Annotated in this window: 83 protein-coding genes and 2 pseudogenes (2 of these 85 only partly in view); 66 read left to right on the top strand and 19 right to left on the bottom strand. The window is 58.5% G+C overall.

Translation table 11 applies throughout. From position 1 onward, the window contains the following. Positions 1–1026: the 5' portion of a site-2 protease family protein gene (locus tag ACP26L_RS19530; protein WP_426445581.1), read on the bottom strand. 153 nt of this gene lie to the left of the window's left edge; only the first 1026 of its 1179 coding nucleotides appear in the window; it begins with the start codon at positions 1024–1026; its stop codon lies beyond the left edge, outside the window. Positions 1027–1313: 287 nt separating this feature from the next. Here ACP26L_RS19530 and ACP26L_RS19525 point away from each other — a divergent pair, with 287 nt between their 5' ends. The 6 genes from ACP26L_RS19525 to ACP26L_RS19500 all read left to right on the top strand — a co-directional run bounded on the left by ACP26L_RS19525 (position 1314) and on the right by ACP26L_RS19500 (position 11502). Further along, positions 1314–2789, top strand: a complete 1476-nt coding sequence (locus ACP26L_RS19525; protein ID WP_426445579.1) for a protein adenylyltransferase SelO — start codon at positions 1314–1316, stop codon at positions 2787–2789. Positions 2790–3081: 292 nt separating this feature from the next. Further along, a complete protein-coding gene (locus ACP26L_RS19520; RefSeq protein ID WP_426445578.1) occupies positions 3082–4419 on the top strand; it encodes a hypothetical protein in 1338 nt (445 codons plus the stop codon). A gap of 177 nt (positions 4420–4596) precedes the next feature. Then, positions 4597–6033 carry a flagellar hook-length control protein FliK gene (locus tag ACP26L_RS19515; RefSeq protein WP_426445576.1) on the top strand — a complete coding sequence of 479 codons (1437 nt, stop codon included), beginning with the start codon at positions 4597–4599 and terminating at the stop codon, positions 6031–6033. Between the two features lie 248 nt (positions 6034–6281). After that, positions 6282–8003 carry an ABC transporter ATP-binding protein gene (locus ACP26L_RS19510; protein ID WP_426455013.1) on the top strand — a complete coding sequence of 574 codons (1722 nt, stop codon included), beginning with the start codon at positions 6282–6284 and terminating at the stop codon, positions 8001–8003. A gap of 347 nt (positions 8004–8350) precedes the next feature. Next, the gene (locus tag ACP26L_RS19505) at positions 8351–10216 is read left to right on the top strand and encodes a diguanylate cyclase domain-containing protein (RefSeq protein ID WP_426445574.1); all 1866 of its coding nucleotides are present in this window, start codon (positions 8351–8353) and stop codon (positions 10214–10216) included. Then, positions 10213–11502, top strand: coding sequence for an ABC transporter substrate-binding protein (locus tag ACP26L_RS19500; protein WP_426445573.1), 1290 nt, complete (start codon positions 10213–10215; stop codon positions 11500–11502). The genes ACP26L_RS19505 and ACP26L_RS19500 overlap by 4 nt, the downstream gene beginning before the upstream one ends. Positions 11503–11608: 106 nt before the next feature. On the opposite strand, the gene ACP26L_RS19495 is transcribed toward ACP26L_RS19500, so the two are convergent. From ACP26L_RS19495 to ACP26L_RS19485, 3 genes are all read right to left on the bottom strand, one after another. Further along, the gene (locus ACP26L_RS19495; protein ID WP_426445571.1) at positions 11609–13024 is read right to left on the bottom strand and encodes a family 43 glycosylhydrolase; all 1416 of its coding nucleotides are present in this window, start codon (positions 13022–13024) and stop codon (positions 11609–11611) included. 268 nt (positions 13025–13292) lie between these two features. Continuing rightward, a complete protein-coding gene (locus ACP26L_RS19490) occupies positions 13293–14603 on the bottom strand; it encodes a pectate lyase family protein (RefSeq protein ID WP_426445569.1) in 1311 nt (436 codons plus the stop codon). A gap of 422 nt (positions 14604–15025) precedes the next feature. After that, the gene (locus ACP26L_RS19485) at positions 15026–15964 is read right to left on the bottom strand and encodes an AraC family transcriptional regulator (protein WP_426445567.1); all 939 of its coding nucleotides are present in this window, start codon (positions 15962–15964) and stop codon (positions 15026–15028) included. 198 nt (positions 15965–16162) lie between these two features. Between ACP26L_RS19485 and ACP26L_RS19480 the strand changes: the two genes are divergently transcribed. From ACP26L_RS19480 to ltrA (ACP26L_RS19470), 3 genes are all read left to right on the top strand, one after another. After that, the gene (locus ACP26L_RS19480) at positions 16163–16903 is read left to right on the top strand and encodes an SDR family oxidoreductase (protein ID WP_426445566.1); all 741 of its coding nucleotides are present in this window, start codon (positions 16163–16165) and stop codon (positions 16901–16903) included. A gap of 105 nt (positions 16904–17008) precedes the next feature. Beyond that, on the top strand, positions 17009–17680 hold the full coding sequence (locus ACP26L_RS19475) for an SGNH/GDSL hydrolase family protein (protein WP_426445565.1): 672 nt from the start codon (positions 17009–17011) through the stop codon (positions 17678–17680). Positions 17681–18206: 526 nt separating this feature from the next. Continuing rightward, positions 18207–19598 (top strand): group II intron reverse transcriptase/maturase, encoded by a 1392-nt coding sequence (gene ltrA, locus ACP26L_RS19470; protein ID WP_426445489.1) that lies wholly within the window; start codon positions 18207–18209, stop codon positions 19596–19598. Positions 19599–19676: 78 nt separating this feature from the next. Here ltrA (ACP26L_RS19470) and ACP26L_RS19465 read toward each other — a convergent pair whose 3' ends face one another. After that, a complete protein-coding gene (locus ACP26L_RS19465; RefSeq protein WP_426445564.1) occupies positions 19677–20375 on the bottom strand; it encodes an RDD family protein in 699 nt (232 codons plus the stop codon). 398 nt (positions 20376–20773) lie between these two features. Here ACP26L_RS19465 and ACP26L_RS19460 point away from each other — a divergent pair, with 398 nt between their 5' ends. From ACP26L_RS19460 to rarD, 5 genes are all read left to right on the top strand, one after another. After that, positions 20774–22177 carry a family 43 glycosylhydrolase gene (locus ACP26L_RS19460; protein WP_426445562.1) on the top strand — a complete coding sequence of 468 codons (1404 nt, stop codon included), beginning with the start codon at positions 20774–20776 and terminating at the stop codon, positions 22175–22177. A gap of 264 nt (positions 22178–22441) precedes the next feature. Then, positions 22442–22645 carry a hypothetical protein gene (locus tag ACP26L_RS19455; protein WP_426445560.1) on the top strand — a complete coding sequence of 68 codons (204 nt, stop codon included), beginning with the start codon at positions 22442–22444 and terminating at the stop codon, positions 22643–22645. A 296-nt stretch (positions 22646–22941) separates the two neighbouring features. Next, entirely contained in the window at positions 22942–25152 is a 2211-nt protein-coding gene (locus ACP26L_RS19450; protein WP_426455011.1) for a glycosyl hydrolase, read from the top strand. Positions 25153–25297: 145 nt separating this feature from the next. Further along, a complete protein-coding gene (locus tag ACP26L_RS19445) occupies positions 25298–27601 on the top strand; it encodes an endo-1,4-beta-xylanase (protein ID WP_426445558.1) in 2304 nt (767 codons plus the stop codon). Between the two features lie 153 nt (positions 27602–27754). Further along, positions 27755–28648, top strand: coding sequence for an EamA family transporter RarD (gene rarD, locus ACP26L_RS19440; RefSeq protein WP_426445557.1), 894 nt, complete (start codon positions 27755–27757; stop codon positions 28646–28648). An 89-nt stretch (positions 28649–28737) separates the two neighbouring features. Here the strand turns inward: rarD and ACP26L_RS19435 are convergent, their stop codons facing one another. Then, on the bottom strand, positions 28738–29460 hold the full coding sequence (locus ACP26L_RS19435) for a hypothetical protein (protein WP_426445555.1): 723 nt from the start codon (positions 29458–29460) through the stop codon (positions 28738–28740). A 139-nt stretch (positions 29461–29599) separates the two neighbouring features. Between ACP26L_RS19435 and ACP26L_RS19430 the strand changes: the two genes are divergently transcribed. The 6 genes and pseudogenes from ACP26L_RS19430 to ACP26L_RS19405 all read left to right on the top strand — a co-directional run bounded on the left by ACP26L_RS19430 (position 29600) and on the right by ACP26L_RS19405 (position 34879). After that, positions 29600–30349 carry a gluconate 2-dehydrogenase subunit 3 family protein gene (locus ACP26L_RS19430; RefSeq protein ID WP_426455010.1) on the top strand — a complete coding sequence of 250 codons (750 nt, stop codon included), beginning with the start codon at positions 29600–29602 and terminating at the stop codon, positions 30347–30349. An 18-nt stretch (positions 30350–30367) separates the two neighbouring features. Further along, entirely contained in the window at positions 30368–32083 is a 1716-nt protein-coding gene (locus tag ACP26L_RS19425; RefSeq protein ID WP_426445553.1) for a GMC family oxidoreductase, read from the top strand. Then, positions 32083–32218 (top strand): annotated as a pseudogene (gene tatA, locus ACP26L_RS19420) (twin-arginine translocase TatA/TatE family subunit); the annotation flags it as partial. The gene ACP26L_RS19425 and the pseudogene tatA, both read left to right, overlap by 1 nt. A gap of 10 nt (positions 32219–32228) precedes the next feature. Continuing rightward, a complete protein-coding gene (locus ACP26L_RS19415; protein WP_426455008.1) occupies positions 32229–32360 on the top strand; it encodes a hypothetical protein in 132 nt (43 codons plus the stop codon). Between the two features lie 600 nt (positions 32361–32960). Next, positions 32961–33299 carry a hypothetical protein gene (locus ACP26L_RS19410; protein WP_426445551.1) on the top strand — a complete coding sequence of 113 codons (339 nt, stop codon included), beginning with the start codon at positions 32961–32963 and terminating at the stop codon, positions 33297–33299. Between the two features lie 260 nt (positions 33300–33559). Beyond that, positions 33560–34879, top strand: a complete 1320-nt coding sequence (locus tag ACP26L_RS19405; protein WP_426445549.1) for a NarK family nitrate/nitrite MFS transporter — start codon at positions 33560–33562, stop codon at positions 34877–34879. Between the two features lie 112 nt (positions 34880–34991). On the opposite strand, the gene ACP26L_RS19400 is transcribed toward ACP26L_RS19405, so the two are convergent. Next, positions 34992–35591 carry a TetR/AcrR family transcriptional regulator gene (locus ACP26L_RS19400; RefSeq protein ID WP_426445547.1) on the bottom strand — a complete coding sequence of 200 codons (600 nt, stop codon included), beginning with the start codon at positions 35589–35591 and terminating at the stop codon, positions 34992–34994. Between the two features lie 153 nt (positions 35592–35744). On the opposite strand from ACP26L_RS19400, the gene ACP26L_RS19395 reads away from it, so the two are divergent. The 15 genes and pseudogenes from ACP26L_RS19395 (at position 35745) to ACP26L_RS19325 (ending at position 58457) form a co-directional block, all read left to right on the top strand. Continuing rightward, positions 35745–36389, top strand: coding sequence for a peroxiredoxin-like family protein (locus ACP26L_RS19395; RefSeq protein WP_426445545.1), 645 nt, complete (start codon positions 35745–35747; stop codon positions 36387–36389). A 536-nt stretch (positions 36390–36925) separates the two neighbouring features. Continuing rightward, positions 36926–38035 carry an ABC transporter ATP-binding protein gene (locus ACP26L_RS19390; RefSeq protein WP_426445543.1) on the top strand — a complete coding sequence of 370 codons (1110 nt, stop codon included), beginning with the start codon at positions 36926–36928 and terminating at the stop codon, positions 38033–38035. Positions 38036–38080: 45 nt separating this feature from the next. Next, the gene (locus tag ACP26L_RS19385) at positions 38081–41137 is read left to right on the top strand and encodes an extracellular solute-binding protein (protein ID WP_426445541.1); all 3057 of its coding nucleotides are present in this window, start codon (positions 38081–38083) and stop codon (positions 41135–41137) included. Next, a complete protein-coding gene (locus tag ACP26L_RS19380) occupies positions 41127–42116 on the top strand; it encodes a carbohydrate ABC transporter permease (RefSeq protein WP_426445539.1) in 990 nt (329 codons plus the stop codon). Before ACP26L_RS19385 ends, ACP26L_RS19380 begins: the two co-directional genes overlap by 11 nt. Position 42117: 1 nt before the next feature. After that, a complete protein-coding gene (locus tag ACP26L_RS19375) occupies positions 42118–43026 on the top strand; it encodes a carbohydrate ABC transporter permease (RefSeq protein ID WP_426445538.1) in 909 nt (302 codons plus the stop codon). A gap of 29 nt (positions 43027–43055) precedes the next feature. Next, the gene (locus ACP26L_RS19370; RefSeq protein WP_426445537.1) at positions 43056–45200 is read left to right on the top strand and encodes a YIP1 family protein; all 2145 of its coding nucleotides are present in this window, start codon (positions 43056–43058) and stop codon (positions 45198–45200) included. Beyond that, a complete protein-coding gene (locus tag ACP26L_RS19365) occupies positions 45197–47545 on the top strand; it encodes a DUF5696 domain-containing protein (RefSeq protein ID WP_426445536.1) in 2349 nt (782 codons plus the stop codon). Before ACP26L_RS19370 ends, ACP26L_RS19365 begins: the two co-directional genes overlap by 4 nt. Then, the gene (locus ACP26L_RS19360) at positions 47542–48408 is read left to right on the top strand and encodes a carbohydrate ABC transporter permease (protein WP_426445534.1); all 867 of its coding nucleotides are present in this window, start codon (positions 47542–47544) and stop codon (positions 48406–48408) included. The genes ACP26L_RS19365 and ACP26L_RS19360 overlap by 4 nt, the downstream gene beginning before the upstream one ends. 10 nt (positions 48409–48418) lie before the next feature. Beyond that, complete coding sequence (locus ACP26L_RS19355; RefSeq protein WP_426445532.1) at positions 48419–49396, top strand: carbohydrate ABC transporter permease; 978 nt, start codon at positions 48419–48421, stop codon at positions 49394–49396. Positions 49397–49458: 62 nt separating this feature from the next. Beyond that, complete coding sequence (locus tag ACP26L_RS19350) at positions 49459–51237, top strand: ABC transporter ATP-binding protein (RefSeq protein WP_426445530.1); 1779 nt, start codon at positions 49459–49461, stop codon at positions 51235–51237. Next, entirely contained in the window at positions 51197–53017 is a 1821-nt protein-coding gene (locus ACP26L_RS19345) for an ABC transporter ATP-binding protein (RefSeq protein WP_426445528.1), read from the top strand. The genes ACP26L_RS19350 and ACP26L_RS19345 overlap by 41 nt, the downstream gene beginning before the upstream one ends. Positions 53018–53067: 50 nt before the next feature. Further along, complete coding sequence (locus ACP26L_RS19340) at positions 53068–54402, top strand: LLM class flavin-dependent oxidoreductase (protein WP_426445526.1); 1335 nt, start codon at positions 53068–53070, stop codon at positions 54400–54402. Between the two features lie 57 nt (positions 54403–54459). Next, positions 54460–55738 (top strand): annotated as a pseudogene (locus tag ACP26L_RS19335) (LLM class flavin-dependent oxidoreductase). A 31-nt stretch (positions 55739–55769) separates the two neighbouring features. After that, on the top strand, positions 55770–57089 hold the full coding sequence (locus ACP26L_RS19330) for an LLM class flavin-dependent oxidoreductase (protein ID WP_426445524.1): 1320 nt from the start codon (positions 55770–55772) through the stop codon (positions 57087–57089). 15 nt (positions 57090–57104) lie between these two features. After that, a complete protein-coding gene (locus ACP26L_RS19325; protein WP_426445522.1) occupies positions 57105–58457 on the top strand; it encodes an extracellular solute-binding protein in 1353 nt (450 codons plus the stop codon). A gap of 546 nt (positions 58458–59003) precedes the next feature. Here ACP26L_RS19325 and ACP26L_RS19320 read toward each other — a convergent pair. The 4 genes from ACP26L_RS19320 to ACP26L_RS19305 all read right to left on the bottom strand — a co-directional run bounded on the left by ACP26L_RS19320 (position 59004) and on the right by ACP26L_RS19305 (position 63712). Then, entirely contained in the window at positions 59004–59978 is a 975-nt protein-coding gene (locus ACP26L_RS19320) for an aldo/keto reductase family protein (protein ID WP_426445521.1), read from the bottom strand. A gap of 119 nt (positions 59979–60097) precedes the next feature. Next, positions 60098–61465: an LLM class flavin-dependent oxidoreductase gene (locus tag ACP26L_RS19315; RefSeq protein ID WP_426445519.1), complete on the bottom strand. Its 1368-nt coding sequence runs from the start codon at positions 61463–61465 to the stop codon at positions 60098–60100. 78 nt (positions 61466–61543) lie between these two features. Further along, positions 61544–62290, bottom strand: coding sequence for an NADPH-dependent oxidoreductase (locus tag ACP26L_RS19310; RefSeq protein ID WP_426445517.1), 747 nt, complete (start codon positions 62288–62290; stop codon positions 61544–61546). An 87-nt stretch (positions 62291–62377) separates the two neighbouring features. Continuing rightward, entirely contained in the window at positions 62378–63712 is a 1335-nt protein-coding gene (locus ACP26L_RS19305; protein WP_426445515.1) for an LLM class flavin-dependent oxidoreductase, read from the bottom strand. Positions 63713–64298: 586 nt separating this feature from the next. Here ACP26L_RS19305 and ACP26L_RS19300 point away from each other — a divergent pair. After that, positions 64299–65660 (top strand): ABC transporter substrate-binding protein, encoded by a 1362-nt coding sequence (locus ACP26L_RS19300; RefSeq protein WP_426445514.1) that lies wholly within the window; start codon positions 64299–64301, stop codon positions 65658–65660. A 335-nt stretch (positions 65661–65995) separates the two neighbouring features. Next, the gene (locus tag ACP26L_RS19295) at positions 65996–66640 is read left to right on the top strand and encodes a nitroreductase family protein (RefSeq protein WP_426445513.1); all 645 of its coding nucleotides are present in this window, start codon (positions 65996–65998) and stop codon (positions 66638–66640) included. A 346-nt stretch (positions 66641–66986) separates the two neighbouring features. On the opposite strand, the gene ACP26L_RS19290 is transcribed toward ACP26L_RS19295, so the two are convergent. Together ACP26L_RS19290 and ACP26L_RS19285 are read right to left on the bottom strand one after the other, a co-directional pair. Next, positions 66987–67769 (bottom strand): alpha/beta hydrolase family protein, encoded by a 783-nt coding sequence (locus ACP26L_RS19290; protein ID WP_426445512.1) that lies wholly within the window; start codon positions 67767–67769, stop codon positions 66987–66989. An 82-nt stretch (positions 67770–67851) separates the two neighbouring features. Then, positions 67852–69102, bottom strand: coding sequence for an MFS transporter (locus tag ACP26L_RS19285; protein ID WP_426445510.1), 1251 nt, complete (start codon positions 69100–69102; stop codon positions 67852–67854). A gap of 498 nt (positions 69103–69600) precedes the next feature. Between ACP26L_RS19285 and ACP26L_RS19280 the strand changes: the two genes are divergently transcribed. The 6 genes from ACP26L_RS19280 to ACP26L_RS19255 all read left to right on the top strand — a co-directional run bounded on the left by ACP26L_RS19280 (position 69601) and on the right by ACP26L_RS19255 (position 76140). After that, the gene (locus ACP26L_RS19280) at positions 69601–71223 is read left to right on the top strand and encodes an FAD-dependent oxidoreductase (RefSeq protein WP_426445508.1); all 1623 of its coding nucleotides are present in this window, start codon (positions 69601–69603) and stop codon (positions 71221–71223) included. Beyond that, on the top strand, positions 71220–71573 hold the full coding sequence (locus ACP26L_RS19275) for a 4Fe-4S binding protein (RefSeq protein ID WP_426445506.1): 354 nt from the start codon (positions 71220–71222) through the stop codon (positions 71571–71573). Before ACP26L_RS19280 ends, ACP26L_RS19275 begins: the two co-directional genes overlap by 4 nt. Positions 71574–71640: 67 nt before the next feature. Continuing rightward, complete coding sequence (locus ACP26L_RS19270) at positions 71641–72957, top strand: ABC transporter substrate-binding protein (protein ID WP_426455006.1); 1317 nt, start codon at positions 71641–71643, stop codon at positions 72955–72957. 99 nt (positions 72958–73056) lie between these two features. Continuing rightward, positions 73057–73515 carry an OsmC family protein gene (locus ACP26L_RS19265; RefSeq protein ID WP_426445504.1) on the top strand — a complete coding sequence of 153 codons (459 nt, stop codon included), beginning with the start codon at positions 73057–73059 and terminating at the stop codon, positions 73513–73515. A 157-nt stretch (positions 73516–73672) separates the two neighbouring features. Beyond that, entirely contained in the window at positions 73673–75052 is a 1380-nt protein-coding gene (locus ACP26L_RS19260; protein ID WP_426445502.1) for a calcium-binding protein, read from the top strand. 272 nt (positions 75053–75324) lie between these two features. Beyond that, entirely contained in the window at positions 75325–76140 is an 816-nt protein-coding gene (locus ACP26L_RS19255; protein ID WP_426445500.1) for a rhamnogalacturonan acetylesterase, read from the top strand. Between the two features lie 396 nt (positions 76141–76536). On the opposite strand, the gene ACP26L_RS19250 is transcribed toward ACP26L_RS19255, so the two are convergent. After that, complete coding sequence (locus ACP26L_RS19250; protein WP_426445498.1) at positions 76537–76749, bottom strand: hypothetical protein; 213 nt, start codon at positions 76747–76749, stop codon at positions 76537–76539. 352 nt (positions 76750–77101) lie between these two features. On the opposite strand from ACP26L_RS19250, the gene ACP26L_RS19245 reads away from it, so the two are divergent. The 6 genes from ACP26L_RS19245 (at position 77102) to ACP26L_RS19220 (ending at position 85308) form a co-directional block, all read left to right on the top strand. Next, positions 77102–79390 carry an Ig-like domain-containing protein gene (locus ACP26L_RS19245; RefSeq protein ID WP_426445496.1) on the top strand — a complete coding sequence of 763 codons (2289 nt, stop codon included), beginning with the start codon at positions 77102–77104 and terminating at the stop codon, positions 79388–79390. Between the two features lie 267 nt (positions 79391–79657). Then, on the top strand, positions 79658–80329 hold the full coding sequence (locus ACP26L_RS19240; RefSeq protein ID WP_426445495.1) for an NAD(P)H-dependent oxidoreductase: 672 nt from the start codon (positions 79658–79660) through the stop codon (positions 80327–80329). Between the two features lie 315 nt (positions 80330–80644). Further along, entirely contained in the window at positions 80645–81238 is a 594-nt protein-coding gene (locus tag ACP26L_RS19235; protein WP_426445493.1) for a DUF1349 domain-containing protein, read from the top strand. A gap of 125 nt (positions 81239–81363) precedes the next feature. Next, positions 81364–82251: a TetR/AcrR family transcriptional regulator gene (locus ACP26L_RS19230; RefSeq protein ID WP_426445492.1), complete on the top strand. Its 888-nt coding sequence runs from the start codon at positions 81364–81366 to the stop codon at positions 82249–82251. Positions 82252–83288: 1037 nt separating this feature from the next. Further along, the gene (locus ACP26L_RS19225) at positions 83289–84527 is read left to right on the top strand and encodes a cytochrome P450 (protein ID WP_426445491.1); all 1239 of its coding nucleotides are present in this window, start codon (positions 83289–83291) and stop codon (positions 84525–84527) included. A gap of 19 nt (positions 84528–84546) precedes the next feature. Continuing rightward, positions 84547–85308 (top strand): SDR family oxidoreductase, encoded by a 762-nt coding sequence (locus tag ACP26L_RS19220; RefSeq protein ID WP_426455005.1) that lies wholly within the window; start codon positions 84547–84549, stop codon positions 85306–85308. Positions 85309–85418: 110 nt separating this feature from the next. On the opposite strand, the gene ltrA (ACP26L_RS19215) is transcribed toward ACP26L_RS19220, so the two are convergent. Continuing rightward, entirely contained in the window at positions 85419–86810 is a 1392-nt protein-coding gene (gene ltrA, locus ACP26L_RS19215; RefSeq protein ID WP_426445489.1) for a group II intron reverse transcriptase/maturase, read from the bottom strand. Between the two features lie 462 nt (positions 86811–87272). Here ltrA (ACP26L_RS19215) and ACP26L_RS19210 point away from each other — a divergent pair, with 462 nt between their 5' ends. From ACP26L_RS19210 to ACP26L_RS19165, 10 genes are all read left to right on the top strand, one after another. Next, positions 87273–87530, top strand: coding sequence for a hypothetical protein (locus ACP26L_RS19210; RefSeq protein WP_426445487.1), 258 nt, complete (start codon positions 87273–87275; stop codon positions 87528–87530). A gap of 166 nt (positions 87531–87696) precedes the next feature. Beyond that, on the top strand, positions 87697–88599 hold the full coding sequence (locus ACP26L_RS19205; protein ID WP_426445485.1) for an AraC family transcriptional regulator: 903 nt from the start codon (positions 87697–87699) through the stop codon (positions 88597–88599). A 200-nt stretch (positions 88600–88799) separates the two neighbouring features. Continuing rightward, positions 88800–90911 (top strand): GDSL-type esterase/lipase family protein, encoded by a 2112-nt coding sequence (locus tag ACP26L_RS19200; RefSeq protein WP_426445484.1) that lies wholly within the window; start codon positions 88800–88802, stop codon positions 90909–90911. 47 nt (positions 90912–90958) lie between these two features. Further along, complete coding sequence (locus tag ACP26L_RS19195) at positions 90959–93940, top strand: pectinesterase family protein (protein WP_426455003.1); 2982 nt, start codon at positions 90959–90961, stop codon at positions 93938–93940. Between the two features lie 558 nt (positions 93941–94498). Beyond that, the gene (locus ACP26L_RS19190) at positions 94499–95467 is read left to right on the top strand and encodes an ABC transporter permease (RefSeq protein ID WP_426445482.1); all 969 of its coding nucleotides are present in this window, start codon (positions 94499–94501) and stop codon (positions 95465–95467) included. Positions 95468–95482: 15 nt separating this feature from the next. Further along, positions 95483–96358 (top strand): carbohydrate ABC transporter permease, encoded by an 876-nt coding sequence (locus ACP26L_RS19185; RefSeq protein WP_426445481.1) that lies wholly within the window; start codon positions 95483–95485, stop codon positions 96356–96358. A 54-nt stretch (positions 96359–96412) separates the two neighbouring features. Further along, a complete protein-coding gene (locus ACP26L_RS19180) occupies positions 96413–97999 on the top strand; it encodes an extracellular solute-binding protein (protein WP_426445479.1) in 1587 nt (528 codons plus the stop codon). A gap of 100 nt (positions 98000–98099) precedes the next feature. After that, positions 98100–100340 carry a helix-turn-helix domain-containing protein gene (locus ACP26L_RS19175; protein WP_426445478.1) on the top strand — a complete coding sequence of 747 codons (2241 nt, stop codon included), beginning with the start codon at positions 98100–98102 and terminating at the stop codon, positions 100338–100340. A gap of 13 nt (positions 100341–100353) precedes the next feature. Beyond that, positions 100354–102642: a glycoside hydrolase family 95 protein gene (locus ACP26L_RS19170; RefSeq protein ID WP_426445477.1), complete on the top strand. Its 2289-nt coding sequence runs from the start codon at positions 100354–100356 to the stop codon at positions 102640–102642. A 362-nt stretch (positions 102643–103004) separates the two neighbouring features. Next, positions 103005–103763, top strand: coding sequence for an alpha/beta fold hydrolase (locus tag ACP26L_RS19165; protein WP_426455001.1), 759 nt, complete (start codon positions 103005–103007; stop codon positions 103761–103763). Between the two features lie 61 nt (positions 103764–103824). Here the strand turns inward: ACP26L_RS19165 and ACP26L_RS19160 are convergent, their stop codons facing one another. The 3 genes from ACP26L_RS19160 to ACP26L_RS19150 form a co-directional block, all read right to left on the bottom strand. Next, positions 103825–104178: a MerR family transcriptional regulator gene (locus ACP26L_RS19160; protein ID WP_426445475.1), complete on the bottom strand. Its 354-nt coding sequence runs from the start codon at positions 104176–104178 to the stop codon at positions 103825–103827. Positions 104179–104218: 40 nt separating this feature from the next. Further along, positions 104219–104959, bottom strand: coding sequence for an SDR family oxidoreductase (locus ACP26L_RS19155; protein ID WP_426445473.1), 741 nt, complete (start codon positions 104957–104959; stop codon positions 104219–104221). 235 nt (positions 104960–105194) lie between these two features. Beyond that, positions 105195–106247, bottom strand: a complete 1053-nt coding sequence (locus tag ACP26L_RS19150) for a hypothetical protein (RefSeq protein WP_426445471.1) — start codon at positions 106245–106247, stop codon at positions 105195–105197. Positions 106248–106916: 669 nt separating this feature from the next. On the opposite strand from ACP26L_RS19150, the gene ACP26L_RS19145 reads away from it, so the two are divergent. The 6 genes from ACP26L_RS19145 (at position 106917) to ACP26L_RS19120 (ending at position 111921) form a co-directional block, all read left to right on the top strand. Beyond that, the gene (locus ACP26L_RS19145; protein ID WP_426445469.1) at positions 106917–107846 is read left to right on the top strand and encodes a glycosyltransferase; all 930 of its coding nucleotides are present in this window, start codon (positions 106917–106919) and stop codon (positions 107844–107846) included. 61 nt (positions 107847–107907) lie between these two features. Then, positions 107908–109089 carry an NAD-dependent epimerase/dehydratase family protein gene (locus ACP26L_RS19140; RefSeq protein ID WP_426445467.1) on the top strand — a complete coding sequence of 394 codons (1182 nt, stop codon included), beginning with the start codon at positions 107908–107910 and terminating at the stop codon, positions 109087–109089. Between the two features lie 57 nt (positions 109090–109146). Beyond that, positions 109147–109347, top strand: coding sequence for a hypothetical protein (locus ACP26L_RS19135; protein WP_426445465.1), 201 nt, complete (start codon positions 109147–109149; stop codon positions 109345–109347). 215 nt (positions 109348–109562) lie between these two features. Then, entirely contained in the window at positions 109563–110468 is a 906-nt protein-coding gene (locus tag ACP26L_RS19130; protein WP_426445463.1) for an AraC family transcriptional regulator, read from the top strand. A gap of 302 nt (positions 110469–110770) precedes the next feature. Next, positions 110771–110923: a hypothetical protein gene (locus tag ACP26L_RS19125; RefSeq protein WP_426445462.1), complete on the top strand. Its 153-nt coding sequence runs from the start codon at positions 110771–110773 to the stop codon at positions 110921–110923. Positions 110924–111291: 368 nt separating this feature from the next. Continuing rightward, positions 111292–111921: a class I SAM-dependent methyltransferase gene (locus ACP26L_RS19120; RefSeq protein WP_426445460.1), complete on the top strand. Its 630-nt coding sequence runs from the start codon at positions 111292–111294 to the stop codon at positions 111919–111921. 85 nt (positions 111922–112006) lie between these two features. On the opposite strand, the gene ACP26L_RS19115 is transcribed toward ACP26L_RS19120, so the two are convergent. Further along, positions 112007–112672 (bottom strand): stalk domain-containing protein, encoded by a 666-nt coding sequence (locus ACP26L_RS19115; protein WP_426445458.1) that lies wholly within the window; start codon positions 112670–112672, stop codon positions 112007–112009. 441 nt (positions 112673–113113) lie between these two features. On the opposite strand from ACP26L_RS19115, the gene ACP26L_RS19110 reads away from it, so the two are divergent. After that, positions 113114–115343 carry the start of an endo-1,4-beta-xylanase gene (locus tag ACP26L_RS19110; RefSeq protein WP_426445457.1) on the top strand. 3584 nt of this gene lie beyond the right edge of the window, so only the first 2230 of its 5814 coding nucleotides appear in the window; its start codon is at positions 113114–113116; its stop codon lies beyond the right edge, outside the window.

Raw genomic sequence — 115343 nt, 5'->3', positions numbered from 1 at the left:
CTCCACCTTGTTCATCCGCTGCTCGGCTTCCTCGATCGAACGGTCTAGTAGAGGCTCCGGCGACGCGACCGGCTGGCCCGCATCACCATGCAAGCCGCCGGAACCGGGGACGGAGGGAGCGGATTGGAGCACCTGCCAAAGCCCCCGCGCCTTCTCCGCATATTGATCCTCGATCCGTTTCCGGTCGCGCATCAGCTTTTCCTTGTCGTGAAGGAAAGGGATGAACCACCGGCGCCGGGACGGCGAAGCTTCGGTTACACGGGAAGCGGATGTTTCCACAGCCGCAGCCGTACCCGCACCCTGCAGGCCGGCAGGATCGGTAAGTGAGATCTTGGCTTGATGGAGATCGGCTTGATACCCAGCCAGCACCTCTCGCTCGTAGAGCAGTACCGACCTGCGGTAGCCCTCTCTAACTCGTGACCACCAGGTGAGACAACCGATGACCAACAGGAGAATCGGGAGCGGGCCGGGGGCCAGAGTGACCAGGACGCTCAGTAGGAGAAGGCCGAGCAGCCAGATCCGCGTTGACAGTACGGCGACGATCCGTCCGCCGTCCAGCGGGGATACGGGAAGCAGGTTGAACAAATTCAGGGCTGCTCCCATGAAGATCACCAGGCCCCAGAACGGCTCTCCGGTGAGCAGATACAGCGGCACGGCAGGCAGGAAGGAAAGCAGCCCGGCCAGCGGGCCTCCGTAAGCCAGATTGGCTTCCGTAGAAGCATTGCGGGGCTGGTCCTTCATCCCGATGAATGCCCCGACGAAGGGGATGAAGATCGCCGGAGAAGTGGATATTCCTTTGCGCTTCGCTGCGAGGACGTGTCCCATCTCATGAATAAAGATCAGGTAAACGAGGGCGGCACCGAATTTCCATCCGTATACTACGGCATAGCCTCCCAGGCTGAGCGCCATGGAGAGCAGCGTGCCGCCGAATTTGCTCCATTTGAGCAGGGCGAGAATCCACTTGAACTTAGCTGCAGCAAAAACACCGGCAGCGAGGAATAAGGTACGGATACGGTTTGTTGACAAGAAGGCACTTCCTTTCCAAAGCTATAACTGGATTAAAATACCATTACGAACGGTGAAATGGAAGGTTTCACTTCGGCTGCCGGTTCCGCAGTGCAGTGCTTCGTTCGCACACTGGCACTATTCCGAGTGTTGTTGTATGGTTAGTAAGAGGGAGCGCTTCACCGTCTGTTTGCGATGGGTATAACTAAAGGGAAGAAACAAAGACTACCAAGGATTGCCTTGTGCGGTAATGAAAGTGAAATACGATACTCATATCTGTCCCCAATCAGGATAAAAAAGGAGAACCGATGACTGATAATCAAGCAATCCTACCTTTCGGATGGAATTTCGATAACAGCTACGCCCGTCTGCCGGAAGCCTTCTTCTCCGAGCAGGGGCCATCACCGGCACGCTCCCCGAAGCTGGTCATTCTGAACCGCCCGCTGGCCGAATCCCTCGGCTTGAACCCTGAGGCGCTGCAGTCAGATGCCGGGGCCGAGGTGTTTGCCGGCAGCCGGGTTCCCGAAGGGGCGCAGCCCCTGGCACAAGCCTACTGCGGGCATCAATTCGGGCACTTCACCATGCTGGGTGACGGCCGTGCGCTCCTGCTGGGCGAACAGATCACACCCGAAGGCAAGCGGGTGGACATCCAGCTGAAGGGCTCCGGCAGAACGCCGTACTCCCGCGGCGGTGACGGCCGCGCTGCGCTTGGGCCTATGCTGCGCGAGTACATCATCAGCGAAGCCATGCATGCGCTGGGCATCCCCACCACCCGCAGTCTGGCCGTGGCGGCAACAGGGCAGCCAGTCACCCGGGAGCGAGATCTGCCGGGTGCGGTGCTGACGCGCATCGCTGCCAGCCACATCCGGGTCGGCACGTTCCAGTATGCTGCAGCCCGCGGGAATGTGGAAGACCTGCGAGCCTTGGCGGATTACACGCTGCAGCGTCATTATCCCGACATCTCCCAGAAGGACAACCGCTATCTTGCGCTGCTACTGGAAGTGGTTCAGCGGCAGGCCAAGCTGATTTCCCGGTGGATGCTTGCCGGATTTATTCACGGCGTGATGAATACCGACAACATGACGATCAGCGGAGAGACCATCGATTATGGCCCATGCGCCTTCATGGATACGTATGACCCCGCGACGGTGTTCAGCTCCATTGATTCTCAAGGCCGCTATGCCTACCGCAACCAGCCCCGGATTGCGGGCTGGAACCTTGCCCGGTTTGCCGAAACGCTGCTGCCGCTTCTGCATGAAGATGAGGAGCAGGCCGTGAAGCAGGCTGAGGAGGTGCTCTCCACCTTCAACGGATTGTACGAGCGTCATTGGCTGGCGGGCATGAGAGCCAAGCTCGGCCTCTTCGGCGAAGAGAAGGAGGATGAAGCCCTGATCGGGGATCTGCTCCGTCTGATGCACGAGCACCGGGCGGATTATACGAATACCTTCCGTTCGTTGACTCTCGGGCAGAACGGCGATGAAGCCGTATTCGGCACGGCTGATTTTGCCCAGTGGGAGGACCGGTGGCAGGCAAGGCTCGGCAGGCAGCCGGAGGATGAAGCGGCACGCCGGGAGCTCATGCGCAGCAGCAATCCCGCGGTGATCCCCCGCAACCACCGGGTGGAAGAAGCCCTGGAGGCGGCGGAGCACGACGGGGACTACAGCGTCATGGAGCGACTGCTCGAAGCACTGTCGAAGCCATATGAGTACACGCCGGAACAGGAAGGCTTCTGCACGCTCCCTCCGGATTCCACGCGGCCGTACCGAACGTACTGCGGGACATGAAACCGCAGCGGCCGGAACCCCCATCGCAAGAACCGATGGAATGCTTTCTTACTGCGAAGTACAAATGGCCCGGCTGTCCTGAATGGACCGCCGGGCCGTTTTGTTATGAGAATTTCCCCTATGGGAGGCTTGCCCTTCCTTATTCGCCGACAAAGGGCCGTGTTGCTCTTTTTTTCGTGTAAGTTTAAACTCCCTGTGAATAGTTGCTTTGTTCATGTCTGTAACTTTCTGCCCTTCCGAACGTTTGATAGTATATGGTATTCATTTACATTTAAAGTGAGGGTGAGACGCAGTGGCGTTGGAGAAGATCGAAATGGACCCGCTCTGGAGGGAATGGGAAGACCGGCTGGGACTGCAGGGTTATGTCCGTAAGGAGTCTCTCGTACGGCAGGAAATCTCGGCCGTTCAAGAAACGGAATACCGCATCGAGCTGGTCTGGTATCCGGAAGGGGCTGCAGACTTTGACAATGAAGGACTCAATCCTCCCGGAACGGTCACGGTGATGCTGGACGCCCGGACGCGCCGGCTCCGTTCCTGCCATCTTCCAGACTTGAAACAGGGGAAGGGAAGCGCAGACAGTGGAAGAGAAGCCACAGGTGATGAAGCGAGAAGCATCGCATGGGACTGGATTGCCCGGTTCACAGGGCTGACGGAGGAAGACAGGCGGCTGGAGCAGCTCACCTTCCAACTGGAAGAGAACGTTATGCGATTTGGGTTTCGACTGGTGCATGAAGGAGTCCCCTTCTTTCCGGGAATGAGCATGGACATACGGATCAGCCGCGAGGGACGGCTCCTTTCTTATTCGACCTATGGCAGCCATACAGGCATCGTGGTCCCGATCCTGAACAAGCCGCAGCAAGAGCCGGGGCCCGCTGCACTCCGCCAGACCGCTTATCAAGCGTTCAGCCTGTTCTACCTGCCGAAGGAGCTGCGCAATGACAAAGAATTGTGCTGGTTCTATGGGGTAGGTGAAACATTCCTGGACGGTGAGACGGGGGAGACCATCGCCTATGAATGGCATTCGAAACTGTTTGGACAGACTCCCTTGAACGAGCCTCTCCTCTGGAGCGAAGAGGAGGAAGGACACAGCACGGATGAACAGATAAGCAGCGGTCCAGCCAAGGCTGGAGGGTGGATCTCCCGGTTCGTGTCAGAGAGAGAGCGGCGTGACGGCCTTATCGACTGGGAGGACGAGCACCCGGAGCTTCTGCCGATCGGTCCCGCAGATCGCGATCGCCTCTGTGAGACGATCCGTGTCTGGGCCAGGAAGCGGTGGCCGGGCGGCTCCGGGCAGTGGATGATCTCCCATTTGCTGCGCAGCAGCGGAATGGTCGTCGCGGTGATCGAGCGCAGCCATGCCGGGTATGAGGTGGGGATGGGCCGAACCAAGGTATTCATCGACGGGCAGAGCTTTGCTGTCATTGATGAGATGGAGCCCGCTGTTCTGCCGCCGCACCCTCCGGAGGGGGTTATCGGCAAAGCGGAGGCGTTCGAGAAGATTGCAGGCGCGGTCATCTGCAAGCCTCGCTATGTGTGGGATGCACAGAAGAAAGGGTACAGGTTCATGCACATGGTGGACTGCCCGCTCCTGGTCGATGCCCTGAGCGGGGAGACAGCGGAGGAGTTGTGAAGCGGAGAGAAGAAGCCGTTTACAATGACAATGCAGGAAAACATATGGGATTGAAGCCGATTCGTGAGGATGGTAAATTGTAAATTACTATTTCGTAAAGGAAAGTAAACCGGCGCTGGTTGGAACGCCGGCGTTCGGCATCGGCTTATTACCTATCAGGAAGGTGAATAAAATCCCATGGAAGTCAGAGCTTCCGCCACATCGATGAGAGACATACTGAAGGGAGGCTCGCCCCTGTCAGACAGGCCTGCGAGACATAACTCGGCCGGAAGGGAGGGCTTCTCTGCCGCATTCAAACAAAAGCTTGGCGAAACCGTAAAAAGCGCCAAAGAGGGATTCACCCGAAAAGCGGACCATCCCCCTGAGGCCCTCGCCCGCACCTCTTCCAAAGCAGTCGTCTCTTCGAAGCAGCCCACAGCCGAAGAGACGGCAGACGCTCTAGAAGACTTCGTGGAAGAAGGCAGTCCGGATGAAGTGAACGCCCTTCTGGCGGATCCGGAGGTGCAGGCCCTGCTGGGGCAGCTGGCGGCTCTTCTGACGGACGCGGCCGGTTCTGCCGAAACGACGGACGCCTTGTCCGAAGGAGCGGACGAGGCCCTTTTCGTTCCGCTGGCCGAAGCCGAAGCAAGTGAAACCGCCGCACCGACGACCGGAACGAACGCCGCCGCGCTTCAGGCGGTGGATGCAGCCGAGGCAGCCCGGCTGCTGGAAGGGCTGCAGGAAGCCCTGAAGCATGGCGGCGCGGATGGGAAGCTGAGATCCGCTCTTGAGCAGCTGGCCGTTGCCGCAGCCGCAGCCAAGGCCGGTGGCGGCAGGCCGGGAGCGGACATCCGGCCCATGCTGGAGAAGCTGAACGGGCAGGCGGCAGGCGTGCCGGCGCCTGCAGCGCAGACCGGTGGGATTGCCTCCAGCCCGCTCCAGAAGCTGGAGACGCTGTCTTCAGTGTCTGCGGTACAGAGTGCGGCTCCCGGAGCGGCTGCGTCCGATACGGAGGCTGCCGAGGAGCCGCTCTTTGTCCCGCTGAACGCCGATACGGCACCGGCTGAGGCTCCTGCCCAACCGGCGCTGACGGTACAGGAGCTTGCGAAGCAGATCCAGTCCGGTCAACCGGTAAGCAAGACCCCGGTGCTCCACGTGCCTGCAGAGACTTTCACGGAAGACATGACGCAGTTCGTGTCAACTTCTTTCCTCCTGAACAGCGGAGAAGGCGGGATTACCGAAGCCAAGCTTTCCTTGTATCCGCAGCACCTGGGCCACGTGGAAGTGAAGCTGATGATGCACAATGGGCAGCTCACCGCCCAGTTCGCAGCGGACAGCACGCTTGGCAAGGATCTGCTGGAGAGCCAGTTGGCCCAGCTCCGTCAGTCGCTGCAGAGCCAGGGCATCCAGGTCGACAAGCTGGAAGTAACACAGAGCGCGAACGCTCAAGGGTTCCAGTCCGGCATGTTCCAGGAGAGGGGCCAAGGGCAGCAGCCGCAGTCGAAGCAGGGTTCCAAGGCCGCTTCCGCCCGGATCGCGTCACTTGGCGAAGAAACGGCAGCAGAGACGGCAGCGGCTCAGACTCCATCCCAGCCTGTTCGCACAAGCCGCGGTATGATTGACGTCGTTGCGTAATACTTAGAATGGATTGCCGCCGCAGGGCGGCTTTTTTGTGTTTCCACTACAACCTATGTATCAGTCGCGGCTCCCTAAAAAATCATTAAACTTAAGTTTTCCTTTGGCTTCCGACGGACTGGAATGCTACTCTGATAAAAATGATGCGGGAGGGATTCACATGACAGCGTATGAGAAGAAGAAAGCAGCCGATTGCGTTTGCCCAGACTATCTTGCCAATTGGAGCAGCACACTATCCATACGGAGGGATCATCCGTTTGAAAACCATCCTGCATTTTCTGGCCTACTACAAGCCTTATAAAAAGGTTCTGCTGGCCGATCTGGGATTTGCCGCGCTGGCGTCGCTCTGCGTGCTCGCTTATCCCATGCTCATCCACCGGATGACGACCAGCGCGCTAAGCGATGAAGGCATCGCCGTCGGGCCTCTCCTCCAACTGATCGGAGCTTTCCTGCTCCTTATGGCCATCGAATACGGGAGCGGCTACTATACGGACTATGCCGGTCACATGATGGGAGCCCGGATGGAGGCGGACATGCGCAGGGACCTGTTCCAGCATGTTCAGCGTCTTTCCTTCCGGTACCATGACCATACGCCTACGGGCCAGCTGATGTCACGGGCTACGAACGACTTGTTCAACATATCGGAGCTGGCGCATCACGGGCCGGAAGACGCGGTGATCTCACTGGTGCGTATAGTGGGGTCCGTTCTGATCCTATGGAACCTCAACGCCGCGCTGGCCCTGACCCTGCTTCTGTTCCTGCCGTTCATCTTCTTATTCGCTTACCGGTACAGCTTGAAGGTCAAAGAAGCCTTGAAAGAGGCCAACCGGCGGATTGGGGATATCAACGCCCAGCTCGAAGACAGCCTTGGAGGAATCCGTGTCGTGCAGTCCTTCACGAATGAGAGGATGGAAGCGGCCAAGTTCGAGGCCGGCAGCCGGTTGTTTCTGGAGAGCCGGGCCAAGGGGTACCGGGCGGAAGCCTTGTTCTTCAACGGCTTATCCTCAAGCATGACCCTGTTGACGATCGCCGTCGTTGCGGTGGGCGCCTTGCTGATCAGCAGGGAACGGCTGCTCGTGACCGAGTTGATTACGTTCCTGCTGTACATCGGCACGGTGACCGATCCCCTCAAGCGCCTCGTGAACTTTACGCAGAACCTTCAGAATGGCGCGGCGGGTTTCGAACGGTTCCAGGAGCTGCTCGACATCGAGCCGGACATTCAGGATAGCCCGGGCGCCGTCTCGCTCCACCGGGTACAGGGGAGAGTGGAGTTCCGGAATGCCGGCTTCCGCTATGAGGGGAGCCGCTCCGCCGTGTTTCGCGGCTTGAACCTGACCGTACAGCCCGGGGAGACGGTCGCGCTGGTCGGCCCATCCGGTGCCGGCAAAACGACCCTGTGCCATCTCATCCCCCGGTTCTACGAGGTAACCGAGGGCGGGGTTTATATTGACGGCACGGATATCCGTGACGTAAGGCTGCAGTCGCTGCGCAGCCGAATCGGGATCATGCAGCAGGATGTGTATTTGTTCGCTGGAACCATACGGGAGAATATACTCTACGGCAGACCGGATGCCACCGAAGCCGAGATGAGGGAAGCGGCGCGGCTGGCAGATATACATGAGTTCATCGGCGGCCTGCCGGAAGGCTACGATACGCATGTCGGTCAGCGGGGAGTCCGGCTCTCGGGCGGCCAGAAGCAGCGCATCTCGATTGCCCGGCTGTTCCTGAAGGATCCTGCCATCCTGATCCTCGATGAGGCCACCTCAGCCTTGGATAACGAGAGCGAGCGGGCGGTGCAGATGAGCCTGGAGAGACTGGCCGAGCACCGCACCACCCTCGTCATTGCACACCGGCTGTCCACCATCCGGAGGGCCGACCGGATTCTTGTGATGACCGAACACGGAATCGCGGAAGAAGGCACTCATGCCCAGCTGATGCAGCGCGGCGGGATGTACGCCAGAATGCAATGATGCCTCGTTATCGGCCGCCGCGCCGCGAACCGCCGGAGTTGTCTCCAAGCGGTTCGCATGACATGGAGACGCGCCGATTCACAAACGAAAGGACCTCAAATTCCATTGTAAAGTGGAGAATGAGGTTCTTTTTTCATGAGGAACATCAGAATGCAGCAGGGCACTAAAAAATCGCAAAATGACTTTTGGGACACCCCCTTGCGTCCCAGCATTAGGAAAAGAGTTCGAGCATTCACAAACTTCTGCGGAGTACCGATAATGATTCTAAAACCACTGGATGCAAAGTGAACCGGGCAGCGGCTGAGACCGGCCGGTACTTTGATATTCATGTTAGGAGCCTTTATCCTATGCTGCCGATATCCTACATCCAGAACCGCAGACTGGCGCTGACGCTTGGGCTGCTCTTTGTGAGTTTGTTCGCGGATTGGTTTTCCATTCCCATGCTCTATGGACTTCAATATCATTTTTCTTCGCTATTCGTCATCCTGGCCCTGTTCACGGCCGGTGCTCCGGCAGCCGTCTTTATCTCCAGCGCCGTGGCCCTGAGTAATTATTTCCTTCTGGAGATGCCCCTATTCGACTCGGGGATCGTGATGCTGGAAGCTCTGGTTCTGGCACTGCTGACCGGTCTGCGGAAGGAGGCAGGCGCTGTCTTTCTGTATGATCTGCTGTTCTGGCTTGGCGCAGGAGTCTGCATGCTGATCGGATCGTTTGGAATGTCGGCCGCAGCCTACCCAGGGGATGTCTTACTTTACATCACCAAGTGCAGCGTGAACGGGGCAGGGAATGCCCTGGCCGCCGAGATTCTGCTCACGTATCTGCCGCTGCTGCCTTGGCCAGTCCTGAAGAAGCGCTACAAGCCCATCGGACTGCAGAAAATTCTGGTTCACCTGGCGATCAGCGGGGTGGTGTTCCCGTTCATCTGCTTCATGATCATCACAGGCATCTCGCAGAATCAGATGATCAATCTGAGGGCGCACCAGATCGCCGAATCGACGGCCAGTGCGGTCAAGGACCAGCTGCACTTGTGGGGCGGCCAAGAGTACAGGGCGCTCGAGCTCCAAGATATCATCCAGCTGGGCAGATTAAAGGCCATGGTTGAAAAGAGTGCGTTCCCGTCGGCCCGCGTGACGGTATCGGATAAGAACGGCGAAGTGCTGGCGGAAAGTATGGGGGATTCCTCCGGGGAACCGGACTGGCGCACCGAAGGCAGGCTCTATCGGTACGATGAGTGGATGTACTTGTGGCTTCCGGCGGGACGCCATTTCATTGAACCGTCGGTCTGGCGGGAAGCATTCTACATCTATGTGGTCACCGTGGAAGAAGGGACGACTCTTCAGATCCAAGTGAAGGTTCCCGTCTCCCAGCTGATTGCGGATGTACAGGGCATCTATACTCTGGATTTTGTCCTGATTCTGGCCTTCATCGTGCTCGCTCTGCTGACGGTGTACGGGATCAGCCGGTTTATCGTACACTTCCTGGTCAAGCTGACTCAGGAAACCACGGGTCTTCCCGATAAAATCACCGCTCAGTTTGAAATCTTCGCCCAGGACAGCCGGATCCTGGAGTTTGATCAGTTGCATGAGAATTTCAGGCAGATGGCCTTGAAGCTTAAAGCGATGTTCGCCGAAGCGACCCACTTGAATACCGTGCTGAGGGAACAGGCCCGGCAGATCAAACAATCCGAATTGCAGTTCCAGCAGCTGGCCTTCACCGATGCGCTGACGAAGCTTCCGAATCGTCTTTATTTTCATTCCTATCTGAGAGAAGTGATGGAGCTCCCGGGTGCTTCCGGTGCTCTTCTGTTCATGGATCTCAATCAATTCAAGCTCATTAATGACACCTACGGCCATGAAGCTGGAGATGCGCTGCTGCAGCACGCCGCCGCTCTCTTGAAGGAAGCGGCCGGATCAGGGACGGTCTGCCGTCTTGGCGGAGATGAATTTGTTCTGATTCTGCCTGCTGCCGCACGGGCGGAGATCCAGCGGACCGCGGAGCAGATTCTGGAGGGGTTCAAGACGCCATTAGCGTATCAAGAATGGATGCTGCAGCCCAGAACAAGCATCGGAATCGCCTGCTTTCCTTCAGATGCCGACCGCCCGGAAGAACTGTTAAAGATGGCGGACGGGTCCATGTACCGGGCCAAGCAGCGGGGAAGCGGAGTGGAATGGCACCGGAATCCCGGTAGTCATGGGAAGGATAGTGGAACATGAACAAGCTCTATCAACGGACCGCCGCGATGCTGCTCCTGACGGTAACCACCGCCTGCGGCCAGCATGTTACGGGGATGACGAGGGTTCCGCCTCCCGTGCCACAGGTCTCTGTCTCTGCAGGGCAGGAGAGCACTTCCACCGCGGAGGAGCTGGTTGTCTGGTCTTACTATGATACGGCGGATGGCGACAAGCACTTTGCTTCCCTTCATCCGGACTTTAAGGTGAAATCCGTCATGCATTCCTATGAGGGGATCGTGGATGACCTGATCCAGTCCGCTATCACAGGAGAAACGCCCGACGTTGTCATGCTGGACAGCTCGCATGCGGGAAGGCTGAACGGCATCGATATCCTGGACAACCTTCGGAACAGCCTCTACTCGTCGAAGGGATACGAAGACCGGATCCCGAAGAATATGCTGCCGGTCTACTCCAACCTGGCCGGGGATAAGCTGATGGCGCTTCCCACAGAGCTGCCGAACGCGGTAACGTTTTACCGTGCCGACATCCTTGAGGAGAACGGCTTTCCGTCAGAGCCGGAAGCCCTTGCCGTGTACATCAGCAATCCGCAGAACTGGGTCGATATGGCCATGAAGCTCAAAGAAAAAAACATCTACCTGTTCCAGCATTATACGGATCCCTTTGAAACCGCGGCACTCTCAGCGAGCTATTTGGATGGGGAGCTGAGGTTTAACCGGGGAAGCCAGGCGTTCCTGGATGCGTTCTATGTATCCCGGGAGGTACGCAGCCATGGTCTGGCACTCCGGAGCATGATATGGGATTCTTCCGGCCAGCAGGCCATTCGCAGCGGCCAGCTCGCTATGCTGTACGCGGGAACCTGGATCACCGGTCAACTGAAGAGCTGGGCGCCTGACCTCACCGGCCGCTGGCGGGCTGCCAGGCTTCCTCTGAACCTGTACGGGTACAAGGAAGGGGCAATGATGGCCATACCCAAGCTGAGTAGACATAAAGCGGAAGCGTGGGAATACCTGAAGCTGACGACCAATCTGCTGCAGCCGGCCGATCAGCCGGGCGGCGAAGCCTATCTGGGGGGTCAGGACATGAACGCCTTGAAGACCAGCCTGGCCCCACAGAACAAGGGGATTTACCCGACACCACTGGATACCCGGCTGAAGGAGCTGTGGGATAAAAAAGGGGTGGAGATCGCTGAGTCGGATCGGCCGATTCCCGAACTGCTGCAGGAGATGGGACAGCAGATGGAAGCGATGACTGCGGAAGAACGCCGGATCATGAAGGAATATCTGATGAGATCGGCGGAAGGAAAATGAGGAGAGGGACACCCCATGGAAATCGGAGTGGGATGCCCCTCTTTCTTTTTGTTTTGGCGGATCCCGGCAGATCCCGTGACGGAGTTACGCGCCGGAACCTAACATGCTAGTCCTGAGTGAACGTGGCGTCCGCCTTGTCTGTCGCCGTCGAGACCGGCTGCACGTACAGCAGGTAATTGTAATGCCGCAGATACCGTCCGGGCGCCGCATACGATTCGTACGACTGGCCGCTGCCGGCAAGACCCGCGCGCTGGTAGAATGCGGCCTCCTGTTTGAACTGCGCTGTACCGTCATTTTTGTCCACCCAGGCTTCCCCATTCCTGCTGCGCAGGTAATAGCCCGGATAATTCGTCGACTCCAGCGACACCGTGCCGCTTCCCGCGAGGCCAGACACGATGTGGAACTGGGAGTCCGCCAGCTTCGTGACATTCGGCTCCAGCTTCGCGCGGAATTCCCAGTGCCGGATGCTGTAAGCAGGGAAGTTATACGAGAGGAACCGGACAGGGGAGAGGCCGTCCGGAACGGGAATCCCGAAATTCGGCGTGCCGTCGGCGTTCCAGTAAAGCTTCTGTACCCGCGTCCTGCGGTTCGGGTCGTTCAGCGGGTCCCCTGTGATGTCCTTGTAGCTGCGGTCGTGGTACACGAGGATATCGCTCTTTCCATCCTCGGATACGGTGAACGAGTTATGGCCGGGTCCGTACTGCCCGGTAGCATCGCTGCTCGTGAACACCGGCGAAGCGGACTTCACCCAGGACTTCGGATCGAGCAGGTTGCTCGTATCGGAGGCGGTCAGCAGCCCAAGGCAGTAGTTGGAATCCGTCGCGCTGGCCGAGTAGGTGATGAAGATCTTCCCGTTCTTCTTGATCACGGCCGGCCCCTCATTGACCCAGACGCCGCCCTGTTTCTCCCAAGTGTAGTCAGGCCTTGCGATCATCACCTGCGCGCCCGAGAGGGTGGTTGGCGAGCTCATCTTGGCGATATAGATGTTCGAGTTGCCTGCGATGGCCGGATCCTTCTGGGCCCAGACGAAATAGCGGGTGTCGTTATGCTCGAAGGTCGTGCCGTCGAGCGTGAAGGAGTCCCAGTTCATGACCACCTTGCCTTTTTCCATCCACGTCCCGGTCAGCGGGTTGGCATCCGAGCTCTCCAGCGCATACTGGCGGATCGCCCACTTGTCCTCCGCTTTGCCGGCCGTGAAGTAGACGTACCATTTGCCCCCGACAAAGTGAATCTCCGGCGCCCATATATGCGCTCCCATCTCGCCGCTGGCATGCTTGCGCCAGATGACCGCCGGGGCCGCAGACGCCAGCCCCTGGATGGTTGTCGCCCGCCGGAGTTCGATCCGGTCATATTCCGGCACCGTTGCTGTGAAATAATAGTAGCCGTCCGTATGCTTGTAAATCTGCGGATCGGCCCGCTGGGACACCAGGGGATTCGTGAGCTGTACGGGGGCTGCGGAGACGCTCCCCGCATAGCCGGCCGTCAAAGCCGCCATCGTCATCACAAGCACCGTTCGTTTCATCCATCGGCCAGGCAGGTAGACCATCATTCATCTTCCTCTCTAAAGTGCGATCCTACCGTGGAATGACGGGCATTCCATCAGGTCAGCCTTATCATACCGAAGATGTAAGCGTTCTTAAATGGAGGCGTTTTCGAATTTTGTGGAATTTTTCCGGTGGCTTGTACGTCCAAGGGGATACCACAAAGAAGCCTGCCGCCATGGCAGCCGGTTGAGACCGGCCGCCACGGCGGCAGACTGCTGCGTCTAAGGAGGTGCTTAGGCGTACCTCTTAACGAACCGATTTGCCGGCGCCTGCGTAGGTCGATACAATGCTTGGCACATTGGCTGTGGCATCGGCTGTGAATGAGTAGTACGAAGTCGGCGCCCAGCCTACATCGGTGCCTACCTGCGGCGAGGAAGCGGTAGCTATGTTGATGGACTGCTCGGTGGAGCTGCCGTAGGCTTTGTAGATCGTGCCGGTGTCATAGAGCTTGCCTTTAACGGATTCGCTTCCAGAATAGCCGGCGAGCTTCGTGATGGCCGTATCTACGTTGATATAGTTATTCTGGGAGTATACTTTGGCCGAGTAGCCAATGCCGTATACCTGGTCCGCGTGCCCCACATAGTAATTGTTGTAGACGTGAACCATGCCGTAGCGTACCCGTGGGCTTCTTTGCTTGGAGTTGGAGAAATAGTTGTGATGGTACGTCAGCTTCAGCTTGCCGTCATCCGTAGTCGTGCTGTCGCTGGAACCGATCAGGGAAGTTTTGTAATGATCCTGGAACACGTTATAGGAGATCGTGATGAAGTTGGAGCCGTTCTTCGCATCGAGCAGGCCGTCGTGGCGGACGAACGGCTTCACTTCGCCGGTCGTGGTATTCTTCAGAATCATGCCGGAGTTCGTATCCGTCACTTTATCCGCGAAGGTGCAGTGATCGATCCAGATATTCGTGGCGCCGTCCAGCGTCATGCTGTCGTAAGCGGAGTTCCAGTTGCCGCCGCTGTCGGATGGGTCCCACTGAGGGAAGAAGTCCAGCGCATCCTGGAACTGGATGTTCCGGATAATGACGTTATTGGAACCCTTCAGGTACAAGCTGCCGCCCTTGATGATCGAGGTATTGGATTCGCCGATAATCGTTTTATTGGAGCCTACGCTGATGACAACCTGGCTCTTCTGCTTGGCCGCGGCGGCGGCACGGGCGGTTTCCTGCGTGCTGATCGCTGAGGAGTCGTTATTATAGTAAGCATTCTGGTATGTCGTCAGATTGTAGCCGGTGCCGGAAGCATAGGTGGACTCCGTATTGCCGGCGTTCAGGTCAATCGTTCCCCGTACCAGGATCACTGCTTTGGTTGTACCGGATACCGCCGTTTTGAGCTGGTCGCGAGTCGTAACCACCGTCACCGGGGTCTCCGTGGACGTAGTGGACTTGCCGCCGTTCAGCGTAAAGGCCGTTGTGCCGGAGCCCGTGCGGGAACCCCAACCGTCACTTGCTCCGAGCTGCGAGTCCGCATACAGGGTGGCCGCCTGCGCCGCAGGCACCACGAAGAGAACGGAGGATAAGACCGAGATAGCGGTGAAAGAAGTCCAAAGGCGTTTCATTTTGCTGGAAGCAGTCATGAACAACATTCCTTTCTGCAGTAGAGTGGTATGCGGGCGGGCCTGCCTGCCTCGCGTATGACTGAACCTAAGCTGCCGGGAAGAAGCCCGCTTGATCAGGCTTCAGGAATCACTTCCTTTCATCGAGGCCCGAAATCCTTAAGCAGCAGGGGGAACCCCGGCCTCCATTCCAGATGCCGCCCGGGCTTCGGGCATTTCCAATGTAAGCGGTCTACCGGAGGAGCGTCAATAAGCCTGAGATGTGATTGCCGTCCCTTGACCGGCACGGGAACGAACGGGCTTTGCGCCGGTTTATTCCGGCATATTGGGGTTGAATCCGGCACATCTTCCGGCAGGCCGGCCCTTGGCCAAGTTGAATAAAGCATATCTGCTGCATGGAGGAACGCAAAAAAATCCCCGCCCTTCTATTGGGGCGGGGATTCTACGGGCAGGGCGGAGCCGCGAAGCCTCTTCACATCACTGATCGGCGGAAGCCCGAACTGGCGGGCGTATTCCCGGCTGAACTGGGAAGGGCTTTCGTAGCCGACGCGATAGCCCGCATCGGCCGCATCCAGGCTCTCCATTAGCAGCAGCCGGCGTGCTTCCTGCAGCCGGATCGCCTTCTGAAACTGAAGCGGACTCATCGCGGTCACTTTCTTGAAGTGCTTGAACAGGGCGGAAGGGCTTAGGCTGACTTCCTTAGCCAGCTCTTCCACATGAAGCGGTTTGTAATAGTCGCGATGAAGGAGATGAATAGCCTTGGAGATGCTGTTCGCATGACTGCCGATCACGGCGAACTGCCGGATGAGCTCCCCCTGATCGCCCTGCAGCACCCGGTACAGCACTTCACGGACGATGAGCGGAGCGAGTATCCCGATATCCGCAGGACTGTCGAGGAGTCGGACAAGCCGCACGATGGCCTCCAGCAGCGGGGCGGTGGACCGGTTCACGGCCAGGCCGCGCCCGCTGTCCCTGCTGCCCCTGCTGGAATCCGCGGTGTCTCTTACGATATCGACAATGGCATCCGTGCTGAAGTTCAGCTGAAGGCTCAAATAGGGGAGCTCCGGTGAGGCCTCGATAATCTTCCCGATCATCGGAAGATGCACGGAGGTGACGAGATAAGCGGACGGATCATACCGGTACATCTCCGCACCGAGCGAGGCCGTTTTGGAGCCCTGCGCGACAATGCACAGGGAAGGCGCATAGACCGTATGCATCGGCTCCGACACATGGGATGTGCGCATGAATCGCAGTCCGGGCACCGCCGTCTCGTTCAAGCCCTCCGAAGGGGTGTGACGGCGGATGAGACAGGCAAGCTCTTTTTGGGATGCCGAGAGTCCGGCGTTAGGTTCAAGGAGGTCCATGGTTCGCGTTCCTTTTGGGCCCAGAATGGTGAATTTATTATATTTTCATTGTACCTAACCCGAAGAGGATCAGGCAAGAAGCGGACATGAATAGGCTACCGGACGCGATCCCCATTCCCTATAATGGACATATAGACCGGCAGACGACACCGGCCCATCTTCATAAGCCATATGGATAAGAAAGAAGGGAAGATTAACATGACCTTATTAAAAGGAAAAACCGCCATCGTGACCGGAGCCTCCAGAGGGATCGGACGCTCGATCGCCGAGCAGCTCGCCGGGCTGGGGGCTCAGGTGGTCATCAACTATGCGAACAGTCCGCACAAAGCCCAGGAGGTGGTTGATGCCATACGGCAAAAGGGCGGGGAAGCCGCAGCCGTTCAGGCGGATCTCAGCAGGCCGGCCGAGGCGGAAGCCTTGTTCGCCGCAGCGCTGAGGCATTTCGGCAAAGTGGACATTCTCATCAACAATGCCGGAGTGAACAAGGTACAGCCGATTCTGGAAGTGACGGAGGAGGATTTCGACAAGCAGTTTCTGCTGAATGCCAAAGGGACGTTTTTTGCCTGCCAACAGGCGATGAAGCACATGGAGGAGAAAGGGCGGATCATTAACTTTTCCACCTCGGTCACAGGACATATGCTGCCGGCCTACAGCGTCTATGCCGGGACCAAAGGAGCGGTGGAGCAGTTCACCCGCCAGCTCGCAAAGGAATTCGCCGTCAAGCAGATTACCATCAATGCGGTGGCCCCGGGTCCGGTGAACACCGAGCTGTTCACGGAAGGAAAGACGGAGCAGCAGATCGAAGGGCTGAGGAAGTCGATCGCCCTTGGAAGGATCGGTGAACCGGAGGATATCGCGAACGTGATCGAGTTCCTCGTCAGCGAGAAATCACAGTGGGTCACAGGCCAGACCCTCCGGGTCAACGGCGGATTTATTTGACGCTCCTAAAGCCCGCGCCAAACCCGCCTGACGGATTGACAAAACCCGTTATCCCTCCCTACACTTAGTTTATTCATTGAATAAAGTTGGCGGAGGAGCGGTGTGATGCAAGCCGAGAAGGAAGGCACGGTGATTTTGTTCCAGGGAGATTCCATTACCGACGGTCAGCGCAGCAAAGACCCGGCGCAGGCGTGGGATCTGAATCATGTGACAGGCCACAGCTACGTATATCTGATCCATGCCGATCTGGGCTCACGGTACCCGGAGAAGCATCTGCAATTCATTAACAAGGGCATCTCGGGCAGCCGGATTGTGGATATCTATGCCCGGCTGGAGAGCGATGTCATCAACGAGCAGCCGGATATGGTCAGCTTTCTGCTGGGCATTAACGACTGCCACTTCCAGCTCCACAACCAAAGCGGCGCCTCGCCCGCCAAATTCGAGAAGCTGTACCGGATGATGATCGAGGAGATCGGGGAGAAGCTGCCCCGGACGCATATCATCCTGTGCGAACCGTTTCTTCTGCCGGTCGGCAGGGTGGCCGAAGCCCTAAGCGAATGGATGGAACTTTTGCTTCCGTTCCAGGCAGCGGTGCGGCGAATCGCGGAGGAGTACCGCCTGACCTTCGTGCCTCTGCAGCAGCGGTTCGACGAGCTGTGCCAGGTGAGAGAGGCATCCTACTGGATCTGGGACGGAATCCACCCGACAGTCAACGGTCATGCGATTATTGCGCAGGAGTGGCTCAAAGCGGTCGGGAAGAGGATTGATGCTTTGTAATTGCATCCCAAGCTCCGTTCTTGAAGGAACGGCGGATCTGCAGTGGAACGTGGCAGGAGGGAAGGTTCGTTCCCATACGAAAAGGCCTGATCTGTCCGCAGATCAGGCCTTCCTGACTTGTACGCCCAGCATGGGCGCCATCTCTAGGGTGAGAGTCCCGAACGGGGGCTGGCGAGCGCCTACCGTTAGCCAAGGGCAAGGGTGTCGGCCGTGAGGCGGAATCTGAAGGAAGCCGGAGGCAAATGCACGGGCCAAGGTACACGAACCTAATTTGAGGCAGTGTCAGTCGGATGAGTCTCCAAGACAAGACGAAATCCAAAGCCGCCAAGGGCTGATGCTGTAAACTTAGGTGGTCGCGGGCAGACAGATGGCGTTCTTATCTGGGGAGGCCTGCGGATACGCGAAGTGACTTCGTAACCGCGGCTGAGAAGCCGCGCTGAATCCGCAGGAGTCAGCAGAGGCCATAGTACGCGAGTACGGGACGCCGGAAAGCGGAAGGGCTGAACCGAAAGGAGAGAGGAAACCGGTGCGTTCGCGTGAAGAGCAGAGACAGCAGAATATTCCGCAAGGGAGCTCGCGGCAGAGAGAAGCGGTGAAGCCGCCAGGGTATGCCGGAGCGCCGAGTTCTTCGCCGGCACAAGCCGACCTTTTCTCTCGCAAAGGCCAGAGCAGGCTGCTGGAGAAGATGCTCGAAGGGCACAACCTTCGGCTCGCCTACAAGCGAGTGGTACAGAACGGAGGAGCGCCCGGAGTGGATGGTGTAACGGTAGCCGAGCTACAAGCTTACCTGAAAACCCACTGGGAACAGGTGAAAGCCAACCTCCTGACGGGAAGCTACAGACCCGCGCCAGTCAAACGGGTGGAAATCCCCAAACCCGGAGGCGGTGTACGGCTGCTTGGCATCCCGACCGTAATGGACCGTTTTCTCCAGCAGGCGCTTCTGCAAGTGATGAATCCGATTTTTGATGCACATTTCTCGGGGTACAGCTACGGTTTCCGCCCGGGAAGACGGGCGCATGACGCCGTAAAGCAGGCACAAAGCTATATCCAAAGCGGCCTCAGATGGGTCGTGGATATGGATCTGGAGAAATTCTTTGACCGGGTGAACCATGACATGCTCATGGCTAGAGTAGCACGGAAGGTGGAGGACAAGCGTGTCCTGAAGCTCATCCGCTCCTATTTGAACGCCGGAGTCATGTCGCATGGAGCGTTGGAGCGCACACCGGAAGGCACGCCGCAGGGCGGTCCGCTCAGTCCGCTTCTGGCGAACATCCTGCTGGACGATCTGGACAAGGAACTGACAAGACGGGGACTGCGGTTTGTCCGCTATGCGGACGACTGCAACATCTTTGTCTCCAGCAAGCGAGCAGGGGAGCGCGTGATGGAATCGGTGATTCGCTTTGTGGAAGGAAAGCTGAAACTGAAAGTGAACCGGGATAAAAGTGCAGTGGACCGGCCATGGAACCGCAAATTCCTAGGCTTTAGTTTCCTGTCGAACAAACAGGCGACGATTCGGCTGGCTCCTAAGACAATTTCGCGATTCAAAGAGAAAGTCCGGGAACTGACGAACCGAACCAAGCCTGTACCGATGGAGGAACGCATCCGGCGCCTGAACCAGTACATGCTGGGCTGGCTAGGTTATTTTCGCCTAGCCTCGGCGAAGACGCACTGCCAAGCCTTTGACAAGTGGATTCGGAGAAGACTCCGCATGTGTCTATGGAAACAGTGGAAACGGGTGAAGACACGCATTCGCGAACTACGTGCGCTCGGCGTTCCGAACTGGGCTGCCTATATGTTGGCAAACTCCCGTCGAGGTCCGTGGGAAATGTCCCGTAGCACAAACAATGCCCTCCCGACTTCCTACTGGGAAGCGAAAGGGCTTAAAAGTTTGCTTTCTCGTTACTCGGAACTTTGTTAACCTTTTGGAACCGCCGTATGCGGACCCGCATGTACGGTGGTGTGAGAGGACGGAGGCTAGCCGCCTCCTCCTACTCGATTATCCCCACCGTTTGCCAACGATGAGTTTGCCTAGGGTCGTACCACTCTTTTTCCATAAGTAAATCTGATAAGCATAACCTGCCGCCGTTAGTCCGATGCCGGCAGTCCAGACAACCGCATCCAGGATCGCCACAAACTGGTCTATGTACAGGAAGAGATAGCCGATCGTGATCAAAGAGGCGCCCAGGTACAGCAGAAACATGGCCCCGTACAGGATACACAGCCCAAGCGCGATCCATACGGGAAAGGTGAGGTCGACAGCGAAGGCCAGCCGTGATTTAGCCGATTCGTCCATGATTCTCGGCCTCTTCGCCGTACCCACACAAGTCCCGGACAACCGGTCGTGAATACTTTTGTGGCCCTCGGCAAAAAGCATTGTGATATGAAAAGGGGTGAAGACGAAGAGCGTCATCCCTGCCGCCAACCGGAGAAGCAGACGCCAGAAGGAAGGTTTCTCCCGGAAATCCATGCCGTATATGCTCAGCCCCAGCATCCACTTGCCGATCGTCTGCCCTTTGGCAAAGTAAAGGACCGATTGAAGGCCAAGAAGTGCCAGGACCGCGAGAGCGATCAGGGGGTTGGGGGTATCCGGGCTGCTGTATTCGGAAAGAATGAACAAGCCGACCCATGGGAGGAAGTTGATGGCTGCAGCCAGAAGCCTTAGACGGACCGGTGCCGGATATACGATTCGGTTCATGACATTTCATCCTTTAAGTTAGTTTGTAAGCCCATTATCTGAGAGAATAAGGATAAAGGATAGTACTAATTTTGTATAGTACTGACAACAAAATGTGCTCGGGAAGAAGAAAGAGAGCAAGACAGAATCTATTTTTTATTTAAACCTATTGATATCTTATTGAAATAAATATAGAATAGAAACACATCAAGAGTTAAGGAGGTTGCTTACAAACCAGAGATTGACAGCGCTTACCTTCATTTCAACAAAGGCAGTGAGTAATCAATGAAATTTACTAAAGCATGAAACAAACACAAACCTCTGCCGAAGCAGAAAAGAAACAGTCTTCATTTGATAGCGCATACATATTCATGAAGACTCTCACACCAGCGGTATCCACTTCAAAGGAGATGCATCCTATGACAGAGAAAAACAGCCCAAGAAAGCTTATGACCCTGGCACTCGTATTCTTGATGACATTCTTCATGGTTCTGCCGGCCTCCGCCGCCGAATGGACCGTTTCGGGAAATGTGGAATCCCATGACCCTACCGTGATCAAAGAAGGAAATACATGGTGGCAGTTCTACACGGGGGATTACCTCAAAGTCAAATACTCCAGCGACGGGGTGAACTGGACGCAGGGCGTGCCGATGTTCAAGGGCCCGCTGTCCTGGTGGTCCAATTATGTGACGAAGACCTCCGGTGTGAATGAAGTATGGGCACCGGACGTCATCTTTCACAATGGCAGATACTGGCTCTATTACGCTTACTCTGAATTTGGCACGAACCGTTCCCTGATCGGTCTGATGTCCGCTTCCAGCATAGCGGCGGGGGACTGGAGAGATGACGGGCTTGTCATCAGCTCCGATTCGTCCAAGAACTACAATGCGATCGACCCGGGGATTACGAAGGATGCGTCAGGTAACCTCTGGATGTCCTTCGGCTCCTTCTACTCGGGCATCCAGCTCGTGAAGTTGGATCCCGCCACCATGAAGCCCGCATCCGGGGCTGCCATCAGCTCGATCGCAACCCGGCCCGGTGTAGCCAACAACCCGATCGAAGGCGCCAAGATTGTTTATACCAACGGCTACTATTATATGTTCGTGGCGTTCGACTTCTGCTGTCAGGCGGCGAGCAGCACCTACAAAATCGCCTATGGCCGGGCGACGAGCATCACGGGCCCTTATGTGGACAAGGCCGGTACAAGCATGCTGAACGGCGGCGGAACCATCCTAGAGACCGGCGACTCCAGATGGCATGGACCGGGTGGCCAGGAGCCCTTCTTTGACGGAAGCAAGTGGGTCATGGTCCGCCATGCCTACGACGGAAATAACAGCAACTTCCCTACGCTGCGGATCCGGGATCTGTATTGGGACGCGGACAAGTGGCCGTCTTACAGCGCGAGCAGCGGCTATTACAAGGTTCAGAACCGCGGCTTCTCGTCCCTGTACCTCGACGGACTGGGCTCGACGACCGATGGCGCAGCCCTTGCCCAGTGGACCGGCAGCACCAGCTACAACCAGCAGTTTGAGATTGTGAACCTCGGCAATTCGTACTACAAGCTCATCAACCGTGGAACAGGCAAAGCCGTTGACGGCCTCGGCAGCACCGCTGCCGGATCCAACGCAGTCCAGTGGAGCAGCAGCACCAGCTACAATCAGCAGTGGGAACTCGTCAACGCCGGAAGCGGTTATGTGAAGTTCAAGAACCGCGCCACCGGCCTGTATCTCGACAATGGCGGCCAGTCTGCGAGCGGTTCCGTTGTGAAGCAGTACGGAGACAGCACCAGCTACAATCTTCAGTGGGTGCTTCAAAAACAATAATGCGATCCCCCAGGGACGGCCGGAAACGGCAGCTCTTGGGGGTTCTTTGCGTTGGTGCTTATCATTTGATAAGTAAATATATTCCAATGTTTTGATCATGATTGTCGATACCATTTTCATGCAAATATGGAGATAATGGAACTCGTCCCGTATCGGTGCCGCGTCAAAGGGACATCCAAACAGAGAAATTGAGGTGACGAATCAGAAGCTTAAGGCTGGCTGTCAGGTAAAATACTTTTATTGCTGGTGAACGGAAGGGTGTCTATGAAGAACGAGGTCCATTGGTTTTATTGCTGCCGATGCTGCCAACTGGAGCCTCTCGGCGAAGCGCTTAAAGTGTTCTCCTCCGGGTACATGAGGCAGGACAGCCAAGATTACCGGGTCGGCTACTGCCTGGGCAGCGAATTCCTTCTGCAAGCAAGTACGGTGATGGCCCAAGAAGGTGATACACAAGGGGAAAAGAATTGAGCAGCTCGATACGCAAGCAAGCTTAGGCCGGTATCCTTGGGGTACCGGCCTTTGTTGTGCTGCGGCCGGATGAAAGAGGTCACCAAACTGTTAATGAAGTTCTTACATAAATGGTAGTGGGCACCAGTGGGCCGAACTTATAATTAGCCTGACTCCAATGAGAGCCGGTGCTGCCGGAGTAGCGGGGGGGCAGGTAGTGAAAGGGAGGGGCATGCGGCGGACATTGGATCCATAGGGTCCAAGCGGGCTGATGGGCTTGTTTTGTATTGAAAACGGAGAGGAGAGATGGAATCGTGATGGCAGGAGCAGGGATAAAACGGAAGGTGCTCATGGGATGGGCGGCAGTGCATCTCTTGGCGGGTGTTCCTTTGGCGCCGGCTGCATCGGCGGCTGCATCAGTGAATGATGCGGGAACCTCCGTCATCTACGAAGCAGAGGACGGCGTTCTGTCCGGTACGGCGGTCGGCACGACGTCGCCGGGGTTCTCCGGAACCGGATATGTCACGAGCTTCGACGATGCGGCCGATTCGCTTACGGTCACCGTGAACGTACCGGAGAAGGGACTCTATCAGATCTATCTGGGCTACAACGGGCCTTACGGGGACAAACGGACGAATCTGTTCGTGAACGGCCAGGCGGCGGGGGAGATTGCCCTTGGCAGCACCACAGGCTTCAAGGAGATCCCCGCCACCAAGGCGCTGCTGAACGCGGGGACCAACACGATCCGGATCGACCGGGGCTGGGGGTGGTTCGAGATCGACTATCTCAAGGTGCAGCCGGCGCCGGCACCCGCTCCCCATCAGGTCACCAAAGCGCTGGTGGATCCGCTCGTAACGCCGGAGACGAAGTCGCTGATGAGCTTCCTTGTGGACACGTACGGCAGCAAGATGCTCTCGGGGCAGCAGGGCTACAATAACGTGAGCTGGCTCCAGGCGAATGTCGGCAAGAAGCCGGCGCTCGTCGGATTCGATCTCATCGAATACTCGCCTTCCCGGGTCGAGCACGGCTCCACCTCAACCGAAACGGAAAAAGCGGTCGAGTGGGACCGCCAAGGCGGCGTCGTTACCTTCGCATGGCACTGGAATGCGCCGACCGGGCTGATCGACCAGCCTGGCAAAGAGTGGTGGAGGGGCTTCTATACCGACTCCACGACCTTCGATATCGAGTATGCCATGAGCCACCCGGAGTCCCAGGAATACAAGCTGCTCCTGAGGGACATCGACGCGATCGCCTTACAGCTGACGAAACTGCAGGACGCGAAGGTTCCGGTGCTGTTCCGGCCTCTCCACGAAGCGGAAGGCGGCTGGTTCTGGTGGGGTGCCAAAGGGCCGGAGCCCTGCAAAGCGCTCTACCGGCTGCTCTATGAGCGCTTGACCGGGGTTCACAACCTGCACAACCTGATCTGGGTCTGGAACTCGATCTCTCCGCAGTGGTACCCGGGCGACGATGTGGTTGACGTCGTCAGCTTCGACTCTTACCCGGCGGCGGGCGATTACAGTCCGCAGGTGAGCCAGTACGACCAGCTGGTGGCGCTCGGCGGAAACCGCAAGCTGATCGCGATGACCGAGAACGGCTCGATCCCCGACCCGGATCTCATGAGCATCTACCATACCGACTGGAGCTGGTTCTGCACGTGGGAAGGCAGCTTCCTGACCGACGGAACCACCAATACTGCGGCGCATCTCAAGGAGGTCTACAACCACGCCAAGGTGCTGACCCTAGACGAGCTCCCGAATCTCAAAACCTACGGAGGCGGAGGAGTGGTGAGCGCTCCGGCGTCTCCGGCGGGTCTGAAGGCGGAGCCCGGCGACAAGCAGGCCGTCCTGTCCTGGAGCGCATCGGCAGGCGCAGCGAGCTACACGGTGAAGCGGGCAACCGGCAGCGGCGGACCGTATACAACCGTGGCGGCCGGGGTGACAGGTACGGGCTACACGGATACGGGCCTCACGAACGGCACGGTTTACTACTATGCCGTGAGTGCGGTGAACAGCGCGGGGGAGAGCGTCCCTTCCGCACAGGTGAGCGCCCAGCCGTCGGCAGGCCAAGGGGCGCCGTCCGGTACGCTGAAAGTCCAATACCGCGCGGGCAATACGAATCCGTCCGACAACACGATCGCTCCGCAGTTCAATATCAAGAACACCGGGACGACACCCGTGAAGCTCAGCGGCCTCAAGCTCCGCTACTACTTTACCCAAGACGGCAGCCAAGCGCTGAATTCCTGGGTGGACTGGGCCCAGATCGGCTCCGCCAACGTGCAGCGGACCTTCGGTACGGCAGCGGGCGCAGGCGCGGACACCTACGTGGAGCTGAGCTTCACGGATGCGGCGGGCACCATCCCCGCAGGCGGGCAGACGGGTGACATCCAGCTGCGCATCGCGAAGGCCGACTGGTCGAATTTCAACGAAGCGGGCGACTATTCGTTCGATGCGTCGAAGACCGCCTATGGAGACTGGAGCAAAGTGACGCTATACCAAGGCGGCACCCTGGTGTGGGGTTCGCAGCCGTAAGTACACACACACTTTTCGGGCAGCGGCTCCCCGATCTGCCTCTTCACGTGTCACCGGACGGGGGCCGCTTCAATAGAAGCCGCAGGAGTACTCGCAGGATGGAATGGGAGGCCTGCTCCTGATGATCTTGAAAGGGTGAGAGGGTATGATAAGAAGCTCGGCCGGCAGGAAGAGACGCCGGATTGCAGGGATTTGCCTGGCCGCGGCGCTGCTGTGGACCGCTCCGGTTTCAGCGGCCAATACGCTGCTCCTGCAGGATGACTTTGAGGATGGGACGGTGCAGGACTGGAAGGGGCGCGGCGGCGTAGAAATCCTGACAGCCTCGCCCGGAGCCGCGCACAGCGGGAGCTACGGCCTGCAGGTGGACGGCAGGACGAAAGGATGGCACGGACCGGCCCTCGACGTGACTTCGCTTTTGAAGGCCGGCCAAACCTACGCCATCTCCGGCTGGCTGAAGCTGCCCGCCGGCTCGCCGAACGGGAAGATCTACATGTCACTGCAGCATTCGCTGGCATCCGGCGAGCAGTACGAACAGATTGCTTCAGCGGCGGCAGCCTCGTCTTCCTGGGTGAAGATCGAAGCACAGTATAAGCTGCGGGCATCGGCGGATAGGCTCTCCGTTTACTTCGAAGCGCCGGACTTCCCGGCACAGTCGATCCTGCTGGACGACTTCCGGATGGAGCAGCTGCCGGATCCCGGTCCGGTGACGATCGAAGAGAATATTCCGTCCCTGAAGGAGGTGTTCGCCGGCGACTTCACGGTCGGGACTGCCTTCGAGAACTTCGAAATCACCCAGGACGCGGACAGCAAGCTGATCGCCAAGCACTTTGGCACGGTCACACCGGGGAATGTGCTGAAGTGGGACAGCACGGAGCCGCAGGAAGGCGTATTCGATCTGGCCGATTCCGATGCGGCGGTAGACTTCGGCGTGAAGAACGGACAGCAGGTGCGGGGCCATACCCTGATCTGGCACAGCCAGACGCCAAGCTGGGTGTTCCGGGATGCGAGCGGGAACCGCGCATCGAAGGAGCTGCTCTACGAGCGAATGCAGAAGCATATCGAGACGGTGATGGGCCGCTACAAGGATGCCGTCGAGACCTGGGACGTCGTCAATGAAGTCATCGACGCTTCCCAGCCCGACGGCCTGCGGCGCAGTGAGTGGTACGCCATCGCCGGTGAAGAGTACATCGAGAAGGCGTTCGAGTTCGCCCGTCAGGCCGATCCCGATGCCAAGCTGTTCATCAACGACTACAATACGCATGAGCCGGCGAAGAGCCAGGCCCTGTACAATCTGGTGCAGCGGCTGAAGGCGAAGGGAGTCCCGATCGACGGGGTAGGGCACCAGACGCATATCCGCATCGCGTTCCCGTCCTTGCAGGAGATCGACCAGTCGCTTCTCAAGTTCGCCGCTCTCGGGGTCGACCAGCACATCACCGAGCTGGATATGGGGGTATACTCCAATGACACGGACCGGCTGGATGCCTTCCCGGACGATCTCAAGAAACAGCAGGCGGCCAAATACAAAGCCCTGTTCGACCTGTTCCGCAAGCGGAAGAACCTGATCTCGAACGTAACGCTGTGGGGCAAGGATGACGGCAATACGTGGCTGCGCTCCTTCCCGGTCAGCCGCTTGGACTGGCCGCTGCTCTTCGATGAGCGGCTGCAGGCCAAAGCGGCGTATTGGTCGATTGTCGGATCGCCTGCTCCCGAGGCACCGGCCGCGCCGGCCAATCTGATTGCCACCGCCGGGAGTTCGCAGGTCAGGCTGAGCTGGACCGCCTCAGCAGGCGCGGTGAGCTACACCCTGAAGCGCGCGGCGGCCAGCGGCGGGCCGTACACCATGGTCGCCTCTGGCGTCACCGGCACGAGCTATACCGATACCGGCCTGACCAACGGCACGACCTACTATTACGTCGTCAGCGCCGTGAATGACGTGGGCGCGAGTCCCGACTCCGCCCAGGTGAGCGCCGCGCCGACCGGGTCGGCCGGCCAGCCGCCCGGCAGCCTGGTCGTACAGTACCGGGCCGGAAATACGAACGCAGCGGACAATACGATCGGTCCGCACCTGAATATCAAGAACCAGGGTGCGTCACCCGTGAAGCTGAGCGGTCTCAAGGTCCGCTACTACTTCACGAAGGACGGCAGCCAGCCGCTGAACTCCTGGGTCGACTGGGCGCAGATCGGCTCCTCGAATGTGCTGAGGACCTTCGGAACGGTCACCGGTACGGGAGCGGACACCTATGTGGAGCTGAGCTTCACCGACTCGGCGGGCTTCATTCCGGCGGGCGGGCAGACGGGAGACATCCAGCTTCGTCTTGCGAAGGCCGATTGGACTGCCTTCCAAGAGAGCGGGGATTATTCGTTCGATGCCTCGAAGACGGCCTACACCGATTGGATCAAAGTGACACTCTACCAGAACGGCCTTCTTGTTTGGGGCGTGCAGCCATAATCCTGCCCGGCAGGGAGCCTGAGGATCCGCTTCGGGCTCCCTGCCGGGCTTCCCCTCGTCAGCCAGAGGCAGCATACTCTCCCTGTAGACCCTAGCGGAGATTAGGTATATAATAGCTAATCTGAACGCAACGATGGGAAAGAGGAGAAGCGGATGAAGAAAGGCATCATATACGGCATTCTATGTTACTTGATGTGGGGGCTGCTGCCGCTGTACTGGCGTTTGTTCGAGGCCATGTCCGCCTGGGAAATTCTGGCCCACCGCGTCGTCTGGTCCTTTGTTTTTGTAGCCGTGCTGGTGATCGCGGCGAAACGCTGGAAGCAGCTGCTGAGTGTGGTTTCAACAAAGACAAGCCTGATTTCGGTGATTCTGTGCTCCATCACGATCAGTCTCAACTGGGTCTTGTTCATCTGGGCGGTGAATCATGACCATGTCATCGAAACGAGCCTGGGCTATTACATGAACCCGCTGATCAGTGTACTGTTCGCCGTGATCTTCCTGAAAGAACGGCTTCTGCCGGGCCAGTGGATCTCCATTGGGCTTGCAGGCGCGGGCGTCCTGTTGATGGCCGTGCAGTATGGAGAGATCCCATGGGTCGCGCTGCTGCTCGCCATCTCTTTTGCCCTGTACGGTCTCGCCAAAAAGCTGTCGAATCCCGACGCTCTGCTTGGATTGCTCTGGGAAACGATCATCGTGCTTCCGCTCTCGGTTATTTACCTGGGATGGCTGCATGTCGAAGGAACAGGAACCTTCTTCCAGCTGTCCCCGGTCACGATGATCCTGCTGCTGTTATCCGGTGCGGCCACCGCACTGCCGCTGTTCTTCTTCGCCAATGCGACCAAGCGGCTGCCGCTTTCGATGGTAGGCTTCATTCAGTACATTGCACCGACAACGAGCTTGCTGCTGGCCATCTTCGTATTTCATGAGTCGTTTACGACCGGCAAGCTCATCAGCTTTACGCTCATCTGGGTTGCTCTGATTGTGTACTCGGCCGTCACATTCAGAGGCTCCAAGCTGGCGCAGCCCGGGAAGAAGACGGCCGCCTGACCGCTTCCCAACCACAGGTACAGCCGTATGTTCAAAAAACAAAAGCAATCCCCTCTCGGATTACCAGAGGGGATTGCTTTTTTGTTTCATCAAGATTTCGCCGCACGCAGCAGCTTGCGCAGATCATCCGCTAGCTCTTCCGCCGAAGCGGCCGAAGAGCCCGCCTTGCTTCTCATCCGCTCGATGGTTTGCACCGCATCGGCGCCCGTTACCTTCAGGACCTTCACGTTCCCCCCGATGAACTCGCGGACCCGCTGCTCGGCCTGCCCGAGATTGTCACTTGGCATAGAAGGGACGTTTGATGGACTGACGGCGCCGCTGGTCCCCGGCTCTGTCCCTCTGCCGGACTGACCGCCATGGGGGCTGAGCACTTTTTGCTGCAGGCTGTCCATAGAAGAACCCGCGCTCTGCCGGTCGGTCGCCAGGATCACCGTATCGTCGAAGACGAATACCTTCACTCCTTCGACCCCGGCGCCGCTGAGTCTGGATTCCAGGTGGGAGGAGAAGCCTTCGCTGTGCAGCCCTGAGCTTCCGATCATGCTGTACACCGAACTGCCGAGCCCATACGACGTTCCGCCATGCTCGTTGGTCGTGCGCAGCTTGTGGCTGTTCACGCTCGGGACAACCCCCGCATCTTGAAGATGCGTGCCTTGGGTATGATCCTTTATGACGGTGGGCGTTTGGGTCTGCAGCGGTTTCGCGGTCCCGGCCTGTTTCGCCTGGGAGGCGCTTTGATTTGTATTTTGCTGACAGGCCGCCAGAACACATAGACTGCAAACCGCAGGCACTGCAAGCAGGAGCATTTTTTTCATGGGAACACCCTCCGATTGTGTGGGGATTTTTCTTATGGTAACCTTTCCTCCGTTTTGTATAATATCCTCTTCTTGGAAAAATACTATGAAAAATCGCGATGAAATGGTGAGGTGGGATCAAGTGGAACAGGAAGATCAGATGAAGCAGAAGGATGGCCAGGGAGCTCCCGATAAGCTGTCGCGGCGTAATTTTATCAAGAATACCGGATTTGTGCTCGGAGGGGCGGTGCTCGGAGGCGCGATCGGCACCTTCATGAAAAAAACGCCGGCCCAAACGGTTGTCCCTCCGGCGGCCGCTGCCGAGCCTAAGAACTTCAACCGCGCGCTGATGTTCTTCACCCCGGAGCAGTATGCCATCACGGAAGCTGCGGTGGAACGGATTTTTCCTGCCGATGAGAGCGGGCCGGGAGCTAAGGAGCTCGGCGTGGCGTTTTTTATCGACCACCAGCTTGCCGGGGAATACGGCTTCAATGCCAGGGACTACATGTCCCCGCCGTTCTATGCGGGCGAGAAGGTCCAGGGCTACCAAGGGCGGCTGAAACGACGCGAAATGTACGAGATCGGTCTGCGGGAGCTGGAGAATTACAGTCAGGCGCAGTTCCAGACAGGCTTTGTGCAGCTGACCGACGAGCAGAAGGACAAGGTGCTCAAGGCCTTCGAAACCGACGAAGCGAAGCTCACGACCATCTCCGCCAGCGGCTTCTTCAAAGCGCTGCGAAGCAATACCCTAGAGGGGGCTTACAGCGATCCGCTGTACGGCGGGAACACCGATATGAAGGGCTGGCAGATGAGAAATTTCCCAGGCGCTCAGATGAGCTATGCCACCGTCATCGACAAGGACTTCACCAAAATTCCGCCACAGAGCTTGCAGGAGCATATGACTCACTAACCGAAGAGAGGGATGTATATGGCAAAGACGCTTCCGAAGACAGATGTGGTCATTATTGGGGTCGGCTGGGCCGGCGGGATTATCGCCTCGGAGCTTACGAAGGCCGGGTTGAACGTCGTCGGATTGGAGAGAGGGAAGGAACGCAAGACAGAGGACTACTTCATGGTGCATGACGAGCTGCGCTATGCCGTGCGTTATGAAATGATGCAGGATCTATCGAAAGAGACGATCACGTTCCGCAGCAACGAGAACCTTCGCGCCCTGCCGATGCGGCAGTACGGATCCTTTCTGATCGGGGACGGACTCGGCGGCTCAGGCGTTCACTGGAACGGGCAGAATTTCCGTTTCCTGCCCTACGATTTTGAGATCCGCAGCAAGACGGTCGAACGCTATGGCAAGGACAAGATTCCAGCCGAAATGACAATTCAGGACTGGGGAATTACCTACGACCAGATCGAGCCCTATTACGACAAGTTTGAGAAGATGGCCGGCATCTCCGGTGAGGAGAACCCGCTGGCCGGCAAACGGTCCAGCCCGTATCCAACCCCGCCGATGAAAAAAACGAAGGCGATGGAGCTGTTCACGGAGGCGGCCAAGCGAATGAATCTGCACCCCTACGTGCAGCCCTCCGCCAACCTGTCCGATAATTACACCAACCCGGACGGCATCACCCGGGCGGCCTGTCAATACTGCGGCTTCTGCGAGAGATTCGGATGCGAGTACGGCTCCAAGGCTGATCCCGTGGTTACTGTGATTCCGGTCGCCAAGAAAACAGGCAAGTTTGAAATTCGCACCCACTCGAATGTCCGGCGAATTCTGCATACCGGGAACAAGGCAACGGGCGTGATGTATACGGATTTGACGACGGGCGAGGAGATCGAGCAGCCTGCGGACATTGTGGTTCTGTGCGGCTATGTATTCAACAATACGCGTCTTCTTCTGCTCTCCCAGCTTGGACGGCCCTATGATCCGGCTTCGAACACCGGGGTCATCGGCAAAAATTATGCATACCAGGTGCGCAAGGGGAACGCGGTCGGCTTTTTCGAGCAGAAGGAATTCAACAATTTCGCCGGTGCCGGAGCGCTGGGGATGATTCTCGATGATTACAACGGAGACAACTTCGATCATTCCAACCTCAACTTCATTCACGGCGGCATGATTATTCTTGGACAAACCGGATACCGGCCGATCCTCAATAACCCCGTGCCATCCGGCACGCCTTCCTGGGGCAAGGAGTTCAAATCGGCCTCCGTCAAGTATGCGAACCGTGCACTGACGGTAGGCGGGGAAGGCTCCTCCATGTCGTTCCGGCACCATTATCTCGACCTGGATCCCACCTACAAGGATGCGTTTGGCGATCCGCTCATCCGGATCACCTTCGACTTTGAAGACCAGGACCGGGAGCTGGCCAAGTTCATGGCCTCGAGATGCGCGGACATCCTGAAGGAAATGGGGGCGGACCATATCGATCCGATGAAGGAGCTGGGCCCGTACGATATTTCCACCTACCAATCCACCCACAACACGGGGGGGGTGATCATGGGTGCATCTCCGGAAACGTCTGCTGTGAATACTTACTCGCAGATGTGGGATGTTGACAATCTGTTCGTCGTGGGGGCGAGCTCCTTCCCGCAGAATTCGGGTTACAATCCTACGGGAACGGTGGGCGCACTGGCGTACCGCGCGGCGGAAGGCATCCTGACCTACCGGCAAAAGGGCGGGGTGCTCGCCTGATGGGGAACCTGCTATCCCCCGGACATCTGGTGCTGCTCCTGATTCTCATCCTGCTGCTGTTCGGCCCGAACAAGCTCCCCGAGCTGGGCAGAGCCTTCGGCAGAACCCTGCGCGAGCTCAAGGAGGGGGCGAAAGAAGTGACTTCATTGGAAGTGACTCCGATGGAAGTAACTTCGATGGAAGTAACTTCGATGGAAGTAACTTCGATGGAAGTGACACCCTCGGCCGTGTCGTCTACCATCGAAGTGAACCCCGCCAAAGTAACCTCCATCGCTGAGACGGAAACCAGGCCCAAGCAGGACACAAGGCCTCGGGCTTGATGCAGCGCTGCTCTCCAAGCGTGCTCGCGAAATCAGCAGAAGGATGACAATTGTATTGCAGAATACCGCTCACCGGGCGGTATTTTTTTTGTTCACCTTATAGATTTTATAGAGTTTCGGGGCACGATTCTGCTAGCTCCCCAGCGGTCTATGAACATAGCGGAAGCACGGCGCGTTATTCCCACGCTTCGATGGTACCCTCCGGAAATAAAGGAACGCCGATGCGCTACTGTAGGGATGGCGCGGTTTTCGGACCCGTGTTCCCCCTGATAAGGTATCTGAGTTCCGCTATTGTTGCGGGAAATGCCTCAATAAGATACCTCGCCTCCGCTATTTTTAAAAAACGAACGTTGTGGCGCCCAAAGACTTCAACAACATTGACGCCCCTGCACATTCCTTCCCGCGCACAAACGTATAGACTGGCACGCAGAGATCTTAAAGAACCCCGCCTGGCGTTTTTCTTCCATAACGGCATGACCAATCTGGGGCTCGGTCTCGGACTGCTGCACGGCTTCTATACCGTGATTGACACCTATATGCCCTTTGATTAGGCAGAGGTGCTGATCCGCTTCGCTTCAACCCATGCCCCTTGGCTGACGGGGCTCGGAACGCTGTCGGCCTACGGCATGCTTATCATCGTAGCGAGTACGGATCTGCGGAGCAGCCTTCCGAAGAAGGTCTGGCTCTGGCTTCACCTGCTCTCTTACCCGGTCTTTGTCATGGCTTGGATCCACGGATTCTTTCAGGGGACCGATACGCAGGCGCCGGCGGTCCGCTGGATGTACGTGCTGACGGCCGCCTGCGTCGCCGCACTGACCGCAGCGCGGATCAGGAGCGGCACCAGACTGCGTGCGGCCGTAGAGAGAGCGCGGCCTCATCTCTCTTCCCGGCCGTAGACCAGCGGCGGGAGCCGCTTTGTTCCAAGGATTGTTGCAATCCTTGGAATGTATCTCTCTCCGGGGCTCGCTCCCGGTCAAACAAGAGGGCATAGTCTATACGCTGCGCCAAGAGGGGTCCGTGAACGGACGCCCTCTTTTTTGTTTTGTCAAGAAATCTGTGACTCACTTTACATCTCCGCGGCCCCCTCGGCAAGTAAGATAGAGACAGATAAGAACAGAAGCGCTTCAGAATAATAAAACGAGGGGAAATGAGAGTTATGGCGAGAATTCAGCAGTGGCAGCCGGAGGATCCGGCGTTTTGGGAAAAGGAAGGACGGCGCCATGCCAAGCGCAATCTATGGATTTCGGTTCCTTCCCTGATGTTGGCTTTTATCGTCTGGCAGATTTGGTCCGTAGTCGCCGTCCGCCTCAACGACATCGGGTTTAACTTCACGCCGGACCAGCTCTTCACGCTCGCGGCGATCCCCGGGCTGGTCGGTGCGACCCTGCGGTTCGTGTATACCTTTGCCGTCGGCAAGTTCGGAGGGCGGAATTGGACGGTCGTCTCGACCGCGGTGCTGGCCATCCCGGCTGTGGGCATCGGATTCGCCGTACAGAACCCGGATACGCCTTACTCCGTGATGTTCCTGCTCGCCGCACTGTGCGGACTTGGCGGAGGCAGCTTCTCCTCGTCGCTCGCCAATATCAGCTTCTTCTTCCCGAAGAAGGAGAAAGGTACGGCGCTCGGCATTAACGGCGGTCTTGGCAATATGGGCGTATCCGTAGTCCAATTCGTAACGCCTCTGATTATCACGACAGGCACCTTCGCCGCCCTGGCCGGCGACGGCCAGCTGCTGAAGAACGGCGGCCAGGTGTGGCTCCAGAACGCAGCGTTCATCTGGGTGCTGCCAATCGCCATCATGACGGCAGCGGCCTGGTTCGGAATGGATAATCTGCCGGGTACCAAGCAGTCCGTCGCCGAGCAGTTCGTTATCGTCAAACGCAAGCACACCTGGATCATGACCTGGCTGTATGTGGCCACGTTCGGTTCGTTCATCGGGTACTCCGCCGCTTTCCCGCTGCTTCTGAAAAGCCAGTTCCCGCAGTACGTATCGCTTGCATTCCTCGGCGCATTCGTAGCGGCGGCGGCCCGTCCGTTCGGCGGCTGGATCTCCGACAAATTCGGGGGCGCCCGAGTGACCGCCCTGGTACTCGTAGTGATGACGATTGGCGCAGCGATGGTCATCTACTTCATGGGCAGACATGAATTCGGCGGCTTCCTGACGGCCTTCCTGATTCTCTTCCTCGCCGCAGGGACGGGCTCGGGCTCCACATTCCAGATGATTCCCGGCATCTTCCCGGTGAAGGAAGCCGCTCCGGTTCTGGGCTTCACGGCAGCCTTCGCGGCGTACGGTTCCTTCTTCATTCCGAAGCTCTTTGGATGGTCCACGGCGAATACAGGCAGCCCGGTCTCGGCCTTCTATATCTTCATCGGCTTCTACGTGGTATCGATCGCGCTGAACTGGTACTACTATCAGCGCAGGTCCACAGACAGCCTGTTTGTCCCCAAGGCGAAGGCACGAGTATCCCATCGGTAGGGGGCAGCCTGGAACGTCCATAAAAAATGCAGCCGGCACACTCCCGTAAGCGGGAGGAGCCTGGCTGCATTTTTGTATGCGGCGCCCGAGCGGGGAAGAGGAGGAGGGCCGCTCAAGGTGCTTTGGAACAGACCTGCTCCAGATAAGACGAGAAGCTGGCCGTATTCATCTCCATATGCCGGTTGCTTCCTTCCAGCTTGCTGAGCATAATGCCGCCTTCGAGCAGCGAGAAGGCAAAGGAAGCCAGGGCGTCCACGTCCAGATGTTCCTTGAATTCGCCCATCTGAATCCCTTCCCTGATGATATCTTTCATTCGTTCCAGCGTATGGTGCAGCCCCTCCCGGGCCCTCTGTCGCAGAATCGGATGAGTGTCGTCACTCTCGACGGCCGTGTTCTGGAGGGGACAGCCTCCGATGAACGGCGGGTTGTTCACCACATCCCCATAGACATGGAAAAAAGCGAGCAGACGGCCCGCCGCAGACGTCTCTGCCGCAAGCGCTTCGGCAAATTTCCTGCCGACGGAGTCCGCCGCATAATTATAGGCTTCCAGGGCGATTTCGTCTTTGCTGCCGAAGTGGCGGTAGATGCCGCCCTTCTGGATCCCCGTCGCGGCGATAATATCGTTCAGGGATGAGCCGGCGAAGCCCTGAACGTTAAAAAGCTCAGCCGACTTGCTGATAATGTGTTCCCGTGTTTTTTCTCCTTTTTTCATAAGCCTTATGACCTCCGCGCGAACGATATTCCGGTGAAATCATTATAACAAATATATACTCCGTGCTCTTGTCATTTGCTGGAAGCCTGCTACAATAAAGATACCGATCGGTATCTTTTGTAATCATTTTATTCCAAAAAGGAGTGTACTTCCATGCCGCTTAGAGAGCAATTGGAGGAAGCCAAGGCGCGCTTTCTCGCCAACGTCCCCGCGGAGGCGCAGGAGAACGTGTTTCGACACGTGAAAGAACAGCAGCAGTCCGGTATCGAGTTTGGTCTGAAGCCTGGGGACAAAGCGCCGGATTTTGCACTGGACAATGCGCTTGGCGAACGGGTCACGCTGTACGAGAAGCTGGCCGAAGGGCCGGTCATCCTGCTCTTCTACCGGGGCAGCTGGTGTCCGTACTGCAATATTCAGCTCAGGGGCTACCAGCAGCTTCTGCCGGACATCCGGAAGCACGGCGGACAGATCATCGCCGTCTCCCCGCAGCGCCCCGATCATTCGCTGTCCCAGAAGGAGAAAGAGCAGCTGACCTTCCACGTGCTGAGCGACCCGGATGGCCGCGCGGCGGACAGCTACAGGCTGTTGTTTGAGCTGCCCGAGTATCTGCAGATGACCTTCGAGCATACGTTCCGGCTCAATCTCATCGAGTATAATGGCACGAGCCGCTGGGTGCTTCCGGTTCCGGCCACCTATCTGATCGATCAGGAAGGGATCATCCGCTATGCCGGCGTCAACCCGGAGTTCATGAAGCGAACCGAGCCTCAGGACATCGTCGATGAGTTGAAGAAGCTTTGACCGCCGGATAGGAGGAGTGGGATTCATACCGTCGGTATGCCGCCAAGAACGGCAGCTGCTGCGCAGCACCGCAGCCATTGAACGCAGCGCATCGTCCTTACTTAGGCGGATGGGGAGGTGCTTGGTGAGAAAAACAACTTTGGCGGAATCTCATGGTTTACCGTCGCATTGAGTTGTTCCGCGATTATCCTGGCCGTCGCATTAGATAGGCCGAGCAATACCCTCGTGGGAGGGTGAATCGAAGCTCCGGTATGTGGGATTCCCGCCACCTTCCGTTCAACTATAGCAGCAGCATCCTGCACCTAAGGGACCGCCAAGGAGGCGGTCTCTGTTTGGTACGGGGAAAATAAGCTGTCAAAAAGCTTTGACAGTACGTGGACGGGGTGCTATATTCTATATCATACTATTCCAATCTGGTTAATATAATACTTCTACCGGAACACCGGAGAGCGGCTTTTGCTGATTCTCCGGTGTTTTTTGCTGTGATCCCGGGGAAAGCGGAGGGTGCTGTATAAAAGGAACAAGGGGCGGTGGAGATGGCACGGATTCAGATCAATCATCTGTACAAGCGGTATGGTAAAGACAAGCAGGCGGTCGTAAAGGATTTTCACCTGGATATTCAGGACAAGGAATTTCTCGTCTTCGTCGGGCCTTCGGGCTGCGGGAAGTCGACCACCCTGCGGATGATCGCAGGGCTCGAAGATATCTCGGAGGGGGAAATTTATATCGGGGACCGGCTGGTGAACCACCTGCCGCCGAAGGACCGGGATATTGCGATGGTGTTCCAGAATTATGCGCTTTACCCGAACCTGACCGTCTACGAGAACATTGCGTTCGGCCTCCGGCTGCGGAAGCTGCCGAAGCATGAGATCGATCTGGCCGTCAAGAAAGCGGCCCGGTCGCTGGAGCTCGAAGCGTACCTGCAGCGCAAACCGAAGGAGCTGTCCGGCGGGCAGCGGCAGCGGGTCGCGCTCGGCCGCGCCATCGTGCGCAGTCCGCAGGTGTTCCTGATGGATGAGCCGCTCTCGAACCTGGATGCGAAGCTCCGGGTGCAGATGCGCACCGAGATTATCAAGCTGCACAAGACCCTGGGCGTCACCTTCGTCTATGTGACGCATGACCAGGTGGAGGCGATGACGATGGGCGACCGCATCGTTGTCATGAAGGACGGCATCATCCAGCAGGTGGATACGCCGGAGGCGATCTACTCGTATCCGGCCAACACGTTCGTCGCATCTTTCATCGGCTCGCCGCAGATGAATTTCATCGAGGGGCGGATTCTGGAAGAGGTGCCGGGCCGGCTCGAGTTCCATACCTCCCGGTTCCGGCTCGAGCTTACCGGATCGGCGGCGAAGGTGCTGCGGGACCACAAGCAGGTAGGCCGGGCCGTAACTCTGGGCATCCGGCCGGAGAACATTGCGCTCGAAGGGCTCTACTCCGACGGGGTCATCACCGGAGAATACCGCCTCAGCGAGCTCATGGGGGCCGACCGTTTTCTGCACATCGATATCGGACAGGACCGGATGCTGGTCGTCCGGGTCCATCCGCATTACCGGTACGAGGAAGGCGAGAAGGTGCGCCTTGCCCCGGAGATGTCCAAGGTGCTGTTCTTCGACAAGGAAACCGGAACCCGATTCACCGAATAGGCTCCGTCTCTGACAGGAAGGAAGTGTACATAGTTGCTTGAGCAGATGAACCATCGAGACCTGACCCGGCGGACGGCCATTCTGGTGCTTGCCGGACTGCTGGGTCTGCCGGGGGGAGGCCCTGCCGCCGCTCCCGGTACCGCCAGCGCAGCCGAGGGGGCGGGAGCGGCAGGTACGGCCGGCGCAGAAACGGGAACAGGACACGCCGGAACCTCCACAGCGCTCACGGGCACCCAAGCTGCCAAGGAGCCTGCGAAGACGGCCGGTACGCCGGCCGCGGCCGAGACGGAGCCTTATTACGCCAAGGTTCTGGAGGCTTGGCAGAAGGAGAAGGTGCCGGCCGGAGCGGGCGAGCTCGTCATTGATGCCGCCGCACCTGCCGGGCAATCCGACCGTGCGGCTTTTGCCGCGGGACCCCTGGAAGGCGAAGCCCGTGCTCTTCAGTGGAAAGGCACGGGGGAGAACTGGGTCGAATACCGCTTCACCGCTCCCTCGGACGGCCTCTATGAGGTTCACGTCTCCTACCGTCCGCTGCCGTCGAAGGGAATCGGCGGCGCGATCCTATGGGATGTGACCCTGGACGGAGGGAGACCTTACAGGGAATCGTCGTCGATCACCTTATACCGCGACTGGCGGGATGAGCGGCCGATCCGCAAAAACGACGACGGAGACGAAGTGCGGCCGCGTTCCGTGGAGGTGTCCGACTGGAAGCAGGTGGCGCTGAGCGACGGCGGCGGGGCTTACGGCGGACCCCTGCTGTGGCGCTTCACCGCGGGAGAGCACGTCCTGCGCATCAGCGGCAGCGAGCCGGTGGCGCTGGAGAAGCTGATCCTGAAGGCTCCCCGCACGGTACCGGCTTACACCGAAGCCGCTGCAGCCTATCCGGCCGAAGCTGCGGCTGCTAAGAGCCCTACGAACGACAGCGCCGCCGTCCAGACGATTCAGGCGGAAGATCTGCTGTACAAGAACGACACCTCGATCAAGCTGTTCTCGGATACCGACGCCCGCACGGTTCCCGCGTCGAAGGGGAGAATCACCTACAATACGGTAGGCGGCAGGCGCTGGCTCTATCATAACCAGGAGATCACCTGGAAGGTGAACGTGCCGGTGACGGGACGATACAAGCTGGCTTTCCGGACCCTGCAGAACCAATTCGCGCAGAAGTCCTCCTTCCGCACGATCCGGATCGACGGGCAGGTCCCGTTCCGGGAGCTGACCGCCTTCCGGTTCCCTTATGATTCCGATTGGAGAGGGACGGTCCTGGGTCCCGAAGAGGGCGAGCCGTACGGCTTGTATCTCACGGCCGGGGAGCATACCGTCTCCATGGCGGTCACCCACGCGCCGCTCAAGCCGGTGCTGATCGGGATCGAGGAGCTCACGGAGCTGCTCCGGACTGTGGAAGACGATCTCCGGTCCTTGACCGGGGGCATCGTGGACCGCAACCGGACCTGGAAGCTGCAGCAGGAGCTGCCGGACCTGACGCCGCGGCTCCATGAAGCCGCGAAGCGGATGGTCACGCTGGCCGACTCGCTGCAGGAGATCAACGGGGGGAAGGACAGCCTCTCCCAGGGCATCCGGACCTCCGCGGAAGACATCCGGGAGCTGCTGGAGAAGGTCGACGACATCCCGTATTACACCGACGAGCTCTCTTCCATCAAGGAGAAGATCAGCGGCTTCACGGAGACGCTGCTGCAGCAGCCCCTGCAGCTCGATGAGCTGTACCTGGCGCCTGCGGACCGGGAGTTCCCGGATATGGAGGCTTCCTGTCTGAGCTCGACCTTAGGCACGGCGAGGAATTTCGTCTACTCGTTCGACGCCCGCAACTCGCTCAATAACATGGACGACCGGGTGCTGAACGTCTGGGTGCAGCGGGGGAGGGACTATGTCGACCAGCTTCAGCAGCTCTCCGACGAGCTCTTCACGCCGGAGACCGGCATCAAGGTGAAGGTGAACCTGCTGCCGAACGCCCAGCTGCTCGTGATGTCGAATGCGGCCGGCGTGCAGCCGGACGTGGCGCTCGGCCTGACGCAGGATCTGCCGGTGGATTACGCGATCCGGGGCAGCGTCCATGACCTCTCGCGCTATCCGGACTTCAAGGAGATCCAGCGGAAGTTCTCGCCTGGCTCCTGGCTGCCGCTTCATTATAATGGCGGCTACTATGCGCTGCCCGAGACCCAGTCGTTCCAGGTGCTGTACTACCGCAAGGATATCCTGAAAGGACTCGGCCTGCCGGTCCCGCAGACTTGGGACGAAGTATACGCTCTGCTCCCGGTGCTGCAGCAGCACTCGCTGAACTTCTACTTGAATCCGAAGGATTTCACCCCGTTCTTCTATCAGAACGGCACTGACCTCTACCGTCCGGATGGACTGAAGACGGCGCTCGATACCCCGGAGGGTTTCCGGGCCTTCAAGATGTGGACGGATCTCTTCAACACGTACGCGCTGGAGAAAGAAGTGCCAAGCTTCTATCAGCACTTCCGCCGGGGGACGATGCCGATCGGCGTATCCGACTACAACCTGTACGTCCAGCTGGCGGCCGCGGCGCCGGAGCTGGGCGGGCGGTGGGGCATTGCGGAGATCCCGGGCGTGAAGCAGGCTGACGGCTCCATCGTCCGGTGGGCGGGAGGCGGGCAGCGGACCTCGGTGATTTTTGAGAAATCCAATAAGAAAGACCAAGCCTGGGCGTTCCTCAAATGGTGGGTGTCCGACGAAGTGCAGGAGCGGTACGGCAATGATATAGAAGCGGTGAACGGCGTCGCCTTCCGCTGGAATACCTCGAATGTCAAGGCGTTCGCCAAGCTGCCGTGGAAACGGGAGGATGCGGAAGTCATCCTGCAGCAGTGGCGCTGGTATAAGGACATCCCGAACCTGCCGGGAGGATACTTCCTGGAACGGGAGATCAATAACGCCTGGCTGCGGTCCGTCGTCGATGGCCTCAACTACCGGACCTCCCTGGAGACCGCCGTGCTCGATATCGACCGCGAGCTGCGGCGCAAGCAGCAGGAGTTCGGGTTCGTCGACACCAGCGGCCGGGTCGTCCGCACGCTGGATGTGCCGGCCGTCAAGCAGCCATGGGAAGGAGTCGATCCAAATGCTGAATAAAGCGGGAAGCGTGGCCGTCAAGGCGCCTTCCGGCCAGGTCGGGCTGAAGAAGCAGGCCCGCCGGGTAAGGGCCAGAGGACTGCTGGCCCGAATCTGGGAATACCGCCTGTCGTACTTGTTCATTGCGCCGTTTATGCTGTGCTTTATCGCGTTCATCCTAATTCCGGTGATCGCCGCCATCGGGCTGAGCTTCACCTACTTCAACGCCATCGAGGCTCCGCGCTTCATCGGCTGGCAGAACTTCCAGTACCTGCTTTCGCAGGATCTGCTGTTCCTGAAGTACGCGCTGCCGAACACCTTCGTCTTCGCCCTGATCGTGGGACCCGGGGGCTACGCTGCGGCCTTCCTCCTGGCCTGGCTGATTACCCAGCTGCCGGAGAAGTCCCGGCGCTGGTATGCGCTGGCCATGTACACCCCGTCACTGACAGCCGGCATCGCGATGTCCATCGTCTGGCTGCCGATGCTGAGCGGGGACCGGATCGGCTACCTGAACTCGCTGCTCCTGCAGCTCGGGCTCATCGATGTGCCGAGACTGTGGGTCACCGATAAGGACTATCTCATGAATTCGATGATCGTCGTCACCCTGTGGTCCTCGATGGGCGTGGGCTTCCTCGCCATGCTGGCCGGTCTGCTGGGAGTGAACAAGGAGCTCTACGAAGCGGGCAAGCTGGACGGAATCCGCAGCCGGCTGCAGGAAATCTGGCATATTACGATTCCGTCGATGAAGCCGCAGATGCTGTTCGGGGCCGTCATGGCCATTGTCGCCACCTTCAAGTCGGGAGCTATTGGGGTCGAGCTCTCCGGCGTCAACCCGACACCCGAGTATGCCGGCCATCTCATCATCAACCACATTGACGATTACGGCTTCATCCGCTTCGAGATGGGCTATGCCGCGGCGATCTCGGTATTTCTCCTGATCCTCATGTATGCCTCGAACAAGCTAAGCTGGAGTCTGTTCGGCTCGAAGGAGGGGGAATGACATGACCTCGTTCGTCTCCAAAGCATTGGGCCCGATCGGCCGGCTTGGCCGCAGACGCAGCCGTCTGAACCGGATGGACGGCTTCCAGTGGGTGCTCACGATCCTGCTGACCGTTCTTGCGGTGTTCATGCTGATGCCGATCGTGTACATTTTCAACCATGCCCTGAAACCGTACCATGAACTGTTCGTCTATCCGCCGAATCTGCTCGTGCGCGAAGCCACGCTGCAGAATTTCTCAGAGCTGTTCCTGGTGGCGGCGAATTCCACGGTGCCGATCTCGCGCTATCTCTTCAACAGCGTGATTATCACTGGGGCATCCGTGGTGCTCGTCACGGTGGTCAGCGCGCTCTGCGCCTACCCGATCTCGAAGCACAAGTTCCCCGGACACAAGCTGGTCTTCGCCGCCATTCTGCTCACGCTCATGTTCGCTCCGGAGGTGGTGCAGATCCCGAGGTATCTGGTCGTCAGTTATCTCGGGATCATGAACACGTATCTCGGCCATATTCTGCCGCTGCTCGCCATGCCGGTCGGGGTCTTCCTGCTGAAGCAGTTCATAGACCAGATCCCGAACGACCTGCTTGAAGCGGCACGGATGGACGGTGCGGGCGAATTCACCGTGTTCCTGCGGGTTGTCATTCCCGTGTGCATGCCGGCCGTGGCCACCGTGGCCATCCTCACCTTCCAGAGCTCGTGGGGGAATATCGAAACCTCGTCCCTATTCATGCAGGATGATGAGATGAAGAATTTTCCGTTCTTCCTCTCTACGCTGACGAGCAACCAGGCGAACCTTGTCGCCCGTCAAGGGGCGGCGGCGGCAGCGGCGCTCATTCTGTTCGTGCCGAGCCTGATCATCTTCCTGCTGCTGCAGGGCAAGGTGATCGCCACGATGGCCCATTCGGGCATCAAGTAGACACGTATCCGACCAAAGGAGGGACGAGATTGCGCCCGCATCCTGCTAGACGTATCCTGCTCACGGTGCTGGCCGTACTGCTGGCAGCTGTGCTCCTGCAGCCCGGCCGTACCTCTGCCTATACGCCATACAACACCAATTATAAAGACTCCTACGGCCAGCTGATCTGGACCCAATCCGCTTATAATCCGGGCGGGGCCCTGGGTAGGGATCTCTTCATCCCGGACCCCAAGAAGCCGGGTGCGCTCGTGCATTCCCCGCTGAAGGGACCCCAGGACGTGTTCATCGACGCGAAGGACCGGATCTACATAGCCGATACCGGCAATAACCGTATTGTCCAGCTGGACCCGGACGGGAAGTTCGTGCGGATGATCGAGGTCAAAGAGAGCCCGCTCAAGGGACCGCAGGGACTCTTCGTCAACAAGGACGGGGACATCTATGTTGCGGACACGGGCAATAAGCGCGTAATCCGGCTGGATGCCGAAGGGAAGCTGATCCGTGAGTTCCCGCGCCCCGAGTCCAAGTTCCTGCCGGCTTCCTTCAAATATGATCCCGTGAAGCTTGTCGTCGACAAGAGGGGGTTCCTGTACATCACCTCCCTCGGGGGCTACCAGGGATTGCTGCAGCTCGACCCCGAAGGGGGATTCCAAGGCTTCTTCGGGTCGAACAGGACGCCGTTCTCGCTGATCGATGCTTTCAAGCGCTTCGTCTACACCCGGGAGATGTATCAGCGCGAGATCAGCAAGCTGCCGGGCTCTATCGCTTCGGCCGCTATGGATGGCGACGGTTTGATCTATACCGTGTCGAAGGAAGTGGAAACCGGTCAGATCAAGAAGCTGAATATCGCGGGACTGGATATGCTCGCCCAAAAAACCGAGTTCTCCGATGAGAAAATATCACTTCCGTTCGGCGAGACTCCGTTCCGGGAGTGGGGGGAAGACACCCCGGTCCAGCTGAACGACTTGACGGTGGACCATGACGGCAATATCACGGCCATCGATACCAAGAAGCGCGTCGTCTCCCAGTATGACGGCAGCGGCAGTCTGCTCTTCTTCTGGTGGGCGGATGCGGAGGTATCGGCCGAGAAGCTCGGTGTGATTCAGTCCCCGACGGCGATTGCCAGCTCATCGAAGAATGATCTGTACATCCTCGACGGGGAGAACAATCTCCTGCAGAAGTTCGAGCTGTCGGAGTTCGGCCGGCTCGTCCACCAGGCCAACCGCCTGACGCAGGACGGCCGCTATGCCGAGAGCGAGACTCCTTGGGCGGAGGTTCACCGGCTCAACGCGTTCTACACGCCCGCCATCCTGGGTCTCGCGAAGGCCGCTTACGGCAGGGGGGATTACGAACGCGCCCAAGCGTTATTCAAAGCGGCCGGCCAGGGGCAGGGCTATTCGGATGCCTTCTGGCAGAACCGGCTGCTCTGGTTCCAGCAGCGCTTCGGCTTGCTGATGAACGTGCTGATCTTCGGCAGCCTGGCACTCTATGTGCTGAACAGGCTGACGAAGCATGCCTCCTGGCGCAGATCCCGAAGCACCGGGACCCCCGGCGGCAGCGGACTCGCAGGACAGCTGAAGCATGCCTTCTATATTCTGAAGCATCCGATCGACGGCTTCGCCGCCTTACGTTATGAGAACAAAGGGGGCTTCCTCAGCTCCTTCATCCTCTTCGTGCTTGCCCTGGCATCCTACTGCGTCATGGAAGGGGGCATCTCGTTCCTGTACAATCCGGACGTCCTTCTGGACTTGGGCCTTGGGACAGCCATCGTGCAGTTCTTCGTGATCTGGCTCGGCTGGATCGTGGCCAATTATCTCATCTCGGCGATCTACCGCGGGGAAGGCCGGTTCCGCGATGTCGTCTACGGCAGCACATACGCTCTGTTCCCGTTCGTGCTCATCGGTCTGCCGCTCACGCTCCTGTCGCAGATCATGACGCTGAACGAGGGGGCGGTCTACCGGTTCTTCTACTTCGGCCTGTTCGTCTGGGTCGGACTGCTGCTCTTCTGGAAGGTACAGAGCATGCAGAATTACAGTGTGGGCGAGACGTCCGTGAACGTCTCCCTGTCCGTCTTCACGATGTCCGTCTGCGGCGTGCTGCTCTTCATTACGTTCGGGCTCACGAAGGAGCTGTACGATTTCTTCTATTCCGTATTCCAGGAGGTGACGGTCCGGTGACGATCAAGAAGCTTAAGGAGCGGCTCATCCGTAGGCCGGCTCTGCAGCGAAGCCTGCTTAGAGTGAATCCGCCGTCAAAGGGCCGGACGGTCCTGCTGCTCGGGCTGGGGCTGGCCCTCGGCCTGTCCGGCTGCGGTCTCCGGCCGGAAGCGGGTCCGGCTGCAGTGCCGGGGACAGGCCATGGTAACGGGCAGGCGGGAGGGACATCAGCCGCCGGCGCTGACGTCCGCAGCACGCCCGCGCCGAAGCCCGGCCTGCCGGAGGAAGGCCGGTTTCAGCCGGCCGCCGAGTCCGAGGGACTGAAGCTGTGGGTCGACCCGCTCACCGCCCACTTCAAGGTGGAGCAGAAGGGCAGCGGGCAGATCTGGCGCTCGTACCCGAACCCCGAGACCTGGCCGGCCGAGACGATCGGGGGGACCTGGAAGAACAACCTCCTGTCCCCGATCATGGTGGAATACGTCGATGCGGCGAACTCCAAATCCCAGGCCAAGCTGATCTCCTGGATGGAGGACAAGGGAGCCTTGGAAGGCTTCCAGCTGACGAAGGACGGCTTCCAGGCGGCCTTCCGCTTCGCGGGAATGGGCTTTCGCATTCCCGTCGAAGTGAAGCTTGGTGCCGACTATGTCGAGACAACGATCCGGGATGAGGGGATCGAAGAGGGCAAGCTCAGCCTGCTGAACCTGAAGCTGTACCCGCTGCTCGGAGCGGAACAGTCGGCCGGGCAGGACGGCTACCTCTTCATCCCTGACGGCTCCGGCGCGCTGATCCGGTTCAAGGCAAACCTGGCGGGCGACAAGTCCGTCTACCGGGAGAACGTCTATGGCCCGGACGATGCGTTCTTCACCGAAAACCTGGCGAGAGATCCCGTCCGCCTGCCGGTATTCGGGCTGAAGTCCGGTCAGCAGGGCCTCGTCGGCGTGCTGACCTCGGGTGAGGAATATGCGAAGGTCTTCGCCGCCCCCTCCGGCGCGCTGGGCAGCTCCAACTGGATTACGCCCGAGTGGCAGTACCGGATCAAGTTCTTCCAGGGCACGAGCCGGCGGGGGAGTACGGGATTTTTCACCTACAGCAAGGAACGCTTCACCTCTCCCGCCCGCACGGCGAGGTATTACCTGCTGGAGGCCGGACACAGCGATTACCCGGACATGGCTTCGAGGTACCGCAGGCATCTGGCCGAGGAGCAGGGGCTGAAGAAGCTCGTTCCGAAGAACGGCAGCGTGCCGTTCTATGCGGATGTGATCGGGGCGGACAGCAAGAAGGGACTGCTGTCGGACAAATACCTGAAGGGGACGACAACCGAAGAAGCGCTGCAGCTCGTGAGGGACCTCCGGAGCAAAGGGCTGGAGAATCTCATCATCCACTATACGGGCTGGCAGGAAGGCGGATACAGCTCCTCCGGCGGACTGCTGCCTGTGGATTCCCGGCTCGGGGGTAACGGGGGCATGAAGCGTTTCATCACCGAAGCCCGTTCGCTGGATGTGCCGGTGTTCCTGACCGCGGATTATACGATCAACAACACCGGCAAAGACGGCTTCTGGCCGGTCTTCCACGGCCGCCGCAACCTGGCGGGGACCGTGCTGGAGTGGGAGAACCTGGAGAATAACGAGTGGACCACGCAGGTGTCGCCGAAGTTCTACGCGAAGCTCGTGGAGGAGGACCTGCCGGAATACCGGGAGCTTGGCGCCTCCGGCCTCTTGTTCGTGAACGGGATCGGCCAGGTGCTCGGCAGCGACTTCAACGACGGGTATCCGGCGACCCGGGGGGACGCGCTGGGGATTCAGGAGGATCTCCTGAGCAGGACGCGCGAGTCACTCGGCGCGGTGGCGGCGGAGAACGCGAATGCCTATGCGCTGGGACAAGTGAAGCATATCCACCGGCTGACCGACCACCATTCCTTCGACCTTTTCGTCGATGAGGCGGTGCCGTTCATCCAGATTGCGCTTCACGGCCTCGTCACCTACACGGCGGATTGGGCCAACCAGCGGACGGATTACCGGGCTGATTACCTCCGCAGCGTGGAATACGGCGCTTATCCGGCCTATGTCTTCACGGGCTCGCCCTCCGAAGCGCTCAAGGGAGCGTACTCGCAGAACCGCTTCAGTACCGACTACCGCGTATGGATTGAGCAGGCGGCCGCAGAATACAAGCGGATCAACGAAGCGCTGGGCGGAGTACAGGACCGGTTCATTACAACGCATCGCACGCTGGCTCCCGGCGTCAAGGAGACGGTATACGAAGGGGGCCATACGGTGATCGTCAATTACAATGAGGCGCCTTATGCGGACGGCACCGTCCGGGTGCCGCCAAGAGACTTTATCGTCACGAAGGGAGGGGAGCCGGGATGATCCGACGACCGCTGCTGCAGTCGCATACGATCCGCAAACTCGAAGGGACGCTGTTCATCACGCCGTGGATTCTCGGCTTCTTCGCCTTCGTGGCGTTCCCTCTGGCGTTCTCCCTGTACATGAGCTTTCACCGGGTGAAGGTGACGGTCGGCGGCATCGAAACGATTCCGAACGGCTGGGGCTATTACCGCGAGATCCTGTTCGCGGACGGCGGGCTGCTGTACGATTCGCTGATCCCGTTCCTGCGGGAGGCCGCCCTGATGATCCCCATCATTCTCGTGTTCTCCCTGCTGGTCGCGATCCTGCTCAACCAGAATTTCCGGGGACGCACCTTCTTCCGGGTGGTATTCTTCCTGCCGGTGATCTTCTCCTCCGGCCAGATCATCCTGGAGTTCATCAAGCAGGGAGAAGGGACGCTGGCTTTCGTGGAATCCCTTCGGATCGATGCCTACCTGATGAGCTATGTTCCCGCATCCTGGGCGCAGCCGATCCACAATGTGCTGAATTCCTTCGTGCTCGTGCTCTGGTATTCCGGCGTCCAGATCCTGATCTTCCTCGCAGGGCGGCAGACGATCTCGTCTTCGGTCTACGAGGCCGCACGGATCGACGGCGCCGACCCCTGGAATACGTTCTGGAAAATCACCCTGCCCGGACTGGTGCCGTTCGTGTTCCTGAATCTGATGTTTACCGTCGTCGACCTGTTCACGTTCCCCGGGAACCCGATCATCTCGCAGGTCACGACGGCCAATTACGGCCTCTCGAGCGCGCTCGCCTGGATTTATTTTATGATCGTCCTGGCTTTCGTGGGGCTCGTGCTCGGTCTGTACGGCAAAGTGGACCGGGCCTTCGCGGGCAAACGATAGGAGGAGAAGCATGGAACGACTCGCAAGACTCACGGAGGATCTGAGAGGACGCCTGCCGGACACCGGCACCCTGCAGCAGTGGCTGTACGGGGTGCGAATGAAGCTGGTCGGCAAGGAGGCGGACAAAGGACTGCTCTTCCGGCTGTTCCTGTATCTGATTCTCATCGACACCGCCTTTATTTACCTGAAACCGATTCTGTACATGATAACGACGATGGTCAAGGATGCGCCGAATATGCTCGATCCCTCCGTCGTGTGGGTGCCCCGCTCGATCTATACGGGCCATCTGCTGGAAGCCTTGGAGGGACTGAAGTACAAGACCGCCTTCCTCTACAGCCTGACCCTCTCGCTGTCGGTGGCGGTGCTGCAGATCATCTCCTGCGCGATAGCGGGGTATGCATTCGCGCGTCTCGATTTTCCATTCAAAACATTCTGGTTCGGCGCGCTCGTGTTCACCTTTATCCTGCCGCCGCAGGTGACGATTCTGCCCTCGCTCATCATGTTCAAGTCGTTCGGCTGGGCCAATACGTACCTGCCGATGATCGTACCGGCCCTGTTCGGGCACGGACTCAAAGGCGCCTTGTTCGTCATCATCTTCCGGCAGTTCTTCTCCACGCTGCCGAAGGAGCTCGAGGAGGCGGCGCGGATCGACGGCGCGAACGCATTCCGGTTCTTCTTCAAGGTCATGCTGCCGATCTCCCGGTCCGCCATCGTCGTGGTGTTCCTGTTCTCCTTCGTGTGGAACTGGAACGACTTCTACCTGCCGTCGATGTACATGTCGGGGTCCAAGGAAGTCCCGCTGTCCATCTCGCTCGCGAAGCTGGCGGCCGGGCTGCAGGCCGAAGGGGATCAGGGGGGCGTCTCCATCTTCGCCGAACCGATCAAGATGGCGGCCTCGTTCCTCATCATCGTGCCGGTGCTGATTGTCTACGGCATCGCCCAGCGCTGGTTCGTGGAAGGGGTGGAGAGAACAGGACTCGTCGAATAGAAAGTCTGATTTCATGTCACAACGATTCATATCATTAATCAACTACAGGAAGAGGTTATCCCTTGGGTTCGGAACGCTTGCTTCTGTCTTATCTTAGATCCAAATGGTACGTGTACCTGCTCGCCCTGATCGCCATTGCCGGGGGGAACGTCATTCACTCGCAGTATCCCCGGCTGCTCGGAAGCTTCACGGATGAACTTCAGCAGGGGGCGCTGACGAAGCTGACGATCACCGGGTACAGCCTGAAGCTGCTCGGCGTAGGGGTGTCCTACGGCCTGCTTGTCGCAGCCGGACAGTATCTGATCATGCGGGCGGGAAGGTGGTTCGAGTACACCGCCCGCCAGCGGTTGTTCGGACAATTCACGCGGCTGAACTCCGATTTTCATACGAAGCACGGGGTCGGCCGGCTGCTCAGCTATGTCATGAACGACGTCACGGCGGTGCGGGAATCGATCTCCATGGGGATCAACCATGCGATCAACTCCACCATCCTGATCCTGTCCGCAGTCGTCACGATGGCCTTCAGCTCCATTCCGCTCCCCCTGATCGGGGTATGCATCCTGCCGCTGATGCTCATTCCGTACTTCGTGATCCGCTTCCGCAGACCGGTACGGGAACGCTCCCTGCGGGTGCAGGAGACGCTGGGCGCCATGACGGAGTCGGCGGAGGAGCAGTTCGGCGGCATCCGCGTCGCCCGTAAGTTTGCCGTAGAGGAAGTGATGGCGCAGCGCTTTGCGGATACGGTCGACCGCATCCGTGAATCCCAGCTGTCGCTGGTGCGCGTATCTGCGTTCTTCCAGTCGCTGATCCCGCTGCTCGGCTCGCTCTCGCTTGTCGTCACGCTGGCCTACGGAGGCTATTTGACCCTCCAGGGGCGCATTACGCTCGGCCAGTTCGTGGCGCTGACCCTCTACATGCGCATGATGGTCAACCCGCTGCAGCAGATCGGCCGGGTGATCAACACCATGCAGCGCTCCCGCGCTTCGCTGCAGCGAATCGGCGAGCTGCTGCAGCGGGAACCGGACATCCGGGACAGCGCGGATGCAGCCGATGCCGACCTGGAGGGGCAGCCGATCTCGGTCCGCAATCTCAGCTTCACCTATCCGGACAGCGGGGAAGAGGTGCTACGGGACGTGTCCGTCGAGATTCCCCCGGGCCGGCAGATCGGCATCCTCGGCCGGACGGGAAGCGGGAAGTCCACCCTGGTGAAGCTGCTGCTCCGCATCTATGACCCGCCCGAGGGAGCGATTCACATCGGCGGCACGGATCTGCGGGAGCTCTCGCTTCAAAGCCTGCGCAGCCAGATCGCGTACGTGCCGCAGGAAGGCTTCCTCTTCAGTACGACGATCCGCGACAACATTGCATTCTACCGCAGGGAGTCGCCGATCGTAGAGGTGGAGGAGGCGGCCGGGCAGGCCCAGATCCGCAGCAGCATCGAAGCGTTCGCCGACGGCTACGATACCCTGTTCGGCGAACGGGGGATTACCCTCTCGTGCGGCCAGCGGCAGCGGACTTCGCTCGCCCGAGGTCTGATCAAGAACGCGCCGGTCCTGATCCTCGACGACAGCGTCAGCGCCGTCGATACCGTGACGGAGCAGCGGATCATCGAGACCGTCCGCACGGAACGGAAGGGCCGGACGACGATTCTCATCGCCCACCGGATCAGCGCCGTCCGCCATGCCGACGAGATTCTCGTCATGGACGGCGGGCGGATCATCGAGCGCGGCACCCATGCCCAGCTGCTTTGGCTGGGAGGCTGGTACGCCCGGATGCATGCCATACAAGAGGAGGGATCACCGCATGTTCCGCACCACTTCGCGGAAGCCTCCGAAGGCGTCTGAGCCGGCTTCCCCGCCTGCCGAGAATACGGCTGCAGCCTTCCGGGGCTTGTACAGCTATGCCCGCCCCCACAGCCGCAAGTTCGCCCTGGTGCTCCTCTGCACGCTGCTCGCCATCTCGGGGGACTTGCTGCAGCCCTTCCTCGTGAAGATCGCCATCGACGATCATCTGGCGAAGGGGGCGGACTTCGGGGCGCTGGGTCTGATCGCACTCGTGTATCTGATCCTGTCCCTGACCTCGTTCCTGTTCTCCTACCTGCAGGATAACCTGCTGCAGCAGGCGGGGCAGAGCGTCGTCGCCGGCATCCGCAAGGACCTGTTCCGGCACATCCTGCGGCAGTCGGTTGCTTACTATGACCGGACGCCTTCCGGCTCGCTGATCACCTATGTGTCCAGCGATACGGAATCGCTGAACCAGTTCTTCACCGGCGTGCTCCTGTCTCTGGTGCGCGATGGCATGACGCTGCTGTTTATCATCGTCCTGATGTTTCAGCTCGACGTCACGATGACCTTGTACTGCCTGCTGCTGCTGCCGCTGATCGCGGGGATCGCCATAGGCTTCCGGGATTATCTGCGCAAGACTTACCAGCTCTCGCGCACCCAGCTCTCGCGCCTGATCGCCTTCACTGCAGAGAACCTGTCGGGCATGCAGCTCATCCAGGCCTTCCACCAGGAGAAGGAGCAGCAGACGCGCTTCCTGGAGCGCAACGACGGCTATTACCGGGCCAATCTGCGGGAAATCCGCACGAACGTGCTCTTCAACCGCTCGTTCGACGTGCTCGGGAACCTGTCCGTCGCGTTCGTCACCTGGCTGGGCGGCTACGCCGTGCTCGGACACAGCATCGAATTCGGCGTGCTCTATGCATTCATTACATATATCCGGCAGTTCTTCCAGCCGATTAACAACATCACCCAGCAGTGGAACCAGCTGCAGTCCGCGACCGTCTCCGTCAACCGGATCTGGAGCGTCTTCTCCCAGCAGCCTGTGGTCCGGGATCCGGAGCATCCGGTCCCCCTCGTGCCGGCCGAGGTGCAGGGGCGGATCGATTTTGAGGGGATCTCCTTCCATTACGGGGAAGAGGGACCGGATGTGATTCAGGATCTCGATCTGCATATCGCGCCCGGCGAGATGATCGGGATCGTCGGAACCACCGGCGCGGGCAAAAGCTCCCTGATCTCGCTGCTCTGCCGCTTCTACGATGTGCAGAAAGGGGCCATCCGGATCGACGGAACGGATATCCGGGACATGGAACCGAAAACCCTGCACCGGCTGGTCGGCCTGGTACAGCAGGAGCCCTATCTCTATTCCGGCAGCATCCTCGACAACGTGCGGCTGTTCGACCCGTCGATCCCCGCGGAAGCGGTGCAGGAAGCGTGCCGCCGGGTCGGGGCGCATGCCATGATCCTGCGGCTGAAGGACGGCTACGAGACGCGGGTCTCCGAACGGGGAAGCGGGCTGTCGGCCGGGGAGCGGCAGTTGATTTCCTTCGCGCGCATTCTCGTCTTCGAGCCGCGCATCCTGATCCTCGACGAAGCGACGGCGAATCTTGATTCTCATACGGAGCTCATGATCCAGAAGGCGCTGCAGGAGGCGGCGAAGGGGCGGACCACGCTCATCATCGCGCACCGCCTGTCGACGATCACGGGAGCGGACCGGATCCTGGTCATGCGGCAGGGCCGCATCGCGGAGGAAGGCAGCCACCGGGAGCTGCTCGAGCTCGGCGGCCATTACTGGCAGCTGCACCGGTACGGCCGGGGCCCTGCTGCTGCCGGAGCGGGGTAAGCAGCCGTTTTTCTTCATCAATTTACTAACCTAAAGGAGCGAACCTGAACATGAGTCACAATGCATCCATCCCTAACCGACAGCTTCACCTGAACGCCTTCCTGGCCGCCACCGGCCACCACGAAGCCTCCTGGCGCCATCCGGCCACCCGGCCGGAGCGCGGGCTGGACATCAAGTACTACCAGGAGCTCGCCCAGACCGCCGAACGCGGCCTGCTCGACTCGGTCTTCCTGGCGGACGGCTATGCGGGCAAGTACGGCAAGCTCGAGCCGTTCACCATGCTGTCGGCGCTCGCCGTCGTTACGAGGCATATCGGCCTCATCGCTACCGTGGGCACGACCTACAATGAGCCGTTCCATGTGGCGAGGAAGTTCGCTTCCCTCGACCATATCTCGGGCGGACGCGCCGGGTGGAATATCGTGACCGGGGCCGGCTCGGCGGCCTTCAACTTCAGCAGGGAGGCGCATCCGGAGCATTCGCTCCGCTACGAATACGCCGAGGAGTTCGTGGAGGTGGTCAAGCAGCTGTGGGACAGCTGGGAGGACGGTGCGCTCGTCTATGACAAGACGAACGGCGTCCAAATTGCCCCTGACAAAGTACATGAAATCAACTTCCAGGGCGAGACCTACCAGGTCAAAGGACCGCTGAACATCCCGCGCCCGCCGCAGGGCTATCCGGTCCTCGTGCAGGCGGGTTCGTCCGAGACGGGACGGGAGCTCGCCGCGAAGACGGCGGAGGTCATCTTCACCGCCCAGCAGACGCTCGGGGAAGCGCGTGCGTTCTACAACGATGTGAAGTCCAGGCTGGCGAAGTACGGCCGCACCCCGCAGGAGCTGCAGATCCTCCCTGGCCTGAGCCCGATTCTGGCCGACACGGAGAGCGAGGCCCGGGACATTGAGCAGGAGCTGATCGAGCTGGCGAATCCCGAGAACTCCGTCCGGGGGCTGTCCAACTGGCTGGGCTTCGATCTGTCGCCTTATCCGATCGACGGCCCGCTGCCGTATGCCGACCTGCCGGGGGAAGAGAACATCAACGGGCACAAGGCACGGTACTCCCTGATGGTGGAGCTCGCACGCAGAGAGAACCTGACGATCCGTCAGCTGACACACCGGATTGCCGGCGCGCGGGGGCACCTGACCTTCACCGGAACGCCTCTGCAGCTGGCCGACCTGATCGAAGAATGGTTCCTGACCGGCGGCTCCGACGGCTTCAATGTGATGCCGCAGCTGTATCCGACCGGCCTGAATACCTTCGTGGACAAGGTCATACCTGAGCTGCAGAACCGCGGGTTGTTCCGCACGGCCTACGAAGGTACCACGCTGCGTGACCGGCTCGGTCTTGCCCGCCCTGCGAACACCCGTCACCGTGCCGTACTCCAACCCTAAGGCGGAGGCAGAAGCTCTCTTCCTTTTATTCAATCCAGCGGAAAGAAGGGAACTCCCATGACCACACCCGGCAAAAAAGCCCATTTCAACGTATTCCTGCGTGCCGCAGGCCACCACGAGGCGGCCTGGCGCCACCCCGATGTCTACCCGCAGGGGGATCTCGACATCCATTACCTGGCGGAGATGGCCCGTATCGCCGAGCAGGGGCTGATGGACTCCGTATTCCTGGCCGACGGCTATGCCGGCAAGGCGGCCAAGCTGGAGCCATTCACGCAGCTGTCCGCGCTCGCTTCGCTGACCGAGCATATCGGTCTCATTGCCACCGTCGGTACGGTCTATAACGAGCCGTTCCATGTGGCCCGGCAGTTCGCCTCGCTGGATCATATCAGCGGCGGGCGGGCCGGCTGGAATATCGTCACCGGGGCGGGGGATGCTTCCCGCAACTTCAGCCGGGCGGCCCACCCTGAACTTGGGGAGCGCTACGAGGGGGCCGAAGAATTCGTGGAGGTCGTCAAGCAGCTGTGGGACAGCTGGGAGGACGACGCGCTGCTGTACGACAAGCAGGGAGGGAAGCTGATCGACGACGCCAAGGTGCGCGACATCGGCTTCCGGGGCGAGCATTATGCGGTCAAAGGGCCGCTGAACATCCCCCGGCCGCCGCAGGGGCATCCGGTGCTCGTCCAGGCCGGCTCCTCCGAGCAGGGCAAGGAGCTCGCTGCGAGAACGGCGGAGGTCATCTTCACGGCGCAGCAGACGTTCGAGGCCGGCAGGCTGTTCTACATGGATGTCAAATCCCGGCTTGCCCGGTACGGTCGCTCCGTCGATGACCTCCAAATCCTGCCGGGCCTGAGTCCCATCGTGGCGGATACGGAGGCGGAGGCCCGGGACCTGGAGGATGAGCTGAATTCGCTCATTCATATGGACAAAGCGCTCGACCGGATGTCCGAGCGGTTCGAAGTACACCTCTCGGGCTATCCGCTTGACGGCCCCGTGCCGCTGGATCAAGCGAAGCGGCCGGAAGCGCTGGGAGGGATCAGCAGCCGGCAGGGGGTCATCCTCGATGCCGCCCGCCGGGAGAACATGACGATCCGGCAGCTGATCTACCGCCATACAGGCGGCCGATTTTATCGAGAAATGGCTCCGTGAGGGGGCTTCGGACGGCTTCAACATCCTGCCGCAGACCTTCCCGCACGGGCTGCAGGCCTTTGTCAGCAAAGTGCTGCCCGAGCTGCAGAACCGCGGTCTGTTCCGCACCGCCTACGAAGGCCGCACGTTAAGGGAGAATCTCGGACTCGCCCGGCCCGCCAACACGCTGAGCCGGAACGCAACCGCCTGATTCATATCCAAATAATAAGGGGGAACTACATATGAGCGCACCGGATAGAAAGCTGCACCTGAATGCCTTCCTGTACGGCTCGGGTCACCATGAAGCATCCTGGAGGCATCCGCAAGCCGTACCGCACCGCAATCTCGATATCAAGTATGCGGCTGAGATTGCACGAACCGCCGAACGCGGCCTGATGGACGCCGTGTTCGTGGCCGACGGCTACGCAGGGAGATCGAATACGCTGGAGCCGTTCACGCTATTCTCCGCCCTGGCTATGCTTACCGCGCATATCGGACTGATCGCGACGGTCAGTACCACCTACAATGAACCGTTCCACCTGGCGCGCCAGTTCGCTTCCCTGGATCACATCAGCGGCGGACGCGCGGGCTGGAATATCGTAACCGGCGGAGGCTCCGCCGCCTTCAACTTCAGCAGAGAGGAGCATCCCGAGCACTCGGAGCGCTACCGGATCGGCGAAGAATTCGTCGAAGCGGTGAAGCAGCTGTGGGACAGCTGGGAGGACGATGCTCTCGTCTTCGACAAGGAGGCAGGGATCCAGATTCACAATGACAAGGTGCACGAGATTGACTTCCAGGGGGAGAATTACCGGGTCAAGGGCCCGCTGAACATTCCGCGGCCTCCTCAGGGCTATCCGGTCCTGGTGCAGGCCGGCTCGTCCGAGAGCGGCAAGGAGCTCGCCGCCAAGACGGCGGAGGCCATCTTCACCGCCTGGCAGACGCTGGAGGATGCGCAGGCCTTCTACAGCGACGTGAAATCCAGGCTGGCGCGGTATGGCCGCACCCCCGAGCAGCTGCTGGTGCTCCCGGGGATCAGTCCGATCCTCGCCGATACGGAGGCCGAAGCCCGCGAGCTGGAGGAGGAGCTCCACTCGTATATCAACATCGAGGAGGCGCTGAAGCGCTTCTCCCCAGGCTTCGGCGTGGACCTTCGGGAATACCCGCTGGACGGCCCGGTGCCGCTGCATGCGGTCAAATCCGTTGACGAGATCAACGGCAACAAAAGCCGGCACGGCATCATCACCGAGCTGGCGCGCAAGGAAAGCCTGACGATCCGCCAGCTGGTTCACCGGCTCGCCGGGGCACGCGGACACTTCACCTTCACCGGAACACCTCTGGCTTTGGCCGATGAGATCGAGGTATGGTTCAAGAACGGTGCGGCCGACGGCTTCAATGTCATGCCGCAGCTCTATCCTTCCGGGCTGGAGATCTTCGTCGACAAAGTCATACCGGAGCTGCAGAACCGCGGCCTGTTCCGCACATCTTATGAAGGCAGCACACTCCGAGACCGTTACGGGCTCGCCCGGCCGGCAAATCCCAGAACGCAAGCTGTCATCCACTAAAGGAGGAATCACACCATGAACAAGCTGTGGCTGGGAACCGCCCTGCTGACCGTCGTATCTTTGTCCCTCGGAGCCTGCTCGTCAGGAGGAACCCCGAAAGCCGGGGAGACGCCCGCTCCCTCATCTGCGGAAGCGGCAGCCGGCAGCGCGGAGAGCGATGACATTACGGAGCCGACGAACCTCAAGCTGTTTGTCACCGGAGCCACCTTCACCGATACGGAATTCAAGGTGCAGATCAAGGATCAGGTGGAGAAGCACTTCAAGAATGTGACGATCGAACGGATTACCCCGCCGACCGGAACGACGGTGCAGGACTTTTTCTCCTCGGGCGAGGAGCCGGACCTCATCTTCGGCGACGGCTATCACACGCTCAAGCAGCTGAAGGTGGTGGAGGATCTAAGGCCTTTTATCAAGAAATACAACTTTGTCGAAAGCAGGCTGAAGCCCCATACCTACGATTACATCAAGGACTTCGGGGAGAACGGGGAGATCTACGGCATTCCCTACAACTCGAACCAGCATATTCTTTACTACAATAAGGATGTGTTCGATAAGTTCGGCGTAGCTTACCCGTCGGACGAACAGATGACCTGGGACCAGGCCTTCGAGCTCGGCCGCCAGCTCACCCGGGAGGAAGGCGGGGTGCAGTATATCGGCATTGACACGGAAGGACTCGGGATGCTGTCCCGCAGCTACGCGCTTCCGATTCTCGATCCCAAGACCGGCAAATCGGTCCTGGACTCGCCCCAGTGGCTCACCGTGTTCCAGGCTGCGAAAACGAACTTCGAGATTCCGGGCTTTCTTCCGAAGGATGAGACCAAATATATGTGGGGCCGCGACGTCTTCATGAAGGACCGGACGATGGCCATGCGGCCGGCGTGGCTGGCCAACATGGTCGGGCCGCTTGAAGAGCTGCGCCAGCAGGGGATCGAATCGAACTGGGACATCGCCCCAGTGCCTACCTTCCCGGATCAGCTCGGCAAAACCCGCGAGGCGCAGGTGCACTCGATCACGCTCAGCTCGCTGAGCAAGAACAAGGACGCCGCCTTCAAGGTCATCAAGTTCCTGCTCTCCGATGAGGCGCAGCGGGTCATCTCGCGCAACGGCCGCGTACCTGCGGTGATCAATCCGGAGCTTGAGAAGGAATACGGAGCGGATGTAGGCGTGCTCAAGGGCAAGAAGATTGAGAATATCTTCAAGTATACGCCGCTCAAAACCCATGCTTCGCATAAGTATGAGACCAATGTCACCAAGTTCGTCACCGAGGCCAACCTCGAGCTGGCTAAGGGAGCGGATGTGAACACCGTGATCCGCAGAACCTCGGAGACAATTGATAAAGAGGTTGAGAAGCTGCTGAAGAACGAATAGACGGACCGTGCTTCAGCTGCAGGAGAACAGCCGATATTCCTTAACCTGGGATATCGGCTGTTTTTTGCATGGACGCATGCTTTGCCATGAAGAAGAGCCGGTCATGCTCGCGGCCTGCATGTTCACGAAAGGGAGGATGGCTGGTACGATGTGGATGGGATGGCGGATCAGTGCGGTACAGATAAGTTCAGTTTCCAAGGAAGGAGAGACTTTATGGTGTGAAGGATGGCGGGTGGGGATAGAGGGGGTGAGCGGGATAGCTGCATCGGGAGGTCCGTGATGGACGGGGCGAGATTGCGGGAGGGCGACGAAGTGTTCGTCCTGGGTAGGTCGTGACGGCGGGGATTCGGTTCGCAGGGCTTGCGGGCGGCGGCCGGGTTGAGGACGCGCTTCCGAGTGCCGGGGGAGAGTATGAGAGAGGCCATTGAAACAAACAAAAGGGCCCTGGCTGCCAATGGCGAACGCAGGGCTTGGATTATAAGGACGTGAAGCTGTTCATCTCATTTCATGCGGATTGAGGCAATGCGGTTATGTCAAAGAAAGGGATCAGGCGGTAACAGCCGGAGAGGGAGCTTCTTCGGCGAGAATCGCCTCAATGCGCTCCTGCGTCTCATCGCTCAGCTGGATGCCCGAAGCCGCCGCATTTTCCTCGACCTGCTCGGGACGGCTCGCGCCAATCAGCGCGCTGGAGACGTTCGGCTGGCGCAGAATCCAGGCCAGGGACAGCTGGCTCAGCGTGATATCCAGCTCCCGGGCGAGCTCCGACAGCCTCGAGACTTTGTGCAGCTTGTCTTCCGTGATCCGCTTGCGGAAGTTCTCGTGCTTGGCCGCACGCGAATCCTCAGGGAATCCTTCGACCGAGGTATATTTGCCCGTCAGCAGGCCTTGGGCCAGCGGGGAGAAGACCACCTGCCCGAAGCCTTTGCTCGTGCCAAGCGGGATGATTTCCTTCTCGATATACCGGTCGAAGAGGTTGTAGACCGGCTGGTTGACCACAATACGGTCAAGCAGGTACTTGTCCGCGATGGCATAAGCTTCGGTGATCTGTGCAGCCGTCCACTCGCTGACACCGACATACAGCACCTTGCCGCTGCGTACCAGATCATCGAACGCCCGGAGGGTCTCCTCCAGCGGCGTTTCGGGATCGAAGCGGTGGCTGTAGTAGATATCCACGTAGTCCGTGCCGAGCCGCTTCAAGCTGGCGTTGGCCGCTTCGGTCACATGCTTGCGGGATAAGCCCCGGTCGTTCGGACCGTCACCGATTTTTCCGAACACTTTGGTCGCGAGCACATACGATTCCCGCGGATAATCACGGAGCGTCTCGCCGACGACGACTTCCGCTTCTCCTTTGGCATATACGTTGGCCGTGTCGAAGAAGTTAATGCCAAGATCATATGCTTTGCGGATGGAGTTCACCGCATTTTCACGCTCGACGTACCCGCCGTAAGTCAGCCAGGAGCCGAGGCTGATCTCACTCACCTTAAGTCCGCTTGCTCCAAGTTTCCGATAAGATACTGTCATCGTTACATTCCTCCTATTGTGTAGTGATCGTGCTATGTATGTGGATGCGGGTCAGCCGCTGAATCCCCTGGTATGGATACTTTTTGACGCCGTGTCCCCCGAAAATCCCAGCTGCGGGTTCAGGCCTGAAGAGGCTGCAGGTTCTCGGTCTGACGGCGGAGCGCCCAGGCCGCTTTATGCCCGTTGTCCGGACGGGCGAGCCCAAGATTCTCGCGCAGCGTCCGTCCCTCATAAGCGGTGCGGAACAAGCCGCGGTTCTGCAGCTCGGGAATCACTTTGTCGACGAACGTCTCAAAGCCGCTGTAGTAGATGTGAGGGAGGATATTGAATCCGTCCGCTCCATCGCTGCGAAGCCATTTCTCGATAAAGTCCGCCGTCTGCAGCACGGAACCGGTGAACGATACATGGCCGTGCCCCGCCGCACTGCGGGCGACGAACTGGCGGAGGGTCATCCTGTCCCGGCGCGCCGCATCGACAACCACCTCCTGGCGGCTTGTAATCCCGGTCGTGATGGAGCCGTAAGGCTTGGCCTTGTCGACCGGGACGGGAGCGTCGAGAGGGTACTCGGTCAGGTCAACCGTGAAGTAACCGGACAGACGGCGGAGCGCCGCCTTCGGGTCGAGCAGGGCATTGAACTCGTCCTCGATGTCCCGGGCCTCCGCCTCGGTGTCCGCCACGATGGGAGAGAGGCCCGGCATGATCAGCAGCTGGTCCGGCATGCGGCCGTACCTCGAGAGTCTGCTTTTGACATCGGCATAAAACTCCTGCGCCGCCCCCAGCGTCTGCTGCGCCGTGAAGATCACGTCCGCCGACTCGGCGGCGAGCTCGCGTCCGCCTTCGGAGGAACCGGCCTGTACAAGGACGGGATACCCCTGCGGAGGGCGGGGGATATTCAGCGGTCCTTGGATCGAATAATACTCGCCTTTGAAGCCGATCTCTTGCACTTTGCCGGTATCCACGGCAGTACCGCTTTCGCGGTCGTAGACCAGCGCATCTTCCTCCCAGCTGTCCCACAGCTGCTTGGTCACCTTCACGAACTCCCGTCCCCGGGCATACCGCTGCCGGACATCCGGATGATCCGGGCGGCCGAAGTTCGCCGCGTCCGACGCCGAATGGCCCGTAACGATGTTCCAGGCGGCCCGGCCTTTGCTGATATGATCGAGGGAGGCGAACTTGCGCGCGACATGGTAGGGATCGTTGTACGTGGTGCTCACGGTCGCGATAAGCCCTACATGCTTGGTCAGTCCGGCGAGGGCGGACAGAAGCGTATAAGGCTCCAGTCTGCGCCCGAGGCCAGAATAATTGTCGGCCGTGAAGAGGGCGTCGAACAGGCCGCGTTCGGCGATCCTGGCAATATTGGCGTAATAGCCTAGATCGAGATCCTCCTGCGGAATGGAGGCCGGATGCTTCCAGGCCGCCGCATGATGTCCCGCGCCTCGTAAGAACACGTTGAAATGGGCTTGAATGCCCTTGCGTGAATCGTTCATCTTCCAGTGTCACCTCACCAGTGATGTGCATTCCAGCTGATCGTAGTACAGGGGCAGCTTCTTAACTTCCTTACTCCATTATTTCAACTCGAAGCCCTGCTCGCTCAGGAAACCGTGGAGATGGCCGCGCAGGCGGCCCGGCTCCAGACGTCGCAGCACTTCCCGGGACCAGACCGTCTCCCCGAACTTGGGGCCTCCCTTGCGCTTCGCGTAATACTCGCGCGTCGTCTCGTCATAGGCACGGATTCCCGCTTCCAGCGGCTCCTGGCGGTACACCTCCGAATGGACGACCGCACCGAGCGGAAGCCTCGGCCGGTGGTCCGGCTCCTGGTCGGGTACGCCGACCGACATGCCGAAGACCGGATAGACGAGGGGAGGAAGCTCGAGGAGGTCGCTGACCTCCCTGGGGTTGTTGCGGATGCCGCCGATGTAGACGATGCCGTACCCCAGGGCCTCGGAGGCGACCGCCGCGTTCTGGGCGGCCAGTGCGGCATCGATGGAGGCGAGCAGGAACAGCTCCGTGTTCGTCTGCAGCTCGGCCTTCTCGTGGAAGTACAGGGCCGTTCGCAGCTTGTTCAGATCGGCTAACCATACGAGGAACAGCGGGCTTTCTTCAATGTATGCCTGGTTCCCGGCAAGCTCGGCGAGCCTGGCCCTGCGGCCGGGGTCCTGCACCGTGACTACACTGTACGCCTGAAGGTTCGAGGAGGTGGAAGCCGCCTGGGCCGAGAGCAGGATCTGCTCCAGATCCGATGCGGGGATGGGAGTGGATTTGAACTTGCGGATGGATCGGTGCGACTGAAGCGCACGCAGGATGTCGGTCATCATAGCCTCCAAAGATTCTTTTAAGTGATTTAAAAATGTGAACGGAGCATGCACTGTATTCAGCAAGAACTTTCGTTGTTCGCTCGATCAGGCCCCGGCTTCCACTGTGCGCACCGGCCTTACGGCAGCCGGACGGGCAAGCCCCAGATTCTCGCGCAGCGTCGTTCCTTCGTAGGCGGTCCGGAACAGACCGCGGTTCTGCAGCTCCGGAACGACCTTGTCAACGAACGCGTCGAGACCATTCGGGTACAGCTGCGGCATCAGATTGAAGCCGTCGGCGGCGCCATGCCGGAACCAGTCTTCGATCAGATCGGCTAGCTGCAGCGGAGTTCCCGTGAAGGTAATATGTCCGCGGGCTCCGGCAAGACGCCGGGTCAGCTGCAGAATCGAGAGATTCTCCCGGAGGGCCAGATCGACGACGAGCTGATAACGGCCTTTGCGCCCGTTGATCGCGTCAATGCCCGGCAGCAGGTGATAAGGGATCGGACCGTCAAGGGGATATCCGCTGAGATCGATGCCCACCCGCTCCGACAGGCGCTTCACCGCCGATTCCGTGTTGATAAGCGCACTCAACTCTTCCTCAATCTCGCGGGCTTCCGCCTCCGTATCGGCGAGGATGGGGCTCAGACCCGGCAGGATATGCAGCTGGTCCGGTGTGCGTCCGTACTTGGCGAGGCGGGACTTCACATCTGCATAGAACGCCTGCGCCTCCTCGATCGTCTGCTGGGCGGTGAAGATCACTTCAGCCGTCTTCGCGGCCAGCTCCTTGCCGCTTTCGGAGGAACCGGCTTGAACGAGGACCGGGTAGCCTTGGGGAGGGCGGGGGATATTGAGCGGCCCCTTGATGGAGTAGCGGCTGCCCTTAAAGTGAATCTCGTGCACTTTACCCTGATCGAACTGCACGCCGACTTCCTTGTCGAAGACCAGTGCGTCATCCTCCCAGCTGTCCCACAGCTGCTTCGTGACCTCGACGAACTCTTCCGCATATTCGTACCTCAGCCCATGATCCGGATGGGCGTCCAGACCGAAGTTGAAAGCGGTGGATTCGGTCCCCGTGGTGACGATGTTCCAGCCTGCGCGGCCCCCGGAGATATGATCGAGCGAAGCGAACTTGCGGGCCACATGGAAAGGTTCATTGTACGTTGTGCCCACGGTGGCGATCAGGCCGATATGCTCCGTCACGGCGGCCAGGGCGGAGAGCTGGGTGAACGGCTCAAGCTTCCCTGCACTGCGTCCCGCATAGCCGTCGGCCAGGAACAGCGAGTCGAACAGCCCGCGCTCGGCCGTCTGGGCGAGCTTCTGGTAATGCCGGATATCCAGTCCCCGTTCCGGAGATGTGCCGGGGTAACGCCAGGAAGCCTCGTGATGGCCGGTACCGGTCAGGAAAGCATTAATGTGAAGCTTGCGCTCGGATGAACTCATGATCTGCACCTCATTCGTAAGGAGATAGGGTGACACTGCGCCGGCCGAGGGCCCGGAGACGCAAAAAAAGGAGACGCAGCAGGAAAGCTGGTCTCCGGATGTCCGGTAGAAAGTATATAAATAAATCATATCGAAATAGTATGAAATGGAATATAGCATGGGTTTTCAATGTCTGTCAATACTTGAGGTAAAAGAAACAGGGGGAAGGAGCATGTCAGAGGGAACGTACTATCGATAAAGCGTGCGAGAAGGTGAGGAAGGGAGTGATTCTCCCGGGTCCGTGGATGCGCCATAAAAAGATGGCATTGACAGGGACAATGCTATTCGCTACGATATATCAAAGTATTTTGATTGGAATAGTTTCTGAAAAGTATGATCATACCGGACCACCGGTCGAACCGGAGACGAGCTGTCAATCTGCTGCGTCTCCTTTTTGTTTATCTACGGCCAGAAAAAACAGGGATGGGGGATAACCCGCATGGAGAAAAAGGAGGTGCCCAAACACCCGGATTCGCAGCCATTTGGAACTCATTTCCCTTAAGCAAGGATCATCCAAACTAACTCTTAAGGCGGTGCCTACCTCATAATGAACCGGAGAACACTAAACCACACTCTTATTAGAACGTGCCTTCTGCTCCTCAGCCTAGCCCTGTTCCTCTCCGCCTGCGCATCTGCAGGCACCGTTCCGGAAACCCCATCCGCAGCTGCAACGGGAGAATCCGCCGGAACCCCGTCATCCGCCGAACCGGTCAAGCTGCTGTTCTACGTGAACGGCCCGACGCTTACCAACACCGAGTTCCGCACGCTGATCGCCGAACCGGTCAAGAAGAAATACCCGCACATTACGCTGGAGCGGATCGAACCGCCGACCGGCGTCACCATCGAGGAGGTGTTCACCTCGGGGCCAATCCCGGATCTCTCGCTGATTATCAATCCGCACCCGCTGCTCCGTTTGAAGGCGGTAGAGGACCTTCGGCCCTGGATCCAAAAGCACAAGTTCGATGAGAGCCGGTTAAAGCCGGTGCTGTACGATCATATCAAAGAGTTCGGCAAGAACGGCGAGATTGTCGCCATCCCTTTCAATGCCAATCAGGCCATCCTCTATTACAACAAGGATATATTCGATAAATTCGGGGTGGAGTACCCGCCGGCCGATAAGCAGCTGTCTCTGGAAGAGGTGCTTGAGCTGGGGAAACACCTGACCCGATCGGATAACGGGGTCGATTATATCGGCTATGACCCCGGCGGTCCTCTGGACCTTTCGCGCAACGTGGCCCTGCCCGTCATCGATTCGGACAGCGGAGCCCCTCTGCTGAGCCAGAATCCCGAATGGACCCGCTTATTCCAGTTCGCAAAGACGGCCTATGAGGTGCCCGGGTATATCGGCCCGAATAACCAGTATGTGTACGGACGCGACGCCTTCATGAAGGACCGCAAGGTGGCGCTGCGGGTGGCGAATCTGGCCAACATGGTCGGACCTTTGGAAGAGCTCAGACAGCAGGGAACCGAATTCAACTGGGATCTGGCGCCGATTCCGAACTTCAGCGACAAGCAGGGAAAAGCTCGTGAGGCCCAGGTGCACTCCTTTGTCATCTCGAACAAGAGCGAGCATAAGGAGGAGGCATTCCTGGCGATCAAGGAAATTCTCACCGATGAAGTGCAGGGGCTTCTCTCCCGCAATGCCCGGGTACCGGCAGTCATCAATCCGGCGCTCGAAGAGGAGTTCGGCAAGGACATCCCCGTCCTGAAGGACAAAAATGTCCGAAGCGTGTTCATCGGAGAGCAGCAGAAGACCCACCGGATCCATGAATACGAAGACCAGGTGTCCAAGTGGGTGACGGAAGCGACCAAGGACGTGGTGGTGGGCGGTATGGATATCAACACGGCGCTGCGCAAGGCCGATGAGAATATCGCAAGAGACGTGGAGCGGCTGAAGAAAAACGAGTAAATGAAGCCGAAGCCTGCATAATGAGAACAGGATACCGGTATTGACGGTGAAGTTCTTTTATGCTAGATTTATAACTATTCCACCCGTATTAATAGGATAAACGAATCTACCAGAAAACTGGAGGCCCCTGAGCACAAGGAGGCCTCCTTTTTCAATATTTAAGAATGTTTATCTCGCCAGGGCTCGATCCCGTCATCTTAAATATCTTATAAACGCGCATCGTCCTTAAAGGACGGCGAAGCCGTTTATCTGGTGGTATAGCGGCCTGCCCACCCACCGGTCGGGAGGCGGTCCAGTACGAAACCGAACGATACATAGAGAGGAAGATGTCCCCCATGACCACTTTACCGAATGCCTTCTACAACAGCCTCGATCAGCTGTCGCCCGAGGTAGCCCCGCACCGTCAGCCTGAAACCGGCGTATCCCCCTTGTTCCCGAACCGCTGGTCCTCCCGCGCGTTCGATCAGCGCCGTGTGCCTGATGAGGTGCTGAATGCCGTCCTCGAAGCGGCGCGCTGGGCGCCTTCAGCAAGCAACCAGCAGCCCTGGAGGTTCATCGTAGCCCGCACGGAAGAGCAGCGCCAGGCGTTCGCCTCGTTCATCAAGCCGGGCAACCGGCAGTGGACCGATCATGCGCCCGTACTCGTGCTCGTCGCCTCCTCCAAGGTGAAGGCGGACGGCGAGCCGAACGGCCAGCATGCGTTCGATACGGGAGCCGCCTGGGGCGCCCTGGCACTGCAGGCCCATCTGCTGGGACTGAACACCCGGGCCGTCGGCGGTTTCGAACGCCCGCTCGCCCGGGAGGTGCTGAACGTGCCGGAGGAGATCGAGCTCCATGCCGTGATTGCCCTTGGCTACAAAGGCAGCAAGGATTACCTGCCGGCCGATCTGCAGGAGCGGGACGTGCCGAACGGGCGGCGTCCGCTGGCGGAGAGCCTCATTGAAGGGAAGTTTCCGTCACAGGAGGGAGCGGAGGGCTAACTGCATCCCGCTGACCCGCCCGGTTTAAGAAAACCACCTGTCGGCATCCGTTAAGGTCTCAGCGTGCCCGTCCATACGTTGGTGAACGGAGAGGAATCGGAGATGGGGCTTCAACCGCTGTTGAAGTCGTGTCCAATCTGAATTTTACAGTGGTGAGGACTCGACTTCAAAGGCGGCCCATAACAATGAAAAGATAAACGGCTTCTCCGTCCTTTCAGGGATGGGGATGCCGTTTCTTTTATGAACGCATGGAGAGAAGAGCCTCTGCGAAGACGCCTATCCGGCATAGCAGCCAATAAAAGAGGCCGTGCGGACATCCGCAGCAGCCTCCTTTGACATGCTCCTGTTAGTCTTTCTTCAGCAGATGCTGTGTGAGGAACCCGAACGTCGCTTCGAACGCTTCCTCGAGATAAGGCGTGGTGCCCTGGTAAGGATGCACGATCCCGAAGAAGTGGTCCGCCCCTGGAATCGATACGTAGGTCTGTTCCGGCGCCGCTTCCTGCAGCAGGCGGAAGCTCTCCAGCACCCGCTCGGCGTCGGCAGCCCCCTGCACCGCCAAGACCGGGATCTTCAGCGAGCCAAGACGCGTCGGAATGTGGAAGCGGTCCGCATGCTGTTCGATATCCTCGGCGATCGGACGAGGCTGGCCGCTGACCTGGGCGGACGGCGTAGCTCCGCCGTTCCAGACGACCACGCTAGAGACGTTGTCATGTTCCGCGGCGAAGATCAGATTGGAGCTGCCGGCGCGGCTGTGGCCCAGCAGGGCGATCCGCTCGGAGTCCGCCTCCTCGGCCAGCGGCAGGGCTCCGCCCAGGATGGCGTACAGCAGCGACTGCAGGTCCCCAAGCTCCCTGGAGACCGTCAGCGATTCTTCAACCAGCCGTTCCTCGGCACCGCTGTTCTTGACGGCGATCCGCGAGAAATCGAAGCGGATCGTGTAGAAGCCCCGCTCCGCAAAGCCGTTCGCCACATGCGGCCAGAAGCCCCATTCCTTGAAGCCGCGGAAGCCATGGCTTAAGAGCAGCACCGGTTTGCGCACACCGTCCTCGAGGGCATGTACAACCCCGTGGATGGGGATCCCCTCCGGCGAGAATACCGTAAATTCCTGGACTGTCAGCACTTGGGTCATGTCGTTTTTCCTCCTCATGGATAAATATGTATATGTTGAAAGCAAAGACGTCCGGCATGCCGGAGCGCCTCCGTCGGTACGGTCAATCGGTGGACTGCGCCGCCCACACCTTCAGCGTGCGGTCTGTAGGGAGGAAATAAGTGAAAAGGCCGAGCAGCGGCAGAAAGGACAGTCCCTTCAGCACGATATTCAGATTCAGGGCATCGACCAGACTGCCGAGCACAACGGCGCCCAGCGCGCCAAGTCCGAAGGCAAGCCCGACGATCAGCCCGGAGACGGTGCCGACTTTGCCGGGAATCAGCTCCTGCGCATAGACGACGGTTACCGAGAAGCCCAGCAGCATGATGAAGCCGTTCAGGGTCAGCAGCACCAGCGACCACAGTTCATCCGCATAAGGCAGCAGCAGGGCGAACGGGGCGGAGCCGAGCATGGAGCCGAAGATCACATTACGCCGCCCGAGTCGGTCGGAGAGCGGGCCGCCGACGAAGGTACCGATGGCACCAGCTGCGGAGAATAAAAAGATATACATCGACGCCCGGTCGAGTCCCATTCCGAAGCGTTCCATGAAGTGAAACGGGTAATAGATCGAGACGCCGGATTGATACCATGAGCGGGCGAACACCAGGAAGATCAGCACTAGCACGGCAGCCGCGGTCCGTTTCCGGATGCCCGTTCGTCCCGCGCCTTCCCCCGATTTCCTAGGGACATGGGGATGCGCAGCCAGGTAATCGGTATACCACTTCGCAATGTAGAACTGGACCAGGATGCCGAGCGCTGCAGCGAAGGTGAACCACAGAGCACCGAGCTGCCTGAACGGCACGAAGACCAGCGCCGTCATGACGGAGGCGAGCGCGTGGCCCGAATTGCCTCCGACCTGATATACCGACTGGGCCATACCCCGCCGGGAGCCTCCGGCCATATACGCTACGCGGGAGCCCTCCGGATGAAATACGGCCGACCCGAGGCCGATGAGCAGGACCGAGAACAGCACAAGCGCATAGCTCGGAGCAAAAGCCAGGCCGAGCACACCGAAGAACGTGGCTCCTACGCCGAGTGGCAGCATGTAAGGGGAGGGGTGGCGGTCGGCATAGAGGCCGATCAACGGCTGCAGGAGGGAGGAGGTCATATTGAGCACGAAGACAATGAGCCCCGCCTGCATGTATGATAGACTCATCGAGCCCTTTAGAATGGGAAGAATAGCGGGGATGATCCCCTGGATCGTATCGTTCAGCAGATGAACGAGGGAGATCGCAAGCAGAATGCGCATGACGGCGGGCTTGGCATCCGCGGAGACGGCCGCCTTCAAGCCGGCCGTACGGGTAGTCAGGGACATGATTCGGGCTCCTTTTCTGTAGGGCAAAATAAATAAAAGAGACATCCTTCCTGCCGGCCGCGGCATGCGAAGAACATCTCTAGTGGACTAGTAGATGGGGGGATCTAGGGATTGCCGGTAAAGAGGTAAATGACCAAGTATTAAGGTCGGGATTAGACCTATGTTAGCCTGTGATTTTTTTAATGTCAACCGATTTTTCTGCGGACAATCAGGAACGGGCAGGGGAATTCCTTTTCTACACTAAGCGCCGTTCGCTCAGCATGCTCCTGTCCCAAAACTATCGTTGGTGATCCCGCCGATATCCAAACCGGAATCCGTCTTTCAAATACACAGTTGACAGGTAGGAGTAATGTGATATGATGTAGCCAATCCAACAACCTTCCTTACCGGACCACCGGAGGCTTTCCCGCTTAGGGAATGCCTCCTTTTTTGTGAATGCCGGGGCACAGCGAAGGATCGGTCTGTATGAAGACAGCGATAAGGGGTGTGAGGAAGCGAGTGAGTGGAAAACTGGGCATTGAAATCACGGCGGACGTTCTGGTCATCGGAGGCGGGCCTGCCGGCGCTTGGGCGGCATGGAGCGCCGCCCGGGAGGGGGCCAAGGTCGTCCTGGCCGACAAGGGCTATCTCGGTTCAAGCGGCGCCACGGCACCGGGCGGAACCAATCTGCTCGTGCTGCCGCCGGATCCCGAGCTGCGCGAGGCGGCGGTCCGCCAGCGGGTGGAAGCGAGCGGCTATCTTGCGGAGGCGCGCTGGATTCACCGGGTGCTCGACCAGGTCTACACCAACCTGCAACTGGTCGAATCCTGGGGCTATCCGTTCGTCCGCGATGAGAACGGGACGCCGATGCGCAATCACCTGCAGGGGCCGGAGTACATGAAGCTGATGCGCAGGGCCGCCGCCAAAGCGGGGGTGCGCATCCTGGACCAGTCGCCGGCCCTCGAGCTGCTCAGCGACGAGCATGGAGCGGCCGGCGCCAGAGGAATCTCCCGTCTCGACGGACGGGAGTGGACCGTGCGGGCGAACGCCGTCGTCATTGCCACGGGCGGCTGCGCGTTCCTGAGCAAGGGCCTCGGCTGCAACGTGCTCACCGGCGAGGGGCTGCTCATGTCCGCCGAGCTCGGCGCCGAGCTGTCCGGCATGGAATTCACCCGGCAGTATGCGCCGAGCGCCGCCTTCGGCACGGTGACCCGCGGCCGCCTGCTGAACTGGGCTACGCTGTATGACGAGGAAGGCCATGCCTTGGAAGGCCACGGCAACCGCGGCGGACTCCACCGGCTGCTCCATGAGGGGAAGAAGGTCTACGCCGTCATGGACAAAGCGGATACGGAGGAGAAGCGGGCCATCCTCCGCCAGTCGCACGCGATCTTCTTCCTTCCCTACGACCGGGCGGGCATCGACCCGTTCACCCAGCGCTTCCCGCTGACGCTGCGGTATGAAGGAACCGTACGCGGAACCGGGGGCCTCCGGCTCACCGGAGACGACTGTTCCACGACCGTGCCCGGATTGTATGCCGCCGGCGATGCGGCGACCCGGGAGCGGGTGACGGGGGCCGTCTCCGGCGGAGGTGCCTACAACGCTTCGTGGGCGATCTCCTCGGGCACCTGGGCGGGCGCCGACGCAGCCCGGTATGCCCTCTCGCAGGGCAGGGACGCGGGGCAGCGGCGGGCCCGGCCGGCAGGAACGGTCGGTACCGCCGCTTACGAAGCCGCCGGCCAGGCGGACTTCGATGCACAGGCCGTCATTCAAGCCGTGCAGCGTGAAGTGTTCCCGCTCGGGATCAATTATTACCGCAGCGAACCGGTGCTGAAGCAGTCGCTGCATCGGCTGGACGCCCTGTGGAGCGGGATAGGCGGCGCCGTGCCGGATACGGTGCAGTCGCGGGTTCGATCGCGGGAAGCCGCCGGGATGGCTGCGGCCGCCCGCTGGATGTATACGGCTGCGCTCGGGAGAAAGGAGACCCGCGGCATGCATACGCTTGCCGAATACCCGCAGACCGACCCGCTGCAGCAGCACCGGCTGGTCGTCAGCGGAATCAGCGAGATACGCCTGCGGACGGAGCCCGTTCCCGTTACATCTGCCGTCTTGGCAGCTGCAGCCCAAAAGGGGGTAGAAATATGATCGAAGTCGTGAGCGCGGACCGGTGCGTTGAATGTGGCATCTGCGTCAAGGTCTGCCCGACCAACGTATTCGATGCCGGACCGGCCGGCGTTCCGGTGATCGCACGGCAGGAGGACTGCCAGACCTGCTTCATCTGCGAAGCGTACTGCCCGGCCGACGCGCTGTATGTTTCGCCGCAGGCGGACGTTCCTGAACCGGTGGTTGAAGAAGAACTGATCGCCTCGGGGACGCTTGGCAGCTGGCGCCGAACCATCGGCTGGGGGCCGGGGCGGACGAAGCTGGCCGCGGTGGACCAGACGCCTTTCATTGACCGCATTCTGCCTCCCCGCAGCAGCGGAAGATCCTCCTGATGTATTGTCCCTGGCGGAGATCTTATCCTTATCTAATCAGCCAAAGGAGCGGTGTTCAGCCTTGACGATGCCTTACTTCCGCAGATCGTTGATCCTCTTCTCCCTTCTTACTCTGCCGCTTGCCGGCTGCGCCGGATCTTCCGAACGGGCGGCGGAGCAGGGGCAGACCGAGGCCAAGGCCGCCTCCGAACCGGTGGAGCTGACCTTCTACACCTACGGCAATACGCTGACCGATACGGAATTCCAGCAATTTTTTGCCGAACCTGTACACCGGGCTCATCCCCATATCACCCTGAAACGGATTACTCCTCCGGCAGAGACCACTCCCGAAGAGCTGCTCAGCTCTGGTACGCTGCCTGATTTGATCTACACAAGCGATGGGTCATACTCCCGCTTTACGACCCTTGGTGCTGTGGAGGACTTGAGCGAACTCGCCCGGGGACATGCCTTTGATCTCGGACGGCTGAAGCCGGTGCTGACCGAGTCGATCCGCTCCTACTCCGGGAAGGAGGAGCTCGTCGCTCTGCCGTTCTCCCACAACCTGTCCATCCTGTATTACAACAAGGACATCTTCGACAAGTTCGGCGTGCCTTACCCGCCGGATGAAGGCTTAACGTGGGACAAGGCCCTGGAGCTCGGGCGGCTGCTGACCCGGACCGAGGACGGCGTGAGGTATGTGGGCATCGATCTGGGCGGTCCGGGGCAGGTGGCACGCAGCCTGTCCCTGCCGCTGATCGATCCGCAGTCGGGCAGGGCTGCGCTGCAGTCGGCGGGCTGGTCGAAGGTGTTCACCACCCTGAAGCAGTCTTATGAGATTCCCGGATTCGTCAGTCCCGAAGGGAAGTTCTCCTATGATAAAGACACCTTCATGAAGGATCAGACGCTGGCGATGCGCGTGTCGTACCTGGCCAATATGATCGGACCGCTCGAGGAACTGCGGGCGCAGGGCAGGGAGCTGAACTGGGACTTGGCACCACCTCCCTATTATGAAGAGCCGAAGGTCAGCGGCAGCATCCATTCCCTGCTGATCTCCAAGCAGAGCAAGCATAAGGACGAAGCGTTCGATGTCATCGCAACCGCCTTGAGCGACGAAGTGCAGCGGAAAGCTGCGCGCAACGGGAGGGTCCCGGCGATTAACAAACCTGAGCTTCAGCAGGAATACGGGGGGGACATCGAGGTGCTCAAGGGAAAGCGGCTCGCCAGTGTATTCAAGATCGAGCCCCGGAAGGTGTCCTCGCCCAGTGAATATGACGCGGAGGCGAGCAAGCGGCTGACCCAAGCCGCAGAGGAGCTGGCATTAAACGGCACCGATGTGAATACGGCCCTGCGCCGGGCCCAGGAAACCGCAGACAAGGAGATCGAAGCGCTCCGCCGGAACAAATAACAGGGCGGCACGCAGTCTTCCCGCTGGTTTTTTTAATTCTTTTAATTTGACTGCCGGCTTTATGGATCTTAATCCCATCAAACTCAAGGAGGAAATTCTATGACTGCCCTACAAACCTTCAAAGCGACCGCCCACCTGCAGGATGGAGTACAGGTCAAGGCCCGCGCAAGAAATTTCGAGATTCTCATCGACGAGCCGGCTGGCCTTGGCGGGACGGACACCGGCATGAACCCGGTCGAAGCGCTTCTGGCCTCTCTCGGCGCTTGCCAGTCCATCGTGGCCCGGGTATACGCCCCCAAGTTCGGTGTGGAACTGGAGCATTTCTCGGTGGATGTCGAGGGGGATATCGACCTGGACGGGTTCTTTGACCGGTCCGATGTACGTCCCGGTTACTCTGACATCCGGTACACGTTCCGGATCGGTACTTCCTCTCCGGAGGAGAAAGTGGAGGAATTTATCCGGTTTCTGGAGAGTAAATGCCCGGTTGGCGATACACTCGCTAACCCGGTCCGCCTTAGCCTGGGAAGCACGATCATCGAGCGGATTTCCGCGGTATAGCCTTTGACAAGTATGCGACCGCTTTTCGGCTGCCTTCCGGTGCCTTACCAGCGGGGAGCTGTTTTTTTGCCTGTTAAAAAAGGAAATTACAGACATATTATGCTACGATAAGCAGGTACACCCCTATCAATTCAAAGTCGGAGAGGACGATGATCGGATGGACAAACTGCAGCCTCGATTGGTATTTGGTACGAAGGGAAATGACGTGCTGACGGCTTCGGCGGAAGGAGGCGACCGGATCTTTGCCGGGGACGGCGATGACCATCTCCGGGTCAATCCCGGGAGTGACCACACGGATCTTCATGGAGGAGCAGGCAACGATACGTTCGAAGTGCAGGGGGCGAGCACCGTCCTGTACGGTGAAACGGGCAGTGATACGGTGACGGCAAGCAGCGACGGCAGCCGGATTCATGGCAATGACGGGACCGATTTGCTCACGGTGACGGGGAGCGCAAACCTGGTAACGGGAGGAGGGGGCGACGACGAACTGATCCTGACCGTTCAGGACAGTCTGGTTCAGGGAGGGGCCGGGGATGACGTTGTTACAAGCGTGGATGCGCTATCAAGCGGTAGCACCTTCGATCTGGGCGACGGCATGGACAGCATCAACCTGCGGGGGGAAAACAACCGGGTTCTTGGCGGCGCGGGAGATGATTTCCTCTTCCTGAATCGATCCAGCTCCACACGTGCGGAAGGAGGGGCGGGCAATGACATCCTCGGCGGCTTTGAAGTATCGAACTCCATCTTCATCGGCGGCCAGGGCAACGATTCTTTAGATAATGCCGAGGACGAATATGATACGACGGGCAGCCACGGGAACCGCTACTATGGGAATGAAGGCAATGACTGGCTGGAAGTGTCCGGCTGGGACCAGATGCTGCTTGGCGGCACCGGTAACGATACCCTTCGGGTTGCCGCCTACAGTTCGCTGGATGACTCGCTTCTGAAGGGCGATGCAGGCAATGATACGCTGCTTCTCGATTTTCCCTCCGGCGGGAACGGGAATGTCCTGGACGGGGGGGAAGGGAGCGATACGCTTACTTCCATCATGTTCTACAATACGCTGAAAGGCGGGAACGGCGCGGATGAGCTGGCTGTGGAGGGCTACGAATGGACGGGATACAGCCTGGAGAACACGCTCACGGGCGGCAGAGGGGCCGATACGTACCGGATCGGTGAAGGGACGGGACTGAACACGATCCGGGAGGAAGGCGCGGCGGGTGAGACGGATCGCGTGATCTTCACCGCTGCGGCCGCCGCGGATATCACGACGGTACAACGCCAGGGGGGCGATCTGGAGCTGTCGGACGGGGGAGAGCGTCTGATCGTGAACCATTTCTTCGATCACGCGGGATACCGGGTCGAACGCTTTGAATTTGCCGACGGTACGGTATGGACGGATAAGCAGGTCGAGAGCCTGATTCAATCGATGGCGGCCGCGCAGTCCGATCCCGGTCATGCAGCAGGGGAGACAAGCGGTGCAAGCGCGGCGGAGCTGTCTCTCCTTCTGGCTGCGGCGAACGGGCAGCAGCAGTAGCTTGAAGAGTTTCAGGGTGGATGTTGGCCTTCGCTGATGAGGCTGACGGATAAGGCGGTCTCTGAGCTGCGTTCTGTCGCAGCGCGGGGACCGCTTTTGCAATCGGACAAATAAGGAGAAGAAACGGGCAAGCCAGCCAAATCATGAAGCTTTTTCCTGTGCTATAGTGGGTATCGCGCATGGGAACATCAAAGTCTCACGCGGAAGGAGGAACGGTACATTTTTATTGTGTATTGACAGCGATTACAATGGAATCAGGAGGAGTGCAAAGGATGACATTCGAATGGCGGGCAGCAACAATAAAATGGACGGCCATCGTTGGTATGATGGTGCTTGCCTTGGCGGTGATGCTTGGGCAGGCGTCGGCTGAAACCTATGAAGACGGTACGCACGGCAAACATACGATCAGCGTGTTCATCGCGGGGGATTCCACAGCTTCCGATTATGCGGACAATCTGGCGCCGCGCAAGGGCTGGGGACAAATGTTCGGTGCCTTGTTTGACGGGAAGATCACCGTGGTCAACAAAGCCGCTTCCGGCAGAAGCTCGAAGAGCTTCATCGACGAAGGGCGGCTTGATGCCGTTCGCGGCGAGATGCAGAAGGGAGACTATCTCCTGATCCAGTTCGGCCACAACGACGAAAAGAAAGAAGACGCTTCGAGGTACACCGAGCCGGGCACGACGTTCAAAAGCTATTTGAAGCAGTATATTGACGCTGCCCGGGAGAAGGGCGCCGTTCCGGTGCTGATCACTCCCGTTGAGCGCAGAGGCTTCACCGCTGACGGACAAGTGAAGGATTCCCACGGGATGTATCCGAACGCCGTGAGGGAGCTGGGGGAAGCGGAGAACGTCCCCGTTATTGATCTGACCGCCAAAAGCAAGGCGCTGTATGAGGAGCTCGGACCCGAGCGTACGAAGAGCCTGTTCTTGTGGCTGAATCCGGGGGAAAGCACTAACTATCCGAACGGTGTGCAGGACAATACGCATTTCCAGGAAAACGGCGCCAAGCAGATCGCCAAGCTTGTGGCGGGAGGACTCGACGAGTTAAAGCTTCATTTGCGGAACCATTTGGTCAAAGAGTTGAGATAAAAGCGGCTGCGAAAGAAGCAGCTGAGCTGAAGTCATGGCACTATGGGACGGCACATCCGGTACAGAGGCTGCAAGCGGCAGCGCATACTGCGCTGGAGGCAGCGCTTGGATGCAGGCTGGCAGAGTCGGCAAGTCCGAAGCCGCAGCCTGCGGAGCTGAAAGGAGGGCGACTTCGGGCGCTCTCTTTCAAGCGCATCGTGCCGTGATGCTTGCGTTGGATATTGTTTACATAACTTATTTTTCGTAAACTAAAATCACCTCAACTGACCGTCACCATTCCCAACGAATTGTTCCGAACATTCGCTGACGAATGAACTCAGCCAGCCTCGATCGCTAAAATAAACAGCACCCATGCCATGCCTTACTGGCTTCCGAAGGTGAAGTGGCGGGGCTTTTTTAGGTTCCTTTCAACAGCTCTTTTTTCCAGAATTCGATGATCGTATGATCCTTCAATTCCATGGAAGCCCATGAATTCTTGAGCTGAAACCCATATTCCTGCATCCTGCCGACGGTCCGGCCCACTTCGGAAGACTTCACCCTCAGCTCCATGGAAATGCACTGCTGAAGGATCTCCAGTGCTTCCTCTGCACGGATCTCGTGAATGGTCATCGTTCATTCTCCCTTATTTGTTGATTAGATGTAAAGCCGAGCTAGTTCACCTGCATCCTATTTTCTCCCATTGGAACCATAAATACACCGGACTGAGCCAGGACCTGCAGCCCCGTGCCGCAGCAGGCTACCGTGGTCGATAGTCGGCCGTGGAAAGAGCCGGGTTGCCTCCTGCATATCAGGTTGCCTGAGGGCTAGACCGCCTGATCCCGTACAGCTCCTGGCCGCATTACGGCAACAAGTTCTCCTTGGATTATAGCTTTACGCTGAACAGCGAGTGAATAATGGGTAGACGCCGATCCAGGCGGAAGTGGACAGCGCGAAGCAGGAACAGAACAAGGAGGAAGATGAGATGAACAGGAGAATATGGCTGGGGATCACTGCCGCATCCGTATGGGTGACAGGCATGGCCGGAGGCGGCTTGACGGGCACGGCGCAGGCGGCGGCCGCTCAGCCTGCCGGAGTGCTGGCCTTCCCGGGAGCGGAAGGCGGAGGCATGTACGCCAGCGGCGGGCGCGGCGGCGATGTATACGAAGTTACGACGCTCGAGGACTATGGCAAGGACGAGGCCCCGATTCCGGGTTCGCTGCGGGACGCGGTCTCCCAGGGGAACCGGACGGTTGTCTTCCGGCTGTCCGGCACGATTCATCTGAAGCAGCCCCTGAAGATCAAGCAGAAGAATCTGACGATCGCGGGCCAGACCGCTCCGGGGGACGGCATTGCCGTCGCCGGCTACGGCACGGATATTTCGGGCTCGGAGAATCTTATCCTCCGGTATATGCGGTTCAGACCCGGCAGCGAGCATACCGACGAGGAGCCTGACGCCTTCGGCGGGCGGGATGTCAAGAATGCGATCATCGACCATATCTCGGCGAGCTGGTCCGTGGATGAGACCTTGTCACTGTATCGCAACGCCGATACGACGCTGCAGTGGAGCATCATCAGCGAGAGCATGCTGATCTCGGGACACGTGAAGGGCAGGCACGGTTATGGCGGCATCTGGGGCGGTGCGAATGCCACGTTCTCGAACAACCTGATCGCCAGCCACGTCAGCCGGAACCCGGCCCTCGGGAATACCGGCAACACTGTGAATCCGGTGGGGAATACGGATCTCGTGAACAATGTCATCTATAACTGGGGATTCAACTCCACGTATGGCGGCAATGACCAGCAGAACAACGTCATCAACAACTATTACAAAGGGGGTCCTTCGACGCAGGAACAGGTCAGAGAGCGGCTCGTCAGCCCGGGACAGGACGGGAAGCCGAGCTGGTTCCATATTGCCGGCAACGCGATGCACGGGAATGCTGCCGTTACGGCCGATAATACGCAGGGGATTCAGGAGATCAAGAGCGGAACGTCGTTCTCGGGCACCCCCTACGAGGTTCTTGGGCATGACACACTGAACATCAAGTCCGCCGACGAGGCCTACACGGCCGTGCTGAGCAAAGCCGGGGCGACTTACCCGCGCCGGGATGCGGTTGACGCCCGGGTGGTGGCCGATGTCCTGCAGGGCACCGGACGCCTGATCAACAACGAATGGGAGGCCGGCGGATACCCGCAGCTGAAGTCCCTCCCGGCCCCTGCCGATACGGATCATGACGGGATACCCGATGCCTGGGAGAAGAAGGCGGGCCTGAATGCCCAGGACCCGTCGGACGGCAGAGCGCTGACCCCCTCCGGCTATTCGAATCTGGAATTATACTTGAATTCACTGGTGGATATGAACCATATTCCTTCCAATCCGAAGCTTTCGCTGGAATCTCCCAAGCTGAACAGCATTCACAAAGCCGGCAGCCCGATCCGTCTGAATGTGAAGCTTCAGGATAAGCACCGTATAGCCAAGGTCGAGTATTACCGCAACGATGTGCTCATCGGCGAATCTACCAAAGGATCATTTGAATATACGTGGAGAGATGCCCCCGAAGGAACCTGGTACGTCTCTGCGAAGGCCATCGACCGGGATGGGAACGAAACACAGACAACCTCCCTGCCGATCCATGTCAATGCCATGAAGCAGTCGGGCGTGTGGACTTCCAAGGATATCGGCCATGTGGGTATCCCGGGCAATGCGGCGGTAACGGCGGACGGGATCACGGTCAAAGGAGCCGGACGGATTGACGGAACGGCGGACGCATTCCAGTTTGCTTACAGGGAAGTCACCGGCGATGCCGTGCTGACCGCAAGGCTGGACTCGCTGACGAGGGTGGATAACAACGCCATCTCCGGGCTGATGATCCGCGAAAGCCTGAAGCCGGAAGCGGCGGCGGCGATCATCTCCGCTTCCGTGGTCAAGGCGGATGAAGGAACGCCGTACGGCGTATTTTTCTCCACGCGCACGAAGAAAGGGGAGCCGATCGCCGCTCCGGGAGTCACCGACTTTCCTGAGGATGCCGGTCTGCCGGCTCTCAAAGGAACAACAATTCCGTACTGGCTGAAGATCGTACGCAGCGGGGACACCCTGACGGGGTACGCTTCGCCGGACGGGACGCAGTGGACCGAAGTCGGAAGCGCGTCGATTCCGATGGGGGAGAAGGTCTACGTGGGCTTCGCCGTTGATGCGGCGCAGAATGCAGCCGATTTCCTCAATTACAATACAGCCCGCTTCTCCCAGATTGCCTTCGAAGGGGCCGGCAGGTAATTTCACCGCCAGCCCGGGTTAAACTATCGAAAGGATCCCACGGAGTAAGATAGGATATGGTACTGCAAGTGCGGCCTTTATCTGCGGATAGAGGCCGCCTTTTGCCATTTGACACGCCCGCATCCAACCTTTAGAATAACAGGGGTGCATGAGAATAAGTAACTAATACTACTTTGGTAAGTTACGAACATTTCCGCACGAACAAAACGGGTGCCGAATGAGCGCACGAATCATTACCATCTCATCCAGATCAGGAGGTTTATACATATGAGCAATCAAGAAGCCAAACGCCAAGAACTTCTCGATGCCTTCCAATTCAGACACGCGACCAAGAGCTTTGACGCGGAGCGTAAAATTTCCGACGAGGATTTTCATGTCATCCTCGAGGCCGGCCGCCTGTCACCGAGCTCGGTAGGCCTGGAGCCGTGGAAGTTCCTTGTGATTCAGAACCCGGAGCTGCGCGGGAAGATGCGCGAGATCTCCTGGGGCGCCCAAGGGCAGCTGCCTACGGCCAGCCACTTTGTCGTGCTGCTCGCACGCAGGAACGGGCGCTACGATACCGAGTATTTCTGGAACCAGATGACCGGCATCAAGCAGATTCCCGAGGAAACGGTACGGGCTATGATGTCCCGCTATTCGAGCTTCCAGGGCGAGGACTTCAAGCTCTTCGAGAGCGAGCGCTCGCTGTTCGACTGGGCGTCGAAGCAGACGTACATCGCACTGGCCAACATGATGACCGCGGCCGCGCTGCTCGGCATCGACTCCTGCCCGATCGAAGGCTTCGGCTTGGACGCGATGAACGAGCTTCTGGAGCGGGAAGGGCTCCTCGAAGACGGAGCTTACGGGGTCAGCGTCATGGCCGCGTTCGGTTACCGGGATAAGGAGCCGCGTCCCAAAGCCAGAAGACAAGCCCAAGATGTCATCCAGTGGATTGACTAAACGGGCAGCGCCCGGCAGTGTCAATGTCGTTTCGATGAATATACCCGCATGAAGAATGCCGCCCAGAGAGGCGGCATTTTTTTTGTTCAAATATAAGAACTTAGATCTCGCCAGAGCACACTCCTGTCATCTTATATTTTTCTTATAAACGCGCATCGTCCATAAAGGACGGCGAAGCCGTTTATCTTGTGACCCTCTGTTTTAATTCCGGCTATTCCTGACAAGGACAAGCGCCGCTCTCCAGCGAATAACTACTATAACAGCGAAGGAAGGCAGCAAGACAGAACGAAAAATCATGCGAAAGTAGGTACAGTCATGAAGAACAATCTGTTTCTCGAAGCCAGAGATGAACTGAGCTGGACGAATCCGCCGGACAACTGGATGATTACGGAGGAGGGCGGGCTGATGATCGAAGCTCCTCCGGCAGCGGATTTCTTCCGGGACCCGGCGGGCAAGCACATGGCAAGCTCGGCGCCGTTCCTCCACCTCCCTGTCGGTTCGTCATTCGAACTGACAACCCGGCTTCGGGTGGACATGCAGCATATCTATGATTCCGGATGCTTGATGCTGATGTCGGGGCCGGACCACTGGGCCAAGCTCTGCTTTGAGTTTAACGGCAGGTACCCTACGATCGTGTCCGTCGTCACCCGGGACGGTTCTTCGGATGACTGCAATTCCGAGCGGGTTACCGTCGAACAACCGTATTTGAGGATCACCAAGCTAGAGGACTGCATCTCATTCTTTTATTCTCCGGACGGAGAGGATTGGAGACTGATCCGGTACTTCGGGCTCTCATGTCCTTCCCAGGTCGTGGCAGGCGTCGTGGCCCAGTCTCCGAAGGGCGAAGGCTGCCGGGTTCAGTTTGATTATTTGCAGCTGTCCCAGCCCGAAGAGGACAGCCGGTTCTAAGCAGCAGCACGGAGTATACGCCGCGGCGAAGCTCCGTGTTTTTTTGCGGGAAGAAGCTGGTTTTCTTTAGACCAAGGGTGTTACAATCATAGCTACCATCATTGCAGCAGCTAAGGGGACCCTACATGTCAAACCGGAGACAAGCATTGTTAGACACGGCGTTGGCGCTGTTCCTGGAACACGGATTCGCGAATACGACGATCCAGATGATCCTGGATGCGTCCGGCGTATCCAAAGGAACGTTCTATAAATTTTTCGAGTCCAAAAACGACTGCGTCGTCGCGATCTTCGAGCAGCTCCTGCAGGAGGATCTGCTCGTGCGCAAACAGCTGGAGAGCAGCGGCGGGTATGCTTCAGATTTTGACTTACTTGTGGATCAGATCGCCGTGCCCATGTCCCTGCCGGAAAAGCAGCGGGTAACGGAGCTGTTCTGGGCGTGGTTCTATTCGGGCGAGTTCCATCTGAGCGACCTGGCCCGCATGCAGCTGAAGTGGCTGTCCGAACGGCTCACGCAGCTCTTCGGCGAAGAGATCCGGCCGTATGCTTACGAAGGGGCGATCCTGTGCCATGGGATGCTGCACCAGATTGCGAACACCTGGAGAAACCTGCACGGCCGCGGGCAGCCCGTATGGAAAGAAGCGGTGCCCCGGGTCTTGACCTACGTGGAAGTGCTGCTGAGAGCCATGCGGGAGAGAGAAGAGCACATCATGGATCTTCGGACCTTGTCCCTGATCGGCAGCCGGGAACAGGTCGGGATACCGGATAAGCAGTCCCTGATCGACGAGCTGAGAGAGCTCGACAGATCGATCACGAAATCCAAGGAGCCTTCCAAAACCAAGGAGCTGGCGAAGGGACTGCTCTCCGTGCTGGAGCAGGAAGAGACGAATCGTTCCCTGCTGGAAGCCGTCCTGCGGGCATTCCAGGCCCAGCTTGAAGAAAGCGCCTTCCGCCTGGAGGCGAGAAGGATGGCGAGAGCCATCTGGTGGTATTTGGAGCAGCTCAATCATCGATAATACAGCGGCCGGCAGCGATGCAGGCTGTTTTTTTTATTCGATTGGACCCCGAACAGGGGCTTTTCTTCAGCTATAAGGATTCATATCTCGCCAAAGCTCGATTCTGCTGGCGCGCAAGCCGACTATGAAAATAGCGGAAGTACGATGCTTTATTCCCACTTTTCGATGGTCCCCATCAGAAATAAAGGAACTCAGATGCGCTAATGTAGGGAGTGACGCGGCTTACAGGCACGTTTCCCCCGAATAAGGCATTTGAGTTCCGCTATGTCTCGGGAAATACCGGGAAAACCCTCCATAAGATACCTCACTTCCTCTATTTCAAAAACGAACGTTGGGGACGCTCTGCCAAAACGATCGGTCACCGGAGGTGGTGGCTGAACCGTCTACCTTCCGGCTCGAACTGCAGGGCGCGGATCGCGGTCGCCTCAGACCCATAGCTTTTCCTTCTCCCGTCGCAGCCGAAGTTGAAGTCTTCCGTCCTGCAGGCGTACTCCCCGCACCTCTGTCGCCGTTGGACTGCAGTGAGATAGGGATCCAGCCGGATCAGGTTGAAGACCAGCCGGCGTCTCCCGGCTGATCCCATTCCGGGTCAAGCGGGGAGTAGAACAGACAGGGATGAGTGGGGAAAGCTAGTTTACGGGCCGTCGTGTACCAACGTATGGATAGGCATGCTGGGATCTTTAAGGACTCAGACAGGCGTTTCTTTAAAATATAAGAAGTTATATCTCGCCAGGGCTCGATCCCGTCATCTTATATTTCTTATAAACGCGCATCGTCCGTAAAGGACGGAGAAGCCGTTTATCTTGTGCTACTCTACCTATTTTTATACCAATCGTATATTATAATTCCCTTATAATTAAGGGAAAACACCCTATCCCTTCTGTAGATTTGAAAACAAATAGACTAACAGTATAAAATGAGAAGGGTATCAACCATTCCTTTCATTCGAGAGAGGAGGCCGGAATCACGTTATACACCCAAGAGCTGCAGCTGATCCTGCGCAGGCAGGAACCTATCATCTCCGGAGGTGGAGTTTCATGAACAAACAGCTGATTCCCGTACAGGACATTTCGCGCTTTCAGTCGCGGTCCGAAGAATTTTTCCCGCTCGATTGGTACAAAAGAATGCTGAACGACAACCCGGTGTATTATCACGAGGACACGGATACCTGGAATGTGTTCCGGTACAATGATGTGAAAGAGGTGCTGAGCAACCATGAATACTTCTCGGCGGAGGGACCGAGAACCACCATCCTGATCGGAGCGAAGAATCAGGAAGGAACGGCACCGGAGAAAGTCAGCATCTCCAGCATGGACCCGCCCAGGCATCAAAAATACCGCTCGCTCCTGTCGGCTGCCTTTACTCCCCGCAGCTTGAAACATTGGGAGCCGCGCATCCGCCAGGTGGTGAACCGTCTCGTGGATGACATGCCCGCACGCGGCACGGTCGATATCGTCCAATCGCTGGCGGGCCCGCTGCCTTCCATCGCCATGGCCGACCTGCTCGGCGTTCCTTCGAAGGACAATTTGCTCTTCAAAAACTGGGTGGATATCCTGTTCCAGCCGGCACGCGAAGGGGATGCGGAGGAGATCGAAGCAAGGAAAGCGACGGCAGCCCGCGAGTATTTCCAATACCTGTATCCCATCGTACTCCGCAAACGGTCCGATCCCGCAGATGACATCATCTCGGATTTGCTCGGGGCCGAGCTCGAAGGGGAGCGGTTTACGGACGAGGAAGTGGTCAAGACCACCATGCTCCTGCTGGGTGCGGGAATCGAGACCACGAGCCATACGCTCTCCAGTATCTTTTATTCCCTTCTCTACGATGATCCGTCCCTTTATGAACAGCTGAGAAAAGACCCTGAGCTCGTTCCCCTGGCCGTCGAGGAGATGCTGCGCTACCGGTTCCACTGCTCGAAGCGGCACCGCACGGTGAAGAAGGACAACGATCTTCTGGGTGTCCCTCTGAAACAGGGAGACGTGGTCATCGCATGGATGAGTGCGGCCAACATGGACGAGCGGATGTTCGAGGACCCGTTCACGCTCAACATTCACCGGGCCAACAATAAGAAGCACCTGTCCTTTGGTAACGGCAATCATTTTTGTCTTGGCGCACCGCTGGCCCGATTGGAACTGAATCTGGCGCTGTCGGCATTCCTTGGGAAAGTCGAACGGATCGCACCTGTGGATGCTTTCGACTTGGAGTCTTCCCTGACGACTTCGGCGCCGGGCCAATCTTTGACATCCTTACCCGTACAAATTCAGAAGCAAGCATGAATCCGAGTGGAGGAAGAACATCATGAGACTACCCGGAAAAGTAGCGGTCATTACTGGGGCGGCATCGGGAATGGGGAAGAGCATCGCGGAGCTGTTCGCAGCGGAAGGAGCCAAGGTGGTGGTCTCCGATCTTCGACTGGAGACCGCGCAGACCGTGGTGGATGGCATTGTGGAACAGGGCGGAGCGGCCCTTGCCGTCGCAGCCAATGTCACGGTCGAGGAGGACGTCCAGCACCTCATCGATCAGGCGGTCGAGGCCTACGGAACGGTCGATATTCTGGTGAACAACGCCGGCATCATGGACAACTTCGTACCGGCGGCGGAAGTGACCGACGAGCTGTGGGAGCGGGTGTTTGCGATTAACGCCACGGGGCCGATGCGGACCACGCGCAAGGTGCTCCCGCTCTTCCTCGAGAAACAAAGCGGCGTCATTCTCAACATCGCCTCCCTCGGCGGTCTGCAGGGCTCAAGAGCAGGGGCGGCGTATACCGCGGCCAAGCATGCGGTCGTCGGCTTCACCAAGAACGTCGGATTCCAGTATGCCCCGCTGGGCATCCGCTGCAACGCCATCGCGCCTGGAGGCGTGAAGACGAATATCGGCACGACGCTCACTGCCCCGAATCCGTTCGGTCTTGAGCGCACATCCGTCGGGATGGGCATCAATCCGCGGGTAGGGGAGCCGGAGGAGATCGCCCGGGTGGCGCTGTTCCTGGCCTCCGACGAATCCGGCTTCATCAACGGCACCGTGGTCACCGCGGATGCGGGATGGAACGCTTATTGACGGTATGCGGCCGTTGATTGGCAGTGGGTTAATCGAGTAGGAGGAGGCGGCTAGCCTCCGTCCTCTCACACCACCGTACATGCGGGTCCGCATACGGCGGTTCCAAAAGGTTAACAAAGTTCCGAGTAACGAGAAAGCAAACTTTTAAGCCCTTTCGCTTCCCAGTAGGAAGTCGGGAGGGCATTGTTTGTGCTACGGGACATTTCCCACGGACCTCGACGGGAGTTTGCCAACATATAGGCAGCCCAGTTCGGAACGCCGAGCGCACGTAGTTCGCGAATGCGTGTCTTCACCCGTTTCCACTGTTTCCATAGACACATGCGGAGTCTTCTCCGAATCCACTTGTCAAAGGCTTGGCAGTGCGTCTTCGCCGAGGCTAGGCGAAAATAACCTAGCCAGCCCAGCATGTACTGGTTCAGGCGCCGGATGCGTTCCTCCATCGGTACAGGCTTGGTTCGGTTCGTCAGTTCCCGGACTTTCTCTTTGAATCGCGAAATTGTCTTAGGAGCCAGCCGAATCGTCGCCTGTTTGTTCGACAGGAAACTAAAGCCTAGGAATTTGCGGTTCCATGGCCGGTCCACTGCACTTTTATCCCGGTTCACTTTCAGTTTCAGCTTTCCTTCCACAAAGCGAATCACCGATTCCATCACGCGCTCCCCGGCTCGCTTGCTGGAGACAAAGATGTTGCAGTCGTCCGCATAGCGGACAAACCGCAGTCCCCGTCTTGTCAGTTCCTTGTCCAGATCGTCCAGCAGGATGTTCGCCAGAAGCGGACTGAGCGGACCGCCCTGCGGCGTGCCTTCCGGTGTGCGCTCCAACGCTCCATGCGACATGACTCCGGCGTTCAAATAGGAGCGGATGAGCTTCAGGACACGCTTGTCCTCCACCTTCCGTGCTACTCTAGCCATGAGCATGTCATGGTTCACCCGGTCAAAGAATTTCTCCAGATCCATATCCACGACCCATCTGAGGCCGCTTTGGATATAGCTTTGTGCCTGCTTTACGGCGTCATGCGCCCGTCTTCCCGGGCGGAAACCGTAGCTGTACCCCGAGAAATGTGCATCAAAAATCGGATTCATCACTTGCAGAAGCGCCTGCTGGAGAAAACGGTCCATTACGGTCGGGATGCCAAGCAGCCGTACACCGCCTCCGGGTTTGGGGATTTCCACCCGTTTGACTGGCGCGGGTCTGTAGCTTCCCGTCAGGAGGTTGGCTTTCACCTGTTCCCAGTGGGTTTTCAGGTAAGCTTGTAGCTCGGCTACCGTTACACCATCCACTCCGGGCGCTCCTCCGTTCTGTACCACTCGCTTGTAGGCGAGCCGAAGGTTGTGCCCTTCGAGCATCTTCTCCAGCAGCCTGCTCTGGCCTTTGCGAGAGAAAAGGTCGGCTTGTGCCGGCGAAGAACTCGGCGCTCCGGCATACCCTGGCGGCTTCACCGCTTCTCTCTGCCGCGAGCTCCCTTGCGGAATATTCTGCTGTCTCTGCTCTTCACGCGAACGCACCGGTTTCCTCTCTCCTTTCGGTTCAGCCCTTCCGCTTTCCGGCGTCCCGTACTCGCGTACTATGGCCTCTGCTGACTCCTGCGGATTCAGCGCGGCTTCTCAGCCGCGGTTACGAAGTCACTTCGCGTATCCGCAGGCCTCCCCAGATAAGAACGCCATCTGTCTGCCCGCGACCACCTAAGTTTACAGCATCAGCCCTTGGCGGCTTTGGATTTCGTCTTGTCTTGGAGACTCATCCGACTGACACTGCCTCAAATTAGGTTCGTGTACCTTGGCCCGTGCATTTGCCTCCGGCTTCCTTCAGATTCCGCCTCACGGCCGACACCCTTGCCCTTGGCTAACGGTAGGCGCTCGCCAGCCCCCGTTCGGGACTCTCACCCTAGAGATGGCGCCCATGCTGGGCGTACAAGTCAAAAAGGTCTGCCGTGACGGCAGACCTTTTTGGCATAGCGGCCCATAGCGGTGAACCCCGCAGCCGCCGATGACCGGAGTCATCCCCTGGCCGTCGTCCGGTGGACGATGATCTCGGCCGGCAGCACGATTCTGCGGTTCGTGGACGGGGCGGTGTCCTGGATGCACTCGATGAGCAGCTGCATGCCGGGCAAACCCCATATCACAGGCAGGCTGGCTCGCCACGGCCAGGAACGGATGGTAATCCGGGATGATATCTGGATCGTCGTGGCAGGCGACGGCCGTTTAGCTTCCCCGCAGCAGGAATAGGCCGCTCGTACAGCCGGAAGCTCCCGCCGGGTTGCCTCCTGCACATCAGGTTGCCTGAGGGCTAGGCGTCCGGGAGAACGTGCTTGGACCGCTGCGCAGGGGGCAACAAGTTATCCAGAAGGCATAGCATGACAGCCCGGGAGAGCGGATAATGGAATCATGATGCATGGAGTGCATCCATCGGATCGGGGAGGGCTGCCGGATGAAGGGTGATTTTGAAGTATCGATATCCAAGATCGTAACGCCTTTTAGCTTTCTTAAGTCTCATGCACACGATTATTACGAGATATATTATCTGATGTCCGGAGAAAGACGCTTGACCATAGGGAACCAAGGATACGCCCTCAAGAAGGGGGCGCTTGCGTTCATTCCGAAGAACGTCGCGCACAAGACGATGACCGCCAGCCCGCCGGAGCATGAACGTCTGGTGATCTATTTTCACGATGCTTATATCGGGTCCGCAGTGAGCGAGCAGCCGGACCTGCTGCTGCCGTTCTCCGCCCGCAGCCCTGTGCTGGAGCTCAATCAGCAGGAGCAGGCCTATGCCGAGAACCTCTTGCTTCAGATGATTAACGAATATTCGGATGAGAACCGGAAGGGGAGGGCATTGTTCTTCAAAACCCTGCTCACGCAGCTGCTGCTCTTCGCCGGACGTAAACTGCCCTGCGCTCAAGAGGATGAGGTCAAACCCGTCAATCCGTCGATCCGCGAGATTGTACAGCACTGTAACGAGCACTTCCGCAAGCCGATGACGCTCAGTGAGATCGCGGGCCGGTTCTACTTGTCCCCATCCTACGTGAGCCGGCTGCTCAAGAAGCATACCGGGCGCTCGTTCCCCGAGTATATGAACACCCTGCGCATTCGCGAGTCGCAGAGACTGCTCCGGGAAAGCAGCCTGAAGATGATCGAGATCGCCGATCAGGTAGGGTACCTCAACATCACGCATTTCAACAAAAATTTCAAGCTGATTACAGGCATGTCTCCGCTGCAGTACAAGAAAATGACCTTGACTATGGAGCAGGTGACCTTGAAGCACAAACCTGAATTTTTGGAAAAGCACCGATTCTAGCCGGGCGGGAATGTGCGGAAATAGCAAAGATTCAAAAAAGAAAGCAAGTTAGGGGGTCGAATCGGGACAAAGCCTTTTGCTATGATGCTTAACAGCACGGCAAACGAGCACACATCGCAAGGAGGTTAAATGATGGTTAGAAAGAGCATTGTTGAATCCGGTTGCAAGACGAACGCCGGCAGAGGAAGGAGGGGCATTCGATGAGGAGGTTCCTGAAATTCACGCTCTCCGCGCTGCTCTTATCCACCACCTTGGCCCCATTTCAGAGCAGAACCGAAGCGGCCGAAGCGGTGCCCGAGATGAGCCATCCGGAAACGTTCGGCCAGCCGGACCGGTCCTACAAGTTCAACTTCACCAGCCAGGCCAAGGAAGGCTACCGCACGGTCACCTATGATGTGTACAGCGGTGTACCGCTCTACACACCTGATGCCGGGTACGGCTTCGTCGGGGAGACCAGCGCGATGCCTCCGAGAGAAGTGCATACGTCCACCATCACTTCCGACGGAACCGGCTTCTACATCACGGAGCCCGCGTTCTATGCGGAACCGAAGTATGAGAAGGACAACTACAACAACTATGGTATGGCCTTCCGGATCCAGGCTCCTCCGGGTGCGTACAGCGTGTACGTCAAGACCGCTTCGGATGCGGCGGATACTACCGTGTCGGTATCGGGCATGCAGACCAGCCGGCTGCTCAAGGGCGGCTTCTGGGATGCGGCCAAGCTTGTGCCCATTCAGCATACCGCTTCAGCCATCGGCAAGGAGTGGACTTATACCTATGTCAACGGGCGGAATTACCTCGACATCGAGATTGAACCGAACAAGGCGGGCACGCCGGTCGGCATCGAGGAGATCGTGCTGAAGCCGCTCCCGCAGCAGCGGCGCGCCTCGGGAGCGCTTCCGGCGGTCTTCACGCTCGGTGACTCCACCGTGAAGTCCTACACCTTCGACGAAGCGCCGATGAGCGGCTGGGGCCAGGTCTTCGACAGCCTGTTCAACCGGCAGAAAGTGAAGGTCGTCAATTACTCCATGGGCGGACGCTCCTTCAAGAATGCGTACACCGAAGGACGGCTGAACGATATTCTGCTGACCGGCAGCGCCGGGGACTATGTGCTTATCCAGTTCGGCCACAACGACGAGAGCGCGGACGAGTTCCGCCGGTTCGGCAGAGGGGCGACCGAAGCGATGTATGAATCCTACATCGAGGACGTGTACCTGCCGGCCATCCGCGCGCGCGGCATGATTCCGGTACTGATCACCCCGCTGTCGAGAGTCAAGGGGGATGCGGTCCCGGGGTACGTCTACACGAATTCCTTCAAGACCCGGCTCTTCCCCGATATCATGAAGAGAACCGCACAGAAGCACGGCGTCACACTGGTCGATCTCAACGCGCAAAGCGTCAAGTATTATAACGAGATCGGCGTCGAAGCGACGACGGCCGTGTTCATGTCCATCGAAGCGGGGGAGACCCCGGGCAAGACCAACGACGGCAGCTACGCCAACGGCCATCCCTCGAAGAAGATCGACGGCACCCACTACAAGGAAGCGCTGGCCAAGCAGCTGGCCCGGATGGTCGCCACCGAACTGGTGGATCTCGGCAGGGCTGGTGACCGTACGGCGGCTGCGATCTCCTCTTTCCTCCGCGGAGACGTCCGGGATGCGGCACGTTCCGGCAGCTGGGCGGCTATCTTCCCGGAGACCGCCAAGGACACGACGACCGGCGGAGGGGCCTATTACCGCAACCAGATCGAGAAGCTGCTGCAGCTGGGCGTGATGCACAAGGATGACCGGGGGGACTTCCATCCTGACGAAACGATGACGGCGGGCGGATTCATCCGCAGCTTATCCAAGGTGATGGATCTGGATCCTTCGGTTCTGTCCCGATACCCGAACGGGAAGCTGACAAGAGAGGTCATGGGGGCGATTCTGGATGATGCCTATCATGCCAAGTTCACAAGCAAACCGAAGTACATGACCGATTATAATGGTACGACGGTGGTGCCGGGCGACCCGGCCTATGATCCGAATCTGGATTCGGGCGCACGCGGGGCAATGTACTATCCGCTGGTGTCGTGGCAGCAGCTGACGGATACCGCAGGGATTGCGCCTCACCTGGCCGCCAAAGTACAGGATGCGTATGAGCTCGGTCTGTTCCGCTCCGAGAAGGGAATTGCGCGGGGACAGATGGTGAACGGCACGGAGCTCGAGCCGAAGGCTGTCGTGACCCGCGCCAAGGCCGCGAAATCCCTGTACTTCATGTGGGTGCTGGTTCACGAGGTCAGCCAGGAGAATGATCTCGCTTCTTTGAAATAGGGCCTATTCCAATCGGTGAACAGGAGGACGGATCATCCGTGAAGAAAATGTGGCATATTGCTTTATCCGCTGTTGTGGCGGGGGTTTCCCTCACCGGTCCGGCGGGATACGGCTCAGATCTGGCTGCGGCTGCAGGCGAGCTGACTGTGCCCCCGGGGAACACGGCGTTTATCAATGATGATTTTAACGGCGTGTCGGAGCCGCCGGTGACAAGCACGTCCACCGTCAAGACCCTAGCAGGCTATACCGCCGCCGTCACCGGACCGAACGGGTCGGTGAGCGTTGTCACTTACGGCAAGGACGGCGTGCCGTTCCCCTCCGATGCGCTGCTGATCCGGGACGAAGACGGCTCGAATGCCTCGGGCACCGTCGGCTCAGGGGCCGGAGCGACATCCGTAACGAAGGGGCTGGGCCAGCGGATCTCCGACGGGATCGTGACTGCCGAGCAGGACATGTACTTCTACGGCCCGAACAATGACATCAGCCGGGGGCGCAATGTACTGAAGCTGAGCGGCGGGGTGAACAGTTCGACGAACACGTCGGATACCATCATCCAGGTCGATCTGAAGGGCGGCAAAATCGCGTGGACGGACACAGGCGGGATCTATACGAACATCACGCCGGCGAATCTGACCAATGCGGCCTGGTATCACCTCAAGGCGGTCATCAACCTGAACACGTTTAAGGCCGATTACTATGTCACGAGTCTCAGCGACGGTTCCGTCGTCGGCGAGCTCCGGGAGCAGCCGTTCTATAACCGGACGCTCAGCAGCCAGGCGGGGGATACCGCTGCCATCACGGCCTATGGGGCATCGACCGGAGGCAGTACGGCGGAGAACATCGTGCTCGACAATATCCAGGTCTATAAGCTGAATGCGCCTCCGGATGCGCCTGCAGGACTGTCGGGGATCGGCGGAGACCGGCAGATCGCCCTTTCCTGGCCGCCCGCACCGAATGCTGTCACTTACGAGGTGCTCCGGGGTGAGACCGCAGCCGGCCCCTTCGTGAAGGCGGCAGAGGGGCTTACCCGGGCAGCCACCGGCTCCGATCCGTTCCGGGATGGGGGACTGATCAACGGAACGACCTATTATTATGTGGTCCGGGCCGTGAATCCGTTCGGCTCAACCGATTCGGCTCCGTACGCCATCACGCCGAGCGGGGAGAGACCGGCACCTGTGCCGCCTCAGCACATTACCGTGGAGGCCAGGGAATCGGCTGTGATGCTGAAGTGGGATGCCGTCCCCGACGCGGCTACTTACACCCTGAAGCGCGGGACATCGGCACAGGGACCGTTCACGGTTGTGTCTTCCGTCATCCCGAACACGCAGACGAGCTATTACGACACGGGGCTGGATGCCGACCAAACCTACTACTATACGCTGTCCAGCACCAACATCGCGGGTACCGGGGATGAGAGCCAGGCCCTAGTGGCGCAGCCAAGCACGCCGCTGGCCGAACCAGGCAATCTCCGGGCCGTCGCAGGCAGAGGCCGGGTAGACTTGGCCTGGACGGGTTCGCCGGGCGCGTCTGTCTACCAGGTCAAGCGCAGCACGGTGTCCGGCGGGCCTTATACCGTGATCGGCTCCACCAACGGCACGAGCTATAAGGATACGAGTGCCGTGAACGGGCAGACCTACTACTATGTTGTTAGCGCCGGGAGTGCATCCGCTCGCAGCATGAACACGCTGCAGGTCCGTGCCGTGCCTTATTCGGCTCCCAAAGGGACTCCATCGGCTCCGACAGGCACTGTGACGGAGGCTGCTTATGGGCAGGTTGTCCTGCGCTGGGATGCCGACCGCGAAGCAACGGGCTATACGATCCAGCGGGCAGCGTCCTACAGCGGTCCTTATACAACGATCGCTTCAACCAAACGGAACGAATACAAGGATACCAAGGTGGCCAACGGCACCACATACTACTACTTGATTACCGCGAATAACCGGAATGGGGCCGGCCCGGCTTCCGAGCCGATGATTGCGACGCCTTCCCGTGTCCTTGTCGTAGCCAAGGACGGAACCGGCGACTTTACGACCGTCCAAGCGGCGATCGATTCGATTCCGTCCAACCGGCTGGAGCGCACGGTGATCTACATCAAGAAGGGCATCTACCGGGAGAAGGTCATCGCGCCGGCCGATAAGCCGAACCTCAGCTTTGTAGGTGAAAGCCGCAGCGGGGTCGTCATCACCTATGATATGAACGTAACGTATCATCCGGGCCTGCAGACCGCGACCTTCGAGCTCCGGGGGGCCGGCAGCACGATCGAGAACATGACGGTTCAGAATTCCGCATTTCCGAATAAGGATACGAACGGAGTCAAGGGGGTAGGGCAGGCGCTGGCCCTGTATGTCTCCGGGGACAAGATGGTCTTCCGTGACCTGAATCTCTACGGATTCCAGGATACGCTGTATGTGGAGAAAGGGCGGCAGTACTTCAGCAGCCTGTACATTGAAGGAACCGTGGATTACATCTACGGCAACGGATATGCCTACTTTGACCGCTCCGAGATGAAGCATGTCGGCACCTTCGGCGGATACACGACGGCGGCCTCGCATGACCAGACGGCGGTCAACGGCTATGTGTTCTATCAGGCGAAGAAGACGAGAGGAACCACCTCGCTCAAACCGTACATTCAGCAGTACGGCAAGGCCGGAACGTATACCGGCGCCTGGGACGACGCCTGGGACTTGGAGCTGCAGGGCGTCGGTAAATCGGACAGCACGGTGTACCTCGGCAGACCTTGGCGGCCGTACGGCAACGTGAAGTTCGTGGACACCTGGATGGATGCGCACTTCTATGCGGCGGGCTGGCACAACTGGGGCAAGGTCGAGAACGAATCCACGGCCGTCTACGGGGAGTACGGAAGCACCGGTCCGGGCGCGAATGCCAAATCCCGTGTTCCTTGGAGCAAGCAGATGACGGTGGAAGAAGCGAACGACCTGACGGTCCAGCGGGTTCTCGGCGGACAGGACGGCTGGGACCCGACGCTGACCGGCGTCTTCGCGAAGCCGCGCTCCGCACTGAGAGACTGAGCGCACCCGGCGTGCCGGGCGTGGTGTTACGGATTTATTGTTGCCGATTAGAGTTACCGACTTAAGTTACCGATATAGAATTACCGAATAGAACTGCCGATGACCGATTTGCGCTTGCGCATCAATTCCACATGAACGGCAGCCACTCGTGAGATCCGGAAGAAGACACGCTGCGTTCGTGTGTGCCTTCTCCGGCTCAACCAGCGGTCCTTTGCCTGCGCTATGCGCGGGCGGGGGCCGCTTTTCATATGGCGCCAATGGGGTTTGACGGAAATGTTAAGGAGTGGTACCGTTAACACAGCAGACTCTGGCAGCAGAGCATCCGTGCGGTGCGCCGCTAGGGGAGCAGGGAATCCGTAACCGTACCGTCAGGACGAATTCCGGACAACACTGGACCCTTGGCCTGCCTTGAACGGCAGTACCTGATATGCAGATCCCGCTCCTCCTGCCGAGTGAGCTATAAATACGGCACATAATTATTGGTGATTGTGAAACCGCTCTCTATTCTGCTAAGTTAAGGGCAAGCCGGCTTAGTCAAAATAGAGAGGAGGAAGAGATGTGGCTGACACTGCTTCATACCCGAAACCTGGAGCCGCCATACCATCCTCGCGTGCCGGGGAATATGGCAGGATGCTCCGCAAGGATTTCGCCAAGAACAAATATATTTATGCCTTGTCCTTATTTGGAATCGCTTACTATTTGATTTTCAAATATGTGCCGATGTACGGGGCGCTGATTGCGTTCAAGAACTACGTCCCCTCCAAAGGCATTCTCGACAGTCCTTGGGTTGGCTTCAAGCACTTCGCGGATTTCTTCGGAAGCCACTACTTTTGGCGGATTCTGAGGAATACGCTGCTGATCAATATCTACGAGTTGATCTTTGCTTTTCCCGCGCCGATCATCCTGGCCCTGCTGCTCAATGAAGTACGGCGCTCCTCCTTCAAGCGGATGGTACAGACCGTGACCTATCTGCCTCACTTCGTCTCGCTTGTTGTCATCTGCGGGATGCTCATCGATTTCTCGCAAAAAGCGGGGCTGCTCAGTACGATCCTGGCCTGGCTCGGATTCGAGCGGCAGAACCTGCTGCTGAACCCGGATCTGTTCCGGCCGCTCTATGTCGGCTCCGGCATATGGCAGGGGATCGGCTGGGGCTCGATCATCTATCTCGCCGCTCTTACTTCGATTGACACGCAGCTTTATGATGCGGCCACCGTGGATGGGGCGAACCGCTGGAAGCAGATGCTGCATGTAACCCTGCCGGGCATTATGCCGACCATCGTCATCCTGCTCATCCTGCAGATCGGCGGCATGATGAACGTGGGCTTCGAGAAGATCATTCTGCTCTACAACTCGCAAACCTACGAGACGGCGGATGTCATCTCGAGCTTCGTATACCGCCGGGGGATACTGGAGGCGAACTACAGCTACAGCACGGCTGTCGGCCTGTTCAATTCCCTGGTGAACTTTGCGCTCTTATTGATCGCCAACCGGATCTCCCGGAAGGTCAATGAGACGAGCCTGTGGTAGGGAGGAGAGCGTCAGATGAGACATCGAAGCTTCGGTGACAAACTGTTCGACACCTGCAACTACATCCTTCTGAGCGGCCTGATGATCGTCACCCTGTACCCGTTCCTGTATGTGCTGTTTGCATCCCTCAGCACGCCTTCGGAGCTCGTGAAGCATACCGGCATTCTGTGGAAGCCGGCCGGGTTCTATCTCGAAGGCTACAAGCTGGTACTCAAGAATCCGATGATCGCCGTCGGTTACAAGAATACGCTGTTCTATGTGACAGTCGGTACCGTACTGAACGTATTTTTCACGGCCCTGTTCGCCTTCGCACTCTCCCGACGGGACTTATATTGGAAGAAATACATGATGATGATGATCGTCTTCACGATGTTCTTCAGCGGCGGGCTGATCCCCGAGTATATGCTGATCAAGAATCTGGGGCTGCTTGATACGAGATGGTCGCTCATCGTCCCGGGGCTGATCGCCACATGGAATCTGATCATCATGCGTACCTCGTTCCAATCCATCCCCTATGAGCTCGAGGAAGCTGCCAAGATGGACGGGGCTTCGGATTGGACCGTATTCTCCAAGGTGATCCTGCCGCTGTCCGTACCCCTGCTGGCCGTCATGGTGCTGTTCTACGGGGTCGCCCACTGGAATGCATGGGCCAGCGCACTGATTTACCTAAGAGACAGGGACCTGTTCCCGCTGCAGCTCATCCTTCGGGAGATTCTGATCCAGAACAGTACGACGGAGACGACCAATCTCGCTACAAGCAGCGATCCGTTCCTGGGCGAGGTGGTCAAATATGCGACCATTATTGTTGCAACGGTGCCGATCCTGATCGTGTATCCCCTCATCCAAAGACACTTTACCAAAGGGGTTATGATCGGAGCGCTGAAAGGCTAGAGGAGCAGCAGGGCAATTGAGGAGACAGAACATGACAGGAGGGTCAACCTTAACATGAACCGCAAACCCATCGTACCGTGGATTCTTACTCTTGCGCTCGGCCTTGGAACCATTACCGCCTGCTCGAGCACGGAGGAGGCGCCGGCCGCCGAAGGGGGAGAAGACGGGAAGCCGCCCGAGCTTACCTTCTTCATGAACACCAACCTCACGGCCAAGACCGTGAAGGGCTTCGAAGAGGTGGAAGCCTATAAGGAAATTCAGAAGCGCACGGGCACCAAGATCACGTTCCAGCAGCCCGGAGACGGCTCCCAGTTCAATATCATGCTCGCTTCGGGCACGTATCCGGATATCGTATATGCGCCGAGCAGCTATCCGGGGGGCCTCGCCAAGCTGGTGGAGGACGGGGTGGCCATGAAGCTGAACGATCTGATCGAACAGCATGCCCCGAATTATAAAAAAATCTTGAACGAGCACCCCGAAATCCGCAAGCAGGTGGCGCTCGATGACGGCACCATTGCGAAGTTCCCGCAGATCGACATTGATCTGCACCGGATTGCTTATTCCGGGCAGATGATCCGGGAGGATTGGCTGAACAAGGTCGGATTGAAGGCGCCGAAGACGATCGATGAATGGTATACGGTGCTGAAGGCCTTCAAGGAGAAGGATCCGAACGGCAACGGCCAGAATGACGAGATTCCTCTCGGAGACCGGGGCGACGGACTGGGCAGCATCGGTTCCTTCTCCACCGGCTGGGGGCTGCTGGCCGATAAGTTCCATCTCAGCCCCACGACGGGGAAGGTGACCTTCGGGCCGCTGGAGCCAGGCTATAAGGATTACCTCACCACCATGAATAAGTGGTTCAAGGAAGGGCTGATCGATTCGGAATTCGCGGCAACGGACCGCAAGGCGTTCGATGCCAAATTCGTCAAAAATACGATCGGCGCCTACGGCGGAGTGATCTCAGGGATCAATTCCTACAAGGACCAGATGAAGGGAGCGATACCTGACTTCAAATTGATCGGTCTTCCGGCGGCGTTCGGTCCGGCCGGCAAGTCCTTCAGCAGCCATATTCAGATGGTTCAGAACGTTCCGCTCGACGGCGCGTTCGTCAGCACGCAGGCCAAAGATCCCGTGGCGGCGGTGAAGCTGCTCGACTTCATGGTCGGCCCGGAAGGCAGCGACCTTCAGAACTGGGGGATCGAAGGCAAGAGCTACAAAGCCGAGAACGGGAAGAAAACCTACACGGACGAGGTGTTCAAGAATCCGGAAGGGTTCGAGCCGACGGAAGCGGTGAAGAAATACGCCCTGCCTACTTCCGGCATGGTGAAGGTCATGGATTTCCATGCATGGGCGTCCTTCGAGCTCCGCTATCCGGAAGCGGCCGAGGCGAACGAGACCTGGTTCCAGGCCGACCGCTCGCTCCTGATTCCGCCGCTGTCCTTCAGCGGGGAAGAGAGCCAGAAGCTCGGCAGCATCATGAGCGAGGTCAATACCTATGTCAAGGAAATGTGGATCAAATTCATTATGGGCTCCGAGCCGATCGGCAGCTATGACCAGTTCGCGGCTACGCTGAAGAAGATGGGCATCGAAGAAGCGATCCGGATTCAGCAGGCGGCCTACGACCGGTATCAGAAGAGATAAGGATTCGGATAACGGGTGCAGACAGGTCCACCTGCCGCCCCGGACATACTAAGCCGCCGCGGCTCCAAGCGTGAACCCTTGAACAGAAAGGAGAGACCTTATGGGGAAGACCCGAGCTTACCGCATCTTTACTACTTTCCTGTTATCGTACCTCCTGATCCTGCTGCTGCCGGTGTCCGGATTGACCTTCGTCGTCTATCACGCCTTCGTGAACAAGCTGGAGGAAGAGACGGTTCAGGGGAACCTCAATACTCTGGATAAGGTCAGATATGTGATGGATGAGCAGCTGAAGCGGCTGGAGGACACCACCTACCAGATGATGCTGGAGGACAACCGTCTCTCTCTGTTCAGGGTTTCCGGGGATCACGGATACAAGGCTTGGGGCATCGTGAGCGAACTGAAGCGCATCCAGAAGATGAATCCGTTCGTGCATGAAATCTGGCTGTACTACCGCGCAGAGAGTTCCGTATATACGAGCAGCAGTGTATACGCGCTCCCCATGCTGGCCGATCAGATCTATCAGTTCGACGATTGGCGGGGAGAGGAGCTGTCAAGAGACCTGAATTCCGTCTCCGAGAGGGTGATCAAGCCGCCCGCCATGGACCGGATCGGACAGGAACGCTTCATGCGGGTGATCGTTCCGGTTCTGCCTTACCGGAACCAGCCCTATGCGTCCGTGGTGTATCTCATCAAGGAATCCGCCATCCAGCAGCTCCTCTCCAACCTCATCCCGACAGGCGGATCCACCTGGATTCTCGATCCGGAGAACAGGCCGGTCGCCGGCGCGGGTGCGGTCGGCAAAGCCCAGGCGGAGCAGGTCAGCGTCCTGAGCGCAGCTGCGGCCCCCGGCTCCCAGAGGGTTACCATCGGGAAGGAGGACCACTATGTGTTCTCCATCCGCTCCAAGCAGAGCGGCTGGACCTATGTCACCCTGGTTCCGGTGAAGCTGGTGCTTGGAAGACTGGCGCAGGCCCAAACCCTGTTCCTGTACGGAGGGGCCGTCGTGCTTGTCATCGGCGCGCTGTTCGTCTTCCTCGGCATGCGCTGGAATTACCGGCCGATCCGGCAGCTGCAGCGGGAGACCGAGCAGCTTCTGTCGCCGGAGGGTCCTGCGCTTAACGAGCTGGAGACGGTCCGTTATGCGATTGCTTCCTTGGCCGACCGCAACCGCTTGCTGGACGAACGGGTCAGAAGCCATGCGGCGGCGGCCAAGAAGCAGCTGCTCTTATCGCTGGTCAAAGGGGATTTCGGATCGGAGGATGAGCTTCGTCTGCATGCGGACGAGATCGGGCTGCCGATCGGTGGCACCCGGTTCCGGGCGGCGATTCTCCATCTTGCCTCGGCAGATGGCGGCAGCGACAGGGAGATGGGGGTCGAGACCCTGGAGCTGCTGCTGCTTTCCCTGCTTCCCGGATATGCAGCCGAGCACATGGAGCCGGGGAAACTCATCCTGATCCTCTTGACGGACGGGCTTGGCGAAGCCGATGTCGAGCACGCCGTTGAAGCGTTCCGGCAGAGCGTTCACGCGGTCTGGAGCGGGTCCGCCACGATCGGACTGGGGAGGGAGTGTGAGCTGACCGGACTCCCGAGATCCTACCTGGAAGCCAACACGGCCATCGAATACCGCTTCATCCAGGGGCTGAACCGGATCATCGAATTTGGGATGATCCCGTCGGACCGGTCGCTCACCCCCTATCCAAGCGGAGAACTGGAGCTGCTGGACCAATCGATCCGGGCGGGGCAGTCCGCGAAGGTGGAGGCCTCTTTATCCGCTATGCTGAAGTATGTGAGAGGCAGCCAGCCGCCGCTTTTGGTAGTCCGCAGCCTCTGCCTTGAGATCATCCGCACGGTGAACAAGGCTTGGGATGAGCTCGGACTGCAGGAGCAGAGCTCGTCCGTCTTTCCGGACGTGTTCGCCTTGGAACGGCTGGATACGCTGGACGACTTTGAGGGGTTGATCCGTTCGGTGTGCAGTGATCTCTGCGGCGCCTTCCGAAGTGCGCAGGGGGCGGAGACGCCGCTGCGGACCCTGGATCTCATGCTGGCGTACATCCATGAGCATTACCGGTCCTGCGACTTCTCGGTACAGGGCATGGCCAGGCACTTCGGGATGGCGGTTCCGAATCTCAGCCAATATTTCAAGGACCAGACGGGCGAGACGCTGCTGGACTATACGACCCGCCTGCGCATAGAGAAGGTGAAGGAGCTGCTTGCCAGCCAGGACCTGCCGGTAAAAACCATTGCCGAGCAGGTCGGTTATCACAATGTATCGAGCTTTATCCGGAGATTCAAGCAGCTCACGGGCGTAACCCCGGGAGAGTACCGCTTGCAAATGAAGTGATAGGAGGCGCTGTATGGAACAGCATAAGCTTTGGTTCAGACAACCTGCCAAGGATTGGAATGAAGCCCTGCCGCTCGGAAATGGCAGACTGGGGGCCATGGTGTTCGGCCTTCCGGGGAAGGAGCGGATTCAGCTTAATGAAGATACCGTATGGTACGGCGGCCCTGTAGACCGCCATAACCCGGACGCACGCCGGTATCTCCCCGAGATCCGGGAGCTGCTGCTCGGCGGAAGGCTGGCGGAGGCACACAAGCTGGCGGCCATGGCGCTGTCGGGCATTCCGGAGAGCCAGCGCCACTACATGCCGCTCGGCGACCTGTGGATCACCATGGATCACGGGAAGGGGGAGGCTGAGGAATACAGAAGAGAGCTCGATCTGTCGAAAGGGATGGTCAGCATCCGCTACCGGATCGGAGATACCACGTTCAGCCGTGAGCTGTTCATCAGTTATCCCGACCAGGTGCTGGTGCTCCGCCTTCGCGCCGACCGCCCCGGCGCGGTCGGGTTGACTGCCCGGCTCGACCGGGGGAAGAGCCGGTATCTGGACCAGATCGCAGGGGCAGGATCGAACGCTCTAGTCATGCGCGGGAACTGCGGCGGGTCCGGTGGATCGGATTTCCGTGCGGCTCTCCGCGCAGATGCCGAGGGAGGGAGCGTCCGCTTGATCGGCGAGCACCTGATCGTGGAGGGGGCGGATGCGGTAACCTTCTATTTGTCCGCTGCCACGACGTTCCGCCACGAGGATCCCGAGGCCTACTGCCTGAGTGTTCTCTCTTCAGCAGCCGAGAGGGCATATCCCTCGCTGCTTCAGCGTCACTTGGAGGATTACCAAGGCTTGTTCGGCCGTGTACAGCTAATGCTGGAGGCTGGAACGGAAGAGGCTGCCGCGGCAGCGGTGCTGCCAACCGATGAGCGGCTGGAGAGAGTGAAGAACGGCGGGGATGATCCCGGGCTGATCTCCTTGTATTTTCAGTACGGCAGAGCCCTTCTCATCAGCTCCAGCCGGCCCGGATCCCTTCCGGCCAACCTGCAGGGAGTCTGGAACGAACAAATGCGCCCGCCGTGGGACAGCAAGTATACGATCAATATCAACACGCAGATGAACTATTGGCCCGCCGAGACGTGCCATCTCTCGGAGTGCCACGAGCCGCTGTTCGATCTCATCCTCCGGATGAGCGAGCGGGGCAGCAGAACCGCCGAGGTGATGTACGGCTGCCGGGGGTGGACCGCACACCACAACACGGACCTCTGGGCCGATACGGCACCGCAGGATATTTATCTTCCTGCCACGCATTGGCCGCTGGGCGGGGCATGGCTCTGTCTGCACCTGTGGGAGCATTACCGCTTTAACGGGAACGATTCCCGTCTGGCCGAGTTCTATCCCATAATGAAGGGGGCGGCGCTGTTCCTGCTCGACTATATGATCGAAGCGAAAGACGGGCATCTGATTACATGCCCCTCGGTCTCGCCGGAGAATACGTACATCCTGCCGAACGGGGAGAGCGGTACGCTGTGCGCCGGCCCGGCCATGGACTCGCAGATCACCCGGGAGCTGTTCCAGGCCTGCGTTGACGCGTCCGGGATCCTCGGCACGGATGACGAATTCCGGGTTGAGCTCGAAGCGGCGCTGCAGCGCATACCCGTCCCCCGTGTAAGCGAAGGCGGATACCTGCAGGAGTGGCTCGAGGATTACCAAGAGAAGGACCCGGGCCACCGGCACATCTCCCATCTCTTCGCCCTCCATCCCGGGACGCAGATCACACCCGCCCGGACGCCCGAATGGGCAGCCGCCGCCCGGCGTACCCTTGTCAGGCGGCTGGCGGGCGGCGGAGGACATACAGGTTGGAGCCGGGCATGGATCATCAACTTCTGGGCCAGGCTGGAGGAGGGGGAAGAGGCGCACCGGCACATGATGGAGCTCCTCCGGAAGTCCACGCTGCCCAATCTGTTCGATAACCATCCGCCGTTCCAGATCGACGGGAACTTTGGGGGCGCCGCAGCGGTTGCCGAGATGCTGCTGCAGAGCCACGACGGTGCCATTCACTTCCTGCCGGCGCTGCCGAAAGCCTGGCCTGCCGGCCGTGTGACCGGTCTGCGGGCGCGCGGAGGCTTTGAGGTGGACCTGAGCTGGTCGGACGGCTCCCTGACGGAAGCGGCGATCCGGTCGGTCAGCGGGCATCGCCTGGATATCCGGTATTCACGCCCGCTCGTTCATGCCGATACCGGACAGGCATTCCAGGGAGCTGACAGCAGGCAGGGAGAGGTGTTCCGGCTGCAGCCCTTAACCTCAATAAAGCTTTAGCCCCCCCAATGGCAGGCTGCTATTATTTGGAGCCCGGAACGGAATATTGTCCTTAATCCAGGGTTGGTGTGCGGCACATCAGGCAGCCGGATCATTTCAGTGATAGGTATGACAGCATCAAGGCTTGAGAAGCCCTCCTTCTGACTCAGCGCAGGGGAGGGCTGTTTGCGGCTTGCGGGCGGCTGATGAGCCTGCCGCCTATGGCTCTCCTTGCCCGTCAGGCGGCTCTCTTCTTCCGCTGCGCCGGCTTCGAGCTGCGGAATGTCAAGGCCGAGCAGACAGCACACTTTTAATTGACTAAACGTTCATTCAAAGGATACAATGAAATCGTAAGCATTCCACAACGTATGGAGGGGCTGCCGATGGATTTGTATTATGAAATGACAGGTCAAGGGACACCGCTCGTTCTTCTTCACAGCGGAGGAGCGGACCTGCGGGACTGGACATGGGTCACGCCGCTGCTGGCTCAGCAGTATAAGGTCATTGCCTTGGATGGGCGGGGCTGCGGACAATCGCCGAATCCCTCAGAGGAGCCTCCTGACTATGTCGACGACCTGCTTCAGGCACTGGATCATCTCGAGCTTTCCCAGGCCGTGATTGTCGGACATTCGATGGGCGGGCAGATTGCGGCCGAATTTGCGCTGAAATACCCTGAGCGTGTGACGAAGCTGGTGCTGATCGCGCCCGGACTGTCGGGTTTTGCCCACAGTCCGCAGTTCCTGGGGTGGATGGAGAAGATCCGGGAAGTGGCCCCGGATGTGGACCGCATGATGGACATTGCTTTGTCGGGCCCTTCCTATCAGGTAGTTATGGCCAGCCAGCGCCGCGAATGGATGGAGCGGATGTGGAAAGAGAATACCGTCAAGATGATGCAGTGGGGCACATGGGAATCGGTATGGCCGCAGCCTCCGGCGGCGGAACGGCTGGGTGAGCTGGCTGTTCCGACCCTGTTCATCCTGGGCAGGGAGGACGTACCGGATCTTCACCGGATTGCCGAATGCTTCCGTGCCGTGCCGGATATCCGTTTTATCCTCATGGAGGGAGCGGATCATAAACCGACCTTGACACATCCCGAGGAGATCTGCCGCCATATCACCGAGTTTGTGGAGGGCCGCGTCTGAGGGCTCAACAGGCTGCACATTGGGTAACGAGGAAAGGCAGCCGGGTCGGCTGCCTTTTTCCTCATTCTTCTATTCGCATGTTGAGATACAAATCCATTTTTCGATGAATCATAGCCTGATACGCTAACAACTGATCGATTTGAGAAGCTACGTTTTCGTTTTGTTTTTCGAGCATTCTGAGACGCTGATCAATGCTGGTGCTTTCCTGAACAAAATGCTTAATATCCGAAATCGACATCCCAAGGGCGCGGAGGCAGCAAATAAACTCAAGGGCTTCCAAGTCCTTCTCTGCATAGCTTCGCATGCCGCTTTCACTGCGCATCACAGACGGTAAGATCCCTTCCTTCTCATAATACCGGAGGGTATGAATAGTTAACCCGGTACGTTCTGCAGCTTGGCCGATGGTATAACTCACAAGATTTCCTCCCTCATCGGGGTATTCAAAGCTGATTTTATTATAGTTCCTGGCTGGTAGGCCTTACAATGATTTCGTTAACTGCCGTATACTCCGGCTGGGATATGGCGTATGCAATGGACTGGGCGATCGCTTCGGCAGGCAGCGCTCTTTGCATGGATTCCTCAATGTCCTTCCGGATCTCCTCATTCGATACGGTGTGGACCAGTTCGGTCGCAACCCCGCCGGGACAAATAATCGTAGTCCGGATGTTATTCTCCGCTTCCTCTTGCCGCAGCGCCTCGGTGATGGCCCGAACGGCGAATTTCGTACCGGAATATACGGCCCATGATTTTCTGACGATATGCCCTGTTACCGAAGAAACATTAATGATGTGGCCCCGCCTCTGTGCTCTCATGTACGGAAGTACCGCGCCGATCCCGTACAGCACCCCTTTGATGTTAATATCGATCATTTGATCCCACTCCGTGACCTTCTTCTCATGCAAATAAGATAAAGGCATGATCCCGGCGTTGTTAACCAACACATCGATCCGTCCAAAGGTATCGACGGCCAGCCGGGCAAGTTCTTCCACCTCCGGGTGAGAAGAGATATCCACAGCTTTGTATATGGCGGTCCCACCCTGATCTTCAATCGTGCGTTGTAGTGACCTCAGCCTTTCCTCACGTCTGGCGGCCAGAACGACCTTCGCTCCATTTTGAGCGAGCAGTTTGGCAGCGGCCTCACCGATCCCGCTCGATGCCCCAGTAATGATCACAACCTTGTCCGTTACGTTCCGCATGGTTTATCCATCCTTTCCAGATTCAGGATGTGTCCAGTATAAAGTCTAGAGTTCACTCTAGGTCAAGAGGGGGGCTCCGAACGATTGGTGGAGGGCCCGAAACGGGATACGAACGGATAGGGGCGGAACAGACACGCTCCTTGTTAAATCCCAACCGCTCAATACAGCTGCCGAACCAGCTCGTAATCGTACCAGAATTGAGACCTGCCTGTGGTGAGGTCGAGCATCTCATTCCTCAAGCCGTTGAGATAAAACACCGAGCCTGCTTCATCCACATATACATCTCCCGGGAGATGCTCATAGCGCGCTTCAGAGCACCCAGCCGTGTGTCCAGCTCATAGACTCCATCGCTCGGCTTCCTTTCACCCGCTCCAAACAAATCGTTAAATGATCGAACAACCATCCTCCCGTCCTGCACCTTCAATACCTCTACGTTATCCGCCTGCAGCCTGCTGTTCAGCTCCTCAACTGTACCATCGGGACGGACCAGCCATACTTGACCCTTGTTCGTCCGTGCATCCCAGGTATCTTCCGGAACCAAACTGTAAAACCACAGGGAGCCATCCGGGTTCTGAATCATCCGGTCCGGGAACTGGGTGATGGGCTCCAGCTGCACTGCTCTCCCATCCTTGATCAAGAAGCTGGCGGGACGGTACAACCCTCTTTTGCCCGGTTCGCTGGGCCAGAGCTCGACATAGAGATAGACAAGGGTAAGCCCATCATTCACCTGTACGACCGCCTCCTCAAAATCAGGCGGATTGGCCTTGATGCTTACCGTACAGGCTGTTGTTCCCGGAATGCATATCCGCGCGATTCGATCCAAAGATTGCAGCTCCACAGGCCCGTAATAAAAGCGGCCCTCCCTGAATTCCACCTTCTTCGAAGTACTGATCGTCAGCCTGTGGGGCTGTTCGCGTTCCTTCGCTTTTTTCCTGACCAGCTCTGCCTCTTCCCGCGTAAGCCTGACGGGTGTCTGCTTCATTCCCTTGTCAATGGAATATACGGCAGACTCATTGGCAGAAGCATAGAGGCGGTCGCCTTCATCGTAAAAAACATTGTAAAACACCTTATGCTGCACGGTAGTCAGCCGAAGTCCTTTTCCGCTGTCCCACTCGGTTGTCCATTCGAATTCGTCATGGGTGAACCGCCAGGTCATCGGGAAGTAGAGGATGTCACGAAACCGGAGGATCGGATAAGCCTCCTTGTTATTGTCTAACCGCTTCCAATTGACCGTGATAGGCTCTTGCAGCAGTCCAAGTTTACATGGGATATTCCGGGGTACATCCATGGCAACATCCTCCTTGAAAGGGTTATATCTCCACAGATGAATGGAACCCTCTGGAAGTTACAGGGAATCGGACGGTAAGGGGGATCTTCTCCAGCGGATGTGTTTTCTTATTTGTAGAGAGAGGCGGAAGACAGCAAAAAGCCCCGGGGCAGGTGAGACCTTGGAGGGATCACACGGGGAGGCAGGATGCAGAGCCTGTCGAATTCCAAGGGCCAGGAGCGAACCGCCCAACCCCCGCCCGAATGACTCGAGTCAATGCGGAAAGTCATGGAGCAGCATATGACCTGCAGTTGTGCTTCTGACCCTGGACAACTGGGCAGGGAAGGTATGAAGCCCCCTAGATGCGGCGGGATCGAAGGAGGATCTCTTTAACCCCAACTCCGGAACATGACCGGTCAAGCAGCGAGCCTGTCACCCCATCCGGCTGCTGGTGTGACTTCGTCACAAAATAGAATGACCCCGTCATATGAATCCGCTTCCAATTGCCTAAGGCAAAGATCATGCCGTTCCGGTAAAAAGAGGGCTGCGGCAGGAGAACAGGGATACCAAAAATGGTAGCGAGGTCGGCGTGCCTACTGGGAGCTCCAACCCATGACAGCCTCCATCGCCGGTGGTAGCATGAGAACCATCGAACAACGGAGCTGCTGAAGCCAAGAAGGAGAGCCGCATATGCCTATCAAACCGATGATCAGCATCATCCTCCCGGTGCGCAACGAAGGAGACCGCATTGCCCGCACTCTGCAATCCATCGCGGATAACCGGATCACAGACTGCGAGCTGGAATTCGTCGTCGTGGACGATGCCTCCGACGTCCCCCTGTCGGCGGAGCTTCCAGTGTCCGCCCCTCGCGCCGTGCTGCGAGTGCTGCGGCTTGAGCAGCAGGCCGGCGTGCCGGGAGCGCGCAATTATGGAGCACGAGCTGCGGCAGGGGACATTCTCTTCATCACGGATGCCCATGTGGAATTCAGCCGGGGCTGGGATGTAGAGGTGTTCCGGCATCTGGATGACGGACGCATTCTGGGAGCCACGATCTGCGACACCGTATCGAGCTTCCGCGGGTACGGCTGCAGCCTCATCGTGCCCTTCATGGGCACGCAGTGGAACCGGGAGAAGCCGGCGGGCGGGACGCCGAACATCCAGATCGCCTCGGCCGCAGGCACCGTGCTGCCCCGGGCCCTCTTCGAGAAGCTGGGCGGGTACGACTCGGGCATGCGGCTGTACGGGGGAGCGGAGCCGGAATTCAGTGTGAGAGCCTGGCTCAGCGGGGCGGAGATTGTGTCGGTGCCCGAGCTGCACATTCACCACCGGTTCAAAACGAAGCCGGAGATCGAGCGGTTTCTGACGGATTTGAAGCCTCATATGCTGCACAACAACCTGCGCTTTGGCCTCCTGTACCTCAGCGAATTGGCCTGCCTGCAGATGCTGCGCTACTATGCTGTACTGTATCCGGAGTTCATCCGGGAAGCGGTCAGTCAGGTGGAAGCCGGGGATTTTCGCGAACGCCGTGCTGCGCTGGAAGCCTCGTTTGAGCATGATCTGTCCTGGTTTATCCGGCGGTTCAGCGTGCTTGACCAGGCCGGTGCCGAGATTTTGCTGTAGTTTTGTGGGTAGGGTGAACCTGCAGTAAGGGGCGCTTCGCAGACAGGGGAGGAAAAAAAGGATGAAGATCTTAATCACCGGAGTCGACGGTTATCTAGGCTGGTCGCTTGCTCAGACCCTCACGGTCCGGGGTCATGAGGTGGCGGGTGTGGACAACGGCTTCCGCCGACAGTGGGTGGAAGAGATGGGCTCGTGGAGCGCCATTCCCGTAGTGGAGATGAAGGAACGCCTTCAGGCATTCAAGGAAAGGTACGGCCGTGAGCTTCGTTATTGGGAAGGCGATTTGCGGAACTATCCCTTCGTCGAGGAGATAATCCGGGAGTTCCGCCCCGAAGCGATCGTCCATCTGGGCGAATGCCCGTCGGCGCCTTATTCGGCCATCGATGTGGAGCATGCGGTGTTCGTGCAGACGAACAACCTGACCTCCACGTTCCACCTCGTGTTCGCGATGAAAGAGTACGTGCCGGACGCCCATCTGATCAAGCTCGGCACGATGGGCGAATACGGAACGCCGAATCTCGATATTCCCGAAGGGTTCTTCGAGGTCGAATTCCGGGGGCGCAAGGACCGGCTGCCGTTCCCGCGCCAGGCGGGATCCTGGTACCACTGGAGCAAGGTGCACGGCTCCAATAACGTCATGTTCGCCTGCAAGCTCTGGGATCTGACGGCGACGGATATCATGCAGGGCGTGGTGTTCGGCACGCATCTGGATGCCATGGGCGGCGACGGACGGCTCGCCACCCGGCTGGACTTCGACCAGGCGTTCGGGACCATCGTGAACCGGTTCTGCTGCCAGGCGGTCATCGGTCACCCGCTGACGCTGTACGGCTCCGGGCACCAGCAGAGAGGCTTCCTGCCGCTTCAGGATTCCATGCAGTGCCTGACGCTTGCCATCGAGAAGCCGCCCCGCAAAGGGGAGTACCGCGTACTGAACCAGTTCCAGAATGTGTACCGGCTGGATGATTGGGCGAATAAGGTGGCCTCCGTAGCGGGGGAGCTGGGGCTGCCGGTGGAGATCCGGCACGTGGAGAATCCACGCCGGGAGCTCGAGGAGCATCACTACCGGCCGGATCATGAGGAGCTGCTGCGCCTGGGTTACCAGCCTTCGCAGGAAGTGGAGCGGGAGCTTGCCGGCATGATCGCCCGGCTTCAGCCCTGGGTGGACCGCATCCGGGCGAAGGAAGCGGTGCTGCTTCCGGATATCCGGTGGAATGGACAGCGGAGCCGAGTGGCTTACCGCTGAGCGTCCGGGCAGCGTTCTTCGCCTGTACCCGGACCACGGGAGAGGAGGTGACAAACCATGACGACTGCCGTAAATACGCTGCTGTCCGAGCTGACAGCCAGCCAGGAGGCCCTGACTGCGCTTGTAGCGCAGCCGGAACAGCTCGGCGCCGGGCTCGGCTTTAATGCCGACCAGCTCCGCGCACTGAGAAGCGCAGACCGCTTCGAGCGCCCGATGAGACCGGTGACGTTCACGACCGGAACGACCATTACCGTGTAATGGGATAAGAACTTATGCATGGAGGCTGCCGGTGACCGGCAGTCTCTTTTTCTATGTCTGCTTATGTAGTAGATCTGGTGTAAAATAACCGGTAAGGGCAGGGAGTCTGAACCCGCGTGGCGGCATCCACCTTGCAGAATCGTGCATGAATAGCTAGGACGGCTTCAAGAAGAAGCTCTATGATTGGGATATGAAAAGGAGGCCATGCAACCGGTATGGATTGGCTGAAACGAATGAATGGCGCCCTCGATTATATCGAGGATAACCTGGCGGGGGAGATCGACTACAACACGGCGGCGGGGATTGCCTGCTGTTCCGTCTATCATTTTCAACGGATGTTCTCGTACATGGTGGATATCCCCTTGTCCGAGTATATCCGGCGCAGAAGGCTGACCTTGGCTGCGTTCGAGCTGCAGACGCGCTCTATCAAGATCTTGGATTTGGCGCTGAAGTACGGCTACGATTCGCCGGAGGCCTTCACCCGCGCCTACCAGAAGCTGCATGGGGTCGCACCCTCCCTGTCGCGCCAAAAGGGCATCAGCCTGAAATCCTATCCGCGGCTGTCCTTTCACATCACCCTCAAAGGAGCCGAAGAGATGAACTACCGAATGATCGAAAAAGAAGCTTTTGCGGTGTTTGGCGTGGAGGAATTCTTTCCGGACGAGAACGAGGACAAGCAGACGGGGATTCCCGACATGTGGAGAAGATGCATGCAGGACGGCACGATCGGGCGCATCGGGAAAGCGGCCGGCCGTAAACAAGCCTGGTCGGGCCCAGGCCTCAAGCCGGTGTACGGCGCCTTTGGCTACCCGGAGGAAGGTCAGGGCAGCCCCGGCACACCGTATCTGATCTGCGCGGATATGCCGGAGTCCGGCTTAAAGGCGGAAGACCCTTATGCGGTTGTGGAGATCCCTGCACAAACATGGGCGGTTTTTACGTCAGCGGAGCACCTGCAGGAGAAGAGTGTGGATAGCACGCAGGACCTCTGGAAGCGTATCTATACGGAGTGGTTTCCCATGTCATCGTATGAGCCGTTATCCGGACCCCTGTTCGAGAAGTTCGGAATCGCGGAGAGCGGGCTATCCTACTGCGAGATCTGGGTTCCTGTACGGCATATCTGAGTGGAGAGGGCTGCCTGAGGCAGTCCTTTTTAGTATAATAGAATTTATAAAATCTAGGGGCTTGTTTCTGCTGGCCGCAAGCTGTCTATGCAAATAGCGGAGGTACGATGCTTTATTCCCACTTTTCGAGGGTACCCATCAGAAATAAAGGAATTCAGATTCGCTATTGTAGGGAGTGACGCGGTTTCCAGGTCCGTTTCCCCCGAATAAGGCATTTGAGTTCCGCTATGTTTCGGGAAATACTGGGAAATACTTTAATAAGATACCTCACTTCCGCTATTTTAAAATGAACGTTCCGACGCGTGCCGAAACGATCGGTCACCGGGGCTGAACCGCATGCCTGCCGGCTCGAACTGCAGGTCGCTGATCAGCTCCGTCTGCAGCGTCTGCAGCTGAGACCATCGGTCCGACAGGCGTACTCCCCGAACCTCTGTCCCCCGAATGGACTGCGGTAAGATTAGGACCCTGCCAGATCAGGTAAAAGAACTGAATTTATAAAACTTCGGGCGAGGCTTGATGAGAGAGGGAAAGGGTATGGAGTGGAAAGTTCACGGGCCGCCTTTGAAGTCTTGTCCTCACACTTCAGAAATTCAATGGGGACACGACTTCAAGAGCGCTTGGAACCCCATACCCATTCCTGCCGTGCACCAACATTATGGACTGGAACGTAGGGATCTTTAAGGACAACGGCAGGCGTTTTTCTCACTGGTTCGGCTGCGTTGTTTAGACAGCAAGGAATACGAGAATACGTCATCGAATAAGAAGAATATGCGGTCACCGCTTGACAACTTCCAGTATATGGGATATATAAGGAGGTAGAGGAATGACAGAGTTCTGGGAATCCAGTTTCATAGAAAATCAACGGATGTGGGGATTCGAACCTTCCGACTCAGCCATTTTGACAAAGGACTTTTTTCTTGAAAAGAAAGTGAAAGACATCTTGATCCCGGGAATTGGATATGGTAGAAACGCAAAGGTTTTTTTGGCCAACGGGATAAAGGTAACCGGTATCGAGATTTCAAGAACAGCGATTGATTTGGCCAGGCAGGAAGGGCTCTCGCTTCCTATCTTTCATGGCTCCGTAACGGATATGCCTTTTGATAACAAATTGTATGACGGCATATTTTGTTATGCACTGATTCACTTATTGAATCGTCGGGAGAGAGAGAAGTTTATTCAAGATTGCTATGATCAGTTAAAGCCAAACGGATATATGATCTTTACTACGATATCCAAAGAAGCCCCCATGTTTGGGAAGGGCAAGCCACTCGGGAAAGACTATTTCGAGATCATGGAAGGGGTAAAGATGTTTTTTTATGATTCTGCCTCGATCCGGCAAGAATTTGGGGGATATGGACTGATCGAAAGTTCGGAGATTCTTGAGCCGCATAAGAATAAGGAACATGCAGCTCCATTTCCATTTATCATGATCAAATGTAAAAAAGAACAATAGCTTCGGGGGAACGGCTGCCGCGTTCATGGGACTGGCTGTGATGTATAAATCCGATGCGGGCAGCCGCTGCTTGCAGGGGTTCTTCTTATTTGTAGTAGGAAGTAGTAAGAGGGATGAAGATTCCGTTTACACCCGTATCGTTCTCATACTTATAGAACACCGTGACTTCATTTTGCCCGCTCACGTTCACTTCAATGGTCTTGAGCCCATCCTCCGCCTTAACGGTCTCAGATTTGAGCAGACGGCTGTTATCATCTTCGAATTTCAGCTGCACATCGGACCCGATGGCGGCTACCTGAAGGTACAGCGTCTGGTATTTCTTGCCGGGCTTCAAAGTGAAGTTGTAGCCGTTGTTCGTGGTATCCTTGATGACTTCCTGGTAATCCTTATTTTTGTATTTCGTTTGATTCGGGTCCTTGATCGCCTGATAGAAGGTCTGCGTGGAATTGAGCGGTACACCTTCCACTTTTTCTCCGAAGAGAACGCTGTTCGATGCCGCATCATAATCCACGGCCACATCCAGCGAGCTGGCGATAGCTCTGGCCGGCAGGTAAGTGCTTCCATCGTATGTAATCGGGGTTACTACATTGCCCTGCTCGTCCAGCAGTTGAACCGTTTTGCCGTTCACCTTGACCTTGATATCATAGTTGAGGTACGCCTTGATTTCTTCCAGATTGGCCCCGGCATACACGCCGACGCTCGCTCCGAACAGAACAGATAAACCGATCGCGGAAGCCAACATTTTTTTCATAGAATGCTTATTCTCTCCTTCAATTCATGATGTGTCGACATTATGTCTCCCACCTGAGTATATGCTTCCAATATCAACATATCAAGGGGTTTCTTGCCATCCAGAGTCCTTATACCAGGCACCCACCCCCGCACCCATTCATAAAATCCTCCAAGCGGATCCGGGCTGGCACTTTCCAGCCCTAATCAGTGTTCATCAAAAATTACGCGGGCCGGAGAAATCCGGTCCTTTTTGGCTTGGCTTCGAGGAAAAATCTTCCGGAATCTTAATTTCTTACAGTATCCTCTATATTTCGTAGGGTACCGGCCCGACTGAAAGCCCGTCATAATAAAACAAGCGACGACATATAAAGCGCTTACACCAATGATGCTGCTGATCCCGCTGCCATGCCGATGCTTCTGTCGCGGATGAACTTCTACTCTAAAAGGAGGAACACACGGAATGTGGAAAAAGCTAAAAACCGTACTCGCCGTGATCCTGAGCATCGCCATCGTGATGCCTCAAGGCTACGGAATGCCCGCTGCGGAAGCCGCAGCCATAGGAGATACGGTCATGTCCGGAAGCTTCGATGGGGGTACCGACGGTTGGTTCAAGCGCGGAACCGAAACCGTGACGCAGAGCACGTATACCGCCCACAGCGGGGGAGGGAGCTTGCTGACTACCGGCCGCAGCGCAGCGTGGAACGGACCGGGCGTTAATGCGGATGTTCTGCAGCCGGGCGCCGTTTATGAATTCTCTCTTTACGCCAAGCTGAAAGAGGGCACGGCCGGGTCGGCCGCCATAGAGCTGACCTTGAACCAGCAGGGATTGCCGGACAACGATCCGGGGGCGTATGCCGCGATTGATTCCGCTTCCGTTACAGCGGACCAGTGGGTCCTTCTTCAGGGCCGGTGGAAGGCGGACGAGAGAGCTTCCGGCTATCAGGTGTATGTGCAGTCCACCGGCAATGCCACGGTCGATTACTACATCGACACGTTCTCGGTGAAGCTCGTATCGCTGCCCGCTGAGGAGCCGTCCCAGCCGGCAGGCATTCCCGTTGTGCTGTATCACAAGGTCAATGTCATTGCGGAGGCCGGTAATCCGTATCAGACTACCGTGGAGCAGTTCCGTCAACAGATGGACTATCTGGCCGATCACGGCTATACCACGCTGTCTGTGCAGCAGTATTACGACATCATGACCGGCAGCGCAGCTCCGCCGGACAAGCCGATTCTGCTGACCTTCGACGACGGGACGCCCGACTTCTATACGAACGCTTATCCCATTCTGAGGCAGCATGGAATGAAAGCGGTCCAATTCATCGTCAGCGATTGGATCGACGGCTACGGGATGTCGACGGAGCAATTACAGAAGCTGGCGGAGGATCCGGCGATCGATCTCCAGAATCATACAAAGTCCCATCAGGACTTGAGTGCCATGGACCAAGCCGCGGCCGTCGCCGACATTGCAGCGGACAATGAATTCCTGAAGCGGATGACGGGCAGGGATTCCTGGGTTCTCGCTTATCCTTACGGGGCCTACAACGCGGAGACCAAGCAGGCAGCAGCGGAACAGGGGATCCAATTGGCGTTTAAAGTCGGCAGCGGCACCACCAGGCCGACGGACGACAAGCTGGCCCTGGGCCGGGAGATGATGCTGGCCGGCGATACGCTGGCGGACTTTGCCGCCAAGATCGGCGGACCGGCGCCGCCGGCCGATCCCCCACCGACCACACCGTCTGGGACGGTCATCTTAAGCCAAAGCTTCGAAGACGGCCAAACGGGAGGGTGGGAGAACCTCTCCTGGAGAGGCTCCGGCATGCTGGAAGTTTCTTCGGCCAATGCGTCCCATGGGACGCAGTCCCTGAAGTTCAGCGGCCGGGATTCGAGAGCGAGCAGCCCGTCGGTCAATCTGACCGGCCTGCTCGAACCCGGGCATAAGTATGACCTATCCCTGAAGGTCAGGCTCGGGGACGGCAGCGACACGCTGCATGTCGCATCCAAGATCGAGTCGCCCCTGCTGGACAACAAATATCCTTGGCTGGCCGGCAATCAGGAAGTGACGGCCTCGGGCTGGACCTCCTTCGAAGTGAACGATTACGAGGTTCCTGCGAATACGACGGAGTTTCGCATTTGGCTGGAGTCCGTAACTTCCTCAACATCCAAAGCTGACCTCTACATCGACGAGGTGCTCATTCAAGACGTAACCCCCGCAGCGCCCCCGGACGAAGGCGAGCCGGATCCGTCGGGAGTCCGGTCTGACTTTGAAAGCGGGCAGGGGGAGTGGGTGCGCAGGAACGGTTCCGGTCAGATCTCCGTATCGGCAGAGGAAAATCATACCCCGGGCGGCTCCAAGAGCCTGCTGACGACCGTTACCCAGCAGTATGACGGACCGCTCTTGAACGTGCTTGGCAGGATGCAGAAAAACTACAAGTACAACCTCTCCGCATGGGTCAAGATGGCTCCCGGCCAGTCTCCCGCCGTACTGCGGATCAGCGTACAGCATGGGGAGAGCTCCTTCACCAACGTCTCGTCGAACGTCACGGTAACGTCGGATGCGTGGGTGAAGCTGGAAGGAACCTTCACGATGACCGCAACTCCAAGCGTACTGAATGCCTATGTGGAAACGGCGGAGGGCTACAGTGAAGCGAGATCGTTCTATATGGACGACTTCGAACTGATCCATGCAGGCA

Origin of the sequence: Paenibacillus sp. S-38, from assembly GCF_049942825.1 — a bacterium.
GTDB lineage: Bacteria > Bacillota > Bacilli > Paenibacillales > NBRC-103111 > Paenibacillus_G.
Note: the sequence above shows the minus strand (reverse complement) of the source record. Positions and strands in the feature narration are given on the sequence as shown.

Coding starts and splice junctions, on each gene's coding strand:
- ACP26L_RS19405 (WP_426445549.1), top strand. CDS start 33,560: ATGGCGAGAATTCAGCAGTGGCAGCCGGAGGATCCGGCGTTTTGGGAA.
- ACP26L_RS19145 (WP_426445469.1), top strand. CDS start 106,917: ATGCCTATCAAACCGATGATCAGCATCATCCTCCCGGTGCGCAACGAA.
- ACP26L_RS19120 (WP_426445460.1), top strand. CDS start 111,292: ATGACAGAGTTCTGGGAATCCAGTTTCATAGAAAATCAACGGATGTGG.
- ACP26L_RS19275 (WP_426445506.1), top strand. CDS start 71,220: ATGATCGAAGTCGTGAGCGCGGACCGGTGCGTTGAATGTGGCATCTGC.
- ACP26L_RS19355 (WP_426445532.1), top strand. CDS start 48,419: ATGGAACGACTCGCAAGACTCACGGAGGATCTGAGAGGACGCCTGCCG.
- ACP26L_RS19340 (WP_426445526.1), top strand. CDS start 53,068: ATGAGTCACAATGCATCCATCCCTAACCGACAGCTTCACCTGAACGCC.
- ACP26L_RS19360 (WP_426445534.1), top strand. CDS start 47,542: ATGATCCGACGACCGCTGCTGCAGTCGCATACGATCCGCAAACTCGAA.
- ACP26L_RS19310 (WP_426445517.1), bottom strand. CDS start 62,290: ATGACCGACATCCTGCGTGCGCTTCAGTCGCACCGATCCATCCGCAAG.
- ACP26L_RS19320 (WP_426445521.1), bottom strand. CDS start 59,978: ATGACAGTATCTTATCGGAAACTTGGAGCAAGCGGACTTAAGGTGAGT.
- ACP26L_RS19500 (WP_426445573.1), top strand. CDS start 10,213: ATGAACAAGCTCTATCAACGGACCGCCGCGATGCTGCTCCTGACGGTA.
- ACP26L_RS19385 (WP_426445541.1), top strand. CDS start 38,081: ATGAACCATCGAGACCTGACCCGGCGGACGGCCATTCTGGTGCTTGCC.
- ACP26L_RS19235 (WP_426445493.1), top strand. CDS start 80,645: ATGAAGAACAATCTGTTTCTCGAAGCCAGAGATGAACTGAGCTGGACG.
- ACP26L_RS19150 (WP_426445471.1), bottom strand. CDS start 106,247: ATGGATGTACCCCGGAATATCCCATGTAAACTTGGACTGCTGCAAGAG.
- ACP26L_RS19285 (WP_426445510.1), bottom strand. CDS start 69,102: ATGTCCCTGACTACCCGTACGGCCGGCTTGAAGGCGGCCGTCTCCGCG.
- ACP26L_RS19525 (WP_426445579.1), top strand. CDS start 1,314: ATGACTGATAATCAAGCAATCCTACCTTTCGGATGGAATTTCGATAAC.
- ACP26L_RS19390 (WP_426445543.1), top strand. CDS start 36,926: ATGGCACGGATTCAGATCAATCATCTGTACAAGCGGTATGGTAAAGAC.
- ACP26L_RS19505 (WP_426445574.1), top strand. CDS start 8,351: ATGCTGCCGATATCCTACATCCAGAACCGCAGACTGGCGCTGACGCTT.
- ACP26L_RS19295 (WP_426445513.1), top strand. CDS start 65,996: ATGACCACTTTACCGAATGCCTTCTACAACAGCCTCGATCAGCTGTCG.
- ACP26L_RS19195 (WP_426455003.1), top strand. CDS start 90,959: ATGTGGCATATTGCTTTATCCGCTGTTGTGGCGGGGGTTTCCCTCACC.
- ACP26L_RS19185 (WP_426445481.1), top strand. CDS start 95,483: ATGAGACATCGAAGCTTCGGTGACAAACTGTTCGACACCTGCAACTAC.
- ACP26L_RS19330 (WP_426445524.1), top strand. CDS start 55,770: ATGAGCGCACCGGATAGAAAGCTGCACCTGAATGCCTTCCTGTACGGC.
- ACP26L_RS19240 (WP_426445495.1), top strand. CDS start 79,658: ATGAGCAATCAAGAAGCCAAACGCCAAGAACTTCTCGATGCCTTCCAA.
- ACP26L_RS19450 (WP_426455011.1), top strand. CDS start 22,942: ATGGCAGGAGCAGGGATAAAACGGAAGGTGCTCATGGGATGGGCGGCA.
- ACP26L_RS19430 (WP_426455010.1), top strand. CDS start 29,600: ATGAAGCAGAAGGATGGCCAGGGAGCTCCCGATAAGCTGTCGCGGCGT.
- ACP26L_RS19465 (WP_426445564.1), bottom strand. CDS start 20,375: ATGAACCGAATCGTATATCCGGCACCGGTCCGTCTAAGGCTTCTGGCT.
- ACP26L_RS19315 (WP_426445519.1), bottom strand. CDS start 61,465: ATGAACGATTCACGCAAGGGCATTCAAGCCCATTTCAACGTGTTCTTA.
- ACP26L_RS19400 (WP_426445547.1), bottom strand. CDS start 35,591: ATGAAAAAAGGAGAAAAAACACGGGAACACATTATCAGCAAGTCGGCT.
- ACP26L_RS19270 (WP_426455006.1), top strand. CDS start 71,641: ATGCCTTACTTCCGCAGATCGTTGATCCTCTTCTCCCTTCTTACTCTG.
- ACP26L_RS19170 (WP_426445477.1), top strand. CDS start 100,354: ATGGAACAGCATAAGCTTTGGTTCAGACAACCTGCCAAGGATTGGAAT.
- ACP26L_RS19130 (WP_426445463.1), top strand. CDS start 109,563: ATGGATTGGCTGAAACGAATGAATGGCGCCCTCGATTATATCGAGGAT.
- ACP26L_RS19155 (WP_426445473.1), bottom strand. CDS start 104,959: ATGCGGAACGTAACGGACAAGGTTGTGATCATTACTGGGGCATCGAGC.
- ACP26L_RS19180 (WP_426445479.1), top strand. CDS start 96,413: ATGAACCGCAAACCCATCGTACCGTGGATTCTTACTCTTGCGCTCGGC.
- ACP26L_RS19345 (WP_426445528.1), top strand. CDS start 51,197: ATGTTCCGCACCACTTCGCGGAAGCCTCCGAAGGCGTCTGAGCCGGCT.
- ACP26L_RS19165 (WP_426455001.1), top strand. CDS start 103,005: ATGGATTTGTATTATGAAATGACAGGTCAAGGGACACCGCTCGTTCTT.
- ACP26L_RS19205 (WP_426445485.1), top strand. CDS start 87,697: ATGGAGTGCATCCATCGGATCGGGGAGGGCTGCCGGATGAAGGGTGAT.
- ACP26L_RS19375 (WP_426445538.1), top strand. CDS start 42,118: ATGACCTCGTTCGTCTCCAAAGCATTGGGCCCGATCGGCCGGCTTGGC.
- ACP26L_RS19255 (WP_426445500.1), top strand. CDS start 75,325: ATGACATTCGAATGGCGGGCAGCAACAATAAAATGGACGGCCATCGTT.
- ACP26L_RS19115 (WP_426445458.1), bottom strand. CDS start 112,672: ATGAAAAAAATGTTGGCTTCCGCGATCGGTTTATCTGTTCTGTTCGGA.
- ACP26L_RS19515 (WP_426445576.1), top strand. CDS start 4,597: ATGGAAGTCAGAGCTTCCGCCACATCGATGAGAGACATACTGAAGGGA.
- ACP26L_RS19290 (WP_426445512.1), bottom strand. CDS start 67,769: ATGACCCAAGTGCTGACAGTCCAGGAATTTACGGTATTCTCGCCGGAG.
- ACP26L_RS19260 (WP_426445502.1), top strand. CDS start 73,673: ATGGACAAACTGCAGCCTCGATTGGTATTTGGTACGAAGGGAAATGAC.
- ACP26L_RS19325 (WP_426445522.1), top strand. CDS start 57,105: ATGAACAAGCTGTGGCTGGGAACCGCCCTGCTGACCGTCGTATCTTTG.
- ACP26L_RS19460 (WP_426445562.1), top strand. CDS start 20,774: ATGACAGAGAAAAACAGCCCAAGAAAGCTTATGACCCTGGCACTCGTA.
- ACP26L_RS19480 (WP_426445566.1), top strand. CDS start 16,163: ATGACCTTATTAAAAGGAAAAACCGCCATCGTGACCGGAGCCTCCAGA.
- ACP26L_RS19175 (WP_426445478.1), top strand. CDS start 98,100: ATGGGGAAGACCCGAGCTTACCGCATCTTTACTACTTTCCTGTTATCG.
- ACP26L_RS19230 (WP_426445492.1), top strand. CDS start 81,364: ATGTCAAACCGGAGACAAGCATTGTTAGACACGGCGTTGGCGCTGTTC.
- ACP26L_RS19455 (WP_426445560.1), top strand. CDS start 22,442: ATGAAGAACGAGGTCCATTGGTTTTATTGCTGCCGATGCTGCCAACTG.
- ACP26L_RS19300 (WP_426445514.1), top strand. CDS start 64,299: ATGAACCGGAGAACACTAAACCACACTCTTATTAGAACGTGCCTTCTG.
- ACP26L_RS19140 (WP_426445467.1), top strand. CDS start 107,908: ATGAAGATCTTAATCACCGGAGTCGACGGTTATCTAGGCTGGTCGCTT.
- ACP26L_RS19395 (WP_426445545.1), top strand. CDS start 35,745: ATGCCGCTTAGAGAGCAATTGGAGGAAGCCAAGGCGCGCTTTCTCGCC.
- ACP26L_RS19425 (WP_426445553.1), top strand. CDS start 30,368: ATGGCAAAGACGCTTCCGAAGACAGATGTGGTCATTATTGGGGTCGGC.
- ACP26L_RS19135 (WP_426445465.1), top strand. CDS start 109,147: ATGACGACTGCCGTAAATACGCTGCTGTCCGAGCTGACAGCCAGCCAG.
- ACP26L_RS19435 (WP_426445555.1), bottom strand. CDS start 29,460: ATGAAAAAAATGCTCCTGCTTGCAGTGCCTGCGGTTTGCAGTCTATGT.
- ACP26L_RS19380 (WP_426445539.1), top strand. CDS start 41,127: ATGCTGAATAAAGCGGGAAGCGTGGCCGTCAAGGCGCCTTCCGGCCAG.
- ACP26L_RS19250 (WP_426445498.1), bottom strand. CDS start 76,749: ATGACCATTCACGAGATCCGTGCAGAGGAAGCACTGGAGATCCTTCAG.
- ACP26L_RS19475 (WP_426445565.1), top strand. CDS start 17,009: ATGCAAGCCGAGAAGGAAGGCACGGTGATTTTGTTCCAGGGAGATTCC.
- rarD (WP_426445557.1), top strand. CDS start 27,755: ATGAAGAAAGGCATCATATACGGCATTCTATGTTACTTGATGTGGGGG.
- ACP26L_RS19445 (WP_426445558.1), top strand. CDS start 25,298: ATGATAAGAAGCTCGGCCGGCAGGAAGAGACGCCGGATTGCAGGGATT.
- ACP26L_RS19490 (WP_426445569.1), bottom strand. CDS start 14,603: ATGAAACGCCTTTGGACTTCTTTCACCGCTATCTCGGTCTTATCCTCC.
- ACP26L_RS19265 (WP_426445504.1), top strand. CDS start 73,057: ATGACTGCCCTACAAACCTTCAAAGCGACCGCCCACCTGCAGGATGGA.
- ACP26L_RS19225 (WP_426445491.1), top strand. CDS start 83,289: ATGAACAAACAGCTGATTCCCGTACAGGACATTTCGCGCTTTCAGTCG.
- ACP26L_RS19495 (WP_426445571.1), bottom strand. CDS start 13,024: ATGAAACGAACGGTGCTTGTGATGACGATGGCGGCTTTGACGGCCGGC.
- ACP26L_RS19485 (WP_426445567.1), bottom strand. CDS start 15,964: ATGGACCTCCTTGAACCTAACGCCGGACTCTCGGCATCCCAAAAAGAG.
- ACP26L_RS19305 (WP_426445515.1), bottom strand. CDS start 63,712: ATGAGTTCATCCGAGCGCAAGCTTCACATTAATGCTTTCCTGACCGGT.
- ACP26L_RS19200 (WP_426445484.1), top strand. CDS start 88,800: ATGAGGAGGTTCCTGAAATTCACGCTCTCCGCGCTGCTCTTATCCACC.
- ACP26L_RS19245 (WP_426445496.1), top strand. CDS start 77,102: ATGAACAGGAGAATATGGCTGGGGATCACTGCCGCATCCGTATGGGTG.